The organism is Parafrigoribacterium soli, from assembly GCF_040227235.1.
GTDB lineage: Bacteria > Actinomycetota > Actinomycetes > Actinomycetales > Microbacteriaceae > Parafrigoribacterium_A > Parafrigoribacterium_A soli.
Window position 1 is genome coordinate 394,418 of record NZ_JBELNZ010000001.1, and the last position, 114,354, is coordinate 508,771.

Here is a 114,354-nt window from a genome sequence, read left to right on the forward strand (position 1 = left end):
CGGACCGATGCAGATGATCGATCCAGACTGAGGTATCGACCAGAATCACAGTTCAGGCAACCCGCCTGCGCGGCGCGGTCGCCGCACGCGTATCGGTGCCACCGAGCAACGCCAACCGCCGGGCACTTTCGCGCTCGATCAGCGCCTCGAGCCCCAGCCGGATAAGCGTGGAGCGCTCCTCACGACCGGTCAGTTCCGCGGCTCTCGCTACGAGTTCGTCATCCACTGTGACCGTTGTACGCATCGCTTCCTCCGCATAAAATTTAGCACCGATTGCTGCTGTCAGCGATGCGTCGCCCTTCCCTTGCAGGGGGTACGCGGGATGACCAGGAGACGCGACCTGCGCGATCCTCGGATCGTCTGGCGGGTGGGGACGAAGCAGGCCCAGCGGCTCGGAGTCGTCAAGCGGACGGCCTCGCATGGATCTCGCGGCGCGTCACTCATCGCACTCCCTAGCGCTATTGAGTGAGCGCTTCTGTCGGCGCGTGCGGCATCCTGAGGCTCCAGATTGGCCAGCTCTTCAATGTCTCAACCTCTTCAAGGCCTAGCTCTGAGATCGCAAGTTCGAGTTCCTCACTCTCCTCGAGCAGGATGAGCATGCAGGCTTCCAGCAGACCCGCCTGTTTCTCGTTCCTACTCAGACTCCGCCGGGCGGCCCGCATCTCGCGTCGATCATCGTCACTGAGTGACGCCAGGCGGGTCTTCGTCTGCCACCAGTTGATCCGGTGTATGAGCGAATCTACGTCCTCAGACAGCAACCAATCGCAAAGACTCGCTGCGCCTTGAAGCAAGTAGTTGCGGTGCCGCTCATCCGTCGTCAGATCGGAAGCGGACAGAAGGCGAAGCACCGTCAGGTTTGCCTTGTTGAGCGCGCCGGAGCGGTCAGCGAGCGCCGAGTAACACGAGACAATATCGCCCAGTCTGAGATTCAGTATGAGAGCCATGTCCTCCGGAGTCACTGTCTCGTACACAGTCCCCCATTCGACGGGCTCCGCCGTTCCAACTCCATCTAGTCGATAGATTCGGAACTGCTCCCGCTTGCCGGGGTCGAACGGGTCGATTATCCGCCGGTGCCCTTCCTCCTCCGCGGGCAAGACGATCACCATCAGCTTGTGCGGCCCCAACGAAATGTCCAGTCGTCCGGTTCCGTCAGAAGTCCCGCGCACAGGGCGGTTCTCGACAATCCCCTGGTGAAAAGCGAACAGCATCCGCTTCATACCCTCGTCGAGACTCAGCTCCGCAGTTACCGCGTCATCAATGCCGAGCTCATCGAAGAGTTCGATGAGATGAAAGAGCTGAGTGCGAACGACTTCGAGCTCTGCGGCAAGTCGCGAGTCGCCCTCGTGCGGCAGGTGCGACTGCCCGCCGATGACCAAGGGGGTACCGCTTGCGGCAGCGAGCACGAAGTCGATGTTCTTCACTTGATCGCGAAAGGACCCGTCACGTGTAAGGTTCAGGTTCGCATTGATCACACTCTCCTCGACCTTGAGGCGAAGTTCCAGGCCTGCGGACAACCGCACGCGAAGAGTCTCCTCGTCGATGCGACGCCCTGATCCCCCCGAGAACTCGATGCCCCCGCAAGATATCGATACCGCCAGTTCCCTCTCGGTGTACTCCTGGGGGAACACCTCGAGGTCGATGTCCAGAGGTACCTCTACCCCGCCCGGCAGATGGGCTACGACGACGTAGTCCGTTTCCGCAAGTGCAAGGCGCGTTGGACGAGATTCGTCGAAACCGATAAGCGAGTGGACCGTCAAACTCTCGGCCTTCTCCAAAAGGTGGCCATTCCCGCCGATGGACGCGCTCTGCGAGCGCCCGTCCCAAGCGAGACGAACGATCCGCTCGATAGCGGTGGTATTTTCGGGGAGTCGCGTGAGCTTTATGGAGAACGTCTTCTGCTCTCTTGGACTCGTCGTCAGCAGGCGATCGATCTTGAACGGAAGCAACATCGCATAGTAGACCTCCCGCTGCTCACCGCCCGCGCGCATCGGAACGTAGAAGTAGATGCCGCCCCCGTGGTTGCGGAAGAAGCGGAGCACTTCCCGTTCGACGCTGAACGACTGCGTGTCGCGCGAGGCTTTGATCTTCTTTGGGGTAACTCGTCCTTTTACTTGGACAGGCACGCGCCCGCTGTGCGTTTTCTTGGTGTGAGTCTCGGAGCTGTAGAAGTCGATGTGGCCGTCCGTGATAGGAGTTCGATCTCCGGACGCGATCTCGGGGCTCAACCGCGGGCAAGCTGCGATGCGGTCACTGACGGCGTTCACGGCAAACAGCTCTACGGACATCTGCTCATCATCCGGCAAGGGCGCGAAGCGTCCCGAACCTAAAACGCGGCGTGTTGGGCGAAGCTGCTCACAGTCGATCGCACAGCGTCCAACCTTCCTTCGGGGGAGATGTGCGGCTATCTACGCTTCTACAGAGCCGACATCCATCGAACAGACAGCGTCTGGAGCTCTCCCGCAAATACCAGCTCAGTGGACCCGCCGCCGAGATTCGGATCGCTCAGAGTCTGAATCGATGCCATGCGAAACTCCACCATTTTCGCGATGCACTTCAATGAAGACGAAATCCAAGATATTGGTACTCCTTGGCACTAGCTCTCCTCAACTTGCTTGTAGAAATTTTGCAGTCCCCCTACGAGAACGAGCAGCACGATGAAAAGGGTCCACGCGCCAAATAGGATCCAAGCGACCCAAGCCCAGAGGCCGACGCTCCCTTGCGCCCAGGTAACGAGGAAGAAAGAGATCGCAGCGCCGACGATGGAAACTACGACGATCGCGGCGAGGTTGGCCCCGTTCAGCTTCCTGGACCGCCGATCAGTGAGCAGTTGGATCTCGCTGTCGAGCAGAGCGTCCATCCGCTTAGCAGCGCTCGAGCCGTCTCTCAGCAGCCCCCTGAGCTGAGCGTGTCGGCGAACGCGCCGGTACTGACGCCCACCCGCTTCTCGCGACGTCAGCGGACCGATCACTCCAAGCAGAACCGGGACAAAGAGCGCGCTCAGTACCGCGAGGTTACCTTGCAACCACCCCATCACCACCCCCAGCCAGTCCACGGCTACTTCAACCTGCGTGAGGTCGCCAGATATCCCAACAGACGGAGTTCGTACGATTGTTTCGCCGGACGAATCGCTACTTGAGGCACGTCGCCTCCTTTCTGAGACTGATGAAGCGTCAAGTGTTCATCTGTCGCTGAGCTCGGCGACCTCGCCGTCGAATACGAGCATCTAATTTGAGGCTCGGTGTCGACGCAACCGTAGCTCTCTAGCGAGTCGATGGACTCAACGACCTGTATCTAAGAATTTTCTCCTGACATCGCTGGCAAAGCCTTCGACTTTTTGTTGATTCTTGAAGAAGGACATCGCGAAACCGCCTGCGTTTGCCCCTTCGTGAAGTTCGACCACGAGGGTCGCCAATCGCTCAACCTTCGCTTGCTCCTGGAGGAGCCAAGCTTCGACATTCCATTCAATATCCGAGAAGTGAGCCCCATTGTTCCGCGCGTATTGCATGAGCAGAGCACACGAGACGTAGACAGAGTTCTTCAGGATATTCTGCGCGCGCGATTCCCAATCCTTGGAAACCGAATCCAAGGTTGCGTTGGCCGCACGCCAAAACCTCACAGCGTTATACATCGTGGCAGCGTCTAATCCCCTTGGGAATAGTTCTAGGTATGGGCTCGAGTTCAGATCCGACCACATACGGCCGATTTCCCTCTTGGCTCGCGTCGCATTACCCTCGCCCGTAAAGCAGGCTAGGGCGCGTGTTGCCTCTTCCAAATCGAACGTGAAGCTGAATTCGTCGGGGTCCTGCGCCTGCCCCGTCCGGAACGAGTACTGAACGCCCTCCGCCAGCAGGATGTCGCTGAGCTCCTGTTGGAATGCGTCTAACGAAACGAACTCGCGGTTCGACACCTGATTCTGCGTGTTCGTGTATCTCGTAACCTGCTGCTCGAAGTTTACGGAGTGATCTTCTGTGGAAATGACACGCACGGTGACTCGAACATCATCCAACGGGATGCCTGAGCGAAGGCTGCGTGCGAGAGCACCAGAGGTTTGTGCGCCGTTAACAACGCTCAAACCTTTCAACGAAAACATCTCATTGGCACTCCGAGGATTCGTACGTCGACAACTGATCGAGTTCGCGACAATGGTGATTCCATTGTTGTAGTACCAGAAATCTGACGGCGAATTGCGCAGAGTGTCATCGAGTATTTCGTTCGTTTCCGTCTGACGAAGAATTGCGCGAATGTTCTTGTCGAAAAGGCGTTCGTTGAAGGACTCCACTAAGTTCGCGAGTTGCTCGCCGGCGACAATACCCATGATCTCAGAGCGGTAATCGGTCATAGTCACCCAGCGCTCGAACGTAAGTTCGTAGTCTGGCGCCCCCAAGCCGCTCGCAATGTTCCGATGATCGAAGTTCTCGCGTAGGCCCTGATAGCGAAATTCGAGAATGTCGCCCGAAGAATTCACGTCCTGCATCAACTGGTCGCTCAACTGTTTAGCGTCTTCATTCGGTCCCTGGGATCCGAGGTGCGAATAAATTGCGACCACCTTGATGTCGCTCTCGAGCGCCTCCTCAAACTCGGCTCGGCGCTTCCTTGCTTTGGCGCCGAGTCTGTTCCAGTCCCAGTCAAGGAACAATCGGATGCCGTTCGCGAACTTCATCACCTCAGTCGGACTGGGAGAACCCGCGGACGTCTTAGCCTGCACGACGTAGACCTCACCGCGCGCCAGGGAGATGCCGATGGCATCGATGCCAGCGTCGCCCGACTCGTCCACGACGGATTTGCAAGACTCTTCGACGGGGATCTTGGCGTTCGCGGCGACTGTCATTGCGGCTAGGGCACGCGAGGTTCGTGTTTTCGCTTGCTCGTCTGCCGAATGCTGCAGACAATCAGTCATATCGATGGATGGCCCGAAATCCTCTTCAAGACGCTTGCGAATCTGTCGTTCCTGAAGTTCCATCTCGGTCCTTTCACCACCTGCGAGGTCGAGCCAACCTTAGTGGAATGAAGATGTTCCTCTAGTCGGACCGGCAGCCCAAAATTGACTGAACCGCGTTTACGGATCCCCATCGGACGAGGGCAGCCTCCTTTGCCAGGAAAATGGCGAGCTCAAAGCCTGTTGTTTAGCTGTGGCGGAACTCAACCACGTCGCCATCCTGCATGACGTAGTCCTTGCCCTCGATGCGGGCCTTGCCCTTCGCGCGGGCCTCGGCGATTGAACCGGTCTCGACGAGGTCGTCGAAGCCGATGACCTCCGCCTTGATGAAGCCCTTCTCGAAGTCGGTGTGGATGACCCCCGCAGCCTGCGGGGCTTTCCAGCCCTTGTGGATGGTCCAGGCGCGCGACTCCTTCGGTCCAGCCGTCAGGTAGGTCTGCAGGCCGAGCGTGTCGAAGCCGATGCGGGCGAGCTGGTCGAGGCCACTCTCCTCCTGCCCGGTGCTCGCGAGCAGCTCTGCGGCATCCGCTGCATCGAGGTCGATGAGCTCGGACTCGAGCTTCGCGTCAAGGAAGATCGCCTTCGCCGGAGCGACCAGGGCTGCGAGCTCCGCGAGCTTCGCGGCATCGCCGAGGATCGCCTCATCGACGTTGAACACGTAGATGAACGGCTTCGTCGTGAGGAGGCCGAGTTCGCGAATGAGCTCCAGGTCGATGGAGGATGCCGAGACCGGCTTCCCCTCGTTCAGCCACGCCACCGCGGCCTTCGCGGCTTCGAGCACGGCAGGCTCGGTGCGCTTGGTCTTGACCTCTTTCTCGTACCGCTCGACGGCCTTGTCGAGGGTCTGCAGGTCGGCCAGGATCAGCTCGGTATTGATGGTCTCCATGTCGGATGCGGGGTTGACGGCGCCGTCGACGTGCACGACATCCGCATCACTGAAGCCACGGATGACCTGCGCAATCGCGTCGGCCTCGCGGATGTTCGCCAGGAACTTGTTGCCGAGCCCCTCGCCGACGGATGCACCCTTGACGATGCCCGCGATGTCGACGAACGAGACAGGCGCCGGCAGGATCCGTTCGCTGTGGAACAGCTCGGCGAGGGTCTCTAGGCGCGGGTCGGGGAGGTTCACGACGCCGACGTTCGGCTCGATGGTGGCGAAGGGGTAGTTCGCCGCGAGCACCTGGTTCTTGGTGAGCGCGTTGAAGAGGGTGGACTTGCCGACATTCGGGAGTCCGACGATTGCAATAGTGAGAGCCACGAGGCTCCATCGTACCGGGGTCTACGGACGGGCAGCGCGAAAGCAGAAGGTGCGGTAGGGCAGTTCGAAGGTGTCTCGTCCAGCGATGCCAGGGTCGCTCGCGACCAGGTCGCGGATGCCGTCGAAGACCTCCGCCCGACGGGCCTCCTCGGCCGTGATGATGTAGCTGCGCGACGCCGCGAGAGTGAGTAGCCCGTCGAGACTCGTCGTCATGCTCCAGTCGCAGGTGAAGCGCTCGGTGCGGCCGAAGGGTGCGCCGATCGTGACCTCCTGCTGCATTGCCGTCTCCGCCGCACTGCCACCCATGATTTCGCCAAGCCGCTTCACCCACGGCACGCTCTCGTCGCGGATGTTCCACACCAGCGCGAGCGAACCACGCGGCTTCAGAACACGGGCCGCCTCGGGCAGCGCCAGGGACTCATCCACCCAGTGCCAGGACTGGGCGGCGGTGATGAGGTCGACGCTGGCATCCGGCAGTGGAAGCGCCTCCGCCGTGCCCTTGAGCGAGTGCACGGACGGCAGCGCATCGGCGAGCGCGGCGCGCATCACGTCGTCCGGTTCGACCGCTATCGTCTCCAGCCCGCGAGCCACGAGTGACCGTGTGAACTTGCCGGTGCCGGCACCGAGGTCGAGAGCGATGCGCGTTCTCGGCGGCACGAGCCAGTCGACGGCCTCACGCGGGTAGCTCGGCCGCGCGCGCTCGTACTCGTCGACCACCCTGCCGAAGGAGTTCGCCTGCTCGACGAAGCGCTGCTCATCCATCACTCCATCTTGCATCGCCGCGCCGGACGCCGACCGCCGCACTTCATAACTCAGGCAGAATCGCCAGCGGACGCCCCACCCGGGTCGCCCGCGCGCGATTCGAGACACATTGCCTGAGTTACGAACAGCGGGCGGGTCGCGCCACCCTCGTCGGACGTGCGTGAGACGATGCGGGAATGGCCGTCGACTTCACCGCAATTGACTTTGAAACCGCCAACTCCTCGGGCGCATCCGCCTGTTCGGTCGGGCTCGTGAAGGTGCGGGATGGCGACGTCGTCGACAAGAGCTACTGGCTGATCAAGCCCCCGCTCGGCCACGATGCGTTCAACGAGTGGAACATCCGCATCCACGGCATCATGGCGGCGGATGTCGTGGACGCCCTGCTCTGGAGCGAGCAACTACCGCAACTGGTCGCCTTCGCCGGTGGTGACCTGCTCGTCGCCCACAACGCATCCTTCGACATGGGTGTCATCAGCGCCGCGTGCCAGGCCAGCTATGTGGAGACGCCGTCGTTCTCCTACCTGTGCAGCCTCCAGGTGGCGCGCAAGACCTACAACCTCGACTCCTACCGCCTGCCGGTGGCCGCGATGGCGGCAGGCTTCGAGGACTTCGACCACCACAACGCGCTCGCGGATGCCGAGGCCTGCGCCGCGATCATGGTGCACGCGGCGAGGCGCCACGACGCATCCGATCTCGCGCAGCTCTCGGCCATCACGGGCGCACGCATCGGGGCGATCGGTGCAGCGGCGGCCGACACCCGCGCGATGGCGCTCGGCTAGCGCGGCGTAAACGGGGCCAATGCGTCCCGAATGAGTCGACGCGTCGGCCCCGAATGGACGGATCGGCCCATTTCACGCACAGCCCCTTCCACAGGCTCAGGGAACGTCGGTCAGTGGTTCTCGGGGAAGCCCAGGTTGATCCCGCCGTGCGAGGGGTCGAGCCAGCGCCTCGTGACGGCCTTCTCCTGTGTGAAGAAGCGCACTCCATCCGAACCGTAGGCCTTGGTGTCGCCGAACATCGAGGCCTTCCAGCCGCCGAACGAGTGGTACGCCACGGGCACCGGGATCGGCACGTTGATGCCGATCATGCCGACCTGAATCTCGCGCTGGAACTTGCGGGCAGCCCCGCCGTCGTTCGTGAAGATCGCCGTGCCGTTGCCGTAAGGTCCACTGTTGATGAGCTCGATGCCCTCGTCGAAGGTCTCGACGCGCACGACCGAGAGCAGCGGCCCGAAGATCTCATCGACATAGACCTTGGATGCGACCGGCACGCGGTCGAAGAGGGTCGGGCCGAGCCAGAAGCCGTCTGATTCGCCGTCGGGGCGCGCATCGCGACCATCCACGACGACGGTCGCGCCGTCGGCCGCCGCGAGCTCGATGTATCCCGACACCTTGTCGCGGTGCTCCTTGGTGATGAGCGGACCGAGGTCGCAGGAGCGCAGGCCGTCACCGATGACGAGGCCCGACATCCGCTCGGCGATCTTTGCGACCAGTTCGTCAGCGATCGACTCGACCGCCACGAGCACGCTGATCGCCATGCAGCGCTCGCCCGCGGAGCCGAAGCCGGCGTTGACCGCGGCGTCCGCGGCGAGGTCGAGGTCCGCATCAGGGAGAACCAGCATGTGGTTCTTCGCGCCGCCGAGCGCCTGCACCCGCTTGCCCTGCTTCGCCGCGTTCTCGTAGATGTAGCGCGCGATCGGGGTCGATCCGACAAAGGAGATGGATGCGACATCCGGGTGCTCGAGAAGCGCGTCGACCGCGACCTTGTCACCGTGCACCACGTTGAAGATGCCGTCGGGCAGGCCTGCCTCGGTGAACAGCTCGGCCATCCAGTTGGCGGCGGACGGGTCCTTCTCCGACGGCTTCAGCACGACGGCGTTGCCCGCCGCGATCGCGATCGGGAAGAACCACAGCGGCACCATGGCCGGAAAGTTGAACGGGCTGATGATCGCGGCGACGCCGAGCGGCTCGCGAGTCGTGTAGACGTCGACGCCGGTCGAGACGTTCTCGCTGTACTCCCCCTTCATGAGGTGCGGGATGCCTGCCGCGAACTCGACGACCTCGAGGCCGCGCGCGATCTCGCCCATCGCATCCGAGAGCACCTTGCCGTGCTCGGCGGTGAGGATGCGCGCCAGGTCCTCCCTGCGCTCGTTGAGCAGCTCGCGGAATCGGAAGATGATCGCCTGTCGCTTGGCGAGCGAGGTCTCGGCCCACTGCGGGAACGCGGCCTTTGCTGCGGCGACGGCGGTGTCGACGTCGCCAACTGTGGCGAGTCGCACCTCCTTCTGCACGGTGCCGCGGGCGGGGTTGTACACGGGTGAGGTGCGCGACGATTCGCCTTCGAATGACGTGCCAGAAAGCCAGTGATTCAGGATGTCCATGGCGCCATGCTAGCTGCGGATGAGGGACCCGCGACCGTGAACCGACCGACCGTATTGTTCCCGAAATGTTCGCATCGGCGGCGGTCCGCCGCGACTGGGTCGCTCGCGGAATTGTCGTCGGCCGCTGCCACACTGGAGGCATGGACTCCATCGCGCCACTCATCATCGGCCTCGTCATCGGCATCGTGCTGGGCGGCGTGCTCGGCTGGGTGCTCGCGCGCGGTCGTCGTACAGTCGACACAGCCGGTCCGGCCGTGCTCGAGGCGCAGCATCAGATGGCGCTCGCGGAGCTGAAGGTGCAGGAGCAGTCGGCGCAGGCGACACTGTCCGCCGAGTTGGCATCCGTGCAGGCGACGGCGACGGCGTTGCGGGAGCAAGTGGTCGGTCTGCAGGACCAGCACCGAGAGATCCTGGAGCGCCAGCGCACCGAACAGGCGGCGGCGGCCGAGCGAGAGCGCGCCGAGAGCAAGGTGTTGCAGTTGCTCACGCCCGTGCAGGAGAGCCTGCGCACGATGCAGCACAAGGTCACCGAGCTCGAGACGCAGCGCCAGCAACAGCACGGCGAACTCACCCAGCAGTTGAGGTCGGCCACCGAGTCCGAGGAGCGGCTGCGCAGCACGGCCGAGGCCCTGGCCTCGGCGCTCAAGAGCAACAGCACGCGCGGCGTCTGGGGCGAGACCCAGCTGCGCAACGTCGTGCAGGCGGCGGGCCTCATCGAGCGCGTCGACTTCGACGTGCAGTCGAGCATCACCTCGGATGCGGGGGCCGGCCGCCCAGACATGGTCGTGCACCTGCCGGGCGGCAAGAATATCGCCGTGGACGCCAAGGTTCCCTTCAACGCCTATCTCGAGGCGAGCGGAATCCCCGTCACCGCGACCGGAGAGGAGGGAGCGAAGCGCGAACAACTCATCCGGCAGCACGTCAAAGCTCTGCGCGCCCACGTCGACACCCTCTCGAGCAAGGCCTACTACGACGGCCTCGATGCCTCGCCAGAGCTCGTCATCGCGTTCATCCCAAGCGAGTCGCTCGTCTCGAGCGCGATGGAGGCCGACCCCTCGATCATGGACTATGCGTTCAACAAGCGGGTCGCCCTGGCCTCCCCCGTCACGCTGTGGTCGGTGCTCAAGACCGTCGCGTTCAGCTGGCAACAGAACGTGCTCACCGAAGACGCCAAGCTGCTCTTCGACCTCAGCCGCGAGCTCTACGGCAGGCTGTCGAAGCTCTCGGAGCACGTGGAGAAGCTCGGACGCTCGATCGAGCGCAGCGTGAAGGACTACAACAACTTCGTCGGTTCCCTCGAGCGGCAGGTGCTGCCGAGCGCGCGCAAGCTGAGCGCGCTCGACGAGTCGAAGGTGCTCGGCACCCTCAGCGGCATCGAAGAGGCACCGCGCGAGCTCACCGCGTTCGAGCTCACCGCTGAGCTGGCCAGCGAATAGCCAGGACGCGAGCTAGACCCACTTCTCGGCGAGGTGGTCGGCGGAGACTCGGCGGATCGTTCCCGACTTGCCGCGCAGCACGATGCTCTCCGTGTGGATGACGGCACCCAACTTGCGCACACCGCCGACGAGCTGGCCATCCGTGACGCCCGTCGCCACGAAATAGGTGTTGTCGCTGCGCACCAGGTCGTCCCCGTCGAGCACGCGATCGAGATCGTGGCCGGCGTCGATGGCGCGCTGCCGCTCCTCGTCGTCCTTGGGGTGCAGCTTGGCCTGGATCACGCCGCCGAGCGCCTTGAGCGCGCACGCGGTGATGATGCCTTCCGGAGTGCCTCCGATGCCGACGCACATGTCGATGCGCATGTTGTCGTCCCTGGCCGCATTGATGCCGCCGGCCACATCCCCGTCGAGGATCAGCCGCGTGCCCGCACCGGCCGCTCGGATCTCGTCGATGAGCTCGAGGTGCCGCGGGCGATCCAGCACGGCCACCGTCATGTCGGCGACATCCTTGTGCTTCGCCTTGGCGAGCGCCCGGATGTTCTCGCCGATCGGCCTGAGCAGGTCGATGACCCCGCGACCCTCGTGCCCGGTGACGATCTTGTCCATGTAGAAGACCGCGCGCGGGTCGTACATGCTGCCGCGGTCGGCCACGGCGATCATCGACAGCGCGTTCTGTCTGCCGGATGCGGTGAGTGAGGTTCCGTCGATCGGGTCCACCGCGATGTCGCAGGTCGGCCCGTGACCGTTGCCAACGTGCTCCCCGTTGAACAGCATCGGCGCGTGATCCTTCTCGCCCTCGCCGATCACCACCACGCCGTCGAAATTGACCGTGCCGAGAAAGGTGCGCATGGCATCCACGGCCGCACCATCGGCAGCGTTCTTGTCGCCCCGCCCGATGAAGGGCACGGCGCGAATGGCCGCAGCCTCGGTCGCCCGCACCAGCTCCATTCCGAGGTTGCGGTCCGGTTGCAGGTACATGCTGTCGGTATTCGGGGTCATGGTTTAAGCCTAGGCAGAGGCCGCTCCGAGCCGCCGGGCGGTTGCGCCCCCGGGCTGCGAAAGATCGTGGCTTCTTTAGAGAAGGCGACATTTGCGCGGCTCCGTCGCGACGCCCCTGTTACGAGGAGCACGGCGAGTAAGAGGAGGCCGAGCCCGCTCCGATAGACTCGTTCGCGGATATTCCAGCTACCGAGGAGACGTCATGCCTATCGCAACCCCTGAGCAGTACGCAGAAATGCTCGACAAGGCAAAGGCCGGCGGATTCGCCTACCCGGCGTTCAACGTTTCCTCCTCCCAGACCATCAACGCCGTGCTCCAGGGGCTGACCGAGGCCGGCTCCGACGGCATCATCCAGGTCACCACCGGTGGCGCGGACTACTTCGCAGGCCAGACCGTCAAGAACCGCGCATCCGGAGCACTCGCCTTCGCGGCCTTCGCGCACGAGGTGGCCAAGAACTACCCGATCACCGTCGCGCTGCACACCGACCACTGCCCCAAGGATGCTCTGGCCGGCTTCGTGCTGCCGCTGATCGAAGCGTCCGAGGCCGAGGTCAAGGCTGGCCGCAACCCGATCTTCCAGTCCCACATGTGGGACGGCTCTGCGGTGCCGCTCAGCGAGAACCTCGAGATCGCCAAGGAGATCCTGCCGCGCATGAAGGCGATCAACGCGATTCTCGAGGTGGAGATCGGCGTCGTCGGCGGCGAAGAGGATGGCGTGAGCCACGAGATCAACGAGCACCTGTACACGACACTGGATGACGCGATCGCGACGGTGGAGGCGCTCGGCTTCGGCGAGAACGGCCGCTACATGTCCGCGCTCACCTTCGGGAACGTGCACGGCGTGTACAAGCCAGGCAACGTGAAGCTGCGTCCCGAGCTGCTCGGCGAGATCCAGGCCGGCATCGCCGAACGGTACGGATTAACTGCAACGAACGGCAAGGGCGCCAAGCCGCTCGACCTCGTCTTCCACGGCGGATCGGGATCCACGGACGAGGAGATCGCCACCGCGGTCGCGAACGGCGTGGTGAAGATGAACGTCGACACCGACACGCAGTACGCATTCAGCCGGGCCATCGCCGATAACGTGCTCAAGAACTACGACGGCTTCCTCAAGGTCGACGGCGAGGTCGGCAACAAGAAGGTGTACGACCCGCGCGCCTGGGGCAAGGTCGCCGAGACCGCCATGGCGCAGCGCGTCATCCAGTCGACCCAGCAGCTCGGTTCGGCCGGTCACTCCGGAAAGTAGCGCTCGCAGCCTCAGCCGTTCGAGGTGTCGGTTGCCGGCACCTCGAACCGCATGCTCATGAGGTTGCCCTCGCTCCAGGAGAGCCCCTCGAACGCAGTCTTGAGGGTGAGGTAATACGGCGCGAGGTGCATCGTGCGCCTGCCCTCCGGCAGTTCGAGGTCCATGCTCACGGCGACCGCCGTCGCGCCGCCGTCACGACCGCGCAACTCCACCAGGATCGCCTTCGACGCCGTCTCAGGCGAGTCGAGAATGGCGCTGAGGAGGCCGGTCAGGGCGGATCTCTGGGCCGCGTTCATGACATCCGCACGTCTCTCCGGGTCCATGACGACCACCGGCCGGCCCATGGCTAGCGTGTCGAGCCAGCTCGCGTTGGCGCTCGTGACGAGTTCGTCCCGCAGCCGGCGTGCAAGCTGCCCGGCCACGGCGCGATCCGTCGGCGTGACGGTTCCCGTCTCCGCGAGTCGCTCGAGAAACGGGGTTACTCGCGCGGTCAGGCGGGCGAGCGAGTGCGCGCTGACCGCGGACGCCGAGTCGTCAGCGGGCACCCGCGCGACATCCGTACGCTCGGCGAGCAGCCGCCGCATCGTGCGCACCACCGTGACGATGAACACGGATGACGCTGCCACGGCCAGGAGCGGAGTCGTCATCACCATGATCACGACGCTCCCTGCCGACCAGGGACCCGATCCCGCGGGGTACGCCGCGCAGCCGACCGCACCGACGGCGATGCTCGTGGCGAGGCCAAGTACAGCGAGTCGCCGAATGGAGACGTACGGGGCGAGCGACGCGATGGCCAGCGCGACCGCGCCAGGAGCCCACCACTGCTCCGGACGCTGACCGTCCGCCCCGAAGTTCAGCGCTGACAGCAGGTAGCCGCAGAGTGAGACCAGCAGCGCGAGTGACGAGGTTCGCCAGCCGATCGCGCCGCGCTTCGGTCTCGTGGCCACGTGGATGAGCACGCAGGCTGAGGTGCACACCGCGAGGGCGAGCAACTGCACGACGAGGGTGGCGGCATCGCTCTCACCGGTCACGATCATGCTCGAACCGAGCAGCAGGATGACACCGCCGAAGGCGAGAGGCGCGAACGGCGCGGTGAACCAGCTCAAGGGATCGATCGCCTGGGCGGTGCTCGCCTCCCGCGGACCCGCAACCCTGCGCCTCACGGCCGGGCCCTTCCTCGACGGGCACCGACAGCCACCGCGGGCACCGAGATCAACACGGAGGTGCCGTTGCCTGGTGACGACCAGACACGCACGTAGCCACCGACGGCCTCGACCCGCTGGACCACCGATACTCGGAGTCCGAGCCTGTCTTCCGACACAGCGTCGGGCTCGAATCCGACACCCTCGTCGATCACCATGATCGTGCTCTCGCCCGCATCCTGACCGAGGACGATCTGCGCGACCGCCACTCCGGCGTGCGCGAGCACGTTCTCAAGGCACGCCCGTGCGGCATCCACTGCCGCAACAGCGGCCGCAATGCTGGATCGAAGTGCGGCGTTGCTGTTGCCGCTCACGTGCACGGTCAGTCCGCGCCACTGAAGGTCGCTGACCACCGCTGCCAGCCGGTTACGCACGAGCGCCTCCGAACGATTCGCCTCGGCTGTCTCTGCACTCTGTGCCAGCCACTCGGCGCTCGTGAGGGTTGCCACGTCGCTGCGCAAGCGCTCGCGGGCGCGCTCGTCAAGCGCGTCCGGCGCGTTGATGACGAAAGCGAGGTCACTCAGCACCGTGTCGTGCACGATCGCCGCCGTCCGCAGCGCAGACTCGCGCTCGGCCACGATCCGCTCGCCCTGGCGTTCGACCGCCTCGAAGTCGGGCACGCGCCTGCGCTGACCGCGCTGGGCTAGCGCGAGCGCGAGGTACGAGGTGACGTAGAGGCCGAAGAGCAGCGTAGGCCCGAGACCCGGATGCAGTGGCTGAGCGGTGAGGCCGGCGGCGACGAACGATGCCGCAAAGGAGACCAGGTAGCCGAGGACGCACCACAGGATGCCGACAAGGGTGCTCGACGACAGGGAGCCCACGAGAACGAGTGCGACCGCCGGTCGATTGAGCAGGAACGTGGCGTCGGAGACGAGGCTCGGGTCTGCAGAGATGATGCCGACCTCGTAGGCGACGACGCAGACGCCACCGATCAGGAGGTACAGCGCGACGAGCCACGGCGCCGGCCGCAGTGCCGTGACTGCGAGCGCGCAACCCATCACGATCAGGGCGATGAACGGAACACCGAGTTGATCGCCCAGGCCCCGCCGGCCGAAGACGTCAAGGAGCACGGGAACGTCAAACACGATGACGGTGAGAGCGACCGCCCAGGTGCCGCGCGCGAGCGCACGATTGACGACGGCAGCGGCGGTGGCGCGCGGCAGCACAGCGATAGCCATTCGCACCCCCCGGTCGATCGCGCACAGTCGCGCTCAAGTCTGCCAGTGGCCGCGCGGCCGCTCGTACCCCCACAAGACGGACTATCCGGCGCGACGGTGCCGTGCGAGCACTACGCCTGCAGTGTGTTGATGTAGGCGACCAGGCCGGGGTCGCTCAGCATCGCGACGAGGGTGAGAGCGAGCGCGATCGCGCCTGCGACCACCGCGCCGATGATCGGCACGTACGCCGCCCGCCGATGGCGGCGCAGGAGGGTGACCGACACGGCGCAGCTGATGCCCCACACCACGATCGAGCTGATGTTCATGAGCAGCCCGAGCATCGAGGCGAGCGCCACCGGACCGTATCCGCCGGTGTAGCCCTGAAGCTCGTAGGTGCGGTTGAGGGTGTCCGGCAGGTTTGCGGCGCCGGGTATAGACAGCAACACCCAGACCAGCCCGATGGCCAGCAGCGTCACGGTCATCACGAGATCACGCGAACTGCGAACCTGCTGCGCGGTGCTCGGATGCACGTCCCGGGCGGCCGAGGCTTGCGCGAGGCTGGGACCGGACGGCGCCGCCGCCTGCACGGCGGGTGCAGAACGGTGGGTGCCCATCGCCCGCGCCTGTTCTTCGGGCGTCGCGTACTCGCCGTACTGGGGGCGCGGTCTGGAGTCGGTCACGGTCGCTGCCCTTCGCCCGCCGGTACTGCGGATGCGCGCCCGCCGAGCGCGCGGCCGTCCCGTGCGCCATCGGGTGCCTTGCGGAGTTCCTTGGGCAGCGAGAAGACGAGGTCCTCCTCCGCGGTCACGACCTCCTCCACGGAGCCGTAGCCGGCATCCGCGAGGTCGTCGAGCACCTCTCGAACCAGCAGCTCGGGAACCGAGGCACCCGAGGTGACGCCGACTGTGGCTACGCCATCGAGCCACTCCTGACGGATCTCGCTCGCGAAGTCCACGCGATACGCGGCCCTCGCGCCATGTTCGAGAGCGGCGTCGACCAGGCGCAGGGTGTTGGAACTGTTGGCGGAGCCGACGACGATCACGAGTTCTGCCTCAGCGGCCACGCGCTTGATGGCGACCTGACGGTTCTGTGTCGCGTAGCAGATGTCATCGCTCGGCGGATCCTGCAGGCGGGGGAAGCGCTCGCGCAGCAGCCGAACCGTCTCCATCGTCTCGTCCACACTGAGCGTGGTCTGCGAGAGCCAGACAAGACGCTCGTCGTCGTCGATGTCAAGCACGGGGACATCCGCGGGCCCATTGACGAGCACGATGCGTTCTGGAGCATGGCCCATCGTGCCCTCGACCTCTTCGTGGCCCGCGTGGCCGATCAGGAGGATGCGGAAACCGTCGCGTGCGAATCTGCTCGCCTCGCGATGAACCTTCGTGACAAGCGGGCAGCTCGCGTCAATCGCCAGGAGTCCGCGATCTTCCGCTGCCCGCACGACCGCGGGCGAGACGCCATGCGCCGAGAAGACTATGTGGGCGCCGGTCGGAACCTGATCAACATCGTCGACGAAGATGGCCCCCTGCCGCTCGAGTGTGGCGACGACGTGCCGGTTGTGCACGATCTGCTTGCGCACGTAGACCGGCGCGCCATAGCGCTCAAGCGCCTTCTCGACCGCGACGACCGCCCTATCGACGCCGGCGCAGTAGCCGCGCGGCGCAGCGAGCAGCACGCGCTTGGTGCCCTCGATCGGGAGGTCGCGCAGCGGACCACGGAGCGCGGGCATCCGAGGAATCGGGAGGTGCTCGGCCATGGTGCCGTTCGAGATGGTTCCCACCACGCCAGTCTACGAGTGGCGGCACGGCAGAGTCTGGGAGCGAGGCTCCTCCACAGCCGCAGATGCGCGGCTGCCCCCCGCGCGCGACGCACCGCTGTGGGCGCCATCCCGTAGCCTGAATCCATGACGATCATCGACGCCCCGTCCACCGTCGATGCGCCCTGGCCGGTTGCGCTGCTCTCCCAGAAGATCAAGGGCTGGATCGATCGCCTCGGCAGCGTCTGGGTGGAGGGCGAGATCACGCAGTGGGGTGTGTCCGGCGGCAACGTGTACGGCAAGCTCCGGGATCTCGCCGCAGACGCCACGGTCGGGTTCACTGTGTGGTCGTCCGTGAGGGCGAAGCTGCCAGACGACCTCAAGCAGGGCGACCGGGTCGTCGCGCTCGTGAAGCCCAACTACTGGGTCAAGGGCGGCACGCTCACCATGCAGGTGTTCGAGATGCGTCACGTCGGGCTCGGCGACCTGCTCGAGCGGCTCGAGCGCCTTCGGCAGACTCTCCGCGCCGAGGGGCTCTTCGATGTGGCGCGCAAGAAACCACTGCCGTTCCTGCCGGCCTGCATCGGTCTCGTCACCGGCAAAGATTCGGATGCCGAAAAAGACGTGCTGCGCAACGCCCAGTTGCGCTGGCCGGCGGTGCAGTTCCGCGTCGCCCACGCCGCGGTGCAGGGCGATCGAGCGGCGGCCGAGGTGACGGCGGCGCTGCTGCGTCTCGACGCGGACCCGGAGGTCGACGTGATCATCGTCGCCCGCGGCGGCGGAGACTTCCAGAACCTACTCGTCTTCAGCGACGAGTCGCTCGTGCGCACGGCGGCGGCCTGCGTCACGCCCATCATCAGCGCGATCGGCCACGAGGCCGACCGACCGCTGCTCGACGACGTCGCCGACCTGCGAGCGTCTACTCCCACCGACGCGGCGAAACGCGTGGTGCCCGATGTGGCCGAGGAACTCGATCGCACCCAGCAGGCCAAGGCCGTGATGCGTCGCAGGATCACTACCCTGGTCTCGCACGAGGTCGAGCGACTCGAGCAGTTGCGCTCACGCCCCGTGCTGGCGAGTTCCGCCTGGCTCGTCGACTCGCGCGCCGAGGAACTGTCACGCTACGTCGGCCGCGGCACGGAACTCATCGAACTCGCGCTCGAGCGCTCGCATCGCCGCGTTGGCGAGCTGCGATCCGAACTGCGGGCGCTCTCGCCGCAGCGCACCCTCGACCGCGGGTATTCCATCGCGCAGCTGCCTAACGGCTCCGTGCTGAGGAACGAAAAGGATGCCACGCCCGGTACGCTCCTCCTCCTCACGCTCGCCGACGGCAAGGTTTCCACCACCGTCGACGCTTAGCCCAGGTGGCCGTATCCCGGCTCGATAGAATGGGGTCGTGAAAGACTCCCCGGAACCCGGCAACTCAGACGTCGCGGCACTGAGCTACGAGCAGGCGCGCGACGAACTCGTGCGCGTCGTCGGCGAGCTGGAACAGGGCTCCTCCACGCTCGAGCAGTCGCTCGCCCTCTGGGAACGCGGCGAAGCGCTCGCCCAGCGCTGCGAGGAATGGCTCATCGGCGCCCGCGCGCGCCTCGATGCCGCGCGCAGCGCATCCGGCAGCGCCTCGAATGGCGGCGCCGCGGCCGGGGACGACTAGTCCGCGCAGAATGAACACCTCCCCTCACAACTCCCAGCCCGGGCACAACGCCCGGCCCACGCAGATACCCCAGCTCACCCAGCAGCGCATCGTCGCCGAACTCGGCCGTCCCGAGACGCCGGAGGAGACCGCCGCTCGAAAGGCGGAGAACTCGCGCAAGCACCGCGCGAACCAGACGCTTTTCAACCTCGTGCTCGCCCTCGCGGCCTCGCTTGCGATCGTGCTCTTCCTCGTGCTCGTGGTTGTGCGTCCATCCACCGACTCTGCACCGCGCGTCGACTATCAGAAGGTCGCCGCGGATGCGCAGCCCACGGTCTCCGAGCCGCTCGCGAGCCCGACGCTGCCCAAGGACTGGAGCGCGAATTCCGCGCGACTGCGCAAGGGCCCGGATGGCGTGCTCAGCTGGACCATCGGATTCATCACGCCCACGCCCCAGTACATCGGCCTCGTGCAGGGTGTGAAGGCGAATCCGAGCTGGATTTCGAACCAGGTCAACGGCACCAGACCCACGGGCAGACAGACGATCGACGGCATCGAGTGGACGACCTACGACCGCCGCTCGGCGAGCGCACAGGCCGGCAAGGATTCCGACGACTACGCCTACTCGATGACGGCAACGCGGGGCAAGAGCAGCTTCGTGCTGCACGGCTCTGCAGATGATTCCGAGTTCCACACCCTCGCGGAGGCACTCGCCACACAGCTCAAGAATGACGCCAACAACTAGAGAAGAGATGGATACGCAGATGAACGGAACTGGCACCGAAGCACCCCTCACCCCCGCAACCGCATGGGACGAGATGACCCGCGGCAACGAGCGGTTCATCACGGGAGCTCCGCGCCATCCGCGACAGGACTCCGAGCGCAGGGCCGAACTGCTCACCCTGCAGGAACCGCACGCCGTACTCTTCGGCTGCAGCGATTCGCGCGTCACCGCCGAGATCATCTTCGACAAGGGCATCGGCGACCTGTTCGTCGTGCGCAACGCCGGCCACGTCGTCACCGAGTCCTCGCTCGGCTCGATCGAATACGGGGTCGCGATCCTGGGCGTGCCCCTGCTCATCGTGCTTCGCCACGAGGGCTGCGGTGCCGTGCGTGCCGCGATCGACTCCGAAGCCCCGGATGCGACTCCGCTGCCCCCGCACATCAACTCCCTCGTCGAGCAGATTGTCCCGGCCGTTCGCACCGTGCACGACAAGCACGAGGGCGAGACCGAGCTTGATGCCTCCGAGGTCGGGCGCCAGCACCTCGACAACACGATCGCGCAGCTGCTCGAACGCTCCGAGATCATCAGCGACGCGGTCGCCGCGGGTACGCTGGCTATCGTGGGAGCGAGCTACCGCCTGGCCGAGGGTCGCGCCATCAGGGAAACCGTCGTCGGCCAGGTCTGACGCACGCCCGACGTGCTCGCACGAGTCACGTCGCACGACCCCATTCACACACGAGAGCAAGGATGCCTGAAGAAGTGACCGAGTCCACGAGCCCCGAGTACCGCATCGAACACGACACCATGGGCGAGGTGCGCGTCCCCGCCTTGGCGCTGTACGGCGCTCAGACGCAGCGTGCGGTCGAGAACTTCCCGATCTCGGGCTCGGGGCTCGAGGCCGCCCAGATCGTGGCTCTCGCACGCATCAAGCGCGCGGCGGCCATCGTCAATGGCGAACTCGGCATCCTCGACCAGAAGATCGTGGATGCCGTGGTCGGCGCCGCAGACCAGTTGATCGCGGGCAGGCACCACGATCAGTTCCCGATCGACACCTACCAGACCGGCAGCGGCACCTCCTCGAACATGAACATGAACGAGGTGCTCGCGACGCTCGGCAGCGAGATCGCCGGGCAGCCGATTCACCCGAACGACCACGTGAACGCCTCGCAGTCGTCGAACGACGTGTTCCCGACCTCGGTTCACGTCGCGGTCACGGGAGCACTGCTGCACGACCTGATTCCGGCGCTCGAGCACCTTGCCGAATCGCTCGAGGCCAAGGCCGAGCTGTGGAAGACGGTGGTCAAGGCGGGACGCACGCACCTCATGGATGCCACGCCAGTCACGCTCGGCCAGGAGTTCGGCGGCTACGCGAGGCAGATCCGGCTCGGCATCGAGCGCGTGCAGGCCGCGCTCCCCCGGGTGGCCGAGGTTCCCCTCGGCGGCACCGCGGTGGGCACGGGCATCAACACCCCCGCCGGGTTCCCCCAGAAGGTCATCGCGCTGCTCGCCGAAGACAGCGGGCTGCCGGTCACCGAGGCGGTCAACCACTTCGAGGCGCAGGGTGCGCGTGACGCCCTGGTCGAGGCATCCGGCGCCCTTCGCGTCATCGCGGTGAGTCTTACGAAGATTTGCAACGACCTGCGCTGGATGGGCTCCGGCCCGAATGCCGGACTCGCCGAACTGCACATCCCCGACCTGCAGCCGGGCTCCTCGATCATGCCCGGCAAGGTGAACCCCGTCATTCCGGAGGCCGTGCTCATGGTGAGCGCTCGAGTCATCGGCAATGACGCCACGATCGCGTGGTCCGGGGCATCCGGAGCGTTCGAGCTCAACGTTGCCATCCCCGTGATGGGAACCGCGCTGCTCGAATCGGTGCGGCTGCTCACGAACTCGAGCCGCCTGCTCGCCGACAAGACCATCGACGGCCTGCAGGCCAACGTCGAGCGCGCTCGCGCCCTCGCCGAGTCCTCCCCCTCCATCGTCACGCCACTCAACCGCGTGATCGGATACGAGGCGGCGGCGAAAGTCGTGAAGAACGCCGTGGCCAAGAGCATCACGGTGCGCGACTCGGTCATCGACCTCGGCTTCGTGGAGCGCGGTGAGGTGACGCTCGAACAGCTCGACAGCGCGCTCGACGTGCTCTCGATGACACACCCCGGTCGGGCCCGAGAAGAGCGCCGGCTGAGGCGGTAGGCGTTACCTCTTCAGCGGGACGACGGGGATCTTCTTCGAGCCATCGAAGGTGACCACCTTGCGGTCGCCGAGAGTCTCCGCGAGGTCGATCGGCACGAGCACCGTGCGCGCTTTGTCCGCCTTCGGGTTCGCGGAACAGTGGGCGAGGTTGACGGCGTTGGAACCGTCTGAAGGATTCGGCTGGCCGTAGTACACGGCAACTCGCACGACGTCGTCACCCTCGTCGACGACGACCTGCTGCGGAATGCAGGCGCTGTCGCCACGCACCTCGACAACGAGATCGGCGGTATCGAGAGCCGTGAGCCCCGCCTGCGGCGCGTGCCCGAGGTACCCGATTCCCTGCGAAGCATCCTTGACGATCAGATGATCGAGGCTGAACAGGTACTGCGGATCCCTGGAAGTGCCGTTGACCGGCTGGTAGCCGAGCACTTTCTCGTTCACGAGACCGGCGGGTGGGCTCTCGAGCGGCGTGAACACTCGGTTCACGACCTTCGGTGCCGGCGCGCCCCACATTTGCTCGACCGGTCCGGGCGGCGGTGGCGGTGTCGGTTGGCTGTCGACGTAGGTGCTGTACATCGACCAGCCCGTGGTGCCCAGCACAATGATCGCGATACCCGCGACGATCCGCTGGATGGCGACGAGACCGGCACCCGGTTCATTCGCGTACGGCTCGCGCCTCGTCCACGCACCAAGAACGCGCCACTGACCGCGGGGAGAGATGAATCCCCAGATCGTCAGGATCGCCAGACCGCCCGCGATGACGAGGAGGAGAGGATTCACCTTTCGACCCTACGGTGTCCCCCGGTGAGGTTCGGACTGATTGCGCTCCTGTCGCGTTTTTGTTACGTAACTGAACGACGATCAGGCCACTTCGTTTGACTCCAGCATCTCCGTGACGAGGGCGGCAATGGCACTGCGCTCGGATCGGGTCAATGTGACGTGGCCGAACAGCGAGTGTCCCTTGAGCGTCTCGATCACCGAGGCCACGCCATCGTGACGGCCGACCCGCAGGTTGTCCCGCTGCGCAACGTCGTGGGTGAGCACGACGCGAGAGTTCTGCCCGATGCGGCTCAGGACCGTCAGCAGCACGTTGCGCTCCAGCGACTGCGCCTCGTCCACGATCACGAAGGCATCGTGCAGTGAGCGACCACGGATGTGGGTGAGCGGCAGCACCTCGAGCAGTCCCCGTTCGAGCACCTCGTCGAGCACGTTCTGAGAGACGACAGAGCCAAGCGTGTCGAAGACCGCCTGGGCCCAGGGGTTCATCTTCTCGGCCGAGTCCCCGGGGAGGAAGCCGAGTTCCTGCCCGCCGACCGCGTAGAGCGGCCGGAACACCATGATCTTGCGATGCTGCTGCTTCTCCAGAACCGCTTCGAGTCCGGCGCACAGCGCGAGCGCGGACTTGCCCGTGCCCGCGCGACCGCCGAGTGAGACGATGCCGATCTCCGGGTCGAGCAGCAGATCAATCGCCAGTCGCTGCTCGGCCGACCGCCCGTGCAGGCCGAAGACCTCACGATCGCCGCGAACAAGGTCGAGGCGACCGCGCTCGGTCACTCGTCCGAGAGCAGAACCGCGATCCGAGTGGATGACGAGACCGGTGTTCACCGGCAGGTCGCCCACGAGCCGCGACGACAGGTGCCCGCTGTCATAGAGCTCGGCCATCTGCTCCGAGCCGAGATCGATCTCGGACATTCCGGTCCAGCCGGAATCCACGGCGAGCTCGGCGCGGTATTCCTCCGCGGCGAGACCGATCGAGGCGGCCTTCACGCGCAGCGGGAGGTCCTTGGAGACCACTACGACATCCAGACCGTCGTTCGACAGGTTTAGTGCCACCGCAAGGATGCGGGAGTCGTTATCGCCCAGCTGGAGGCCGGAGGGGAGCACCGAGAGGTTGGAGTGGTTGAGTTCCACCCGCAGCGAACCGCCCTCGCCGACCGAGATCGGAAAGTCGAGCCGTTCGTGCTGCACACGAAGCTCGTCGAGGTTGCGGAGCGCCTGACGTGCGAAGTAGCCGATCTCCGGGTCGTTGCGTTTGCTCTCGAGTTCGGTGACGACGATGACGGGCAGCACGACGGCGTGCTCGTCGAAGCGGAACATCGCCTTCGGATCAGACAGCAGCACCGAGGTATCGAGCACATAGGTGCGCTCGGTCTGCCTGACTGAGGACGTCGTCGAGGAGGCCGGACCGGCCTTCCGTCGAGTGTTTTCTCTGGTGTTCTCCACGGGGGCCATTTGCACTCCTCCCCGAGCGCTTCGCACTCGGTTCCAGTCGCACGAACGGCCAGTAACCCCACCGAGACGAACTTACGTGGCCGCCCGGATCGAGCGCCATGCCCGATGACTCAGACGCTATGTCGCCTCGAGCGCCCTGCCCGTTCCGACACGCCACGTGCGGCGTTTCGTCACCCGGATGTCAGGCGCTGATCGCACTCGCGAAGCTCATGAAGCTCGACCGCAGCATGTCGAACGTCTCGTCGTTCGTCGTCGCGTGCGCGCTCAGCCGCACACTCCCCTGCCTGGTCGTCGCGGTGACGCCGTGGTTGTGCAGGGACGCGGTCAGCACCGTCAGCTGATCGGCGGGCGGCTGCACGATGACGATGCCGGCGCGCTCGTTCTCGGCGCGGGAGGAGGAAACCGGCACACCGAACTCGTCGGCGAGGTCGATCATCCGACTGACCTTCTCGGCGACAACGCGGTTGACCTCTGAAACCCCGACGGAGGCGAGATCTTCGAGGGAGGCGGCGAGCCTGGCCTCAGCGATGGGGCTGGGGTTGCTCACGCGGAAGGCGCCCGCTCCCCTGCCCACGGGGCGGATCTCGTCGAGCGGAAGGTCGTCGTCTGCCATCCAGCCGGTCATGACCGGCGTGAGCGCATCGGCCGCGCGGTCGCTGAGTGCGAGAAAGCCCGTGCCCCATCCGGCCCTCGCCCACTTCTGGCCGCCCGAAACGACGACATCCGCCACCTGGTACGGCGCATCGACGACGCCGAAGCCCTGAATGGCGTCGACGATGAGCAGCCGATCACCGATCACCTGGCGGATGCCGTCGATATCGGCGAGGTAACCGGTGCGGAAGTCGACGAGGCTCACGGCAACCGCGGTGACGCTCGAGTCAAGCTGCTCCTTCACCACGGAGGGTGTCACGCGTCCGTAGTCGGTCTCCAGCCACTTCGTTGCGAGTACACCGAGGGCCGCGGATGCGCGATCGACGGCGAAGGTCAGGCTCGGAAACTCGGCGGGTGAGAGCAGCACCCCGCCGGTGATGCCGAACATCGCGTGCATGAGTCCCATGCTCGTGTTGGGCTGGAACGAGACCTGATCGGGGCGAAAGCCAGTCAAGGCACCCACGGCCTCGCGCACTCGCTCGTCCTGCGCGTGCAGACTGCCGAAGCTGCCGAACCTGGCGCGGCTCAGCAGTTCTAACTGCGCCTGCTCCTCCTGCGCCACGACGCGGCCGAGCGGTCCGATGGAGGCGAAGTCGAGGTAACCCGGTTCCTCGTCGAAACCGGCGATGAAGTCTTCGATGCTTTTCATGAGGACACCATTGTGCCAGTCATCACGACTCCGCACGCCCCCGGTGAGGGGGCGCGGCCCGATTCACTGCCCGAAGCGTCGCTGACGCGTCGCGTAATCGCGCAGCGCTCGAAGGAAGTCGACCTCGCGCAGGTCGGGCCCCAGGGCCTCAACAAAGTAGAACTCGCTGTGTGCGCTCTGCCACAGCATGAAGTCGCTCAGCCGCTGCTCACCAGAGGTGCGGATGACGAGGTCGGGGTCCGGCTGCCCACCGGTATACAGGTGCTCGCCGATGAGTTCCGGGGTGAGGATCTCGGCGAGCGCGTCGAGCGTGCCGCCGGCGCTCGCGTGGGTGCGCACGATGCTGCGCATCGCATCCGCTATTTCCCACCGGCCGCCGTAGCCGACGGCCAAATTGATGTGCATTCCCGTGTTCGAGGCCGTGCGCTTCTGCGCCGCGACGAGGGCCGCCACGAGCGGCTCGGGAAGGCCCTCGGTCGAGCCGACGTGTTGCACTCGCCAGTTGCGGAAGTGCGAAAGCTCCTCGGCGAGATCGGCGATGATCTCGTACAGCTGATCGAGCTCCTCGGACTGGCGCCCGGTGAGGTTGTCCGTCGACAACAGGTACAGGGTCGTGACCGAGATACCGAGGTCGTCGCACCAGACGAGAAACTCGCGGAACTTGGCGGCGCCCGCGCGGTGTCCGTAGGCGGTGGTCGCGAGGGCGTTCTGCCGTGCCCAGCGCCGGTTGCCGTCGAGGATCATCGCGACGTGCTTCGGAAGGTCCTGCGTCGTCAGCCAACGACGGATGCGGTTCTGATATACCCCGTAGAGGATGCCTCGACCCAGGGGAACCTGCCGTTTCTGCACAGGCTAACGCTAGTCCACTCCTCGCGCCCCGTTCCCAGCCGACCTGCGGTGATGCTGTCGTAGGCTGGCGACATGACGCCACCCTCGCCGCAGCCCACGGGCGCGGAATCGGCGGAGCCGCTGCCGCACCTGCCGCTCGTTCAGGACGAAGTCGACCACAGTCCGAGCACGGTCGACGCGAAGCCCACCTGGCGCGGCTGGATTCACGCCGCGACCTTTCCCGTCGCCATCGTGCTTGGAATCGTGCTGCTCACCGCGGCCGACGGCGCCGCCGCGAAGGTCAGTTGTGCGGTCTTCGTGGTGTCGTCGCTGCTGCTGTTCGGAATTTCCGCGCTGTACCACCGCTTCAACTGGAGTGACCGCACGAAGCGCACGCTCAAGCGCCTCGACCACGCGAACATCTTTCTGCTGATCGCTGGCTCGTACACACCCATCACGGTGCTCGCACTGCCGCACGACAAGTCGGTGCTGTTGCTCTGGATCGTCTGGGTGGGCGCGGGCCTCGGCATCGCCTTCCGCGTCTTCTGGATTGGCGCACCACGCTGGCTGTACGTGCCGCTCTACCTGCTGCTCGGCTACGGCGCGCTCATCTTCATCGGCGACTTCTTCGCGGCCAACGCCGTCATGATGACGCTCATCCTGGTCGGCGGGCTCTGCTACACGATCGGTGCGGTCATCTACGGGATGAAGCGGCCGAACCCGTTCCCGGGCAGGTTCGGCTTCCACGAGATCTTCCACAGCCTGACCCTGCTGGCGTTCCTCTGCCACTGGGTCGCGATCCTGCTCGTCGCCATCGCGCCACCAGTGCTCGGCTGAACTCTGACGTCCGGCTGAGCCCTACAGAACGATGCGCAGCGGCTGCTCCAGGATGCCGACGAGGTCGCGCAGGAACGCCGCAGCCACCGCACCATCCATCACCCGGTGGTCGACCGTAAGCGTGATCTTGAGCTTCGGCACGTCGACGAGCGCGCCGTCACGGAGCACGGGCACGGGGCTCGCTGCGCCGACGGCGAGGATCGCGGCCTCGGGAGGGTTGATCACGGCGGTGAATTGGTCGATACCGAACATGCCGAGGTTCGAGATGCTGAAGGTTCCGCCGCTCATCTCGTTGAGCTTGAGCTTGCCCTCGCGCGCCTTGCCCGCGAGTGCCACGGTCTCTGCCGCGATCTCGCCGAGCGATTTGCGGTCGGCATCGGCGACCACGGGAACGAGCAGCCCGGTGGGCGTCGCCACCGCGATTCCGATGTTGACGTGGCCGTGCCGAAGCAGCTTGTCGCCTGCCCAGGATGAGTTGGCATCCGGGTGCTGGCGCAGGGCGAGTGCCGCCGCGCGCACCAGCAGGTCGTTGACGCTCACCTTGACGCCCTGCGACTCGAGCGAGGTGTTGACCTCCTTGCGGAAGGCCAGCAGCTGCTCGACGTCGACGACGCTCGTGAGGAAGAAGTGAGGCACTGCCTGGCTCTCGGTGAGCCTGCGCGCGGCCACGAGACGGATCTTGCTGACCGCGACCTCTTCGTCCTCCGCGCTGAACGGTGCCGGCGCTGCTGCGGGAGCCTGCGGGGCGGATGCCTGCGGCGCTGATGCCGACTGCGCTGGTGCCGGAGCTCCCGCGATGGCCGCCTCGACATCCGCTCGCACGACACGGCCCTGGGGGCCGCTGCCGATGACAGAGGCGAGGTCGATGCCGTGGTCGCGAGCGACCTTGCGGGCGAGAGGGGATGCGCGCAGTGCGTCGTCGGAGCTCGACGGGCGCTGCTGTGCCGCGGCAGCGGCGGGTGCCGGTGCCTGCGCGGCGGCGGGTGCAGCGGCGGCGGGCGCAGCGGCGGAGGAAGCGTCGCTCACGGGCACGCCGAGCTCTGCGGACTCCTTGGCGGGCTCCGCGGCTACTGCGGCCGGTGCCGGTGAGGCCGGTGCTGCGCTCGCGCCACTGCCATCGCCGATCACGGCCACGGGCTGCCCAATGGGCACGATCGTGCCCTCGGCCACCAGCTGCTGCTCGAGGACGCCGTCTTCGAAGGCCTCGAGATCCATCGTGGCCTTGTCGGTCTCGATCTCGGCGAGGCTCTCGCCCTTCGTGACCTTATCGCCGACATTCTTAAGCCACTTGGCGAGTTCCCCCTCCTCCATCGTGTCGGAGAGACGGGGCATAATCACCTCAGACATTGCTGGCTCCCTTGTTGTTCGTGGCGCTACTCGTGAATCCCGATCCGTCGAGTACCTCGTGGATGACCCGCGTGAGCGCCGCGGCATCCGGCATCGCTGCCAGCTCAAGCGGCTTCGCGTAGGGCAGTGGCACCTCGGCCGCGGCCACCCGGCGCACGGGCGCGTCGAGGAAGTCGAAAGCGCCCTCACCGATCGTGGCCGCGATCTCCGCACCGATGCCGTAGCTGAGCAGGTCGTCTTCGAAGATGACCGCGCGGCTGGTCTTGCGCACCGAGGCCACAAAGGTCTCGCGGTCGAGCGGGCGCAGGGTGCGGAGGTCGACGACCTCGACCGAGATGCCCTCCTCCTCGAGCTTGCCCGCGACTTCGAGCGCGGTGACGACACCGCGCGAGTAGCTGATCAGGGTGAGATCGGAACCCGGCTTGACGATTGCCGCCTTGCCGATCTCGGCAACCTGGTCGCCATCCGGAACCTCGCCCTTGACGTTGTAGAGGCCCAGGTTCTCGAGGAAGATGACGGGGTCGTCGTCGCGGATGGCAGCCGCCAGCAGCGCCTTAGCATCCGCCGGCGTCGCTGGCGCGACGACCTTGAGTCCCGGGATGTGGGCGTACCAGACCTCGAGGTTCTGCGAGTGGGTCGCGGCCAGTTGCTGCCCGCCACCACCCGGCATGCGGATGACGAGCGGCACCTTGACCTGTCCGCCGAACATCGCGTGCATCTTGGCCGCATGATTCACGATCTGGTCGATGGCGATAAGGCTGAAGTTGATCGTCATGATCTCGACCACGGGACGGAGCCCGAGCATCGCCGAACCGATCGCGGTGCCGACGAAGCCCTCCTCGGCAATCGGAGCGTCGACAACGCGCTTCGGTCCGAAGTCCGCGAGGAGCCCGGCCGTGATCTTGTACGAACCCTCGAAGATGCCGATCTCTTCACCGACGAGATAGACGTTCTCGTCGCGGGTCAGCTCGGCGCGAAGCGTCTCGTTGAGGGCCTGGCGGTAGCTGATAACGCGCGACTGCGGCTGGTTGTCGCTCATGACTGCATCACTGGTTCTCCTGGAAGTGCGCGGGGCTCATTGGCCACAGGTGTCGCGTAAACGTGATCGAAGAGGGTGTCGACGGAGGGCGACGGGCTCGCATCGGCGAAGTTCACCGCATCCGTCACCGTCTTGTCCGCGGCCGCGTGGATCTTCTCGGCCTCGTCTTCAGTGAGCACCTTGCTCGCGATGAGCTGGTTGCGGAACGCGGGTAGCGGGTCGTTGCTCTGCGCCACCGCGGTGTCTTCCTTGGAGCGGTATCGGGCCGGGTCGACCACCGAGTGGCCGCGGAGGCGGAAGCTCGTGGCCTCGAGCAGCATCGGCTGCCGCTCTTCCCGCGCGCGCTTGAGGGCGCGCAGGGCGCCATCGCGCACCGCGATCGGGTCGTCACCGTTCACGCGCTCGCCCGGGATGCGGTAGGCGCTGCCACGCTTATAGAGGTCGGGCTCCGCGGAGGCCGCCTCGACGGTCGTGCCCATGCCGAGCTTGTTGTTCACGATGACGTAGACGATGGGCAGGTTCCAGATGCCGGCCAGGTTGAGCGACTCGTGGAACGCACCGATGTTGGTCGTGCCGTCGCCCAGGATGCACATCACGGCCTCGGAGTCCGGGCCGGCCTCACTGCGGTACTGGATGGCGAACGCTGCGCCTGTTGCCGGCGGGATCTGGCCGCCGACGATGCCGTATCCGCCCATCATCCGCAGCTCGGAGTCGAACATGTGCATGGAGCCGCCCCTACCACCGACGACGCCATCTGACTTGCCGAAGAGTTCGGCCATGACCGGTCCCGGCTCCATACCGCGAAGCAGCGCGTAGCCGTGATCGCGGTAGGTCGTGTACAGGTAGTCCTGCGGCTGGAGTGCCGCGCTGAGACCGACAACCGTGGCCTCTTCGCCGAGATTCAGGTGGCAATAGCCGCCGATCTTCGCGCGCGCGTACATCTCACTGGCGCGAAGCTCGAATTCGCGAACGAGAGACATCTGCTCGTAGTAGCCCCGCAGCAACTCCGGCGAATCGGTGTGCGCGGATGCGTCTCGGGACGCTTCCTCCGCACCCTTGCGGTTTGTCCTTTGTCCGGTTTTCGGACGCTGTGTTCTGGGACGGGTTATGTCCGCCATGACGGGCCTCACTTTCGACAGACCGTTGTGAGTCAAGCCTATTCCCCCACTCGCGGCACTGGTGACGCGTTGACACCCCGTCTACGTGGGGCGAGCATGTAAGTGACGACCCGCCCGCGGTGGGAGCACCGGCAGGCGGACCAATGGAGGTCTGCTATGACTAACTCATTCGGCGCACGAAGCACGCTCTCGGTCGACGACACCGACTACGAGATCTACCGACTGGATGCGGTGCCCGGCTCCGAGCGACTGCCATACAGCCTCAAAGTGCTGCTGGAAAACCTCCTGCGCAATGAGGACGGCACCCTCGTCACCGCGGAGCAGGTGCGCGCGATTGCGGACTGGGACCCGGCGGCCGACCACGGCGCCGAGATCCAGTACACGCCAGCCCGCGTGCTGCTGCAGGACTTCACGGGTGTGCCCTGCGTGGTCGACCTCGTGGCGATGCGGGATGCCATGGCCTCCTTCGACGGTGATCCGCAGAAGATCAACCCGCTCATCCCCTCTGAACTTGTCATCGATCACTCGGTCGTCGCCGATGCCTTCGGCAGCTCGGACGCCTTCAGAATCAACGCGAATCTCGAGTTCCAGCGCAACCAGGAGCGCTACCAGTTGCTGCGCTGGGCGCAGCAAGCCTTCGATGACTTCCTCGTCGTTCCGCCGGACACCGGCATCTGTCACCAGGTGAACCTGGAGTACCTCTCGCGCGTCGTCTTCACTCGCGAGCGGGGCGGTGCGGTGCAGGCCTACCCCGACACCCTCGTCGGCACCGACTCGCACACCCCCATGGTCAACGGGCTCGGCGTTCTCGGCTGGGGCGTCGGCGGCATCGAGGCTGAGGCGGCGATGCTCGGCCAGCCGATGAGCATGCTCGTGCCGCCCGTGCTCGGATTCAAGCTCAGGGGGCAGCTGCCCGAGGGAGCCACCGCGACCGACCTCGTGCTCACCGTGGCCCAGGTGCTGCGCCAGACCGGAGTCGTCGGCAAATTCGTCGAGTTCTACGGGCCGGGAGTCGCCAACATCCCGCTCGCCAACCGCGCGACCCTCGGCAATATGAGCCCGGAATACGGCTCCACCTGCGCGATCTTCCCCATCGACGACGTGACTCTCGACTACCTGCGTCTCACCGGAAGGCCCGAGAAGCAGGTGCGCCTCGTCGAGGCCTACGCGAAGGAGCAGGGCATCTGGCACGACCCCGATCACGAGGCCGACTATTCGCAGACCATCGACTTCGACCTGTCCACGGTGGAGCCCTCGATAGCGGGACCGAAGCGACCACAGGACCGGATTCCGCTCCGCAAGGCGCGCAAGGTCGTCGGCGCGATTCTGACCGAGGGTTCGCGGGCGCCGGAGGAACTCATCGGCCTCGACGAGGCATCCGCTGAATCGTTCCCCGCGAGCGACCCGATCGCCTTCGGCAAGGTCGGGGCAAGCGAGGCGCCGATTGACCGCACCGGCAGGCAGGAGGAGGTGCCCTGGCTTTCCGACCCGGTCTCGGTGACGTTCCCGAATGGCGAGGCGAGCGATGTCGACAACGGCCACGTCGTCATCGCCGCAATCACCTCGTGCACCAACACGTCCAATCCCTCGGTGATGATCGGCGCCGGTCTCATGGCGAAGAAGGCCGTCGAGCTCGGCCTGAGTTCCAAGCCCTGGGTGAAGACCTCGCTCGCGCCGGGCTCTCGTGTCGTCACCGACTACTACGAGAAGGCGGGACTCACGCCCTTCCTGAACCAGCTCGGTTTCGACCTCGTCGGCTACGGATGCACGACCTGCATCGGAAACTCCGGTCCGCTCATCCCCGAGGTCGCCACGGCGGTGAACGACAACCACCTTAACGTGAGCGCGGTGCTCTCGGGCAACCGCAACTTCGAGGGCCGCATCCACCCCGAGACGCAGATGAACTTCCTCGCCTCCCCGCCGCTCGTGATCGCCTACGCCCTCGCCGGCACGATGAACACCGATCTTCTGACCGATCCCATCGGCACGGGCAGCGACGGGCAGGACGTCTTCCTGCGTGACATCTGGCCCAGCCCGCAAGAGGTAGAGGATGTCGTCGGCAGCGTCGTGCAGGCCGAAATGTTCTCGACCGGGTACGCCAACGTCTTCGACGGCGACGACAACTGGAGGAGCCTCGAGATTCCGACGGCGGACATGTTCGCGTGGGACGACACCTCGACCTACGTGCGCCGACCGCCGTACTTCGACGGGATGCCGAGGGAACCCGAAGCACTGCGCGACATCACGGATGCGCGCGTACTCGCGCTGCTCGGGGACTCGGTCACGACCGACCACATCTCCCCCGCCGGCAACATCAAGCGCGACTCCCCCGCCGGACGGTGGCTGATCGAGCAGGGCGTCCAGCCGGGCGACTTCAACTCCTACGGTTCGAGGCGCGGCAACCACGAGGTCATGATCCGCGGCACCTTCGCCAACATCCGCCTGCGCAATGCACTCGTGCCCGGCGTCGAGGGCGGTGTCACCCGGCACTTCCCCGACGGCGAGCAGCTGAGCATTTTCGACGCGTCCGAGAAGTACATCGCCGACGGCGTTCCGCTCATCGTCATCGCTGGCAAGGAATACGGCTCGGGCTCCTCACGCGACTGGGCGGCGAAGGGAACCCTGCTCCTCGGGGTGAAGGCTGTGCTCGCGGAGTCGTTCGAGCGCATCCACCGTTCGAATCTGATCGGGATGGGTGTGTTGCCCCTGCAGTTCACGGGCGGCGACACGGCGGAGAGCCTCGGACTGACGGGCGAGGAAGTGTTCTCGATCACGGGGCTCGCGGGTGCAGAGCGTGTGCCCGAACGCGCCACGGTCAGCTGGCAGCGCGGCGACGAGAACGGCAGCTTCGACGCGACGGTGCGCGTGGATACCCCGGCGGAGGCGGCCTACTTCCAGCACGGCGGCATCCTGCAGTACGTTCTCAGGCAGCTATTGGCGGCCTGAGAGCGACACGCTCGCTCGTGCGGAAGCCGCGCCGAAGGCTACTGAGACCAGACGCCACCGAACCGGGCCCGCGCGCTGTGCAGCTTGGAAGAGGCGCGGGCCCGGTACAGGGTGGATCAGATCGACTGGCGGTATCCGAAGAACTCGTGGTCGTTGTTGTAGCCACCGTGGCCGGCGCCGACCTCGGAGAAGTGCTCGACGAACTCGACTCCCTTGATCCACTTGACCATCTTGAAACCGAGCTGAACCTCGTTGCGCAGCCTCAACGGGGCACCGTGACCGAAGGAGAGGTCTTCGTCGTTCATCTCGTAGGCGAGCATCGTGAGCGGGTAACTCATCTGCTCGATCGGATGTGCGTCGTAGTAGAGACCGCCATCGGGGCCAGGAGCGTAGGAGTAGAAGATCACCCACTTGGCCTTCGGGTCTGGCTTGACGAGGTCGAGGATGGTCGACATCGAGACGCCGCCCCACTTGGCGATACCAGACCAGCCCTGGATGCAGAAGTGCTGCGTGATCTGCTCGTGGTGCGCGAGCGATCGCAGCTGCGCGAGGTCGAGCTCGACCGGGTTCTCAACCAGGCCGTTGATGCGCAGCCGGTAGCTGGCGAAGTTGTCAGCGCGCAGCTTCTCGAACTCGTCGTCGGCGGGGTATGCACCGTTGTGCCAGAAGTACGGCGAGATGTCCTTCTCGCTGTACTGGCCCGGCTTGGCGTCGAGGTGCTCGAACAGGCGCTGGGCCGGTCCGATGAGCGCGTAGCCGACCTTCTGCACCTTGCGCGGGTAACGGTACGTCAACGGGGTCGCGGCGACCCAGGCGACGATCATCACCGCGAGCGAGAGAGCGAAGATCCAGAAGCCGACCCAGCTCTCGTCGTCGCGGCTCGCGAACATGTGGTTCAGGTTGCGCAGCGCTCCCGTCGTGAGGACCAGGGTGACGTGCATGATGATGAAGACCACGAACCAGCAGAGCACGGCGAAGTGGAACGAGCGCGCCACCTGGATGCTGAACACCGAGCTGATGCGACGGAATCGCGTGGACAGGGCCGGCGACATACCGAGCCCGGTGATGAGCGCGAGCGGTGCGGCGATGAACACCGTGATGAAGTAGGCGATGAGCTGCAGGCTGTTGTAGTTGACCCAGCCCGTCTCGAGAGGCCAGTCCAGAGACAGGTACTGGATGGCGACCGAGATCGCGTTCGGGATGACGTCCCAGCTGAACGGAACCAGCCGCATCCACTGCCCCGTCGTGAAGATGAGCACGAAGAAGATGATGCCGTTGGCGAGCCACAGGGTGTCGATGCCGAGGTGCCACCAGCGGGCGAGGCCGATCGAGTGGCGGCGGCCCGGGAGGCCGACGCCGTCGGGCAGGGTGAGCGAGTCGTTCTTGGCCGTGTACAGCGGGTCTGCCGGCACCGGCTTCTGCATGCGGAACCAGTCTTTGCCCGGCGTCGAGTGCCTGGTGAGGTAGAGCCTCGGGTGGTCGGCGAGGATCGTCACGCCGGAGCGGATGATGAAGATCATCAGGAAGGCGTTGAGGAAGTGCTGCCAGCCGAGCCAGGCGGGGAAGCCGACAGGCGCGCCATCCGGAAGCTTTGACTGACCCGGATACGTGGTCATGAAGTCCTGCACCGACGGGATCTCGCGCAGGCCCTTGGCCACGGCGACGCCGATGATTAGAAGCACAACGCCGATGGGGATCAGCCAGAGCAGGTTGAACCACTTATTACGACCGATGCGGATGCGCGGCGCGACGCCATACTGCGGTGCAACGCCACCGGCCCAGTCGTCCCCGACCTTCTCGTGTCGTCTCGCATCGAGCTCGCTGCGAAAACTGGTCGTTACTCCGGAATAGCCCTTGTCTGGCGCCGGAAATAGCTGGTCGTCACTCGGTGTGTGGTCCATATCGCGAGCCTAGCAATGGCATTAGCCCAACTCCAACTAATAAAAAGGGCGGTGCTACTCTTAAAGCACAATCGACTCGAGGAGAGCGCTATGAGCATCGCAGAACGCACGGTAGAAACGGTCTGGACCGGAGCACTGGCCAGCGGTTCGGGAACCCTCCATGGCACGAGTGGCGCCCTCGACGGACTGCCCGTCACCTGGGCCTCGCGCACGGAGCAGCCGGGCGGCAAGACGAGCCCGGAGGAGCTCGCTGCGGCGGCACACTCCTCGTGTTTCTCGATGGCGCTGGCCCTCACGCTGGGCAATCACAAGCTGACGCCGACGACGCTCACGGTCGGTTCGACCGTGACGCTCGCCGAGGCCGACGGCAAGCCCACGATCGTCTCCGCGGCAATCACCGTCAAGGGTGATGTCCCCGGGACGGATGCTGCCGGCTTCCAGACCCTCGTGGACGAGGCCGCCGCGCTCTGCCCGATCTCTCGCCTCTTCGCTGGCGCATCCATCACCGTCGAGGCAAGCTACGTCGGCAGCTGAGCGAGTCGCCGACAAGCACCGTAGATAGAGTGGCACCGTGCTTGTCGACGCGCTCATCCTCGCCGGTGGCCGGTCGATGCGGCTGGATTCGATTCCCAAGGCGTCACTGAGCTATCGGGGGCAGAGCCTTCTCCAGAACACGGTCTCGGCAGTGTCGGAGCTTCGTACCGTCGTTGTCGGCGGCGTTGCCTCGCAGGCGCTCCCGACCGACGTTCTCGTCTGCCGCGAGGATCCGCCATTCGGAGGGCCCGCAGCCGGCGTCGGTGCTGGACTTGACACACTTTCCTCCAGCGGGGCATCCGGCTCGGATTTCACCATCGTGCTTGCCTGCGACATGCCGGGCGTGGTGGACGTGGTGCCGCTGCTGCTGCGTGCGGTCCATGGTGCGGCCGATAGCAGCGCTGTCGATGGTGTCATCGCCGTCGACCCAGAGCACCGGCTGCAGCCCCTCGCAGCCGCGTACCGCACGGCGTCGCTGCTGCTGGCCGTCGAGCGCCAGCGTCGCGCGGGATCCCTCAGCGGCCTGTCGATGTTCCAGCTCATTCGCGAGCTGACGCTGCTGGAGCTTCAGATTCCCGACCGTGCGACGTCGGACGTCGACACCTGGGCCGATGCCGCAGACTGGGGCATAGAGCATCCGGATACCGGTGACAGCAATACAAAGGAGTGGCAGTGAGCACTGAAGAAGAGACCCGCGCCCAGGAAGACGAGGCACTGCGCGAGTGGTGCAGGAAGGTCGCGGAAGGCACCGGCGTTCCCGAGCTCGAGGTCGACCTGAAGACCGTGCTCGGGCTCGCGGGTCGCGCGGCTCACGGCGTGATGCGCCCGGCGGCCCCGCTCACGACGTTCATCGTCGGATACGCCGCCGGAGTCGCTGTCGGGTCCGGCAGGGCGAGCGCTGAGGATGCCTTCACCGCGGCTGCCGACGTCGGGTTCGAACTTGCTCGCGAGGCCATGAACGCCGCGAAGACCGATGACTAGCAGCCACCGGCCGCACCTCGAGCGGCCGGACTGGGACACCGCGCGCCACGAGGCCTTCCTCGCGGCGGCGGCGCTGCCTGCCGTCGCGGTTCCGCTCAGCGCGGCCATCGGCAGGACGGCGGCGAGCGACATCGTGGCTCGCTGCGAGGTGCCGCACTACCCGTCCTCTGCGATGGACGGCTGGGCCGTGTCCGGCGCCGCACCGTGGCGTCTGGTGAGCAGCGACAGCTTGGCGCACGGCGAGGCGAGGCCCATCGTGACCGGCGGCCTCGTTCCTGAGGGCACCGACGGCATCCTGCGCAGCGAGCATGGCACGGTGACGGATGACGGCGCGCTGCTCGATCGCAATGACAGGGCTCGAAACGACGAGCCCACCGACCGCGAAAACGTGCGTCCAGCCGGCGAAGAGGTCGCGATGTCCGACACGGTCGTGCGCGCCGGCACCGCGCTGAACCCGGCGCACATCGCCGTTGCCGCCGTGTGCGGTCACGACGAGTTACTCGTGCTGCCGACGCCCGCGGTCGGCCTGGTGCTCACCGGAAACGAGGTGGTCGAGCACGGCATACCCGCCGCAGGGCACGTGCGCGACACCTTCGGGCCGCAGCTGCCCGCGTGCGTAGCGATGCTCGGCGGCGAGGTCACCTCCAGCACTCGGCTGCCGGATGAGCTCGGCTTGCTCGTCGCGGCGATCGAGAGGCTCTCGGATGTGCAGGTCATCATCACAACGGGCGGCACCGGCACCTCGGATGTCGACCACCTCCACGCGGCGCTGCAGCAGCTCGAGGCGCGAATCCTGATCGGCGGGGTGGCGATGCGCCCGGGCGGGCCGAGCCTGCTCGCCGTTCTACCCGACGGGCGATTCGTGGTGGGCCTTCCCGGCAATCCACTCGCCGCGATGATGGGTGTACTCACGCTGGTTCGACCGCTTCTCGCCGGGCTCGCCGGTGGCATGGAACCCACGCTCGGCACGGTCGTCACCGCGAGTGGACTGCGCGGTCGATCGGGTCTCAGCAGGCTGCTCCCGTATCAACTGCAGGATGGCGTCGCGCAGACCAGCCAGTGGTTCGGGTCCGGCATGCTCCGCGGCCTCGCGGAGGCCGACGGCGTGCTCGTGGCCCCCGGGGCCGGTGCGGCCGCGGGCGAGACGGTGCCCGTACTCCCGCTGCCCTGGCATCCGATCCCTCGCTAGAACGAGAAAGAGCGGCACCACGTCGTCGTGGTGCCGCTCCCCCGTGCTCAATTGCTGAGAACGATCCTCGATCGACCCTAGGCGTTGTCACCGATCGCGACGGCGTCGTCGCTGGCCGGCACGGTGCGGACCGCGTCAACCTTCGGCTTCGGCATCCGCGTGATCACCGGCAGGATGAGCGACACGAGCGCGATGATTCCGATGACGGTGTAGCCCAGCGTGTAGTTCTTCTCGTCACCAATGAGTGCCGCGATGATGGGCGGGCCGATGATCCCACCGAGGCTCCAACCGATGATCATCAGGCCGTAGATGGCGCCCGCGTGCTTGACGCCGAAGAAGTCACCCGCCGTCGCTGGCATCGTGCCGAATCCGCCGCCGTAACAGAGGTAGATCACTGCCGCGAGGATGAAGAACAGCGCGCTATTGCTGGCGTGAGGGATGATCAGCAGACACACACCCTGGAGGCCCAGCATCAGGCCGAAGGCGACCATGCGCCCCGTGAATCCCGAGACCCACGCCCAGAAGATTCGACCACCACCATTGAACAGCGCGAGCACACCAACCAGAGCCGCAGCACCGGCGACGGAGTATCCGGCGATATCTATGGCACTCGAAGAGGCCTGCGCGATCAGCGCGATACCGACGGTGACGTTCAGGGTCAGGATCGCTGCCAGCAGGTACCACTGGTAGCTGCGCAGCGCTTCACCCTCGGTGAACTGCTTTGCACTGTCCCTAATGCGCCCACTGGTTGCGGGCACCCATCCGGGCACCGTGTACCCTGCTGGCGGATTGCGGAAGAACGACGCGCCAACGAGGGCGAGCACGAGGTATCCGATGCCGAGAGGCAGGAACGCACGGTTGGGCTCGGTTGGAGTCATCGCAATGAGCCATTGCGCAACGGGTGCAGTGATAACAGCGCCGAATCCGAACCCCGCTACCGCGAGCCCCGTGATGAGACCGCGGTGATCCGGGAACCACTTCTGCAGCATCGCGATGGGAACGATGTACGCGAAGCCGAGGCCGAAACCGCTGATCACCCCATAGCCCAGAATGAGCAACCACAGCTGTGAGCTGTCGTGGGACGTTGCGAAGGATGCCAGGATGCAGCCGACCGCGTAGATAATTCCACCCGTCAGTGCGACGGGTCGCGGGCCCACCTTGTCCTGGATGCGTCCACCCAGATAGCTGCCGATGAAGATCATTCCGATGGTCACGGTGAACGGAAGTGATGCCTCAGGGTTGGTGAGGTTCATTCCGTGGACGGGCACGCCCTCCTGCGCTTTGAGCGCCGAGCTGAACACACTCCACGCGTAGACGGCACCGATCGAGAACTGCAGCAACAGCGCTGCGATCACGATCCACCATCGACCTCGAGTAGGGCTGTGTGACACTCCGGCTACGCCATGGGTAGCTGATTGCGACATACTTCTCCTTATTTTTCTCGATACTGGTCGCGATCCCGGACAGGAGGGCGGCCTGCCCAGCCGGTACACGGGCACCGGCCGGGTGAACCTCCCTGTGCTCCTATACGCTCACGGTCGCGCCCGTCACGAGATCGGCGAGTTCGTCGCTCGGATTCTCTGGCGGCTCAAATCGGATCACCACGGACTTGGATGCCGGCGTATTGCTTCCGTCTGCCGTGAATCCGAGCGGGACGAGCGGATTTCCCTCGGGGAAGTACGTCGCCGCGCAGCCACGGGACGTGGGGAACGCGACGACCTTGAAGTTGCGGATGACGCGATCCACGTTGTCGGTGAACTCACTGTGCACGTCAACGATGTCGCCATCCTCCACGCCGAGCACCGCAAGGTCTTCCGGGTGCACGAAGATGACCTTGCGGCTCTTCTTGATCCCGCGGTAGCGGTCATCCAGGCTGTAGATCGTGGTGTTGAACTGGTCGTGGGCTCGCATGGACTGCAGCAGCAGTCGCCCGGGCGGGCACACGATGTATTCGAGCTCGTTGACCGTGATCATCGCCTTGCCCGTCGGCGTCGTGAAGGTGCGCGAATCGCGAGGACCGTGAGGCAGGATGAACCCGTTGTCCCTCTTGAGGCGCTCGTTGAAGTTGTCGAATCCCTTGACGACGTGCTCGATGTGGTCGCGAATGGTGTCGTAGTTCTCCTCGAACCCGGCCCAATTGATCTTCGCGACCTCGCCGCCCAGTTGGCGTGCGATTCCCACGACGACCGAGATCTCGGACTTCATCAGGTCAGACATCGGCTTGACCTTGCCGCGCGTCGCGTGGATCGCGCAGACGGAATCCTCGACGGTGAGCATCTGCGGCCCGGACTTCTGCATGTCGATGTCCGTGCGTCCGAGCACCGGCAGGATGAGCGCTTCGTCCCCCACGGTGAGGTGGTTGCGATTGAGCTTCGTCGAGATCTGCACGTTCAGCCCGAGCTTGCGGAAGCCCGCCTCCGCGGCCCTCGTGTCCGACACCGCGGACACGAGGTTTCCGCCCATGCCGATCCAGACCTTGGTCTTGCCCGAGAGCATCGCCTCGATCGCCTGAACCGCGTCGACACCGTGCTCGCGCGGCGGATCGAAGTTGAACTCCTTCTGGAGGGCGTCGAGGAATGCCGGAGGCATCTGCTCCCAGATTCCCATCGTGCGGTCGCCCTGCACGTTGCTGTGCCCGCGGATCGGGGATGCGCCTGAACCCGGCTTGCCGATGTTGCCGCGCAGGAACAGGAGGTTCATGACCTCTTTGATGATGGAGACGGCGTCTTTGTGCTGGGTCAGTCCCATCGCCCAGGTGATGATGACGTTGTCTGCCTTGATGTAGCGGTCTGCCAGCTCGTCGATCTCTTCGGTCGTGAGGCCCGTCGCCCGCAGAACCATCTCGTGATCGAGGTTCGTAAGGCTCGCCCGGAACTCCTCGAGTCCCATGCAGTGCTCCTCGAGGAACCGGTGGTCGAGCACGGTGCCCGGGTTCGCGGCCTCGGCCTCGAAGACGCGCTTGGAGATCGCCTTCATCAGCCAGCCGTCACCGCCGGCGCGGATCTGCAGGTACTGATCGGCGAGACCCGTGCCGTGCCCGATGATCCCCTTGACCTTCTGCGGGTTCTTGTAGCGGATGAGGCCCGCCTCAAGGAGCGGGTTGACCGCGACGATATCTGCGCCGGCCTCCTTCGCCTCCTCCAGTGCGGTCAGCATCCGCGGATGATTCGTGCCGGGGTTCTGGCCCATGATGATGATCAGGTCGGCCTTCGCGAAGTCCTTGTATGCCACGGTGTTCTTGCCGATGCCGATCACCTGGCCCATGGCCTTACCCGTTGACTCGTGGCACATGTTCGAGCAGTCGGGGAGGTTGTTGGTGCCGAACGACCGGGCGAGCAACTGGTAGATGAATGCCGTCTCGTTCGCGGTACGCCCGCTCGTGTAGAACGTCGCCTCGTCGGGGCTCGCGAGCGCCTTGAGCCTGTCGCCGATGATCGTGAATGCGTCGTCCCAGCTGATCGGCTCGTAGTTGTCCTTGCCCTTCGGCTTGTAGACGGGCTCGATCAGTCGACCCTGCATGCCCAGCCAGTACTCGGACTTGGTCCACAGGCTCGCGACTGAGTTCTCCGCCCAGAAGGAGGTCGGAATCGTGACGGGCGTCGCCTCCCAGGTCACGGCCTTCGCGCCGTTCTCGCAGAACTCGAAGGTCTTGCGGTGGTCGGGATCCGGCCACGCGCAACTCATGCAGTCGAAGCCGTCTTTCTGGTTCATGTCGGTCATCAGCGTGAGGCTGCGGCCGACACCCATCTCCTTGAAAGCCGGGCCCATCGAATGCGTCACACCCGGTACGCCCGCGGCCCACACCTTCGGCGTTCCGACCTCCATCTTGGTGGCATCTTCGTTGATGTCCTCAACGGGAGCTTTTCCTGTCATGCTGCGCTTCCCTCTTTCACCCTTGCTTCCGCTTCGACGACGCGTTCGCCGCCGGAGTACACCACCATCGAGTTCCCGCGAAGGAAGCCCACGAGCGTCATCCCGAGCTCTGTCGCGAGCTCTGCCGCGAGCGACGACGGTGCGGACACCGCCGCGAGCATCGGGATGCCGGCCATCATCGCTTTCTGCGTCAGCTCGAAGCTCGCCCGCCCGGACACCATGAGCACCGTGCCCGTGAGAGGCAGCAGATCTTCCTTGACCGCCCAGCCGATGACCTTGTCGACGGCATTGTGACGGCCCACGTCCTCGCGCAGGACGAGCAACTCGCCCGTGGTGCCGTCGAACAGTGCTGCCGCGTGCAATCCGCCGGTCTTGTCGAACACCGCCTGCTGGGCCCTCAATCGCTCCGGGAAGGTGGTGAGCAGTTCGGCGTCGATGCGCAGTGCGTCGTCGCGCACGTCATAGGACGACTGCGTTCGCACCGCGTCGATGCTGGCTTTGCCGCACAGCCCGCACGAACTCGTCGTGTAGAAGGAGCGCTCAAGACTCGGATCGGGCGGTCGCACGCCGAGACCGAGGGTCACGTCGAGGACGTTGTAGGTGTTCAGCCCCTCAACGGTGGCGCCGGCGCAATACCTGACCGTCGCGAAGTGCTCCGCCCTGGAGATGACGCCCTCGGACACGAGGAATCCTGCGGCCAGGTCGTAGTCATTGCCGGGCGTGCGCATGGTTATGGCGAGTGAACGGCCACCAACCCGGATCTCCAGCGGCTCTTCCACCGCCAATTGGTCCTCTTGGAGAACAGAGCTGTTGCCGACACTGATGCGGGTGACTCTTCGTCGAGCCGTGATTCTACTCACGCCCTAGGCCTATCAGTTAGCCGCGTTAAGCGCAAGCGCACACGCGCGGCAGTGCCACTCATCGTTAGGATCGAGAGACGATGACTTCTCTGAACCCTCTGGTCGATCCGGCGCCAGCGCTCGCAGCCGATCGCCTGGCCCGCTACAGCCGGCAACTGGCCATGCCGGGCTTCGATGACATCGCCCAGCGCCGACTCGCGGCCGCGCGGGTGCTCGTCGTGGGCGCCGGCGGACTGGGCAGCGCGAGCATTCCGTACCTCGCCTCGGCGGGCATCGGCACGATCGGGGTCATCGACACGGATGTGGTGGAGCTGTCGAACCTGCATCGTCAGGTCGCGCACGGCACGAGTGACCTCGGCCGCGACAAGGTGGACTCGATCGCCGACACCGTTCGCGAGATCGACCCGCACACGGTCGTGACAAAGCACAACGTGTGGCTCGACTCGAGCAACGCCATGGAACTCTTCGCGGACTACGACCTGGTCCTCGACGGCAGCGACAACTTTGCGACGCGGTATCTCGTGAACGACGCGGCGGCCCTCTCGGGCAAGCCCGTCGTCTGGGGCGCCATCCTGCGCTACGGCGGACAGGCAAGCGTCGCATACGCCGGTCATGGCCCGAGCTACCGCGACCTCTTCCCCGTGCCGCCGGAGCCCGGCAATGTGCTCTCCTGCTCCGTCGGCGGCGTGATCCCCACCGTGTGCGCGATCATCGGGTCGATCATGGTGAATGAGGCGATCAAACTCATCACGGGCATCGGCGAGCCGCTCATCGGGAGGGTCACCACCTACGATTCCCTGACCGGTCGCTTCCGTGAGATCCCCTACCGGACGATCCCCGACGCCGCACCCGTCACCGAACTCATCGACTACGAACTGTTCTGTGGCAGGGCGCCGCAGGTGGCGCAAGCCCCGCAGCGCGCCGAATCGACGACCCCGACGGAACTGTCGGAGTTGTTGCGCGAGGGCGGGGACCTGCAACTCATCGACGTGCGCGAACCGTTCGAGGCGCAGATCGCGACGATCGGTGACGCCGAGCTTATTCCCCTTGGCACCGTGGCGACGTCGCTCGGGCGGGTGCGCCGCGACGCACCGGTCGTGCTGTACTGCCACCACGACACGAGGTCGCGATATGCCGCCGGTATCCTGCGGCAGAACGGCTTCACGGATGTGCGCTGGCTCGAGGGCGGCATCGATGCCTATTCCGTGGCGATCGATCAGTCGCTCACGAGATACTGAACCGGGCACCTCGCTCAACCGCGCCGAAGGAGACCTCCGCACCATGCACGAACCGCTGTCCCTCGTCACGGACGAGCCCATCGACGAGGGCGCGCTGAGACGCTCCGTGGCGAACCCGACCGCGGGGGCCGTCGTCACGTTCGAGGGAATCGTGCGCAACCACGATCACGGGCAGAGCATCCGTTCGCTCGACTACCAGGCGCATCCGGATGCCGGTCGCATCCTCGCGGAGTGCTGCGCTCGCATTGCTGAGGAATCCGGACTGCCGCTCGCGGCGGCGCACCGAGTGGGCTCACTGCGGGTGGGCGATGTCGCCCTGTACGCCGTGGTTGCCGCGTCGCACCGAAAGGAGGCGTTTGAGACCTGCGAGCGCCTCGTCGAGGAGATCAAGCACACCATCCCGATCTGGAAGCGTCAGTGGTTCGACGACGGGGCCTCCGAATGGGTCGGGCTCTGAGCCGTTGATGCTGTAAGCCGCCGCCACTGAGCGTGCGGCGCTAGCCTCCCGCGAACGGCGGCAGCACGTCCACGCGGCTCGTGAGGGCGGTCCCGGAATCGCGCTGAACCACCTCGTCCATCAGGAATGATCCGGATGCCAGCACCCGGCTCATCTGCTCGCCGTAGCGCGCGTCGAGGATCGCCTTGAGCTCGCCCAGCGTGCCGGCACCGCCGACATCGAGCTGTTCCTCCTCGACTCCGGCAGCTTCCGCGGCGGCGGCGAAGTAGCGCACTGTCACGTTCACGTCAGCCTCCGATGTACGACATCTCGATGCGCTTGGCCGTGGGTCGCAGCTCCCCCGTGTTCGAGCCGCGGAGCTCCGAGTACCTGTCGGTGCGCTGCCGCCAGATGAGGGCCATGGCGTCGGAGAGTTCCCGGTCGGTGCATCCGCCGCGCATGAGCGCACGCAGGTCGTGACCCTCCGTGGCGAAGAGGCAGGTGTACAGCTTTCCCTCGGTCGACACCCGCACGCGACTGCAGGAGTGGCAGAACGACTGGGTCACGCTGGAGATGACTCCGATCTCGCCGCCGCCGTCACGGTAGCGCCAGCGCACCGAAGTCTCGCCCGTGTAGTTCGGAGCGATCTCCTCGAGCGGGAGCACCGCGTTGATGCGCTCGATGACCTCCGCCGAGGGCACGACGTCGTTCATGCGCCAGCCGTTGCTCGATCCGACGTCCATGAACTCGATGAACCGCAGGATGTACGGCGAGCCCTTGAAGTGCTCGGCCATCGAGACGATGTCCTGGTCGTTTTCCCCGCGCTTGACCACCATGTTGATCTTGATCGGCCCGAGGCCGACCTCGTGGGCGACCTCGATGCCGTGCAGCACCTTGGCGAGCGGAAAATCGACGTCATTCATCCTGCGGAAGGTCGCGTCGTCGAGCGAGTCCAGCGACACCGTGATGCGGTCGAGTCCAGCATCCTTGAGCGCCTGGGCCTTGAACGCGAGCGCGGAGCCGTTGGTCGTCATCGCGATGTCGAGATCGCGGCCATCCACGGTCTTGATCCGGGTGAGTTCGGCGATTAGATCTTCGATGCCCTTGCGCAGCAGCGGTTCACCGCCGGTCAGGCGGATCTTTTCCACGCCGTGTGCGGCGGAGATGCGCACGAGGCGTGCAATCTCCTCGAAGGAGAGCAACTCGTCGCGTTCCATGAACATGTAGTCACGGCCGAAGATCTCTTTCGGCATGCAGTAGACGCAGCGGAAGTTACAGCGGTCGGTCACCGAGATGCGCAGATCGCGCAGTGGCCGGTTGTGGGTATCGAGGAGCGGTACCGCCCCGATGGTGCTCATGACTCCACACTAGGCTCTGGCGGCTCGAAGTTGTGCCAGCAGCAATCCGATCGGGATGCTGACCAGGAGGGTCGCCACGAGCGCCAGATACAGCCAGCGCAGCCATCCACCCCGGCTCGAGCGTACGACAGCCGCGAGGAACAGGGCGAGCGCGGCGACGAGGAGAGCACCGCCCACATCCACGAGCACCGGAATGGCCAGCATCGTGCCGATGGCGACCCCGGCGTTGCCGAGCAGGAACAGCACGAATTGGCCCCACATCGTGGACGCCGCGGGCGAGCGTCGCGCCAGCCACGCCTGCCCGGCACCGAGCCCGATCTGGGCGATGCCGACGACGAGCACGAGGTAGGCCACGAGCCACGCGAGCTGGCGGTTGGTGACGCTTGCGGTCACGGCAGAGAGCAGGCCGCCTCCGATGATGGCGACGACTCCGAGCAGCACGAAAGGAGCGCCCGCCCGCACCCTCGCCCGCATCCCGGGCAGTTCAGTGCTCGTCTGATCCCCCTGACGTGCGGCCGCCCGCCTGTGCGGCACGCTCGGCCTCGAGCTTCTCGAGCACCTCGCTGCGGTAGCGCACCCGGCGCACCCGACGAACCATGTCCATGATGAGAAGCACGGTCGCGACCGCGACTAGGAAGGTAACCGCGAAGCCGACCCAGGTGGGCGTGACGGTCGTTGGGTCGAAATCAGGATTGGGCGTCGGCGTCGCCGCCGCGAGCCAGTGCCCGACGGTGCCAAGGGTCATACTCACGAGCGGTCCTCCAGTGCAGTGGAGGCCGGCGAGCCGTCGGCATCCTGATCGATAATTCCCGCGAACAGGTCGGACTCGGGCAGGGTCGAATCGACGAGCGAGCGCACAAGCTCGAAGTCCTCGTACGGCCAGGCCCGTCGTTGGAGATCGTTCGGCCAGAAAAAGAAGGCGGAGTCGGGCGGCACCTGGCTCGCGTGCGAACGCAGCGCGCCATCCCGATGCTCGAAGAATTCGCCGACGTTGACGTTGGTGGTCGCGGCCGGCAGCGCGCGCTCGATGAAACGCTCGCGAAACTCCTGCAGCTGGGGAATCAGCGGTGAATCCGGCTCCGATGCCACGAGCTCGTCATACATGCTGCCGAGACGTTCCGGATTGAACATGCGGTCGTAGTAGACCTTGCTGATCTGCCACGGTTCACCGAGCTCCGGATAGCGCGCCGCGTCCGCAGCCGCATCGAAGGCGTACATCGAGACCTCGTGGGTGCGAATGTGATCCGGATGCGGGTATCCGCCGTTCTCGTCGTAGGTGACGAGCACCTGCGGACGGAACTCACGCACGATCTTCACGAGTGGCGCCGCCGAGAACTCGAGCGGAATCACCGCGAAGGAATTGGCGGGAACGGACTCGCCGTTCTCGGGCAAACCGGAATCGAAGTAGCCGAGCCAGCGATGGTCGATCCCGAGGATCGCCTGCGCCCGCGCCATCTCGATTCGCCGCAGTCCCGCCATGTCGCGCTCGGCCATCGCTCGCTCGGCGAGCGCTTCATTCTGCACGTCGCCTCGCTCACCACCCGTGCAGCTGACGACGAGCACCTCGACACCAATGCTGCGGTAATAGGCATAACTGCCCGCGCCCTTACTCGACTCGTCATCGGGATGGGCGTGAACGGCAAGCAGGCGCAGTGTCACCGGACTCCTAGGGATTACGAATAGCCTTGGCTCAAGACTAATCGCCTCCAGGGAACGGAACGACGGATGACCGACACGGCCCACGAGACCGGCAGGGCACCGCGCGCCGGGCTCGATGCCCGCTACGGCCGCAGTCCCGCCAAGCGCAAGCGCGACCGCTGGATCGCGATCAGCAGCGGAATCGCTGTTGCCGCTGTCGTCGGAGCGTGGGTCATCTGGGCCGGCCTGGACATGGCGGGCGGCGGCATCGATGCCACCGACATCGGTCATAAGGTCATCGACGACCGCAGCGTGAGCGTCAATTACCAGGTCTCGATGGCGCCCGGCTCGACGGCGGCGTGCGCCCTGCAGGTGCAGAACGAGGCCCACGGCATCGTGGGCTGGAGGATCGTAAAAATCCCAGCATCGAAGCTCGAGACTCGCGCCTTCAGCGACACGGTGCGCAGCTCCGAGCTCGGGGTGACCGGCTTGATATACCGCTGCTGGCTGACCTAAGCTGGTTCGAATCCCAGAGACCGGCCGATCGGCCGGTCTCATTTCTTTAGCGCGAGGGCCCGCACTGAGCCGGCCCTCTTGTGAGGAGTGCACTGTGTCCAACGCATCTGTCGAAACCTGGCTCACCCAGGAAGCGTTCGATCGTCGTACCGCCGAACTCGAACAACTCGAGGGCGAAGGTCGCGCGGAGATCGCCAAACGGATCGAGGCGGCGCGCGAAGAGGGAGACCTCAAGGAGAACGGCGGATATCACGCCGCCAAGGAGGAGCAGGGCAAGATGGAGGCGCGCATCCGCGTGCTCACCGAGCTGCTGCGCCACGCCACGGTGGGCGAGGCGCCCACGAGCACCGACACCGTGCAGCCCGGAACCGTCGTAACCGCGAAGATCCTCGGCGATGAGACCACGTTCCTGCTCGGCAGCCGCGAGATCGTCGACGAAGACACCGATCTCGACGTCTACAGCGAGGGCAGCCCGCTGGGCACGGCGATCATCGGCCTCAAGGTCGGCACGAAGACCAGCTATGAGGCGCCGAACGGCAAGGACATCCCCGTGGAGATCGTCAAGGTCGAGCCGTACCGTTTCTAAGGACGCCCGCTCCTAAAAAACCGCCGCTCTAAAAGTCAACGCGGGGATCGTAGCCCGCATCGATGAGGTGCCCGAGCACGCGCTCGACGTGCTCCGGGCCCCTCGTCTCGAGGCTGAGTTCGAGTTCGACCTGGCTGATCAGCGCGTTGCGCCCGTGGCGCGTGTGCAGCACCTCGACCACGTTGGCGTTGGCCTCGGAGATGAGTTCCGCGACCCGCGCGAGCTGTCCGGGGCGATCGGGCAGCATGAGCCGCAGCTTGAGGTAGCGATCGGATGCCGACAGCCCACGCGAGATGACGCGCTCCATGACCAGTGGGTCGATGTTGCCGCCGCTCAGGATCGCGACCGTCGACCCGCCGCCGCCGTGCACGAGTCCCATCATGATGGCCGCGACCGAGACGGCTCCGGCCGGTTCCACGACGAGCTTCGCCCGCTCGAGCAACACGAGGATCGCCCTGGCGATGTCGTCGTCGCTGACGGTGACGACCTCGTCGACGGCAGAACGGATGATGTCGAAATTGAGGGCGCCCGGCTTGCTCACGGCAATGCCGTCCGCGATCGTCGGCAGGATCGTGATCTCCGTCGGCTCACCGTTCTGCAGCGACAGCGGATAGGGAGCCGAATTCTCGGCCTGCACGCCGACGATGCGCACGGTGCGCCCCTCGGCGGCGAACTTCTGCTTGAGTGCGCTCGCGATCCCCGAGATCAGGCCTCCGCCCCCGATCGGCACCACCACGGTGTCGAGATCGGGAACCTGGTCGAGGATCTCGAGACCCAGCGTGCCCTGGCCGGCGATGACATCCGCGTGGTCGAACGGCGGGATCAGTACGGCGCCCGTGCTCTCGGCGAACTGGGCGGCGGCGCGCAACGGCTCGTCGACGGTGTGGCCACGCAGCACGACCTCTGCACCGTAGCGGCGAGTGGCCTGCAGCTTCGGCAGCGCGACGCCGACGGGCATGAAGATCGTGGCCTTGATGCCCAGTTCGCGGGCGGCAAGGGCCACGCCCTGGGCGTGATTGCCTGCGGATGCGGCGACAACGCCGCGCGCCCGCTCCTCTGCGCTGAGCTTCGACAGTCGGTTATACGCTCCGCGAATCTTGTACGAGCCCGTGCGCTGCAGGTTTTCGCACTTCAGGAAGACGGGCGAACCGAGTACCTCGGAGAGAAAGAGCGAGCTCTCCATGGGCGTGACCTTGGCGACACGCGAGACGGTCGCCCGCGCGGACTCGAAATCGGCGAGGGTCGGCCCGGGTAGCACCGGGGCCTCGCGCGTCTCGCGGGTGTCATCGTCCATCGTGCTGGAGGCTGTGGTTTCAGACATTTCTCAGTGCATCCTTCAGCGTGGGATCGGTGGTGCTGCGCCACTCTCCTCGAGCGATGTAGTTGACCATGACGTTGACGACGGCCACCACGGGCACCGCGAACAGTGCGCCCGGAATGCCGGCGAGGAAGCTGCCTGCCGCGACAGCGAAGACGACCGCGAGCGGGTGCACTCGTACCGCGCTGCCCATCACGAGTGGCTGCAACACGTGGCCCTCGATCTGCTGCACGGCAATGACGACGCAGAGCATGAGGAACGCGGCGAACGGATTGAGGTAGATGAGGGCGACGAAGACCGCGAGGATGCCGGTCAGCACGGCGCCGACCACCGGAATGAACGAGCCGAGGAACACCGCGATCGCGATCGGGATGACGAGCGGGAAGCCACCGAAGAAGAGGCCGATGATCCAGGCACCGAGCCCGATGCCCACGGCATCGACGAACGCGACGAATATCTGCACGCGGACGAAGCTCGTGAGACTCACCCAGCCGACCTTGCCCGCGCCATCGACCGCGGCGCGAGCGCGGCGTGGAAAGAGCCGCACGGTCCAGCGCCAGATTCCCGCCCCGTCGATCAGCAGGAAGATCGTGGCGAACAGGGTGAGCAGCAGTCCGGCGAGGAAGCGCCCCGCCGATGAGCCCACCGAGAGAGCTCCTGAGAGCAACGCCTGGCTGTCGTTCTGGATGGCGACCCACGCCTGCGCGAGGTACTTGTTGAGGTCGGTCTCGGTGAGGTGCAGCGGGGAGGCGAGCAGAAAGTGCTTGAAGTTGTCGAAGGCTTGGACACTCTGCCGCTGCAGGTCGGGCAGGCCGCCGCGCACCTGGAACACGACAAGTACGACGAGCCCGCCGACGACCGCGATGAGACCGACGATCGCCACGATCACGGCAAGCCACTTGGGCCACCTGTGCCGCATGAGCGCACTGACAAGGGGCACCAGCAGAGCGGCGAGAAGAATTGCGACCATCAGCGGAATCACAATGCCACGCAACTGCGTGATCAGGAATATGAAGAGCGCTATGACGGCGGCGATGGCGAGCACACGCCACGACCAGCCCGCCGCGAGCCGAACGCCATACGGGATCGGCTCAGCTTCCCGAACGGGGGCGACGTTCTTCGTCACGGTGCGCTTCGCTCTGCCCAGTACCATCGGTTCAGTCTATGCGCGCCCGGCATTCGATTAAGCGAATATACCCGTACTGGAATCTAGACGAGCGGGCGCACTGCTACAGCGTTCCCACGCAGGCGAAGGTGCACCGTCTCTCCGGGCTGCGGACGCTCGGCACCCTCGTGCTGCACGGAGAGCAACGAGTCGTCCGCAAGTCTGAGTGTCGCCGAGGGTGCGAACGCCGAATGAACGGCGAAAACACAGTGTCGGATGTCGTGGCTATGGTCGAGATGATGGTCACGCACACTCCACCGCAGGTGTCGCTCGCGCAGGCGCGCCGCATCGCACTCGCCGCGCAGGGATTCGGGCGTCCCTCCCCCGCGACGCCCGGCATCCGTCAGCTCGGTTCGCTCATCCGCCGGGTCGGCCTGCTGCAACTCGACTCGGTCAACGTGTTCGAGCGCAGTCACTACCTGCCCGCCTTCGCCAGGCTCGGCGCCTACGACAAGGCCGAACTCGACCGGCTGACCTTCGCGCAGAAGGGCAGGTACATCGAGTACTGGGCGCACGAGGCCGCGGTGATTCCGGTAGACACCTGGCCACTCCTGCGCTGGCGGATGCAGGACTATCGTGAGCGCGCGGCCCGTAACGAGAGCCACTGGGCGGCCGCCAATCGCCCGATGATGGACTGGCTGCTCGCCGAGCTGGCCGATAAGGGCCCACTGCCCGCGAGCGCGATAGAGCACGACGCCAACAGGCGCAGCGGCCCGTGGTGGGGCTGGTCCGAGGTGAAGATCGGACTCGAGGTACTGTTTCGCTGGGGCGAGGTCGTCAGCGGCGGACGCACCCGGTTCGAGCGCAGCTATGCGCTACCACAGCAGGTGCTGTCACAGGAGGTGCTCTCGCGTGACGTGCCGACGGATGAGGCACGAAGGCGACTGATCGCGCACGCGGCGAGCGCGCACGGCATCGGCACCGCATCCGACCTGGCCGACTACTTTCGACTAAAGCGCAACGAAGCTATGCCCGCCGTCCTCGACCTGGTGGACGACGGCACGCTCGTTCCGGTGACCGTTCCGGGCTGGAAGCAGCCCGCATACCTGCACCGGGATGCCCGCATGGCGCGGCGCATCGACGCAACGGCGCTGCTCTCTCCCTTCGATCCTGTCGTGTGGGAGCGCGCTCGCGCCGAGCGACTTTTCGGCTTTCACTACCGCATCGAGATCTACACGCCGCAACCGAAGCGGGTGTTCGGGTACTACGTACTGCCGCTGCTCATCGACGATCGACTCGTGGGACGCATCGATCTCAAGAGCGACCGTCAGAACGGGGTGCTGCGGGTGCAGGCCTCGTGGAGCGAAGCGGATGCGCCGGCGTGCACGGCCGAGCGCCTTGCGCCGCTGCTGCGGCAGACCGCTGCCTGGCAGGGGCTGGGCGAGGTGGAAGTGATGGGACGCGGGGACCTGGCGGACGCGGTTGCGGCGGAGTTGGGCGTGAGTGTTAGTGCGGTGTGAGGTTTCGATACGCTCGAGCCTCGCTACTCAACCCGCGCAAGGCGACGCACTGAACCCGCGGGAGGGCTAGAAGCCACCACCGATGGTGTGCAGTCGCTCGATGCGATCGGCGATCGGCGGGTGGGTGCTGAACAGGCGGCTCATGGCGCCCGGCTTCATCGGATCCGAGATCCACAGGTGCGACATCGTCGAGTTCTGGCGTTGCATGGGCCGCCCGTACTGGCCGAGCTTGGCGAGCGCGCTCGCCAGCGCATCCGGATTTCGCGTGGTCATGGCGCTCGTTGCGTCGGCGAGGTATTCACGTTGACGGGAGATCGCCGCCTGCACGACGGCGGCGACGAGGGGCGCGACGATCATGGCGACGATGCCGAAAACGAGAACGATGGGGTTGCCGCCACCGCCATTGTTGTTGCGGTCTCGGCCGCCGCCGAAGAACGCGAGGCGCAGGAACATGTCGGCGATGAAGCCGACAGCGACGACGAGCCCGAACACGATCATCGACACCCGGGTGTCATAGTTCTGAACGTGGCCCATCTCGTGCGCCATCACCCCCTCGAGTTCGGAGTCGTCGAGCAGGTCGAGGAGCCCGGTCGTTGCCGCGACGATCGCGTGCTCCGGGTCCCGCCCGGTCGCGAAGGCGTTCGGTGCCGGGTCGTTGACGATGAACACGCGCGGCATCGGCAGGCCATCCGTGATCGACAGGTTCTCGACGACGCGATACAGGCGAGGGTTGTCGGACTTCTGGATCTCCTGCCCGCCGGCCATCGACACCGCGAGCCGCGATGCGGCGAAGTACTGGATGACGGCGTAGATCGTGGCGATGACCAGAACCGTGATCGTGATGCTCGGGCTCTGGTAGATGTAGCCCGCAAGCCATCCGAGCGCGCCGATGATCAGGATGAACAGCAGGATGATGAAGACGGTGTTGCGCTTGTTCTTCGCTATGGCGCGATACATCTAGGCCTCGCTGTCAGGCAATGCTGGCGCGTCAGAACTGCACGCGCGGCGGCTCCGCGATGGCCGCGCTGTCGGACACCTCGAAGAACTCACGCTCGCTGAAGCCGAGACCGCGCACGAACAGCGTGTTCGGGAAGGTCTTGATCTTGGTGTTGAGTTCGCGCACACCGCCGTTGTAGAAGCGGCGCGAGGCCTGGATCTTGTCTTCGGTGTCGACGAGCTCACCCTGCAACTGCAGGTAGTTCTGGTTCGCCTGCAGTTGGGGGTAGGCCTCCGCGACCGCGAAGATGCTCTTCAGTGCCGACTGCATGTGGTTCTCGGCGACCGCGGCATCCGCGGGGGTGTTGGCGCTGACGGTCTCGGCACGAGCCTTCGTGACCGCCTCGAACACGCCGCTCTCGTGTGCCGCATAGCCCTTGACGCTCTCGATGAGGTTCGGGATGAGGTCAGCACGACGCTTGAGCTGCACGGTGATGTCGCTCCACGCCTCGTCAACGCGAACGTTGAGGCGCACGAGACCGTTGTAGGTGCTCCACAGGTAGATGCCTACGATGACGACGATCAGGACAATAATTCCGACGACGACGAGTAATTCCATTGCTGCGGGGCTCCTTCGGGCCTAGTGCCACGTTTCGCTGACAACTATAACCAAGCACACCCCCGAAAACGCGGCCCCAGAACAAGCTCGGGGCCAACTCGAAGGTGCCGCGGGCGGCGGCTGCGACGCTCAGCGACCGAGCACGCGATCCAGATAGGGGTTGGCGAAGACCCGGTCGGGGTCGAGTCGGTCGCGAACGGCGAGGAAGTCGGAGAAGTGCGGATACGACTCGGCCAGTGACGCGGCATCCTGCCTGTGGATCTTGCCCCAGTGCGGGCGACCGCCGAGGCCGCGCATGATCGCCTCGACACCCGCGAAGTATTCGCGAAAGTCGTCGCGGAAGAAACGATGCACCGCGATATAGCCGCTCTCGCGACCCTGCGCCGTCGAGAGCCAGATGTCGTCCGGCGCCGCCACGCGCACCTCGATCGGAAAGGAGATGCGCCATCCCCGCTCGGCGATCAGACGATCGACCGCCCGCAGCGCCTCGGGGATGGCAGCGCGCGGAATTGCGTACTCCATCTCGCGGAACCGGGTCGTGCGGGAGGTCACGAACACCTCGGAGGAATGGTCGGTGAAATCACGGTTGCCGATGAGCCTGCCGGCGAGGCGGTTGACGCCCGGCGTTAGGGCGGGCGCCACGCGGCCGACATGACACATGAGTGAGAACGTGGCGTTCGAGAGCACGCGTTCCTCCAGCCACTCCTTCGCCTTCGGCAGCGGATGCCGTTCATCCGAACCGTCGAGCCTGCTGTTGTTCTTGGTAAGCGCCGTTCGGGTGTGCGGGAACCAGTAGAACTCAAAGTGGTCGACCGCGTCGGCGCGCGCCTCGAAGTCGTCGAGCACGCTGTCGAGCGGTTCCGGTCGCTCGACCGCGCTCAGCAGAAAGGCGGGCACGCACTGGATCGTGAGGTCCACGAGGATGCCGAGGGCGCCGAGCCCCAGGCGAGCGGCCGGCAGCAACTCCGCATTCTCGGTCTCGCTCACCCGCAGGAGCGAGCCATCGGCGGTGACGAGGGTGACGGCGACGATCTGCGCCGCGAGCCCGCGAAATCGGGAACCTGTGCCGTGGGTGCCGGTCGAGGTCGCGCCGCTGATCGTCTGCCGGTCGATGTCGCCCATGTTCTCGAGCGCGAGCCCGTGGGGTCCGAGCAGCGCGGGCAACTGGTAGAGATGGGTGCCGGCGCCGAGCATAACCCGGCCGGATACCGCATCCACCGACAGGAGCCCATCGAGCCCCGAGAGGTCGAGTTGCAGCCCCGGCGCGACGGCGATGCCGGTGAAGCTGTGGCCCGCGCCGATCGCCTTGACCGGCAGGCCGCGCTCTCGGGCGAAGCGCACCGCGGCGACCACCTCGTCGACGCTTGACGGTCGCGCGACGAATTGCGGTCGGATGCTCTCGGAGCGTCCCCAGTTGCGCCAGGTTCTGCCCGGTGCGATCACCGAACTCACAGGAACGCCTTGCCCTCACCGCGGTAGGTCGGCACCCTGCCGACGATGCGATCGCCGTCGACGAGTGTGAAGTCGTTGAGGTGCTCGCTGAGTTCGCCCGCCTTGGTGTGGCGCAGCCACACGCGGTCGCCCACCCGCAGCCGCGCGGCGCCGTCACCGGTCACGGGGGTCTGCACCTCGCCCGCCATCTCTCGCGGGACCATCCTGAGTCCCTCCGGCCAGACGACGAGAGGCAGCCTGTCGCCCCCGGGCGGACCGGATGCGATCCAGCCGCCGCCGTGCAGCGCCGCCATCTTCGGCGTGGGCTTGCGCACCACCGAGAGGGCAAAGGCCGCGGCCGGGGCGGGCGTGAAGCGCGAGTAGTGATCAAAGAGGTGGGGGCCGAAGAGGCCGCTGCCCGCCGCGATCTCGGTCACGGCATCCTCGGCGCTCGTGGATTCAAGGGAGCCGGTGCCGCCGCCGTTGACGAACTCGAGTTCCGCCTCCTCGCGCACCGCGGCGACCGCCTCGGCCCTGCGGGTGGCGAGCTCCCGAACGGACTGCTTCTGCATCCCGCGTACTATCGCGCCGTAGACGGGCTTGCCCGCCGGGCGGTCGACGGTGCCCGCGATCTGGCCCTCGTAGGCCATCATCCCGACGAGCGTGAAACCGTCCCTCGCCCCGACGAGCCGCGCGAAGTCGCGCGCGTGCTGCACGGTGAACAGGGGCGAACGGTAGGTGCCGATGTGGCCCAGCACCCTCGACTCGAAACTCGCGTCAAGCTCGAGGCAGACGCGGATCGACTCGCGCTTACCCGGGGGCAGGATCGCGTCGATGAGATCGAGGTGTTCGACCGAGTCGACCATGAGCGTGACCCGGGAGGCGAGTTCGGGGCTGAGAGCCAGCCGCCGCAGCGCCTCGCGGTCGACGCTCGGGTAGCCGACCACGACATCCGCGTGATCTTCGGCGAGCCAGAGCGCCTCGTCGAGCGTGTAGGCGAGGATGCCGCCGAAGCCCGGCAACGCAAGCACAGCGTCGATGATGCCCCGCACACGCACCGACTTGCTCGCGACGCGGATGCGCGTGCCGTTCGCGCGATCGAGCATGCTGAACGCGTTGGCGGCGAGCGCCTGCAGCGAGATGACGCCGTAGGGCGGGTCGAGTTCGCTCGTGGCGGCGGTGAGCCCCTGCCAATAAGAGGAGGGATCGAGCCACGGCGTGTGCGACGCCTCGGGTCTCGTGAGGGCGATGGTCATTAGCGAACCGTTCTGATCGGAAGTATGGCGAGCGCGCCGAGGAGCGTGGAGGCTGCGGCGAGAAGAAAGAGTCCCTGGAATCCGACCAGGACGGCGACGATGATGGCACCGAGCAGCGGCGCGAGTGCCTGCGGCACGGCGCTCGCGATGTTCATGATGCCGAGATCCTTGCCGCGGCTGCGCGCATCCGGAAGCACCTCGGTGGCGAGCGCCTGGTCGACGGAAAGGAAGCAGCCGTAGCCGAGGCCGAGTATGCCGGCCGCGACCATGGCGACACCGAGGTCGGGCACGAGTGCGAGCAGCAGCGCGGCGATCGCCTGCAGTGCGGAGGCTGCGAAGACGAAGACCTTGCGTCGACCGAGCCGATCGGAGAGTCGGCCGAGAAAGAGGGAGGCGAGCACGACGAACGCCATGTAGATGAGGATCAGCACGAGCAGATCGTCTTCCGCGTTCTTGTCGTTGAGGCCGAACTGCAGAAAATAGAGCAGCATCGTCGTGCCGAAGGCGTTGCCGAAATTGACCAGGATGCGGCTGAGCAGCGTCCAGCCGAAGTCCGGATACTTGCGGGGGCTGATCCAGAATCCCTCGATGAGGGTCTTCAGGGTGAGCGGTTCACGCTCGCCCTTGTCGAGGACAGCGTCCGGTGTCCACAGCACGAACGGCAGCACGAGCACCACGAGCAGCACGGCGAGCACCGCGTATCCCGCGAACTGGCCGACGATGATCGTGACGAGAAGCACGCCCAGGATGGTTCCGACCGCCTGCGGGGCAGAGATCCAGCCGGAGACGAACCCGCGCTGGCGCACCGGAACGTGGTCCGAGATCGTGGCGGTGAGTGCGGCGGTGAGCACGCAGAAGCCGATCAGTGCCAGAGACCACAGGATGCCGATGCCGATGAGCGAGTCCTGCAGACCGAGCAATAGCAGCGACAGCCCGAAGAGCACGGCACCGCCGAGGATCCACGGTCGGCGGCGACCGAACCGCGAGGTGGTGCGGTCGGAGAGCGCGCCGGTGAGCGGATAGGCGACGAGGGCGAAGACGCCCGCTATGCCCGAGATGATGCCGAAGGCGACGACGTTGTCGACCCAGTTCGTCGTGCGCAGCTGAGCCGTCACCTGGTTGGGCAGCAGCAGTTGGATGGGCGCGAGCTGCGCCATCCACACCCCGAGCCAGGCGCTCGCGAAGGCGGCGATCCAGCGGCTCGGGACGGCGCGGGTGGGCTCGGCGAAGGGTTCCGGGGCCTGCTCGCCGACGGCCTGCTGCTGTGAGGTCATGCGCTGTGCTCCTTGATTCGGGCGGAGGATCTGTTGGAGGTCGCGGGCGGTCGGGCGAAGCCTGCCAGCGCATCCGCCATGGAGTCCATGAGCCTGCCCGCAGCCTCGGCGTCGCGATCGGCGAGCCAGGCGAGCGTGAGTCCGTCGGTCAGGGCGACCGCGAGCCGAGCGAGGTCGGCGACGGGAAGCGACCACTCGATGCCGGCGTGGTCCGCTCCCGCGACGAGAATCTCCCTGACGACGCGATGGTAGCTCTCGTATTGAAGCCGCGGCAGGTCATCGAGGTCTGGCGTGCGCAGCGCGAAGTGGAGCAGCTCGAACATGGCCTGCTCGCGCCCCGGCTCGAGCACAACGATGTCGAAGTAGGCCTGGATACCCGCGCGAACGGACGTGCGGATATCCGCGCCGGGCTGCAGCGAACCGAGGACCGCAAGTCTTTCGTTCTCAAGCACGAAGGCGATGAGTTCTCGGATCATCTCATTTCGCGAGTGGAACGCGTAGTGAAAGCTCGCGAGCGGCATCCGGGCCTCGGCGGCGATGGCACGGGTTGTCGCGGCGCCCAGCCCGTCCCTGGCAATAACCCGCACGGCGGCGCGGATGATTGCAGCACGTCGCTGTTCGGATGACAATCGCGTCATTGCGGTTCCCTGTCGGCGGTTCCTAGTCCACGGTGAGGCCCGATGCCTCGGTGTCGTACAGTGGGTCACTTGTCCCAGTCGCCTGACTAAGAATAGTGGCGTCGCTGAGCCATCCACGTCAACCACGGGCACCATTTCGGTCCGAGTCAGCCGGTTTGACAGTGTCGTGAATGCCTAGCTAAATGGAAGTACAGTGCAGCCCACACATTCGAACGCGTCCAGGCGTTTGTTTCGCGATCGCGGAGCGAGCGCTCTTCGGCGAGGTGTGGGTCGGGCCGCGCGGCTGACGTCTGCCGCGGTTACCACCGCGCTCCTCTCGCTAGGCGGCGTTGGCGTCGCGGTCGCGGCACCCCCACCGGCACCGCCCTCTCCGGCAATCGCCGCGGCCGGCGTGACTTTCACCGCACCCACCCATGGCTCGTTCATCGGCACGAATTCGTTCACCGTGAGCGGCACGAAGGATGCCGACAGCAGCGTCATCGTCACGGGTGCCGTGAGCGGTGGTGCCAGCGGTCAGCTCTGCACAGTGCCCTCATCGGCAGATACCGCCTGGAGCTGCCAGGCGACGGCGGTGCCGAACGGGAAAAAGGTCACTCTCACCGCCACCGAGACGCTGTATGCCGACGGCAGCACGAGCGCGTCCTCGATCACGGTCGATGTTCTCGGCGCCCCGAGCCTCGATGGCGCCGGCGCCTTCGTGACACCCGGCATCGTGTCGGGTGGTGCCACCACCGGCAACACCGTCACCGTCACGGTGACGAGCCCTTCCGCCGAGGGCTGCGTGTCGGATGTCGTGAACGGCTACTGGTCATGCAGCATCAGGGCACCATCCGGAACCTATACGGTGACCGCACACCAGTCCTGGACGAGGGGCGACGGCCAGCACTCACAGGAGTCTGCATCCCAGCGCGTCACGATCGACAAGGATCGACCCGCGCCGCCCGTCGTCACCTCACCGAGGGGCAATTCCCGCGTGGTCAAGCAGCCGGTGACCTACTCGGGCACGGGTGAACCGCTCGGGTTCCTCAACGTCTACATCGACGCCAGCCCGGTCTGCGGTGCCAGCGTCGACTCAAGCGGCCGGTGGAGTTGTGCGGCATCTGGAATCAGCAATGGCGCTCACGCGGTGCAGGCCATCCAGAGCGATAGCGCAGGCAACTTCAGCGACCCGAGCGCCCCTCTCACCGTGCAGTACGGCGCGAAGCCCGCGCCCGTCGCGCCGCCGCCGCGCGCCACGACCCCGGCGACCCCCTCCCCCACCCCCGCGCCGGAACGGAGCGCGACGCCACCTCCCGCGCCGTACGTACCCGGGTCGGGGGCGCCTCCGCCGTCGCTGCAGGAATCGCTCACCAACTGGGGAACGCCCACGACCTTCGGTGCGCACCTGCCGACCTTCGCGCAGACGGTCTCCCACGGCAACTGGGCCCTTGCTCCGCTGCTGGCGCTCGGGTCCATCCTGCTGATCGCGCTGCCGCTTCGGCTGCTCGCCTCGACACTGCGTGGTCGCCTCCGCTTCCCACGCGCGCAATTCACCGGCAGGAATCAGCTGGCAGCAGAACCGGATGACGCACCGCCGCCCAACCCCTGGCTCGTCGGCGCCATTCCGCTGGCCGCAGCCGCCGGGCTCATCGTGCTCTCGGGCGGCATTAATGGAGAGGTGCGCTTCCTGCGCCTCCTCGCGGCGGTGGGCATCGGACTGGCGATCCTCAACGTGGTCGGCGTCGCGATTGCCACTCGACTCTCCTCGCGGTTTCAGGGCGTCAGCGGCAGGCTGCGGTTCATGCCCGTGTTGCTCGTGGCCGCAGCGGCCGCAGCACTTGTCTCGCGCTGGAGCGGTCTCGAACCGCCGGTGGTCGCCGGCGTGCTCATCGGGGTGGGCTTCGCGCGGATGACCGCTGCAAAGCAACGCGCGATCGTCAACCTCGCCGAAGTGGGCACCATCGCGCTCGTGGCTGTGCTCGCCTGGCTCGGCCACCAGTGGACGGGCCCGACTCAGGGTTTCTGGGGCAATCTGTCGCTGGAACTGCTCGCGACCCTGTGCCTCGCCGGCCTCGGCTCGGCGATCGTGCTCATGCTGCCGCTCGCCCAGTTGCCCGGGCGTGTCATCCTCGAGTGGTCGCCCGTCGCCTGGATCGTCGCGATGGTGGTCGTCACCACTCTCGCCTGGGTGATCGTGCTGGGCGGAAGCGGCGCGGCGTTCCCCGTGCTCGGAGCATTCCTCCTGGCCGTCGGCTTCGCGGCTCTCTGCCTCGCCGTGTGGGCGTGGGTGCGCTACGTGGAGCCCGCCAGCGTCTGACGACCGCAGAATCGACGGTGCCCCCGGTGGGACTCGAACCCACACTCGGACGATTTTAAGTCGTCTGCCTCTGCCAATTGGGCTACGGGGGCGCGCGGTGAACTACGGGCGCACGCAGCAGCCTATTGGCAGAACGCAGCGAGCAGAACGCGCGAGCTAGGACTTCGGGCGCGAGGCGAACTCCTGGAAGAACGCCTGCGGCGTCTGCCTCGCCTCGAGCGAGACGATGTCGCGACGCAGGAAGAAGTTCAGGATCCAGTTGCCGAAGACACGGATCTTGCGCTCCCAGGTCGGGATCGCAAGGCCGTGGTAACCGCGGTGCATGAACCAGGCCAGGAGGCCCTTGACCGCGATCTTGCCGGACTGGAAGACGCCCTCGCCGAGGCCGAGACCCGCCACGGCGCCGAGGTTCTTGTGGTAGTAGTCGCGAGGCGCGTCGCCGCGAAGTCCACCCGCGATGTTCTTCGCGAGCAACTTGCCCTGGCGCACCGCGTGCTGTGCGTTCGGAACGCAGTATCCGCCGACACCACCACCGGTGAGGTCGGGAACCGCACTGACGTCGCCGGCGCCCCAGGCATCCGGAACCACGCCATCATCGTTCACGACACGGAGGTCGGCCTGAACGCGAAGGCGACCGCGCTCCTCGACCGGGAGGTCGGTGCCCTTGATGACCGGGTTGGCCATCACGCCCGCGGTCCAGACGATGACGTCGGACTCGAACGATTCGCCCGTGGAGAGCTCGATCTTGCCGCCGACGGCGGAGGTGAGCTGGGTGTCGAGGTGCACTTCGGCACCGCGCTGAGCGAGGTTCTTGAGCACCCAGTGGCTGGTCTTCAGCGACACCTCGGGCATGATGCGACCCATGGCCTCGATGAGGTGGAAGTGGGTGTCGTCGAAGCTGAGACGCGGGTAATACCGGAGCAGGGAGCTCGCGAGGCTGCGCAGCTCGCCGAAGGTCTCGATGCCGGCGAATCCACCGCCGACGATCGTGACGGTGAGGAGGCGATCGCGCTCCGGGCCTGCGGGCAGGTTTGCGGCGCGGTCGAAGTTGGTGAGCAGGCGGTCGCGCACAGCGGTTGCCTCTTCGATGCTCTTCATGCCGATGGCCACGTCGGCCACGCCCGGGATCGGGAAGGTGCGCGAGACGGAGCCGGCCGTCACGACGATGATGTCGTAGTTGATGGTCCACGGTTCGCCGACGGCGGGAGTGACCGTCGCGGTCTTGTTCGCGTGATCGATGCCGGTGACGGTGGCCGTGATGACCTCGGTCTTCTCGAGGTGGCGACGCAGGGAGACAACAGCGTGACGGGGCTCCATGGAGCCTGCCGCAACCTCCGGGAGGAAGGGCTGGTAGGTCATGTACGGCAGTGGATCCACTACCGTTACCTCTGCCTCACCCGCCCTCAAGAGCTTTTCAAGTTTAAAGGCTGTATAGAATCCGGCGTAACCGCCGCCGACGATGAGGATTTTGGGCACGACCTACAATCTACTACTTGCCTCCGCGTCGACCGTAGTTGAGAAAGAATCGTCTCGCCAGGAGAACCGCGAGGATGCCGAAGACGAGATAGACGAGCAACGGCAATCCCGTGTTCCTCAGCGACTCGATCGAGGGCAGCACGGTGCCGAGCGGATTGGCCGGCGCCGCGGCCTGCTCTCTGCGCGGAGCCGGCGCCGTGGCCGCGCCCTCCGTCGGCGCGGGTGTTGACGCGGCGCGGCGATAGACCTTGATCCAGTCCTTCAACTGGTTCGCCGGATTGGTCGTGACCTTCGGCACCTCGGCGGTGACAGCGGCCGCGGCGTTCACGAGCCCATAGCCGTAGCTTGGATTCGGCACCGTGCCGACACCCCTCGCCGTGGCAGTGAGTCGATTTATGACGTTGCCCGCATCCAGGCCCGGATGAGACGCTCGCACGAGGGCGACGATTCCCGCGATGATCGGGGTCGCTCCGCTCGTGCCCGACCACTCATAATAGGTACCGCCCGGTCCCGCGCCCACGAGGTCCTCGCTCGGTGCGCAGACCGCGATCGTGATGCCCTGCGACGACGCATCGAAGCTCGCGACGCCGTTGCGGTCGACCCCTCCGACGACGAGCACCCCTGGCATCGTTGCCGGCGCGCCGACCTCGGTGGTGCCGCTCCCGCGGTTGCCCGCGGCGGCGACCACCACCACGTCGTGCTCCATCGCGTAGAGGAAGGCATCGTCCCAACTCGTGGGCCAGTCGAGTGTGTTCCTGGTGAGCGACATGTTGATCACGCTCGCGCCGTTGTCTACGGCCCAGCGAACGGCGGAGGCGATCTGCGCATCGGAACCGTCCTGGCCGAAGCCCACGGAGACGGACAGGATCTTCGCCTCGGGCGCTGCTCCCATGATCCCGTCGCCCGAGCCGTGACCGTGGCCCGCGAGCAGAGAGGCGACCATGGTGGCGTGGGCGGATCCCTCTCCGACGGGAGTCTGGCCGTTCGGGGAACCGACGCCCGAGACATCCGTGCCGCCGATCACCGTTCCGGTGAGGTCGGGGTGCGAGCCGTCGACCCCGGTGTCGATGATCGCCACGGTGACGCCGGCGCCCTTTGTGGTCTTCCACGCCTGGCTGATGCCGTAGCTCGAGAGCCAGTACTCGGCGCTGCGCATGCTGTCGGCGGATGCCGGGGCGGCGACAAGCAGCACGGATGCCGCGAGGCCGAGCGCCGCAGCGCCCGCTACCAGTCGCCGCAGCATCGTCACGCGGGGTTGCCCGGCGCGCTGTGGCCGCCGTCCGCGCCGAGCCCGTAGTCCGCGCACTCACAAACGAGCGGGGTCCACTCCGCGCGCTCGAGCGCGAGGTCTCCGATGGGGTTCACGCCGGGGCCCGCGGCGAGCGCGTGGCCCGCGAGCGCGTGCAGGCACTTGACCCGGGTCGGCATACCTCCCGCAGAGATTCCGGCGATCTCCGGCACGCTCTCAATGCCCTCTCGATCAGCAAGATAGCTTTCGTGTGCCGCCGTGTAGCGCGCAGCGAGTTCCTCATCCTCGGCGAGCAGTGCCGCGAACTCCGGCATGACGCCATTCGCCTCGAGCGTCGAGATGGCAGCGGTGGCGGCCGGATGGCACAGGTAGTAGAGGGTGGGGAACGGCGTGCCGTCACCGAGCCTCGGGCTCGTCGCGACCACGGTAGGCGCTCCGCAGACGCAGCGAGCGGCGATGCCGATGACGTTCCGGGCGGGGCGACCGAGCTGGTGGGAGACGGTGGCGATGTCTGCCTCGCTCGGCGGCGCGAAGGGCGGGGTGCTCACCGTGTGCTCTGCTGCTGGTGCTGCGCGCCCTGCCCGCTAATGACTGGGGCGACGAGTTTGCTCGCCGGCGCATTCGTGAGCCCCGCCGTGAGCACGGAGGAGAGCATCGTGCGCACCCAGTCGACCTGCGTGGTCTGCAGCTTGGCGCTGATCGGCTGGCCATCCGCCGTGGCGAGCGTCTTGCCGTCGTCGATCACGAGGTAGCTGTACTCCCCCGGGTAGACGTAGTTCAATCGTTCGCGAGCGAGGGACTCGACGTAGCTCGGGTCATTCCAGCGTGCGAGCTCGCCCTTCATGCCCTTCACGGCGTCTTTCTGCTGCTGCACGTCTGCCCGCAGCGATGCGATCTGCTGCTGTTGCTCGACCAGAATCCGCAGCGACGGCGCAAGCACGACGACGAAGAGCACGATGAGCGATAGGGCTGCGATCGCAAACCCGGACAGGCGGATGCTGCGCAGCCAGTTGCCTGACGCGCCCGCGAGATCCGGCAGCTGCACGGGGACGCGCTGAGTGCGCTGCCTATCCTTTGCACGCTGTCGCTTGGTCATGAGTCGAGCCTAAGCGAGCGTCGGTCGCTGAGCCTGTCGAAGCGCCGCAGCGCCTCGACAAGCTCAGGACCGACTAGCCCTTAAAGCGGGGGAAGGCGCTGCGACCGGCGTAGACCGCGGCCTCGGCGAGCTCTTCCTCGATGCGCAGGAGCTGGTTGTACTTGGCGACGCGCTCGCTGCGAGCCGGGGCACCGGTCTTGATCTGGCCGGAGTCGGTCGCAACAGCGAGGTCGGCAATCGTGGTGTCTTCGGTCTCGCCCGAGCGGTGCGACAGGATCGCGGTGTAGCCGGCGCGCTGGGCCATGGCCACGGCATCCAGCGTCTCGGTGAGCGTGCCGATCTGGTTGACCTTCACCAGGATCGAGTTGCCCGCGCCGAGCTCGAGGCCCTTCTTCAGGCGAACCGGGTTGGTGACAAAGAGGTCGTCGCCGACGATCTGCAGCTTGTCGCCGAGCTCAGACGTGAAGTGCTGGTAACCCTCCCAGTCGTCCTCCTGCAGCGGGTCTTCGATCGAGACGAGCGGGTAGTTCGCCGCGAGGTCGGCGAAGTATGCCGTGAGGTCGCCGGCCGAGAGCTGCTTGCCCTCGAAGTGGTACGAACCGTCCTTGTAGAACTCGGATGCGGCGACGTCGGTCGCGAGCGCGATGTCACTGCCGAGCGTGAATCCGGCCTGACCGATCGCCTCTGCGATGAGGTCGAGCGCCACGCGGTTGCTCGACAGGTCGGGGGCGAAACCACCCTCGTCGCCGAGGCCGGTGGACAGTCCCTTGCTCTTGAGCAGCGACTTGAGCGAGTGGTACGTCTCGACGCCCCAGCGCAGCGCCTCGCTGAAGCTCTCCGCGCCGAGCGGCACGATCATGAACTCCTGCACATCGATGTCGTTGTCGGCGTGGGATCCGCCGTTGATGATGTTGAGCAGCGGAACCGGCAGGGTGTGCGCGTTCGGGCCACCGACGTAACGGAACAGCGGCAGGTCTGCGGAGTCCGCAGCGGCCTTGGCGACGGCGAGCGAGACGCCGAGGATGGCGTTAGCGCCGAGACGCTTCTTGTTGTCGGTGCCGTCGAGCGCGATGATCGCGGCGTCGACGAGGCGCTGGTCGCTCGCCTCGAAGCCCTCGATGGCCGGGCCGATCTCGTCGAGCACGGCGGAGACTGCCTTGAGCACACCCTTGCCGCCGTAGCGGGCCTTGTCGCCGTCGCGCAGTTCGTAGGCCTCGAAGGCGCCGGTGGATGCGCCGGACGGAACAGCCGCACGTGCGACGATGCCGTCATCGAGCAGCACCTCGACTTCGACGGTGGGGTTGCCCCTGGAATCAAGAATCTCGCGAGCGCCTACTGCCTCGATCAAAGCCACGGATGGTCTCCTTTTATCTTCTTGCGTTTCACTAAGCCGTTGGTCATCCTACTCGGGGGCGGTGACCACTCCCGATGCGGTAGTTTGTGCCCGCTACTCCCCCGCCGGAGCCTGTTCGAGCGGTCGGAATTCGAGCTCATCGATGCTGGTCGTCGACGCCGTCACGGTGGCGAGGCTGCCGAATCCGGATGCCGCAAGCTGCTCCAGAAGCGGCTTCAGGTTGCGAGGCCTGCGTTCCAGTCGCACGCGGCGTCCACCGGGCGCGCCGGCGGCGAGCAGCGCGGACTTCAAGGCCAGCAGTGTCGGCGGGGCGACATCCGCGTCGTAGAGGAGGACCACCGCATCCGTCGCCTCTGCCTGGGAAAGGTGCACGAGGTCGAGGATGCGTTCGAAGCCGATCGAGAAACCCGCGGCCGGAACGTCGGTGCCGAGGAAGCGGCCGACCATGCCGTCGTAGCGTCCGCCGCCGCCGAGCGAGCTCGTGGAGGATGGGTGCGCGATCTCGAAGATCGTGCCGGTGTAGTAGCCCATGCCGCGCACGAGAATCGGTGAGAAGACGACGTGCGCCTGGGGCAGCGCGTCCCGAAGTGCGCGCAGCTCGGCGTAGACGTCGAGGTCGAGCCAGGCGGGTGCCGCCGCGGTGTCGAGCGACCATCCATCGTCGGCGAGATCCGTGAGCTCACCGCCGAGCAGCACGCTCGCGATGAGTTCGGCGTCTCCAAAGCCGAGCTCGGCCAGTTCGTCAACGACGCCCTGCACGCCGATCTTGTCTTCCTTGTCGAGGGCGATGAGCACGCGCTCGGAGTTCTCGGGGTCGATCTTCCAGTACCGCAGCAGCGAGTGCAGAATGCGGCGATCGTTGACGCGTAGCGACCAGCCCTCGATGCCGAGCGCGTCCATGGTGTCGGCCGTCGCCCCGAGCAGTTCGACCTCGGCGAGCGATCCGGCCTCGCCAATGATGTCGATGTCGCACTGGAGGAACTGGCGGTAGCGGCCCTTCTGCGGTCGTTCGGCTCGCCACACCGGCGCGATCTGAATCGAACGGAACACCGACGGCAGCTCGGCGCGGTGCGTGGCATAGAAGCGAGTGAGCGGCACGGTGAGGTCGAATCTCAGGCCGAGGTCGGCGAGGTCGAGAGCATCGTTCGCGGCGTGCAGGTCGTCGGCCGTCAGTCCGCGCTTCAGCACGCCGAAGGCGAGCTTCTCGTTGTCTCCGCCAAGCCCCGCGTGCAGCCGGGACGAGTCCTCCATGACGGGGGTCTCGATCTCGTCGAAGCCGTGCGCGCGATAGACCGAGCGGATGACGGAGAGCACGCGTTCGCGGCGCTCCTTCTCCTGGGGGAGAAAGTCGCGCATGCCGCGCGGGGGATTTACCAAACGTGCCATACCCCGATTGTTCCACGGCCGCGGACTACGCTTCGGCGCTGCCTTCCAGCACGGATTCGAACTCGCCCACGTCGGGTACCAGCGCACGAATGCGCTCGGAATAGGAGCGGAGTACCCGCTCGAATGCTCTCGTCGCCGCCAACTCGTCTCGGTTGACGATGAGATCGTGCTGCAGGCCGTACATCGTGTTCGTGATGACGCGCGCCTCGACGTCCGCATCCGCGGCAGGGATGCCCATCGCGAGCAGGGCATCAAGGCCGGCACTGTGCCACAGCTGGAAGACCTTGGGGGTAATGGGGTCCTCCCCCGGGTCCTGGGCCTCGAGCATCGAGGCCTCGAACTCGAGTCGCTGCAACTGTCGGTTGCGCGGCTGCAGGAACCACTCCCACGACTCCCTGAGATTCCGCAGGTGGGCGGCAAGATCCCCCGTCTCGGCGGCGACCGATTCGACTACCACGTTCTGGCGCGTAGTGATCGCTCGTACAATCTCATGGAGCAATTCGGCACGGCTGCCGAACTGATAGACCAGCGTGTATGTGCTCACACCGAGGGCAGAGGCGAGACTGCGGAAGGAGAGGGTTGCGAGCGGCTGATCGAGCAGGTGTTCGACGATCTGTTCGAGCAGCGCAGGGCGCCTCTCGGGATCCGGAGTGCGCGCCATAACATAAACATAACGTACGTTTGCACAAACGACCGTTATTGTTATACTCAGAGACATATGCACGCAGGCCGTAAAGCGTCGGGGCTTGGCCGCCTGCATAATGCACGTGTGATGCAGCATCGCATCGGCACGATCAAACCGGGTCAGCCGGTCGGGTAAACCGGCTGCCCCTGGTTGGGTATGGCTCTTTCACTGTGAAATTTCCAGCGAAATAATCATGCCGAACCTGGTGCCCTCTCTATTCGGGTTAGAGGGGGCACCGCTTGTTTAAGCCGTATTCCGCGCGCTTCGGCCCCGCGGATGTCGTCCTGCAGTCCGCGCAGCGCCGTGCGCAGCGCGCGTTCGGAGTCGAGGCCGTTCTGCTTCGCGGTCGAGACGATCGAGAGCAGAAGCGCGCCAAGCTGGGACTCGTCGTGTGCTGTGGGCGCGGCAGCGGCATCCGCGGGTTTTGCGATCGTCACGCCGAGCTTGCCCGCCTTGCCGAGCAGTTTGTCGGCGAGCGCGAGCGCGGGCATGGACTGGGGCACACCGTCGAGCACGCTCGTGCGATGCGGCTTGTCTGCCTTCTTGAGTTCGTCCCACACGGCGACGACGTCGTCCCCGGTCTGGATGTTCATGGCCTGCTGCGCCGCCAGGTCGCCGAAGACGTGCGGATGCCGGCTCACCATCTTGGACGTCATGCGTTCGGCGACATCCTCGAGGCTGAAGTTCTCGCCGGTCGTATGCGCGGCGATGTCGGCATGGAATACGACCTGGTAGAGCACGTCGCCGAGCTCCTCGATGAGCTCATCGCGGTCGCCGGTCTCGATCGCGTCGACCAGCTCATACGTCTCTTCGACGAGGTACTGCACGAGGGAAGCGTGGGTCTGCTCGGCGTCCCACGCGCAGCCGCCCGGGACCCGCAACTGGTGAAGCACGTCGATGAGTTCTTCGAGCTTCGGATACCGCGGTGTCATGAACTCATCCTGCCACCGGCTCCTCGGCGAGCTGCGGTTCGCGGCGGGGCATGGCGAGTGCCGCCACAAGCGTGGCCCCTGCGGTGATGAGGACCGCAATGAAGACGGCGGATGCTGCGCTCTCGATTGTGGCGACATCCGCTTGGTCGCCGCCGCGGTTGACGACGATCGAGTTGGCGACAGCGCCGAAGATGGCGACGCCGACCGCGCTGCCGATGGACCGCGCGAACATGTTGGTACCGGTGACGACTCCGCGTTCGCCCCAGCCAACGCTCGACTGGGCGAGGATGATGCTCGGCGTGGCGACGAGGCCGAATCCGAGGCCGATGACGAAGCATCCGGTGGCGACAATGATGAGGTTCGGTGTGAGGGCGAAGACGGCGAGCACGATCGCTCCGAGGATGACGAGTGCCATGCCGATGAGCGCCGTGTTGCGGAAGCCGATCCGCAGGTAGATGCGGCCGGAGAGCGACGCCGAGATGGGCCAGCCGATCGTGAGTATGGCGAGGGTGAGGCCGGCGACGATCGGGGCTGCGTCGAGTGCGCCTTCGAGGTAGGTGGGCACGTAGGAGGTGAGGCCGATGAGAATGGCCCCGACTCCGAGGGAGATGAGCGTCGTGGTGAGCAACAGCCGCCGGGAGAACACCCACAGCGGCAGCACCGGTTCTGCCGCGCGTCGCTCGGCGAAAACGAATGCGACGAGCAGGATGCCGCCGACCGCGAATGCCCCGATGCTCTGCGGTGAGTTCCAGGCCCAGCCCTGCCCGCCTTCGAGCACGGCGAGGATGAGCAGGCTGAGGGATGCGGTGAGCAGCGCCGCTCCGAGGTAGTCGATGCGGTGCTGGCGGTGCTCGACTTTTTCGTGGAACGATCGCAGCAGCATCCAGGCGGCGAGGATGCACAGGGGCACGTTGACGAAGAAGATCCAGCGCCAGCTGAGGTATTGCGAGAAGACTCCGCCGAGGGTGGGGCCGACGACCGCGGAGATTGCCCAGACGCTCGCAAGGTAGCCCTGCACCTTTGCGCGTTCGGCGATCGTGTAGATGTCGCCGGCGATGGTGACGGCCATCGGCTGCACCGCGCCGGCGCCGAGGCCCTGGAGGGCGCGGAACGCGATGAGGGCCGGCATGCTCCAGGCGAATCCGCTGAGCACCGAGCCGAGGAGGAAGAGGCCGATTCCGATGAGCACGATCGGCTTGCGGCCGATGACGTCGGACAGCTTCGCGTAGACCGGCACCGATACCGCCTGGGCGAGCAGGTAGATGGAGAACAGCCAGGGGAAGGCCGCGAATCCGCCGAGGTCTTTGACGATCGAGGGGACGGCGGTGGCGAGGATGGTCGAGTCGATGGCCACGAGCCCTGTGGTGAGCATGAGGGCGATGAGGATCGGCCCGCGCTCGGAGCGGAAGCCGACGCTGGTCGTGGGGGTGGGTGAGCTCACGGTGTCCTTTGGTCTTGTGGCTCAACCATTGTGCACCGGGCGGGATTCCCGCGCGGCCGACTCGTAGTGGCGGCAATCATCCGGCAAGCCGCTGCGGTTCGGGCACGGGCAGTCGTCCGCCGCGTCGTGGGGTGCGATGGATGTCGACGGTGGAGGGTGGGACGAACTAGGTGCGCTTCTGTGAATTCGGCGACCATCAGCAGCTTAGCCACGCACCCCTGTCATATGGTTCGGCGAGCACGATGCGTTGAGCAGACCGTTTGCCGCGACCGACCATCTGGGTGTTGCCACCAAGCACCACAGGATCAACTGAGGGTCGACCGCGAAGTGTCTGGTTGTTGTGCGCGAGATGGCCTGATTGACACCTTCGCCGACGCCGCGGGACAGTGATTTCAAGATCGTTGGCACGACGCCTCGCATGAATAGTCGGTAGCGCCGGATGGGAATTCACCGACTTCAGCAGCAATTAGATAGCGTCACTACCAAGCAACTATCAATGGAGTCCCCCATGGCAAGAATTCGCTCGATGACCAAGAATTCCGGATCTGGAAAGGTCCATCCAACGGAGGTCGATGCTGAATGGTCCATCGTTACCGACAACGATGGGGCGCCATTATTGCAGATATCGACTTTCGGTTCCGACGCGCGGGCGTCGCTACCAAAGGTAAGCCAAACGATTCAGCTAGACGCCGCCATGGCGGGACTACTTCAGAAAGCTCTGACCACAACGTTCGGCACAGACATTACCTAGGGACGCCTGCAAAGAATTGTCCTATGTCGTTAATGCGCTGGGATAAGAACTGAGCACTGAAGCGGCGCGCTTATTTGAGTGCTTTGAGGTCAGGCTAGAAGGCTACCGAGACTGACGTCTGCAACCGCGCACTCCCGGGAGATATCGACCGAGAAGACTACGTCACTGATCGCCGCATTCTTTGGTACCGCCACTCGTGGAATATTTTGCGCTTCCACGAGAGCCAGCGGCGCGGCCCCGCTCGGAGCAAATCGGAAGTCTGACGTCGCTTCCAAATCCCCGGCCACGACCTCGAGTGCCTTGCGTGCGACCTGCGCCTTCTCTGCAGGCGGCAGCGAGTTCAGTAGAGCGATCAGCAAATCCGAAATGGAGGACCCGGATGCGTCACCGACAACCACTATTGAAGCGATCCAGGTGGGTTTGGGCTGCACCTCGAGCTGCGCAAGACTGAAGCGATGAGTCCGGGTCTGGCGCTCGGTGGTCTTCACCTCGATTCGAGCATTCTCAAGCGAAAAATCGAACCTGGCCGTCGCGTCCATGTGCCATGCCTTGGCTAAGCGCAACGGGTTAGACACTTGGCTCATTAGCCATAGTTCGCCCCACAGGCCGACAACCTTCTGGCGTGGAACAACCCGCCGGACTGCAAACAGATCCAGGAAATCGTCTAAGAAGACTGTCAGTTCTTGGCGGGAGGGTGACTGTGACAGCGACCCGAGGAGTATGCCAGCCAGCGTTCCAAACGCGGTGATTAATTCGGGATGGCCGCGTTCAAGGACCACTGCGGCAAACGACGCCTCGATATTCTCCGCCGGTTCATCTGAGGAAAGTGCGAACACTCCCCCCGAACTTATCCGCAGCGCATTTAGCCGCCGCTCGGCTATGTGTACTGGTTCATCCAGGCTGATTAGTAAGTAATAGTCTCCTGCCTCCGACAACGCAAACAGAGCGTCTGCCCGGCCCGGAACCCATGCCGCGGGCATGACGCCTGTGCCTCGGGTAATCCGCCGGCTCAGCCCCTCAAAGGCATCACTTGCGAATTCGGCAATCGCGAACACGTCAGTCATCTTCGAGCCACGCGTCATGAGCAATGTCCTTGGGAAAATGGACCGCGAGCCAAGGAACAGAACTGTACTGATCACCAGGTGGCGGAGGTGGTGACGACAATTTCACCAATCGCAATTGAACAGTTACTTCGTTGGGACTGAAGACTGTGCGGTCGCCGGAGTAGATCACGTCTGACCCGCTCGCGCCGTTAGGCGTCATGCCGACGAATATGTTTCCTCTGAGGACCTCAAGGTCACGCCCCGGCCCCGTCGGAACTTTCATCTCGGACATAAAGACGACCGTCCCGGTCGCGTCGGGTCTCTTCGCTAAATAGCGGCCCAGCGCCATGTTTATCGCGGTCAATTGAAGCGAATCTTCCATCACGGGGAACTGCGCTTGTAGCAAGAATTCGATGACCGATCCTAGCGGGGCGTGCGTCCGCACCTCGTGCCGATACGCGCCTGTCCGCCTGTCAACAACGCCCGGGAGCACTGTGGCGTCTTGCAATTGTGTCTGCATCGACGCACGCAATGAGTTAAAAATTTGGCTGTTACGCGCGATTGCGCCAGCGTCTACATGCATCGACTTAGGCCAGGTCCAACCGGCGTTCAGCGGCAATCGCTTAACTCGCCGCCCAACTACGCCAGCGCGCGTCGGACGAGAAAGTTGGCGGTTCAAAATAAAGTCGCGCCTCCACGCGGTCATTGGACGACCCTCGTGCTCGAGGAGGCTTTTCCTTAGAAACTCCTCGTCTTCAACGTAATCCGCGAACGCGTTTATTGAGTCCCCAGTCATATACACGCGGCAATAGTCGATATAGCCCTCGCGATAGCCGAAGAATCTTCCACGCTGTTGAAGTACATCTGCATTAGCGCTTACGCGCCGCGGGATATACGTGACAGTTAACCCTTCAACCGTGAACCCGCGATCCAGCTTCAGCCCCCCAACGAGAACCCAGTATTCTGAAGACTTCCACTTGATCTTCTTCACTGCGTCGGCTGTCGAATTGATGACCACGACCTTAATCTCGTCGATTTTCTCCCCCGCCTCCATGAGCAACGCCTCGAGGCTGGGCAGATCTCCTACGGTTTTCCCCAATTCACCGTAGGCAACTTGGAATTCCTCGTGAATCTGCTCAACTGCGGATTGCTTCCCAGAGTTGAGTCCGTCGCTCCAAGATTTGAGCAGACTCTGCACCCATTTTGCATAGAGGGCATGCGGCGCAGTGTTCTGGTGTGCTTGTACCATCATCGAGCGGTTCGACAGACCATCGCTCCCAGCGCCAGCTGCGATTGCCAGCACGAAAACCTGCAATGCTTCTTGTAGTTTTGGGGGTGGTTCCGGGAACGGGTTGGCGGGGTCAAAAATCTCTGTGTCCGGCACCCGAACGATCAACTCGCTCCGGCGGTCAACGAAAAAAATACTTCCGCCGGCATACCCCTGTCCCGCGCTAATCACCTTCGTGAAAGAAGGGTTCAAGACGTCAGTCGTCGAGAGCAAGAGGTTCGCTTGTGGCGTTGCTGTGTATTGAAGATAGGAATGGAGGGGAAGCGCGCGACGTAGAGCGACAATCGACCCGTATGTACCGCTCTCATCCGCAGTGCCATGGAGCAAGTTTTGGCGCGCTTTGATGTTGAGCCCGGCTTGATCACTTTCGTCGTCGATTACGAGGACAGGAACCCCAGTTAACTTGAGCTCCTCGAATAGTTCCGCAGCGTCGCTTAATCGCTTCGCGTGCTTCAAGACAGTTACTAATACTGCCGGTTTGTCTTCCCTGGTTTTGCCTTGTCGATGACGGTCCCAGTTCACTAGTATCTTCCGAATCTCAGCGGCATCAGCCCCCTCCGACTCCGGATTGTCGAAGTGTCGCCAGTCTCGCTGGAGTTCGTCCAGTCCGAGATCCTTTTCGAGTCGGTCCTCAGACTGCCCTTTAAGATTGTTAGTCGTTCCAGCGAGCACGACGACGAGCCCGTAGCCATTGTCCCGGGCGAGAGACGCAACCGTGGTGAACGATAAGGTCTTACCGGATTGCACGTAGCCAACGACGAGGACCGCGTTGGCCCCGGTACTAGCCGTCGGAGCTACGCAATGCGAGAGAATATCGGTTGCTTCTTCGAGAACCTGATTGACCGCATCGGGCGACATGGCGTTCGGTCCAGCAGTCTTCTTTCCGATAAAGGCGGTCGTCCGCGAACCTATCGACGGGGTCCACTCGCCCGAAGGACCACTGAGCGGTCTCACGTTCACAGTCATCGCTGCTCCTCCTGCCCAGTAATGACCGCGAATGTATCGCGGAGGAGAACATTCAGGTCACGCAATATTTTGTATGACTTCGCAGCCACTTGCTTCCCGAGTGCCAATGAAAGCGCAACGGCACTTGCGAGTGCGATCATCAACTCGCTGTTCTCGTTAGAGGGGCCGAGAAACTTAGTGCTAAACGGGTGGCTCAAGTTGACTTTCGCTGAAACTCTAGTCCGGGGCTTGCCGTCAGGACCTTTTTCGTCCACGTTTGCACCAACTTCCAGCCAGTCGCCCTGGGGTGCGTCAACCGTCGCTTCAATCTCGATCAGCCAGTTCGCGGAGTCAATCTTGACTTCTATCTGGCGCTTTATCGTCCGCCCAGCGGCTTCGGAGACCTGGTCCGGAATCATCGAGTCGACTATTGGGACGAGCGCGTTGCCAAGAACTTCGACGAAATGAGCTTCCACGGCAGCCGCGACGTTGGTCGCCGCATTCTCAATTGGCGTAATGAGGTCCGCGGTTTTTGCGCGGTATCCTGATGCCTGGGCGAATAGATTCAGCGGCTCAGCACGAATCTGCAGTTCCAGCAGCGCTAGGAACTCCTCTTCTTCTTCTTCCCATCGGAAACCATCTTTGGTGTGGCTGACTTCAAACCCGTCGAGGGTGAGTTCGCCATAAAGTCTCTGATAGGTATATGTATTCGACCGTCCAAATATCTCTACTGGTCGGTAAGGCTCGTCATAACTTCCGAGAATGAGCCGACCTCGGCGAAGCAAAGCGAATCCCGCTTGCGAGGTCGATCCGACCGCGCGAATACCCGCAAATCCCACGACGGTCTGGCCGCCAGTAAGCGAGAACTCGATTGGCTTCCACCAGGATTCAACGACACCATCGGGTTCAGCAGCCCTCGGGGCGCTCAGTGGCTCGACTTCCGCGTATTGAAGCTGTTCGCCCCGAAAAGATAGCGTCATTCGCTCATCACGTATGTAGGTCCTGTAGATACTCGTGAGGTGGCTCTTAATCTTGTTGACGGTCTGGGTTTGTGGAATGTGATTCAGTCCATTGAGCTCAATCACTGTGTAGTGCGCATCTATGGGCGCCGATGCCTCGATAACATCGAGTTGTTCCGTGTGGTTTTGAGTAATGCTTGTGATATCGAACGTTACCGAACGTTCGACCCCTTCACCTGCCACTGAAGTGCGCACGCGCCATGTCTTTGCGAACCACGAGGCTGCGCTCTTCATCCCCATTCCGAATTCAGACAGCCCGTTCGTGTTGGGCGGCACATCCGCCGCCCGAAACGCCCGTGGAAAATCGGACAAGAGGATACCCGCAGCGTTGTCAGTAACCACTATTCGGCCGGCGCCCTCGGCTTCAAAGTCAATCGCTACCGCGAGAGGTATCCCTTGGACTGCAAGATTCGAGTCGAGATAGCTCTGAAGCGAATTGTCTACGAACTCCGCGAGCGCAAACCAGGGCTTGTAATTTAGGTGACGCAGCACCGAGAGGATATTCACCTCAGGCCGGATGTTTACTCGCAGCTCACCAGTCATGCCGCGTCAGCCTCAACTTCTTTGAGCCCGAGAGATACTGGCGCTTGTTCGCTACTCAAGAGAGCCGACGCTACCTGCTCGACTACACGAGCGTTAACCGCATTTCCGAGCGCCCTGTATGCGTCCGTTCGCCTGACTGGCAAGTCAATCGACTCTAGGCTCTGCAGCGCAGAGCACTCCCTTGGAGTCATGTAGCGCCGCTCCCACGCGATGATTGGTACCTGCGTGTCCGTCATCGCGACAAGGCTCGGCGCCGTTGTCGGACGCTTGACTCTGACCCCGGAGGCCCGCATCTGGACAACTAAATTCCAGACCGACTTCGTCTCACCTTTAGCGTTCCACTCAAACTTCTGGAAGCTTGATGGGAACGACACCACCTTTGGGAGCCACGGGTCTATCCACTTTTTATTCGCAGCATAGAATTCCCGATTTTGGCGAATGAAGTCGACTTTCCACTGTGGGAACTGCAGTTGGGGTCTGCGCGCGTGGCTTGGGAGGGCAGACATTTGTTCCTGAACTGTAAGCCCCTCCAGTCGCGCGCCATAGCTCCCCCTGTACTCCGCGAGACCCTCCCTGCCAAGTTCTTCAGTCAGAGCAAATGGTGTTTCATCTTCGAACGGATACGTGGCCCCAAATTCCATGGACCATATGGGGAATGAAGGAATTTGGAGGGCAGCGGGGCTACTTGTCAAAAAGTCGTCCCATACCTGCAAGCAGTCCAGCGCCTTCTGTGACAACTGCCGCGCATCGGTTGGGTTCTCCTCTAGCACTGAGCGCACATCAGTAGGTTGTTTTCCGTGTTTCGGCCATTGAAAAGCGTCGAGATTCGTCGATGAGCCGACGATGTAAACCCTGTCTCGAACCTGCGGAATGCCAAAGTGATGGGGAGAGAAACGATTGATTTGCACGTCGTACCCCAGATCCCGGAGTTCGGCTTCAATCCTCGCGATGGTTGCCCCGGACTTATGTTTCAGGATGTTCGGGACGTTCTCGAGAATGAAATAATGAGGGCGTTTCTCGCGGAGAATGTCCACGACGTGGAAGAACAACTGACCCTGTTCGGTGTGTTCAAATCCGAGTTGCTCCCCCGCTTTCGAAAATGGCTGGCATGGGAACCCCGCCGTGAGAACATCATGGTCAGGAATGGACTTCGGGTCGATCTTGCTTATGTCACCTTGAGGCCTAAGCGAAAAATTCTGCTCGTAGAGGTTTGCCAGACTGTCTACCCATTCTGCGGCGAACACCGCCTTGCCGCCCAGGCGGCTCAGCGCCACATGGAACCCGCCCAGGCCAGCGAACAGATCGATGAATTTAAACGAGTCACGAACCTCGGCAGTGCCACTCATGCGTACCTCACGTTTCAATGCAATTCTCAAGGAATGCCCTAATCCTCCCAGACAGTGCTGACTTCCTGCGCCGACGTGCTCGGTGATCCATTCGGAAATGATGGCACCACGCAGGAAAGGCCATTCACGCGGCTACGAACCAGCGTTCCGACGAAGCGCCTGAATCACTTCCGCACGCTCTGCGACGGTCGCTGAGTTGAATGACCGTAGGGCGAAGTAGAACGTCGATGACCCGGCGGGTGAGGTTTTGATCCAGTCGGTGTCCGGTGTCACAACCAGGCCGCGTCTTCACTGCTCAGCGCGCGACGAGCGCGTTTATCGCGCCGATGCCGGCGAGATGGCCGGACCCGACCGCGAGGTTGACCTGCATCGGGCCACCCGTTTGGTCGCCGGCAGCGAAGATGCCCGGCACGGTCGTCTGGCCGAAGCCGTCGAGGACGAGGGTGCCCTCCGCAGTCCGGTCGCAGCCGAGAGCGTCGGCGAGGCCGGCTCGCTGGGTCCAGGCCTGTTGCACGAACATCCGCTCGAAGGTCTCGGAACGACCATCGCGGTAGCGGACCAGAATGCCGTTGGCGACATCCTCGACACTCTCGAGGTCTGCGCTGGCTGACCAGCTCAGGTCATCGACCCAATTCGGCAGCAAGCCACCCATGTGGGCAAGCCAGTCCTCGTTGCCGACACCGAGCACGCGCATATTGCGCGACTCGTAGCCATCGCAGAACGGGCAATTCACAATCTTGCTCCCCCACAGCGCATCAACGCCCGGGATCTCCGACGGGATGAACTGCACGCCCTGTGCGAGCACGATCGTGCGCGCGGTCTGGTCCGAGTTCACGCGGAAACCGCCATCCGCCCGCTCGATGCTCTCGACCGTGGCACGCAGGAGGCTGAACGTCGGATACTCGCGCAACTGCTCTAGCGCGCCGGCATACAGAGCGGATGGCGCCTCGCCGTCGTGCAGAAACACCCCGCCAGAGTGCGTGGTGCGCAGGTTGTTCTGCTGGCCGGAGTCGAACAGCAGCACGGAGCGGCGGCCCCGCACGAGAACCATGGCGGCGGCGAGCCCGGCGGCTCCGCCGCCCACGATGATGGAGTCGTAATCAGTCATGCTTGCCAGTGTTGCCGCTGGGTGCCGGAACAGCAAGTGGGGTTGCTGGGTTGGCAAATCAGGGGTTTCGATACGCTCGCTGGCGCTCGCTACTCAACCCGCCTTGTTGGCAGAGGTTTCGATACGCTCGCTGGCGCTCGCTACTCAACCCGCCGAGTCGCTACTCAACCCGCCTACGGCGCCGGAGCGGGCTCCGTTACCTCGGCACCGAAGATCGCCACGAGCAGGGCGCTCACCCAGGAGATGAGGTCCGCGTCGGCCAGGGCCTCGCCGTTCACGCGCGGCATCGGCACCGCGACGGCCTTCGTCTGCTGGAAGTACCGCGCGCCCGGGTACATGCGCTGCAGCCGCACCTGCACTGAGTCCGCGAGCTCCGCGGTCGAGACTCGAAGGTTCGGGCCTGCGGAGACGACCTCTGACAGACCAACCTTCTGCGCCATCCGCCGAAGCTTCGAGACCTCGATGAGGCTCAGCACCTGCGCCGGCGGCTCGCCGTAGCGGTCGGTGAGCTCCTCGAGCACCTGGTCGATCTGGTCAGCGGATGCCGCGGGCGACGACGCGGTCGACAGCTTCTGGTATGCCTCGAGCCTCAATCGCTCGCTCTCCACGTAGTCCTCGGGGATGTGCGCGTCCACCGGCAACTCGAGCCGCAGCTCGGTCTGACCCTCGGCCACCTCGCCGCGGAACGTCGAGACGGCCTCCCCGATCATCCGCAGGTAGAGGTCGAAACCGACGCCCGCGATATGCCCGGACTGCTCACCACCGAGCAGGTTGCCCGCGCCGCGGATCTCGAGGTCCTTGAGCGCCACCTGCATTCCGGCGCCGAGCTCGTTGTTCGCGGCGATTGTGGCCAGGCGATCGTGAGCGACCTCACCGAGGGGCTTCTCCGCGTCGTAGAGGAAGTAGGCGTAGGCGCGCTCACGACCACGACCGACGCGACCGCGCAACTGGTGCAGCTGCGAGAGGCCGTATTTGTCGGCCCGGTCGATGATAAGCGTGTTCGCATTCGCGATGTCGAGCCCGGTCTCGATGATCGTGGTCGAGACGAGTACGTCGAACTTGCGCTCCCAGAAATCGACCATCACCTGTTCGAGCACGTGCTCCGGCAGCTGCCCGTGGGCGACGGCGATGCGCGCCTCCGGCACGAGTTCGGCGAGTTGTGCGGCGACCCGGTTGATCGACGACACGCGATTGTGCACGAAGAACACCTGGCCCTCGCGCAGGAGTTCTCGTCGAATCGCCGCAGCCACCTGGCGGTCGTGGTACGGGCCAACAAAGGTGAGGATCGGATGCCGATCCTCCGGCGGCGTCGCGAGCGTCGACATCTCGCGAATGCCCGTCACCGCCATCTCGAGCGTGCGCGGGATGGGCGTGGCCGACATCGCCAGGATGTCCACGTTGGTCTTCAGCTTCTTCAGCGCATCCTTGTGCTCGACGCCGAAGCGCTGCTCCTCGTCGATGATCACGAGCCCCAGATCCTTGATGACGATGTTGCCGGAGAGCAGCCTGTGGGTGCCGATGACGACATCCACCGAACCGTCGGCGAGGCCCTCGATCGTCTCCTTCGACTCCTTGTCGGTCTGGAACCGGCTGAGCGCGCGAAGGTGCACGGGGAACCCGGCGAAGCGCTCCTGGAACGTCTCCATGTGCTGCTTCACGAGCAACGTGGTCGGCACGAGCATCACCACCTGCTTGCCATCCTGCACCGCCTTGAACGCGGCGCGCACGGCGACCTCGGTCTTGCCGTAGCCGACGTCGCCGGAGATGAGGCGGTCCATCGGGATCGGCCGCTCCATATCGGCCTTCACCTCGTCGATCGTGGTGAGCTGGTCGGGCGTCTCGGCGAACGGGAACGCGTCTTCGAGTTCGTGCTGCCACGGGGTGTCCGGCGGGAAGGCGTGGCCCTTCGACGCCATGCGGGCCGAGTAGAGCTTGACGAGTTCGACAGCGATGTCGCGAACGGCCTTGCGCGCGCGACCCTTCGCCGCCGACCAGTCGCTGCCGCCCATCTTGCTGAGCGCGGGCGCTTCACCGCCGACGTAGCGGGTGAGCAGGTCGAGCTGGTCTGTGGGCACGTAGAGCTTGTCGCCCGGATACCCTCGCTTCGAGGGCGCGTATTCGATCAGCAGGAACTCGCGCTCGGTCTTCACCGGGTTTCGGCCGCCGCTCGAGACCTGGCGCTTCACCAGCTCGACGAACTTGCCGATGCCGTGCGTCTGGTGCACGACGAAATCGCCCGCCTTGAGCTGCAGCGGGTCCACCACGTTCTTGCGGCGCACCGCGAGCTTCTTGACCTGCCTCGCGTCGTAGCCGGCCGCGCGACCGTAGAACTCGCTCTCGCTCAGCACCGCCAACTTCAGTTCCGGTAGCTCGAAACCGTGTTCTACGGATGCCTTGAGCAGGTATGCGACGCCGGGTTCGGCATCCGTCGGCAATTCTTCGACCGCGCGGGCCGCATAGCCCTGATCGGCGAGCGCCTCTGCGGCGCGATCCACGAGACCGGTGCCCTGGGCGACGACCACGACGCTCCAGCCGTTCTTCAGCAGGTCGCCGACGTAGTCGATCGCGCCGTTCGCCTGACCCTGAAAGCTCGGAACGGTGCTGGCGTCGATGCGGATGTAGTGCTCGCCGTCGCGAAGTTCGCTCGTCGGCGAGGTCTCCACTAGCGAAGCCGCGCCACTGTCGAAGCTGCTGAAGGTCCACCACGAGCGCGAACCCGCGGCATCCCGCAGCCGCTCGAGAGTGAGGAAGTCGCCGGAGTCGAGGTCGATCGGCGCCTCGGCACCGACGGTGGCAGCGTTCCAGGCCGCGGCGAGGAACTCGCGGTTCGTCTCGACGAGACTGACGGCGCGGTTCGCCACGCGCTCCGGGGCGAGAACCGCGACAGCGGCATCCTCGGGCAGGTAGTGGGTGATCGGAACCAGGCGATCCACGAGGGCGGGTGCGAGCGACTCCATGCCGTCGACCGGAATGCCCTCGGCGATCTTCGCGAGCATCTGGGCGAGGCTCGGAAACTCGTGCTGCATCTCGCGGGCGCGCTGGCGCACATCCTCGCTCAGCAGCAGTTCGCGACTCGGCAGAAGCTCGATCTCTGCGATCGGATCGGCGAGCGAGCGCTGGTCGGCCACCGAGAACTGACGGATCTGCTCGACCTCGTCCCCGAAGAAGTCCACGCGCCACGGATGCTCGGCTGTCGCCGAGAACACGTCGAGGATGCCGCCGCGCACCGCGAACTCGCCGCGCCGCGTGACCATGTCGACGCGCGAATAGGCGAGATCGACGAGCCGGGCCGAGAGGCTGGCGAGGTTGTAGCCGCGGCCACCCGCGACGAGCGCGACCGGTTCGATGCTCGTGAGGTTGTCCGCCAGCGGTTGAAGTGTGGCGCGCACCGAGGCGACGATGATCACCGGATGCTTCGCCCGCTCATCCGGGCTGTTCTGCTGCCAGCGCTGCAGCCGGCGCAGCGCGCTGATGCGCTTGCCGACGGTCTCGGCGCTCGGGCTCAGTCGCTCGTGCGGGAGCGTCTCCCAGGCGGGGAACTCGATGATCTCGGCCGTGGGCGCGACGCTCGCGAGCGCCTCGCGCAGGGATTCGGAATCGCGGCCGGTGGCGACGACGGCGAGCAGCGCCGTGGGACCCTTGCGCGCGTTCAGCAGCCCCGCGATGAGTGGCGCACGCAGCCCGTCGACGAGCGAGAAGTCGGCACTGGCGGATGCGTAACCGAGGGCGTTCTTCAGCGTGCGGGCGCGCGAAAGCGCGGGAATTAAGCCCTCAAGTATCACCGGATGAGTCTACGCGAGCCCTCCGACAGCGCGCGGCGAGCGCAACCCAACAAGACAATCGCCGGGATGCCGTGCAGTTTCTCCTGTTGAAGGTGCCCCGCGCGCACATCCTCCTGTTGGAGCGACGTGGATCAGTCGGTGGGGGCGGTGTGCACGCGCAGCTGGGCCGCGGTGAGGCCCTCGCGAGCTATCTGCTCGACCGCGTCAGCGGCATCCGAGAGCAGGTTGGGGAGCACCTTGCGCTCCTCGGCGGTGAAGTCGCGCAGCACGAAGTCGGCGGCGGGCTGGCGCCCGGGCGGGCGTCCGATGCCGATGCGCACCCTCGTGAAATCGGCGGTGCCGGTGGCGGCGATGATGTCGCGCAGACCGTTGTGGCCGCCGTGACCGCCGCCGAACTTGAGCCGAAGGGTGTCGTAGGGAATGTCGAGCTCGTCGTGCAGCACGATGAGTCGCGAGGGGTCGAGCGAGAAGAACCGCAGCAGCCCCGCGACGGGACCACCGGAGAGGTTCATGAAACTGTTCGGCTTGGCCAGGATGAGCTTTGGGCCCTCGAGTCCGCTGCGCGCCTCGGCAACGGCCGCGCCAGCCTTGTGTGAACGAAAGCTCGCGGATGCGCGATCGGCGAGTTCCGCGAGCGCCATCTGCCCCACGTTGTGACGGTTGCCTGCGTAGTCGGGCCCGGGGTTACCGAGCCCGACCACGAGCCACTGTTGACTGTCCACGGGGGAAGAGGTGAAGTGTTACTCCGCCGCTGCCTCTTCGGCAGGAGCCTCGACTGCGGCCTCTTCGGTCTCCGGCGTCTCGCCGAGGTCCTGGGCCTGCGGCACGGCAATCGCCACGACGAGAGCCTCGGGGTCGGAGATGAGCGACGCGCCCTCGGGCAGCGTGACGTCCCTCGCGAGGATGTGGGTGCCGGCCTCGGCGCCCTCGACGCTCACCTCGACGCGCTCCGGAATGTTCGTGGCGGCGACCTCGAGGAGGAGGCGCTGGGTGTCGAGCTCTGCGGTGGTGCCCGAGACGGGCTCGCCGACGAGGTGAACCGAGACCTCGACCTGAACCTTCTCGCCCTTGCGCACGACGACGAGGTCGAGGTGCTCGATGATCTGGCGCACCGGGTCCTTCTGCACATCCTTGACGAGCGCCAGCTGCGACTTGCCCTGGATGTCGAGCTCGAGCACCTGGTTCGCCTTGCGGATGATGAGCGCGACCTCGTGGCCCGGCAGCGTCACGTGCTGGGGCTCGGTGCCGTGCCCGTAGATGACGGCGGGGATCTTGCCCGCGGCGCGGATCTTGCGAGCCGCACCCTTGCCGAAGGAATCGCGGACCTCGGTGACGAGGTGGTTGGTGCTGTTGTCAGCCATGGTTTTCTCCTGTCGGGGCCGAGGCCCACGTGTGTGTATTCAACTCGAACGCATCGGCAGTTCACAAAGCACTGCAGCGTGAGGAAGACGCGTGCCCATGGAAAGTGTTTCCCGACAGACCTGCCTGCTCCACCGCGTCGATCACGGGACTACCGAAAGGTAATCCCCTCGCCGAAGTTCAGGGGCCAAGCTTAGCCGAAGGCGGGCCCTTAGCCCAACGTCGCCTGAATCTCGTCGACGATCTGCTCCGGAGCCTGGTCGATCTGCACGGTGAAGCCGGGCTCTTCGGGCCCGAGCGGCTCGAGGGTCTCGATCTGCGAGTCGAGCAGGGCCGGCGGCATGTAGTGACCCTTGCGCCCGCGCAGGCGTTCCTGCAGCAGGTCGCGGGGACCGCTCAGGTCGACGAAGCGAGTGCGCGGCGCCTTCTCGAGGATGGCCAGGCGATAGGAGTGCTTGAGGGCGGAACAGGCGACGACGAGGCCCGTGCCATCGGCATCCTGCAGGGTCTCGCCCACCTTCGCGAGCCACGGCCAGCGGTCGTCGTCGTTCAGCGGATGCCCCGAGGCCATCTTCTCGACGTTGGCCTTCGGATGCAGGTCGTCGGCATCCACGTACGCCACGCCCAGGCGCTCGGCGAGCATCGCGCCGACGGTGCTCTTGCCGGAGCCCGCCACTCCCATGATCACGATGAGCGGCTGCTGAGGTGTCGACATGGCTACAAGGTTACTGGCATCACGCGACGCGGCCGGCTGCGCGCAGCTCTGCCCAGCCCGCGCCATCCGGATAGGTCCAGCGCTCCATCGACTCCTGCCGCATCTCGGCACTGTTACCAGGGTCGACGGGAGCGGCGTAGTTGCCGTTCACAAGCCGAGCGGGCGAGACGAAGTGCTCGTGCAGGTGCGCGATGTACTCGATCATGCGCCCCTCGAGCGAGCGCCCGACGACCGCATAGTCGAAGAACGAGAAGTGCTGCACGAGTTCGCAGAGCCCCGCGCCGCCGGTGTGCGGGCAGACCGGGATGCCGAACCTCGCCGCGAGCAGGAGGTTCACCACGTTCTCGCTCGGCCCGGCGACGCGGGTGGAGTCGATCTGCATCACGTCGATCGCCTCGGCCTGCAGCAGCTGCTTGAACACGATGCGGTTCTGCACCGCCTCACCCGTCGCGACCCTGGTCGGCGCAATGGCCCGGCGGATGCGGGCGTGACCGAGGATGTCGTCGGGGCTCGTCGGCTCCTCTACCCAGTACAGGTCGAATTCCTTGAGCTCGTTGATCCAGTCGATGGCCTCGTCGATCTCCCAGCGCTGGTTAGCGTCGATCGCGAGCCGGTAGTCGGGCCCGACGGCCTCGCGGGCGAGCCGCAGTCGCCGCTTGTCGTCGTCGAGGTTGCCTGCGACCTTCATCTTGATCATGTGGAACTTCAGATCGAGCGCCTCGCGGATGAGGCGCAGCATCTTCTCGTCGGTGTAGCCGAGCCAGCCTGGTCCGGTCGTGTACGCGGGGAAGCCGTTCGCCTCGAGTTCCGCGATGCGTTCCTCCTTGCCCTCCTGCCCGGCACGCAGGATCTCCAGCGCATCCTCGCGAGTGAGCGCATCCGTGATGTGACCGAAGTCGAGGGTCTCCACGAGCTCCTCCGGCGTCATCAGCGCGAGCAGCTTCCAGAGCGGGAGGCCGGCACGCTTCGCCTTGATGTCCCACAGCGCGTTGAGCACGGCGCCCGCCGCCATGTGGCTCACACCCTTCTCCGGCCCGATCCAGCGGAACTGGGAATCGTGCACGAGCAGGCGGGAGACCTCGCCGAGGTTGTCGAGCATCCACTCGACCGGCTTATCCGGCAGCAGCTTCGACACCGCCTCGATGGCGTAGCAGAGCACGTCGTTGCCGCGTCCTCCGGTGAAGACGAAGCCGTGTCCGCTCGGCCACGACGGGTCGTCGATCGTGATCGAGAGGTAGGCCGCGGAGTGATCCGGATCGACGTTGACGGCATCCGAACCATCCAGTTCGAGCGAGGTGGGAAAGCGCACGTCCTGCACGGTGATGCCGGAGATTCTGGGCATGGTAGTCATCCTTTCGATGGGCGGGATGCCGTCAGACGGCGCGCCCGTGTGAGTTGCGACACGACGGCGTCGCGGAAGGCTCCGGAGGAGGCGAGCTCCTCAGAGAAGATGTCGCGGATGCCAAACAGGCGATCGACGACCGCCTCCGGTTCCGATTCCAGGGCCCCGGGCGCGCCGACTGCCGCTGTCAGCCGCGCGGCCAGAGGGTCGTCGAGGGAGGGACCGCCGTCGGTCATGGTCGAGGCGATGAATAGCAGCCAGGCCGCGATGGTGAGCGCGAGCCCCTGTGGCACGGCACCCTCGGCTAGTCTCTCCTCTGCCGTGGCGAGCGTGCGGTTCGGCAGCTTCTGCGAGCCGTCCATCGCCACCTGCAGCGTCGTGTGCGCGAGCGCGGGATTCGCGAAGCGATCGAGCACCGAGTCCCGGTACTCCGCGAGATTGAGGCCAGGAAGGTCGTCGAGAGTGGGCAGTATGTCGTCGTTCAGCATCCGCAGCGCCCGCTCGCGAATCGCCTCATCTGCGACCGCCTGCGCGATGGTCTCGTACCCGCTCAGCTGACCGAGATAGGCCAGCAGCGAGTGCGTGGCGTTCAGAACGCGCAGCTTGGCGCGCTCGAAGGGCATGACGTCGGAGGTCATGGTGACGCCCGCGAGCTGCCAGGCCGGGCGCGAGTCGGCGAAGTCGTCTTCGATCACCCACTGGGAGAACGGCTCGGCCACCACGAGCGCCTCATCCTCGAGGCCGAGCATGGCGAACGCTTCGGCGTGGTCGGTGGCGGTGACGGCGGGGGTGATGCGATCGACCATGGATGACGGAAAGCTGACCGAGCTCTCGAGCCAGCGCGTGAAGCCCTCGACGTCGCAGGCGTCTGCGAAGGACGTGATCACGGTCTTCAGCACCTCACCGTTGTGCACGATGTTGTCGCAGGAGAGCACGGCGAAGGGCCTGCCGCCGCGCCGATAGCGCGCGGCGAGACCGCGCACCAACAGCCCGATCGCCGTCTTCGATGCGGTCGAGGGTTGCTCCGCGTGCAGTTCGGCCACGACCGTGTGAATGTCGTCGCGCACGCCCGGCAACTCGAGATCGACCGTGCCTGCCGCGCTGCGCAGATAACCCTTCTCGGTAATCGTGAGCGTGGCGAGGTGCGTGTGCTCGCTCGCCATGACCTCGACGACGCGCGCGGAGTCCGCACCCGGCGAAGCGACCTCCCGAATCGCGCCGACGATGCGCAGCGAACTGGCGGCGCCATCCTTCTGCAGCACGCCGTATAGGCAGTCCTGCGGTCGCAACTGCCGCACGACCGCATCGCTTCGACCCGTGACGCCGAGGATGCCCCATCCGCTTTCGCCCCTCGCGGCCGCGGCATCCTCGGTGAAGACCGCCTGGTGGCTGCGGTGGAAGGCGCCGACACCGAAGTGCACGATGCCGATCGAGACCTCTCTCGGATCGAGCGTCGGCACGGTGAATGCGCCGGCGCGCGCCGATGGCAGAGTCGCCAGCGAGAGCCGTTCTGATGACACTTGCACTCCAGAGTTGCGAGTCGACGAGGGTGGGTTACCGGTGCAGCTACTCGTCGTCGCGCGATTCCCTCACCTGGGCCACGAGCTGCGTCGGATTGATGAAGCGCAGCGCGATGATCAGGATCACGAGCATCATCGCCGTGTACACCACGCCCATCGCAGAGATGAGCTGCCTCGATTCTCCGCCACCAGCCGCGGTCATCGCCCGATAGATCGACACCACGAGCGTGTCGGACTGCGGTCCGGAGACGAGGAAGGTGAGATCGAACATCCCGACGGTGCGCACGAGCACGAGGATCCCTGCGGCGAGGATGCCCGGCACCAGCAGCGGGGCGAGGATGCGGGCAAAGATCTGGCGCATGTTCGCGCCCGACATTCTGGCCGCATTCTCGATCGCCGGATTGATCTGCTCGATGAACGGCGTCATCGTGATGATCACGAACGGGATCGACGGAACAAGGTTCACCAGGATGACCGCGGTGAGCGTGCGCCCAAGGCCGAAGTTGTACATCACGGTCGCGAGCGGGATGCCGAAGGTGATCGGGGGGATGAGGATCGGCAGCAGAAAGAGCACCATCACGAGCCGCTTGAGCGGGAAGTTGCGCCTCGCGAGCACGTAAGCCGCGGGCACCCCGACGAGGATCGAGACGACCACGACCGTGAACGCGACGACGAGCGTCACCACGATGATGTGGGTCAGGTCGAAGCGCGTCCACGCCTCCTGATACCATCCGACGGTGAAGTGCTCCGGCAGCCAGGTGGTGAACCACGGCTTGCCGAGCGAGTCGACGAGCACGCTCAGGATGATCCCGAACAGGAACACGAAGAAGGCGACGATTCCCGCCCACACGAACCAGGTGCCGGGCGATGCGGCGAGCGACTTCTCCCCCGGCAGCCGGTTGGGCTTGCCGCGCTTCTGGCCCTTCGGCTCCTTGGCGAACACGCGTTCCGCACCCAGGGCGGCGGATTCGGTCGATTCGACGATCGTTGAGTCGGCCATCAGCCCTTCCCTCCGGTAGACCCCTTATAGAGGAATGAACGCCCGAGCAGCACAAAGGCGATGATGACGAGTTCGGCGACGCCCATCATGACGGCGATCGTCGAGGCCATGCTGTAGTTCTGCTGCTCGCCGAATGCGCGATAGGCCATGAGCGCCATCACGCGGGTGGCGTCGCCGGGGTCACCGACGAGCCTCGCCGACGGGAACACGCTGAACGCGAGCACGAAGGTGAGGATGAACGTGGTCGCGAGCCCGGGCGCCAGCAGCGGCAGGGTCACCCGCGCGAAGCGCTGCTTCCAGTTCGCGCCGAGCGTGCGGGCCGCCGCCTCGAGCGATGGATCGATGCCCGACAGATAGGAGGAGATGAGCAGGTAGGCGAACGGGAACCCGGAGATGACAAGCGAGAACATCACGCCGAGATAGTTGTTCACGAGCTGCAGCGGTTCGTGGATGATGCCGGTGTCCATCAGGATGCGGTTGAGCCAGCCCTGCCTGCCCGCGAAGATCAAGAGACCCTGGGCCGTGAGCACCGTGCCGAGCGTGATCGGCAGCACGAGCAGCGTGGAGAGGAATCGCTTTCCTCGGAACTTGCCGCGCAGCTTGAACGCGATCGGGATCGACACGAGCACATTGATGAGCGCCGCCGGGATCGCGAGCCTCATGGTGATCCACACCGAGTCGAACACGAAAGGGTCTTTGAAGAACGCGACGTAGTTGGCGAAGATGCCGCCGCCCCACTGCTTCTCGATGCCGGGCAGTGGCTGCACGGTCAGTCCGATGCCGTAGACGAACGGATAGACGAAGAGCGCGAGCGCGAAGACCACGGCGGGCACGAGCATCCACAGCTGGCTGTCGATGCCGCGCTCGGCGAGCCGGTGACGCAGGCTCGCCGAACTGCGACGGCGCGGAAGCGTGTTCGCTCCGGTGCTCACGGCGCCACCCGCGCGGGCTCGGCGACCGCCGCCTGTGGCGACGAGACCTTCTCACGATCGAGGTTCGCTTGGTAGATCAGTGCCCTCGCGGGGTCGACCCTCAGGATGACGCGGTCGCCCACGTGCGGAGCCTGCTCCGCGTGCACGAAGAGATTCTGCCCCGTTGAGGTGGTGACGCCGACCGCGAACTCGCGGCCCTGGTACTCGACCACGTTGACGAGGGCTTCGAAGGTGTTCTGCCCGGCGGTCCCGTCCGCCACGACGAGAAGGTCGTGTGGGCGGATGGCCACGCGAACGCTGTCGCCGACCGTGACGTCGTGCACGGCGCTGCCGACGAGCGAGACGCCGTGACCGGAGACCTGCGCCTGGTTGCCTGCGACGGAGTCGACCTCGAGGTCGAGCAGGTTGCGGTAGCCCATGAAGTCGGCGACGTGCCAGTTCGCGGGGTTGTTGTGCAGTTCCTCGGGGGTGCCGATCTGCTGCACTCGACCGTCGCGCAGCACTACGAGGCGGTCCGCCAGAGACAGCGCCTCCTCCTGGTCGTGCGTGACGTAGACCGTGGTGAGGCCGAGGGCCTGATGCAGCCTGCGGATTTCGGTGCGCATCTCGAGCCGCAGCTTCGCGTCGAGGTTGGAGAGCGGCTCGTCCATGAGTACGAGCCTCGGCTCCAGCACCGTGGCGCGGGCGATCGCGACGCGCTGTTGCTGGCCGCCGGAGAGTTGGCCAGGGAGCTTCTTGGCGTGCTCCTCGAGCTTGACGAGTGCGATGGCCTCGGCGACGCGCCTCGTGACCTCGGCGCGCGGAACCCCGCGCACCTGCAGCCCGAAGGCGATGTTCTTCTGCACCGAGAGGTGCGGGAACAGCGCGTAGTTCTGGAAAACCATTCCGAAGTCGCGCTTCTCGGGTGGCAGGGTGTCGACGCGCTTGCCGTCGATCATGATCTTTCCGTGGGTGAGCGGGAGAAGGCCGGCGAGGCAGTTGAGCGCCGTCGACTTTCCCGAACCTGACGGTCCGAGCAGGGCGATGAACTCGCCCGCCCGGATCGTCAGGTTGAGGTCGACCAACGCATCGTGACCGCCAAAACTGCGTCCGACATCCTTCAGCTCAAGGGAGTCAAAAGCGCTAGTCGAGTGGGACATTTACTTTGCCACGTACTTTCCGGCACCGATCTCGCGGTCCCACTTGTCGAACGCCTTCACCAGGTTGTCTGGTGTGAGCGGGGTTGCCTTCGGCATCTTCTCGATCAGCGGATCGAACCAGTCGCGACCGTACTTGGCGATGACCTCCTGGCTGGCCTTCGGCGCCTTGGCGAGCGTCGCGCCCTTGACCGAAGGACCGGGGTAGAAGTAGCCGGAGTCGTACGCCATGGCGTTGATCTTCGGTGTGAGCATGTACTGCAGCAGCAGCAGGGTTGCGGAGAGCTTGTCTGCCGACTGGCCCTTCGGAACCACCGCGTAGTGCGCATCCGTCACCCAGGTGAACTTCTTGAACGCTGCGGCCTTGATCGTGTTCGGTTCCTGCTCGAGCGCGCGCGGGTTGATGTCCCAACCGGTGGTGGTCGGGATCAGTCCCCACGAGCCGTCGGCCACATTGGTGATGACCTGACCGGTGCCCGTCGGGTAGTTGTCGACGTACTGGCCGAGGTCCTTCAGGTAGGCCCAGGTCTTGTCCCAGCCGTTGATCGGGTCACTCGGGTCCTTGTCGCCGAGGATGTACGGCAGGCCCATGAGGAAGGTGCGGCCGGGTCCGGAGTTTGCCGGACGCGCGTAGCCGAACTTGCCGGGGTGCGCCTTGGCCCAGGCGAGGAGGCTCGCCGCGTCGGTCGGAACGTCCTTCACCATGTCGGGGTTGTACTGCAGCAGCGGTCCGGAGGGGTAGTACGTCGTGACGACACCGTATCCATCGGCGAGGTCCTGCATCTTCTGCGCCGGGTCGATGTAGTTCTTCATGTTAGACAGGCGGTCGCCATACTTCTTGACGAGCGGAACCCACAGGTTCTGACCGATTCCGGCGGAGAGTCCGTCTGTACCGGTCATGACGAGGTCGACGGTGATGTTGCCGCTGTCGACCTGCGGCTTGATGTTGCCGACGAGGTCCGGTGCACCGGCGCTCTCCCACGTGACAGAGGAAATGATGTCGGGGTGGTCCTTCACGTACTGGTCAACCATCGGCCCGGTGAGCTTCTGGTTTCCCGCAACGTCAAGGATGTGCAGGGCGACGGGCGCTGATGGCTTTGCCGGTACGTCACTGGCCTTGTTGGCCGGCTTTGCTGGTGCTGAGTTTGGTGCTGTGCATCCTGTGATCGCGAGTGCGAGCACGGCGACGGCAGAGACCACAGCGGTCTTCGTACTTAATCGCATGTCGTGTTCCTTTCTCTCGGTTCGACTGAACATCAACGTCCAGAAGCTTTCTCGTTCACGGCGAGAGCCGCTTCCCCCTGTGAGTTCCCCACGACTCCGGATGACTGCCTCACGACGAGCTCCGTGGGGAGCTGGACAGGGGCCGAGCTCGGCGCGCCGTCCCCATCGAGGATGTCGAGAAGCGCATCCACGCTCATCCGACCCATCTGCACCCGTGGCAGGTCGACGGTGGTGAGGTTCGGCCAGACAAAAGTGGACACGGCGACGTTGTCGAAGCCCGTGACGCTCATGTCGTAGGGCGCGGAGAGTCCACGCTGCCGAAGTCGGTCGATCAGCCCGAGCGCCATGATGTCGTTGTACGCGACTACCGCCGTGGCGCCGCTCGCGATGGCCAGGTCACCCGCGTGCACGCCGCCGGAGAAGAAGGGGGCGAAGTTGCCGAGCTCGATGAGGTCGAGCTCGATGCCGTTCGCTTCGAACTCGCGGAATGCCGTCGCGCGCTCGTTGCTCGACCAGGAGCGCAGCGGGCCTGCAGCGTACGCGATGGAGCGGTGCCCGAGGGCGATGAGGTGACTCATCACCAGGCGCAGCCCGCCGCCGTTGTCAAAGGTGATCGACGGGATCGTGCTCAGCGCGCGGTTGGCGAGAACGAGCGGCGTCTCCTTGGCGAGCTCGGCGATCTCCTCGTCCGTTGCTCGCGATGAGCAGAGGATGACGCCATCGACCTGCTTGGTGAGGCTGCGCACGACCTCGGTCTCGACTGTCGGATCCTCGTCGGTGTCCGCGACGAACACGGCATAGCCCGCGGCCCTGGCCCTGGCCTGCACTCCCTTGCAGACGGAGCCGAAGAACGGGTTCTCGAGGTCGGGCACCACGAGGCCGAAGCTGTGCTTCCTGCCGGTGATGAGCGAGCGCGCGTTGTTGTTGACGCGGTAGCCCATGCGATCGGCGGTGGCCTGAACGTGGAGTCTCGTCGCCGCTGCGACCTGATCGGGCGATGCGAGAGCGCGCGACACCGTCGAGATCGAAACACCGGCCTCGCGAGCGACGTCGCGGATCGTTACAGCCATGCTCACACCACCTCGTGCGGAATCGGACGGCACACCCGTGCCTCGTGTAGGACATTCTGCAAACCTTTTCAGTGTTTCGTCAAGTGGCAATCCAGGATCGTTGCGAGATCGCCCCATCCGGCCGAAGAACGACGTGACTTTCCCTTTATTCAGGGGTTATAGTTGCGTCCGAGCGGCACATCGTTTTCGGGAACGGACTGAAACACTGCTCAAACTTGTTTCAATGAGGAGGCGATTGTGGCCACACGACCCTGGGTGCTGCACCCGGATCGAGCACTGCCGGCGGAGACGACTCAGCTCACCATCGCTCGCGAGGTGTACGCCGCGACGGCAGCGCTGCCGCTCGTCTCCATGCACGGACACATCGAGATCGATGCGATCCTGAACAACGAATCCTTCGGAGATCCGGCCGAACTCTTCGTCATCCCCGACCACTACCTCACCCGCATGCTCGTGTCGCAGGGCATCCCCGCCGAGCAACTCGGTGCGCCCTCCCTCGACCCCGAACTGCGGGTCGAAACCGACCACAGGCTCATCTGGCGCACGGTCTGCGAGAACTGGAAGCTGTTCCGCGGCACCCCGAGCAGGTACTGGCTCGAGCACGAGCTCGTCGAGGTGTTCGGGGCGACCGTCGAACCGTCCGCCGAAACGGCAGACGAACTGTACGACCACCTTCTGGAGACGCTCGCGAGGCCCGAGTTCCACATCCGCCCTCTCTTCGACCGCTTCAACATCGAGATCCTCAGCACGACCGACGCCCCGGATGCCGACCTCGCCTCCCACGCGAAGCTCGCGGCAGAGGGCTGGGGCAACCGAGTCGTGCCGACGTTCAGGCCCGATGCGATGTTCTACCCCGACCGCGCCGGCTGGGCGGACGACCTTCGCGGGCTCTCCGCAGCGAGCGGCATCGAGGTCGACGACTACGCGAGCTTCCTCGAGGCGCTTCGTCAGCGCCGCGCGGCCTTCGCGGCGGCCGGAGCGCGCGCGAGCGACCACGGCCACCTCTTGGCCGACACGACTCCGCTGCCCGCCGCCGAGGCCCAGCGCATCTTCGACGCGGCATTGCACGGTCCGCTCGACGCGGCCACGGCATCAGCATTCGCCGCCAACATGCTGTTCGAGACGGCGAGGATGTCGCTCGACGACGGGCTGGTTATGCAGCTGCACCCTGGCGTGTTGCGCGACCACTCCTCCACCGCGCTCGACCGCTACGGACACAACGTCGGTTTCGACATCCCCGTGCGCATCGAATTCACCCGGGCCCTCAAGCCGCTGCTCGATGCCTTCGGGCACGACCCGCGATTTCGCATGGTGCTGTTCACCGTCGACGAGACGAGCTACTCGAGGGAGCTGGCTCCGATCGCGGGCGCGTACCCCTCGGTGCGGCTGGGCGCCCCGTGGTGGTTCCTCGATTCGCCGGCGGGCATGGCGCGGTTCAGGGAACTGACCACCGAGACCGCCGGCTTCTACAACACGAGCGGCTTCGTCGACGACACCCGCGCGTTCGCCTCCATCCCGGCGAGGCACGACCTGGCCAGGCGCATCGATGCGGGCTTCCTCGCGAAACTCGTCGCGGAGCACCGGCTCGGCCTCGACGAGGCCATCGAGACTGCGATCGACCTCAGCTACACCCTGCCGCTGCAGACCTACGCACCGCGCGGTCGCTGACCAACTAAAGGAGACGACTCCATGTCAACCATCGATCGCGTCGAGGTGCTGGTCACCAGCCCCGGCCGCAACTTCGTCACGCTCAGGATCACCACCTCGGATGGCGTCACCGGCCTCGGCGACGCCACCCTCAACGGCCGCGAGCTCTCCGTGGTCGCCTATCTGAAGGAACACGTCGTTCCCCTTCTGATCGGCCGCGACCCGCAGAAGATCGAAGACACCTGGCAGTACCTCTACCGCGGTGCGTACTGGCGGCGCGGCCCGGTCACGATGGCCGCGATCGCCGCCGTCGACGTGGCGCTCTGGGACATCAAGGGCAAGGTCGCGGGTCTGCCCGTCTACCAGCTGCTGGGCGGTGCGTCCCGCACCGGCGCGCTCGCCTACGGCCACGCATCCGGCTCTGACCTGCCGTCGCTGTTCACCTCGATTCGCAACCACCTCGATCAGGGTTTCAAGGCGATTCGCGTGCAGACCGCCGTTCCGGGCCTCGGTCAGGTCTACGGCGTCGCCACGAACCAGAAACCCGGCGAGCGCTACGACTACGAGCCGGCCAAGCGCACCGAGGTGCCCACCGAGGAGGAGTGGGACAGTCGCGCCTACCTGCACCACATCCCCACCGTGTTCGCCGCCGTGCGCGAGGAGTTCGGCTACGACATCCCGCTGCTGCACGATGGGCACCACCGGCTCACGCCGAATCAGGCCGCCATCCTCGGCAAGTCGCTCGAGCCATACGACCTGTTCTGGCTCGAGGACTGCACGCCGGGTGAGAACCAGGAGGGGCTGCGGCGCGTTCGCTCGCAGACCACCACGCCGCTCGCGATCGGCGAGATCTTCAACACGGTGTTCGACTACCAGACGCTCATCACCGAGCAGCTCATCGACTACGTGCGCAGCGCCGTCACCCACACCGGCGGCATCAGCGCGCTCAAGAAGATCATGGACTTCGCCGCCGTCTACCAGATCAAGTCGGGCTTCCACGGCCCCACCGACATCTCGCCCGTGGGCCAGGCAGCCGCTCTGCACCTCGACCTCGCCATCCACAACTTCGGCATTCAGGAGTACATGAAGCACTCGGATGACACCCTGAACGTCTTCAAGACGAGCTATACATTTGAGAACGGCCTGCTGCACCCCGGCGAGAACCCCGGTCTCGGAGTGGACTACGACGACGATCTTGCGGCATCCTTTGAGTACACGCCCGCCTATCTGCCGGTGAATCGCCTGAAGCTCGACGGCACCATCCACGACTGGTAAAGGCACGACGAGGAGCACCCATGACCGAACACCAGCGACTCACGCCCTCGGCACTGCTCCAGGCGCATCCGATCATCGCCGTGCTGCGAGCGCGCGACGCCGCCGACTACGCGCCCGTGATCGACGTGCTGGCCGAGAACGGCGTGCGCTCGATGGAATTGACCCTCAGCACCCCGAACACCTTCGGGCACCTCCCTGCGATCGTCGCGAGGGGTGGGGCGGATGTCGAGGTCGGCCTCGGCACGATCACCACGGTCGACGAGGCCCAGCGTGCGATTGACGCGGGGGCCCGCTACCTCGTGACGCCCATCCTGAACACCGCGGTGATCGAACTCGGCGTCGCCGCGGGCGTTCCGGTGTTTCCCGGGGGTCTCACCCCCACGGAACTGTTCACGGCCTGGCAGGCCGGAGCAACCGCCGTGAAGCTCTTCCCGGCCGAGACCGTGGGTCCGCAGTACGGTTCGCACCTGCGCGGACCCTTCCCCGAGCTGCAATTCGTGCCGTCGGGAGGCATCACCCTCGCCGACATCCCGCGCTGGCTCGGCGCCGGCGCGGTCGCTGTGAGCCTCGGCGGTCCACTCGTCGGTGATGCGCTCAAGGGCGGGTCACTCACGGAGCTCGCCGCCCGTGCCCGGTCGGCCGTCGAGGTCGCTCGGGAGGCACGGGCATGAGCGGTGTCGTCACCCTCGGCGAGACCATGGCGCTCATGGCCGCCAGCGGGGTCGGACCGCTGCAGCACGAGCGCAGCATGACGCTCGGCGTTGGAGGATCTGAGAGCAACGTCGCGGTCGGTCTGAAGCGCCTCGGCGTCGACGTGACGTGGATCGGCAAGGTCGGAGCCGACTCACTCGGAGACCTGGTTCTCAGGGAGATCTCGGCGGAGGGCATCCGGGTGATCGCTGCGCGCGACCCCGAGGTGCCCACCTCGCTCATGATCAAGGAACGCCGCACCGCAAACGACACGCACGTCTGGTACTACCGCCGGGGCACGGCGGGCGGGCGGCTGCGCTCCGACGAGTTCGATCCCGCGGTGATCCGTGAGGCATCGCTGCTGCACCTCACCGGCATCTCCCCCGCGCTCTCCGACGGCATGGCCGAAACGGTCTCCGAAGCGATCCGGGTGGCCAAGGAGGCCGGCGTCGCCATCTCCTTCGACCTGAACTTCCGCGGCAAGCTCTGGTCGCGTGAGCAGGCGCGCGAGGCCTACCGGCGCATCATCCCCCAGGCCGACATCGTGTTCGCCGGCGATGACGAGGCCGCAATCGCCGTCGGTGCGGCCGATTCCGCGTCGGAGCTCGCTCGGCGAATCGTCGACCTCGGAGCTCGCGAGGCCGTCATCAAGCTCGGTGCGCACGGAGCGCTCGCCCTCGTCGACGGCCGCGAGCATCTGCGGGACGCGGTGAAGATCACACCCGTGGACACCGTCGGCGCCGGCGACGCCTTCGTCGCGGGCTACCTCGCCGAATACCTCCTCGACGCGGATGTCGACACCCGCCTGGCGACGGCGGTCACCACGGGCGCATACGCCTGCCTCGTTCCCGGAGACTGGGAGGGTGCTCCCCGCCGCCACGAACTCGCACTCCTGAACGGCGCCGAGCCGGTCAGTCGGTAGGGGCCTACGCGCCCTGAACATCGAAGCTCGCCGTAACCGGCTTTGGTGTGCGGCGCGGTGGCCCTAGCCTGTAAGAGCGGAATGTTCCGCACCCCCAACAGCTCGAACCTCCGAGGAGACCCCATGCCAGATAACGCAACCGCCACCGCGAACATTGGTGTCGTCGGCCTCGCCGTCATGGGATCGAACCTCGCCCGCAACCTGGCAAGCCGCGAGGGCAACACCGTCGCCGTCTACAACCGCTCCCCCGAGCGCACCGAAGTGCTGCTCGCCGAGCATCCGGATGACGGCTTCGTCGCCTCGAAGTCCATCGAGGAGTTCGCGGCGTCGCTCACGAAGCCGCGCACCGCGATCATCATGGTGCAGGCGGGCAAGGGCACGGATGCGGTCATCGACCAGCTCTCCGCGGTCTTCGAGCCGGGCGACATCATCGTCGACGGCGGCAACGCGAACTTCCACGACACCATCCGCAGGGAGAAGGCGCTTCGCGAGAAAGGCCTGAACTTCGTCGGCGCCGGCATCTCTGGTGGCGAGGAGGGCGCTCTCAAAGGACCGAGCATCATGCCCGGTGGCTCGGTCGAGGCCTACAAGACCCTGGGCCCGATCCTCGAGTCGATCGCCGCGGTGGTCGACGGCGTGCCCTGCGTCACCCACATCGGCACCGACGGCGCCGGCCACTTCGTCAAGATGATCCACAACGGCATCGAGTACGCCGACATGCAGCTCATCGCCGAGGCCTACGACCTGCTGCGCAACGTCTCCGGGCACGAGCCCGCGGCCATCGCTGACGTCTTCGAGACCTGGAATTCGGGCGATCTCGAGTCATACCTCATCGAGATCACCGCCGAGGTGCTCAGGCAGGTGGATGCGAAGACCGGCAAGCCCTTCGTCGACATCGTGCTCGACCAGGCCGGGTCCAAGGGCACGGGAGTCTGGACCGTGCAGAACGCGCTCGACCTCGGCGTTCCGGTGGGCGGCATCGCGGAGGCGGTCTTCGCCCGCGCGGTCTCGAGCCACCCCGAGCAGCGCGAGGCCGTGCAGGCCATCGTCGAGTCGCGTCCGGATGTCGTCACCCCCGACCCCGCCAACTCCTTCGAGGATGACGTGCGCGCCGCGCTCTACGCGTCCAAGGTCGTCGCGTACGCGCAGGGCTTCGATGCGATCATCGCCGGAGCCGAGAAGTACGGCTGGGAGATCGACAAGGGCGCGGTCGCCACGATCTGGCGCGGCGGCTGCATCATCCGCGCGCAGTTCCTCAACCGCATCGTCGAGGCCTACGCCAACGACGCGTCCATCCCCTCGCTGCTGGTCGACCCGTACTTCGCGAAGGCAGTGAAGGAGGGCGAGGCGGCCTGGCGCCGCGTCGTGTCGACGGCGGCACTGTCCGGCATCCCGATCCCCGGATTCGGTGCCGCGCTCAGCTACTACGACTCCCTCGCCTCGAAGCGACTGCCCGCAGCTCTCGTGCAGGGTCAGCGCGACTTCTTCGGAGCGCACACCTACAAGCGCGTGGACGAGCCGGGCGTCTTCCACACTCTGTGGTCGGGCGACCGCAGCGAGATCGCCACGGAGCCCAGCACCCACTAGTTCACCGGTCGCTGGGCTCGTCGAAGCGCTAGCGCGCGACGACGACCTTGCCGATGCTTCGACCCGACTCGACGAGCTCGTGCGCCCGGCGTAGGTTGTCCGGTGTGAACCCGTCGAGCCGGGTGGTGAGGGTGCTGACGACCCGACCCTCGTCGACCAGCCCCGCCACGGCATCCAGCAGGCGCCCCTGCTCGCCCATGTCGGGCGTCTCGAACTTGGCGCGGGTGAACATCCACTCCTGGTGCCAGGTGATGCTGGTCTGCACGAGCCGGGCGCTCTCGAGCCCGCTCGCTCCATCGATCGTCACGAGCTCGCCGAACGGGATGAGCAGCTCGGCGTAGGCGTTGAAGTGACTGGCCGTCTGTGGCGAGAAGATCCACTTCACACCGCCCGGCGCGACCTCGCGCACGGCGGCCACGAGGTCGCCGGAGTGATCGACGACGTGGTGGGCGCCCATCCTGGTTGCGAACTCGCGAGACTCGGGCCTGGATGCCGTGGCCACGATCGTCACGCCGGTCAGTTGTCGGGCCAGCTGCGTCAGGATCGACCCGACGCCACCAGCACCGCTCACGACGAGCAGCACGCCGGCGCTGTCCGCGTCGAGGCGCAGCTTCTCGAACAGCGACTCCCACGCCGTGATCGTCGTGAGGGGCAGCGCCGCCGCGGCCGCGAAATCGAGGGTCGACGGCTTGTGGCCGACGATGCGCTCGTCGACAGCCTGGAACTCGGCGTTCGATCCCTCGCGGGTGATGTCTCCCGCGTAGTACACCTCGTCGCCGACGGCGAAGCGGGTCACCCCGGTGCCGACCGCCGCCACCGTGCCTGCCGCGTCGAAGCCGAAGCGCTTGGACTCGCCCGCGGGCAGTGCACGACGTCGCTTGGTGTCGACCGGATTCACCGAGACCGCCTCGACGCGCACGAGGAGATCGCGAGGCCGCAACTCGGGCAGCGGTACCTCGATCTGACTGAACGTCATCGGGTCGGCGATGGGTCCGGTCGAAGCAACGATGGCCGTCATGGCTGAAGTCATGTCGAGTGCAACTTCGCGGGTTTCGAAGCCATTCCCTGCATGGGTTCCGATACGCCCGCCGGCGCTCACTACTCAACCGGCCTTGATCGAAGCATGGGAGACTGGAGCGCTATGAGCGACCTCGAGGAGCACCCGGAGCTGGCGGGCTACGATCCGACGGATGACCGGCCGCTGCCGGGTCGCAGGCGGCGGCTCTTCATCATGCGCATCATCGTCGTACTCGGCGTAATTGCGCTCGTGTTGCCGGGCATCGTCACGACGATCTCCGTCGGCTCCGCCACCGCGCAGCGAGCCTGCGCCATCTGGGTGCGTCATCTCTCACCCGACGCGAGCGAATCATCCGCCCGTTTCGAACTCTTCGGTCCGAGTGGCATGGGCTGGGAGTGCTACGCCGTCGGCACCTTTGGCGGTGATCGTCACGTGGCCTCGCTCGGGCTCATTCCGGGCGGAGCGACGCTGCTGCCCGCGACCGAGAACAGCTGACACTCGACCGCAGGTCTGCGAGGGACGAACCCGCGACCTCGTCATGGCGTCGTCAGTCGAGATGGAAGATCTCGGGAATCACCTTCCACCACTCGCCCTCCGCGCGATCGGCCACGGGCCGCTGGAGTGGTTCGCACACCTTCCACCACTCCTGGGTGGCGGGATCGGCGGCGATCGCCGCCATGTCGGAGTCGAGGTCGTCGCCGACGTATTCCATGTAGGAGAACAGCACATCGCCGTGCCGGAAGATCGAGTAGTTCCTGACATTGCTCGCCGAGAGCCTGGCCAGAACGTCGGGCCACACCGCAGCGTGCAGACGCTCATATTCGGCGACATTCTCCGGCGGAAGGCCGATGACGGACGCGAGTCTTTTCATCGACCGCTCCCCCGGGGTGACGGAGCTTCGGGCCGGATGCGGAGGTTGTGAACCCCGCCGTCCACCTCGAGCGCCGTGCCGGTGGTGGATGCGGAGAGCGGACTCGCGAGATACAGGATCGCGCCAGCCACTTCCTCCGGGGTGACCATCCTTCCCGTCGCCTGGCGCGCATCCAGCGCGGCGCGTTCCGCGACCGGATCGTCGAACTTTGCCAACATCCGGTCGACGAAGGGCGTGGATACGGTGCCCGGGCTGACACAGTTCACCCGGATGCCCTCACGGATGTGGTCGGTCGCCATGGCGAACGTGAGCGCGAGCACCGCACCCTTTGATGCGCCGTAGAGCGCCCGTTGCGGGAGACCGTTGAGCGCGGCGATCGAGCACAGGTTGACGATCGCGGCCGACGGTGACCTTCTGAGCCACGGCAGTGCCGCGGCCGAAACGCGTGCGATGCCCACGACATTGATGTCGAGCACCCTGATCCACTCGTCGTCGGTGTTGTCTTCGACCGTGCCGACGGCGCTGATTCCGGCGTTGTTGACGAGAACGTCGATTCTGCCGAAGTGCTCCGCCACCTGCGAGATGGCCGACTCCACGGACGCGCGAGCAGAGACGTCGGCCGCGATGCCGACAAGCCCGCTAGGCACTGCGTCGGGATTGAGATCAAGAACCGCAACGCTCGCACCGGCTCTCGAGAGCGCGAGCGCCGTTGCCAGGCCGATCCCGGATGCCCCGCCCGTGACGACCGCGACCAGACCGTCGAACTCGCTCATGCCTGCACCATCTCCTGCTGTGCCCTGCCGAGTCCGTCTATCTCCAGGGTCACGACGTCGCCGGCTCTGAGATACGGCGTATCCGGCAAGCCCAGCGCAACGCCCGCGGGAGTCCCGGTGTTGATGATGTCGCCCGGATTCAGCACCATGAACTGGCTCAGATACCAGACGATGTGGCGAACACCGAAGATCATGTTCGCGGTCGTGCCGTCCTGCCGAAGCACCCCGTTGACCCACAGTCGCAACTGCAAGTTCTGGGGGTCGGCGACTTCACTCGCCGGGAGCAGAAACGGCCCGAGGGGATTGAAGGTCTCGCAGCTCTTTCCCTTGTCCCACTGACCGCCGCGTTCCAGCTGAAATTCTCGCTCCGACACGTCATGCGACAGCACGTAGCCCGCTATGTGCCGGTCCGCGTCGGCTTCGGAATCGAGGTAGCGAGCCTGAGTGCCGATGACGACGCCGAGTTCCACTTCCCAGTCGGTTTTTACCGAACGACGAGGAATCAGGACTCGATCGTTGGGGCCGACGATCGTGCTCGGGTCTTTCATAAAGACCACGGGCTCCGGCGGCACGGCCGCTCCGGTCTCTTCGGCGTGGTCCCGGTAGTTGAGTCCGATACACACGATCTTGCCCGGCGCAGCCACCGGTGGCGCAACCCGCATCGACTCAGCATCCTCAAGCGGCGGCAGTTCTCCCGCGCTGAGAGCGGCCCGCACCCGCTCGACGCCACCGCTCGCAAGAAAGGCACCATCGATGTCCCGCGTCAACGACCGAAGGTCGAGCGTGACATCGTCCACTCGCACCACCGGAATTTCCCGCCCGGCATCGCCGAGTCTGGCCAGCTTCACTTCCCTGCCTCGTTTCTTTTCAGCGTTGCTCGGTGTGTGGCGTTCCGCACGACGTCCCTAGCCTTTCACCGCGCCGACCGTTTGACCACGGATGAGGAACCGCTGGGCTCCGAGGAACACGGCCAGGAGAGGGAGCATGCTGATGACCGTGGCCAGCGCGAGCTGCGGCATGTAGAGCTTCACGTCCAGTCCGGCTGCCACGGTCGCGTTGAACAATGGGCTGGCTCCGATGAGCTCCTGGATGCCGATCGACACAGTCTTGTTCTCCTGGCTGGAGGTGACGAGCGCGAGCGGAAGAAAGAAGTTCGTCCAGTTCGCGACGAACGAGAAGAAGGCCACGAGGGCCACGGCCTGCTTCGAAATCGGCAACGCCACCTGGAAGAACGTGGCGATCTCGCCCAGGCCATCAATGCGCGATGCCTCCACCAACTCGTGCGGCATGCTCGACATGAAGTGGATGTAGGCGAGGTACACGCCGAAGGGGAAGAACCCCATGATGATGGCCATCGGCCAGAGTTGCCCGATGGCCCCGACGGCGTTCACCTCGAGAAACAGCGGGATGACCAGAACCGTGTTCGGCATCACCATCGCAAGAAGGGTGATGAACAGCCACGTCTTGCGCGCGCGAAAACGGAGTCGCGCCATGGCATAGCCCGCAGGCAGCGCGGAAGCGACAGCGAGAAACCCTCCGACGATCGACACGATGAGCGAGTTCAGTATCCACCTGGGGAACAGCCCGCCGCCGCCGGGCCCGAATCCGACGACCTGGGACCAGCTGAAGGCGACGTTGTCGAACGACAAGCCGCCCAGCCCCAGAAAGCCGTCGGAGCCCGCGGCCACATGGCTCTGGTCTCGGAACGCCATCGCGATGAAGCCGACGATCGGGACGATGAAGATGGCCGCGACGAACAACATGGTCACGATGCGCGCGAGGCGTCCGACCGACCACCGGCGGGAGCCGACGACCTCGGGGGCAAGGGCCGCTGTAGTTTTGGACATCAGTTCTTCTCCTCGTCCCCGAAAAGCCCACTTCTGAAGACAATGAAGATTCCGATGATCAGAGTGATCGCCAGCAGAATGATGGACATGGCGGCGGCCGCGGGGAAGTTGCGGTTGGTGAAGGCAAAGGCGTAGCCCAACTGGTTCGGGCCCCACTCGCTGCTGATCGAGCCCGACGATATCTGACGCAGAAGGTACGGCTCGAGAAAGAGCTGGAATCCGTAGGCCAGGTTCATCAGTGCCGCGTATCCGATCCACGGTCGGATGAGCGGCAGCTTCACTCGCCACGCCAATTGCCACGCGTTTGCGCCGTCGAGCGACGCGGCCTCGAAGATCTCGTCCGAAATGCCGTTGAGGCCACCATTGACGATCACGATCCAGGTGCCCACACCCTGGAAAAACAGCATTCCGGTCAGGATGGCGGGCATGTTCGGGTCGGTGACCACCTGCTTCAGGTCCGTCAGTCCCATGTTCTGCCAGAGGAACGCGATCGGTGACTGTGACGGGTTCAACAGGTAGACCCAGAGAACGAAGTTGGCTATGCCGGCAAGCGCCCCCGGCACGTAATAGATGAAGCGCATTGCTCCGCCAAAGCGGCCGGGGCTGGCGTGCACGAGCAGCGCGAGGCCGACGATGCCGATCATCATTAGGGGCAACCAGACGATCAGCACGCTGAAGATGTTGAAGAACGTGGAGAAGAAGCGATAGTCCGTGACAGCGGTCACGAACGAGTCGACTCCGCCGAACCCGGTCTGCGGATTCAGCAGGGTTGGTGCCTTCTGCAGGCTGATGTAGAAGGCGTACCCGATGGGAATTGCCGCGCCGATGAGAAAGAGCAGGATGTATGGCGTCATGAGCAACCACGCGCCACGGCTCTCTGCCTTTTGGTGCACTTGTCGCCCGCGCGTCGCCGGCTTCTGCGGCGTGACAGTTGCGGTCGGGCGAAGTGTTGCCAAACTCATGTATTCATCCTCGAATGCGGTAGCAGCTGTATGACCATCTCGTGCTGCGAGGGTACCGGCCTTGGGCAGGTACCCCCGCTCACACGTGACTTACTTGGATTCCTTGACCGTGTATCCGATCGACTTGGCCTTGTTGACCAGGGTGGTGCCGAACTTGTCGATGGCGTCGTCCACCGTCTTTCCGGCGATCAGCGTCGGACTCACCGTCTCCGTCCACACCGAGCCGGTGTCGTACAGCATGTACGAGTACGGCGCCACGGCTCCGGCTGCCGACTTCATGGCATCCTGCGTCGTCGGGATGTCGGCGAAGTACTTGTCCGCCTCCATCTTGGCGAGCCACTTGTCCTGATCCGGTCCGTAACCCGGGAGTCCAGTGCTGAGCTCAACCTGCCAGGCCGGATCAGTCGCCACGAACTTCGCAAAGGTCAGCGCGTTTGCCAGCTGCTTGCCCTTGATGTGCGACGAAACGCCCCACAGACCGCCGCCCTCGTTGCCTGCCGTCGGCTTGGAATCGCCCTTCCACGTCAGTGGAGCAACCGCGCTCATTTCTCCCGCGGGGATCTTCCAGGTATCGCGGAAGAGGTAGTTGCCCCACCACGCGGCACCGGGGCTCATGACGAGGTTGACCCCGGCCTTGTCGGCGTCACCGTCGAAGATGCCCTGGGTGGTCAACGCCTTGCCCTGGTACATCGTGGACAACAACTTCGTCGCCCGCACGCAGTTCGGGTCCTTGAGGTTGATGTGTGCCTCTGTCTCCGAAAGACGCCCGTTAGTGGGGCAATCTGAGCCCTGCAGGTAGCGGTTGACCGCGTAGGCGTCACCGAGGAATCCGCTGATCTTGCCCGGGTGCTCCGCCGCGATCTTCACCGCGAGCGAGCCATACTCTTCCCAGGTGGTCGGCAACGAGTAGCCGTTGTCGTCGAAGAACTTCTTGTTGTACCAGAACACGTCTGGCGCGGCGTCGTTACGCAGGCACCGGATCTTTCCGTCGAAGTCACAGAACGACAGCACAGCGGGGTCGTAGCCCTTGATGACATCCGGAAGGAGCTTCGTCAGGTCGGCGGCATAGTTGCTCGTCGAGTTCGTTGCCCAGGCGATGTCGTCGTTGGACGGGAAGAAGATCGCGTCCGGCCAGCCAGACTTAGCCGAGTCGAAGTTCGCGAACGCCTGCTTGACAGTTTGCCCTCCGACGGTGCCGTCGATCTGCACGACGTCGATCTTGATCTCGGGGTGTGCCTTCTTGAAGGCCTCCGCGGCTGGCACGCGGGGCGGATCAACCCAGACGGTAATCTTTCCGCCCGAGTCGGTCTGCTTCTCGGCCTTGGTCCCGCTGTCCCCACCCGCGCAGCCGCTCAGCGCGAGGGAGGTGAGGGCGACGATGGCGATCACCCCGCTGAGCGAGAACACTCTCTTGGACTTCATGGACACTCCTTTGTGTTTATGTGCCGCCTATGCGGCGCGTGGTTTCACTGTTAGGTGCGGCCGAACGCGGTTTTCGCCGCATGCTCAAACGTCGTATCAAGCCAGAGGTGCCGGTCGAACGTGTGAGCACAGCCAATTCATCGAATCATTCACCGATCATCCTAGTATAGATCGGATGAATGTGGCAGGGTTCTTGATTTCCGCGGCTTTTTCGTAACATCCGGTGCCCCAATCTCAAAATTGGTTGGACTATTCGGAGCTTCGCGCGATCGCTGCGTCGATGCGCGACTCATCGATGCCGTAGAACTCGACGCCCGTGGCTCCGAGGATTGCCGTCCGCTCATCGGCGCTGAAGCCGTCGAATATGCGGGTCAGGCCCTCCCACACCCGGTCGTAGCCGCCAGCGGTGAGCGAGATCGGCCAATCGCCTCCATACATCAGGCGACGCGCCCCGAAGACATCCATCGCATGATCCACGTAGGGACGCACCGCGTCGACCGTCCACGCTTCCGGATTCGCGGTGGCCGCGTAGAGCCCGCTGACCTTGCCGTACACCAGTGGATTCTCGGCGGCGGCGGCGATCAGGTCCCACCACGGCTGAGTGCTGTCCAGGCCGATCGGCGGCTTGGAAAGGTGATCGATCACCATGCGCAGGCGCGGGAATCGCTCGGAGAGAATCGGCACGAGTTCGAGGTGACGCGGCAACACCGACACGAGATCGAACGTCAGCCCGGCATCCTCGAGCATGCCCAGGCTCTGCGATACCTCGCGGCCCAGGAGCCACTCCGGATCCGCCTGATTGTGGATGAGGTTGCGAATTCCCACGGTCAGAGTGCTCTCTCTGAGCCGCTCGAGCGCCACGGCGGCCTCCGCCGGTCGGTCGAGCGGCACGAAGGCGACAATCGCGACCACTTCGGGATTGTGAGCGGCCGTATCGAACATGAGGTCTGTGTCTTCCGCATTATCGGCGGATTCCACCAGAACCGTGCCGTGGATGCCGGCCCGCTTCAACGAGGGCTTGAGTTCGTCGAAGGCAATCGTGCGATTGAGCTCCCCCGCGTCGGGGCCGAGCCAGGAGTATTCTGCTCGGCTCAAGTCCCACACGTGCTGATGGGTATCGAGTACAGGACTGACCATCTGTTGTCGCTCCGTTTCTGTCGCCACGTGGCGCCGTCGGATGGGATACCAGCACGTGCTTATGCCACGGGCCGGACTCTATACATGTGATGAATCAGCATAGATCAGATGTATTCGTCCTCCCATCTATACTGACGACATGGCACAGGACTCGACCGCATCACCGGGCGACGACAAGGCGGAAGCTGCGACCCACCCGCAATCGCAGACCGATGTCGTGATCTCACGGATTCGTGACATGCTCTCCGCCGGCGAACTCGCCCCGGGGGCTCGCCTGCCGATCGAAAAGGAGCTCGCCTCATCCTTCGGGGTGTCTCGCGGATCGCTCCGAGAAGCCGTTCGTGCCCTCTGCATCATGGGTGTCCTCGAGACGCGACAGGGCGACGGAACCTATGTGACGTCGTTGGACTCGCGACTCCTGCTCGCCCCGATGGAATTCATGGTTGAGCTGCAGTCGCCCGAGCACCGCCACGACATCCATGCTGTTCGCAGGCTCCTCGAAGCCGAAGCAGCGGCGAGGGCCGCGCTCAATATCACCCAGGATGAACTCGACGAAGCTCGTCGCATTCTCGATGGAGTGGACGCGCTCACCAACGCAGAGCCCGTGACCGAGCACGAGGCGATCATGGATGCCGACATCGCGTTCCATCGCGTCGTCGCGCACGCCGCGAACAACTCGACACTCGCCGCGCTCATCGACGCGCTGGGGAACCGCACGAGCCGGGCTCGCCTGTGGCTCGGGCTTCACCATCAGGGTCAGACGAGAACCGCGCACAACGAGCACGTCGCCATCCTGCGGGCGCTCGAGTCACACCAGCCCGACAGGGCCCGGCTCGAGATGGACCATCACCTTCTGGGCGTTGAGGACATCCTGCAGGAACAACCCGGCATCGACGAACCCTGAATCAGGCCGCGCTGGCAGCCCGCCCACTCCAGTAGCTTCCCGCCGGGAAGGCGTACTCGTCGATGGTCGTGGAGTACATCTCGGCGCTGTATCCGGGCTGCGACGGAAGCACGTACGCGCCGTTCTCGACGATGCACGGGTCAACGAAGTGCTCGTGAAGGTGGTCGACGTACTCGGTGACCCTGCCCTCGAGGCTGCCAGACACGGCCACGTAGTCGAAGATTGAGAGGTGCTGAACCAGCTCGCACAGACCGACCCCACCCGCGTGCGGACAGACCGGGATCCCGAACTTCTTGGCCATCAGGTAGACGGCAAGAATCTCGTTGATGCTGCCCAGCCGTGCCGAATCGAGCTGGCAGAAGTCGATGGCCTCCGCCTGGAACAGCTGCTTGAAGAGCACGCGATTCATCCCGTGCTCCCCGGTGGCGACTCCGATGGGAGCGATGGCCTTGCGAATCGCGGCGTGGCCAAGCACGTCGTCGGGGCTCGTGGGCTCCTCGATCCACAGCGGAGCGAACTCGGCGAGGGCCTGCACCCACTCGATGGCCTGCGGCACATCCCAGACCTGATTCGCATCGATCATCAACTTGGCGTCCCAGCCGATGACATCGCGCGCGATCGCGAGCCGGCGGCGGTCGTCCTCGAGGTTCGCCCCCACCTTGAGCTTCACGTGGTCGTAGCCCGCGTTCACGGCCTCTGTCAGAAGCCCTCGGAGCTTCTCGTCGCTGTAGCCGAGCCATCCGGCGCTCGTCGTGTAGCAGGGGTACCCGGTCGCAGCCATTTCGGCGATGCGCTCGTCCCTCGTCGGTGCAAGGTCGGCGAGAAGGGCGATCGCCTCCTCCCGCGTGAGGGCGTCAGAGAGGTAGCTCAGGTCCGCGGCATCCACCAGCTCTTCCGGCGTCATGTCGGTCAGCAGGCGCCACAGCGGCTTTCCGGCGACACGAGCGGCGAGGTCCCACACGGCGTTCATCACGGCGGCGAGCGCGAGATGGACGACGCCCTTCTCGGGGCCCAGCCACCTCAGCTGCGTGTCGCTCTGGAGCTTTCTGTACACGGAACCCAGATCCGCGACGACGGCCTGGACGTCCATCCCCACGAGCGCCTGGCCTCGCTGACGAGCCGCCTCCGTGCAGAGGTCATTGCCTCGACCGATGGTGAAGGTGAAGCCGAATCCGTTCAGCTCCGGGTCGTCGGTGTGGATCACAACGTAGGCGGCGGAGTAGTCACCATCCTTGTTCATCGCGTCCGAGCCATCCAGGCTCAAGGAGGTGGGGAAGCGGATGTCGTGCGCCGTCACGGAAGTGATGATTGCCATTGCTTTTGTTCAGCTTTCTGCGGTGATGAGATGCGGGATGAAGCCCAGTGAGTGCAACTCGGCCCAGAGTTCCGACGGAATGGTGGCCGAATAGCGTTGAACATTGCTGGAGACCTGCGCCGCGTCCCGCGCACCGAGCACGACGGACACCACCGCGGGGTGGAGCAGCGGATAAGCGACGGCGGCCTCGGGCAGGGCGACGCCGTAGCGCTCGCACACATCGGCGATCTGATTCGCGCGCACGATTGTCTCGGACGCCGCGTCCTCGTAGTTGAACTTTGCCTGCGCCTCGGGCCGGGCCTTCGCGAGAATGCCCGAGTTGTAGACGCCGGCGGCGACAACGCCGACGCCGCGCTCGAGAGCAAGCGGCAGAAGGTCATCCAGCGCCGAGTGCTCGAGCAGAGTCATTTCGCCCGCCATCATCACTAGGTCGACATCGGCCTTGCGAATCAGCTCAGCGAGCGGCGCGCTGTGGTTCATTCCGGCACCCACTGCACCAACCACGCCCTGCTCACGAAGTTCGATGAGCGCACCGATGCCGGCTGTGCTCGCCTGCTCCCAAAAATCGTCCGGGTCGTGCAGGTAGACGACGTCGAAGCGGGCGAGCCCCGTGCGCTCAAGCGATTCCTCGATCGAGCGCAGCACGCCGTCGCGGCTGAAGTCCCAGCGCCGCACGGTCGCAGCAGGCACGGCAAAGCCCTGGTCGTCGAGCTGGTCTGCGGTGCTCGGTGATGGCTCCAGTATCCGGCCGACTTTGGTCGATATGGCGAACTCGTCGCGCGGGCGATTCTGCAGTGCAGCGCCGACCCGACGCTCCGACAGGCCGAGGCCGTAGTGCGGAGCCGTATCGAAGTAGCGAATGCCGTCGCTCCAGGCCTGCTCTATTGCCGAATCCGCCTGCTCGGGTGTCGTTTCGCGATACAGGTTGCCCAGCTGGGCAGTCCCGAGTCCGAGTTCAGTAAGCGGGAGATCTCGCACCTGTGTGCGTACGCGCATAGCACTCCCCTTTGATCGCCGTTGTCTAACTAGCTTCGATCATAGGGGAAAGATTAGATCAATATGGCCTCCGGGGCGGGAATCAGCCCAAATTGGGCATATTTGCCCGAATAGATCAGCTCTATTTGGGCCCGGGAGCGCAGCGGAGGCTCACCCGACTTCCCACGGCGGGAGCAAAGAGGTCTAATCATTTGCCCCTCTACTCAGCGCACTCGCGCGGTGCCTCGTCGGTTGGCCCATTGAGCACAGGAGATGCGCTCGACCATTCATCTGATCAATAATGGGGAGACCACTCAAGGAGGACGCATGCGCACCGCCGCGTATTCAGGAAACAAGACAATCACCATCGCAGACGCGACACCAGCAGCTCCGGGCGCGGATGAGGTGCAGATCAGGGTCGCCTACACCGGCCTGTGCGGCACTGATCTGCACATTCTCCACGGCAACATGGACGCGCGCGTCAGCATGCCCCTCGTTTTCGGACACGAGATGAGCGGCACGATCGCCGCTCTGGGCAGCAACGTGACGGACTGGTCGGTCGGTGCTCCGGTCACCGTCATGCCGTTGGACTGGGACAACACCTGCCCGGCCTGCCTCGCGGGCAATCAGCACATCTGCCAGAACCTGAACTTCATCGGCATCGACTCCCCCGGCTCACTGCAGGGACTGTGGAACGTGCCCGCGGATACCCTCGTGGCGCTTCCCACCGAGCTGCGCCTGGATCACGCTGCGCTCGTCGAGCCCGTGTCGGTGGCCGTGCACGACGTTCGGCGCGCGAACCTCACGCCCGGCGACAAGGTGGTCGTCATCGGCGGGGGTCCGATCGGCGTCCTGATCGCCTCGGTCGCGCGCGATTTCGGTGCCGAGGTCGCCGTGATCGAACTGGATGCCACGCGCCGTGAGGCCATTGCTGGCCTTGGTCTGACCACGCTTGACCCGCGCGCCACCGACCAGGTTGCCTGGGTGGAGCAATGGACCGGCGGGGCCGGTGCGGATGTCGTGTTCGAGGTGTCCGGATCCGCCGCGGCCGTTCTCGGTGCCACCGATCTCGCCAAGGTGCGAGGGACGCTGGTCGTGGTCGCGATACATCCGGTTCCCCGGGAGATCAACCTGCAGCGCGTCTTCTGGCGCGAACTGACGATCCTGGGCGCGCGCGTGTATCAGCGCACCGACTTCGAGAAGGCGGTGGAGCTGCTGCAGCGAGGCGCAATTCCCGCTGACCTGCTCATCACCAAGATCGTTCCGCTCTCGGAGACCCAATCTGCCTTTGCCGACCTCGAGTCCGGAGACGCCATGAAGATCCTCGTCGATGTGCAGAGCGAACAGGACGAGAGGTGAGCGCGGTGTCGCAATTCGACCTGTCGGGCACGACCGCGGTCGTCACGGGCGCACGTCGGGGTATCGGGATGGCGATGGCCATCGCGCTGGCCGAGGCGGGCGCGGACATCATCGGCGTGAGTGCGACGCTGCCGGCAGCCGGGAGTGCGGTCGGCGCGGCGGTGGAGGGTCTGGGCAGAAGCTTCACGGCCCGTGCCGTGGATTTCTCGAACCGCGAGGCCGTCGTGGCGCTCGGCGACGAACTGCGGGATATGGCCGTCGACATCCTGGTCAACAACGCCGGGACGATTGAGCGAACGCCGGCGGTGGAACATCCGCTCGAGATGTGGGATCGGGTGCTCGAGGTGAACCTCACGAGCCAATTCATCCTCACTCAGGCAGTCGCGGCCGGCATGATCTCTCGCGGGCGGGGCAAGGTCATCTTCACGGCGTCACTGCTGAGCTTTCAGGGCGGCATCAACGTGCCTGGCTACACCGCATCCAAGTCCGGCATCGCTGGGTTGACCAAGGCACTCGCGAACGAATGGGCGCCGCTCGGCATCACGGTGAACGCGATCGCTCCGGGCTACATCGCCACCGACAACACTCAGGCCCTGCAGGACGACCCGGAACGCGCCCAGGCGATACTGCAGCGCATACCGGCCGGGCGCTGGGGCCGGGCGAGCGATCTGGGTGGAGCAACGGTATTCCTCGCCTCGCCCGCTTCGGACTACGTCTCCGGCATCGTGCTGCCGGTGGACGGCGGGTGGCTCGGACGCTGACGCCGGCGCTTCGACACGCTCCGCGAACGGCGAGTGTGCCTCGGCGCGCGAAAGCCTAGGCGGCGCCGTCGAACATCGAGGTGACCGAGCCGTCGCCGAAGACCTGCTGGATGGCCGTCGCGAGCAGCGGCGCGATCGGCAGGATCTCGAGGGTCGGGAAGCGCTTGGCCTGCGAGATCGGCAGCGTGTCGGTGACCACGACCGAGTTGATGAACTCGGACTGCAGGATCTCCGGCGCCGGGTCGGAGAAGATCGCGTGGGTGGCGGCGACGACGACACTGAGCGCACCGGCCTGCTTGAGCGCCTGTGCCGCGGCGACGATCGTGCGGCCGGTGTCGATCATGTCGTCGACGATGAGGCAGACGCGCCCCTCGACCGGCCCGATGATCTCGTGCACCGAGACCTTGTTCGGCACGAGCGGGTCGCGGCGCTTGTGGATGATGGCGAGCGGGGAGCCGAGCTTGTCGCTCCAGATGTCGGCGACGCGCACGCGGCCCATGTCTGGGGAGACGACGGTGAGGTTCGAGGTGTCGAGCTTGGACTGGAAGTGCTTCAGCAGCACCGGCATCGCGAAGAGGTGGTCGACGGGGCCGTCGAAGAAGCCCTGGATCTGGGCGGCGTGCAGGTCGACCGACATGATGCGGTCGGCGCCGGCGGCCTTGAACAGGTCGGCGACGAGGCGCGCGGAGATCGGCTCGCGACCGCGGCCCTTCTTGTCCTGCCTGGCATACGGATAGAACGGCGCGACCACGGTGATGCGCTTGGCCGAGGCCCGCTTGAGTGCGTCGACCATGATGAGCTGCTCCATGAGCCACTCGTTGATCGGCTCGGTGTGCGACTGGATGACGAAGGCGTCGCATCCGCGCACGCTCTCGTCGTACCGGGCGTAGATCTCACCGTTGGCGAAGGTGCGGGCGTTGGTGTGCACGAGATCGGTGTCGAGTTCGGCCGCGATATCCGCGGCGAGTTGGGGGTGCGCGCGACCGGACACGATCACGAGCCGTTTCTGTCCGTTGATTTTGATCTCGGACACGTATCCCGCTCTCTGCCGTCGCCGGCGTGTGTGAAAAAGCCGCTAGTCGGTAGCTTCTTCGCCAGCCGCCGCCGCCGCTTTCGCCGCCGCAGTGCCCGGGCGATTCGTCTCGACCCAGCCAGTCATATTGCGCTGCGGAGCCACGTTGATAGCCAATGCCCCGGCGGGCACATCCTTGCGAACGACCGTGCCGGCACCCGTGTAGGCTCCATCGCCAATTCTAACGGGGGCGACGAACACGTTGTGCGACCCGGTCCGCACGTTCGACCCGACAGTGGTGCGGTGCTTGTTCACACCGTCATAGTTCGCGGTGATCGTGCCCGCGCCCACGTTCGACTCGACGCCCACCTCGGTGTCGCCGATGTAGCTGAGGTGCGGCACCTTGCTCCCCCGGCCGATGTGGGCGTTCTTCGTCTCCACGAAGGTGCCGATCTTGCCGTCCTCGGCGAGTTCGGTGCCGGGCCTGAGGTAGGCAAAGGGACCAACGGATGCGCCAGCGCCGATCACCGCGAGCGTCGCGTCGGTGCGCTTCACCACGGCGTTCTCGCCAACCTCGCAGTCGACGAGGGTCGTGTCGGGCCCCACGATGGCGCCGCGCGCGATCGACGTCGCACCCTTGATGCGGGTGCCAGGCAGCAGCTCGACGTCCTCGGCGAGCGTCGCGTCCACGTCGATCCAGGTCGACGCCGGGTCCTGCACGGTGACGCCGGCGAGCTGCCAGCGGCGCACGATGCGCGCATTCAGTTCCACGCCGGCCGCGCTCAGCTGGGCGCGGTCGTTGATGCCGGCAACCAGCCACGGGTCTGACACCGGAACCGCCTCGATGCGACCACCCGACGCGCGGATGCCTGCGGCGGCATCCGTCAGGTACTTCTCCCTCTGCGCGTTGTCGGTTCCGATCGCGCCGAGCGCGGCTCGCAGCGCGGCGACGTCGAAGACGTACACACCCGCGTTCACCTCGGTGACGAGCAGCTGCTCCGGCGTCGCATCCTTCTGCTCGACGATCGATTCGAAGGCGCCGTCGGCGGAACGAAGGATCCGCCCGGCGCCCGTGGGGTCGGGGAAGAAGGCGCTGAGCAGCGTGAGGGCGTTGCCGGAGTCGCGGTGGCTCGCGATCATGCCGTGGATGGTCTCGGCATCGAGCAGGGGAACATCGGCGCTCAGTACGACGAGGTGGCCGGCGAAGCCCGCGGGCAGAGCGGCGACGCCGAGCTCGACGGCACGGCCGGTGCCCGGCACCTCGTCCTGGTCGACGATGAGTGCGGACGGGAAGTGCTCG

104 protein-coding genes and 1 tRNA gene (2 of these 105 only partly in view) are annotated in these 114,354 nt (G+C 65.3%); 30 read left to right on the forward strand and 75 right to left on the reverse strand.

Features of this window, described 5'->3' with window-relative positions; all coding sequences use genetic code 11:
* From ABUA37_RS01925 to ABUA37_RS01955, 7 genes are all read right to left on the reverse strand, one after another.
* A protein-coding gene (locus ABUA37_RS01925) for a type II toxin-antitoxin system VapC family toxin (protein ID WP_349897424.1) crosses the window boundary here: on the reverse strand, window positions 1-49 show its beginning. Its footprint begins 356 nt before the window's first position; the window shows 49 of its 405 coding nt (coding positions 1-49); its start codon is at window positions 47-49; the stop codon falls past the left edge of the window.
* Between the two features lie 3 nt (window positions 50-52).
* Window positions 53-244, reverse strand: coding sequence for a type II toxin-antitoxin system VapB family antitoxin (locus ABUA37_RS01930; RefSeq protein ID WP_349897425.1), 192 nt, complete (start codon window positions 242-244; stop codon window positions 53-55).
* 214 nt (window positions 245-458) lie between these two features.
* Complete coding sequence (locus ABUA37_RS01935; protein WP_349897426.1) at window positions 459-2,285, reverse strand: hypothetical protein; 1,827 nt, start codon at window positions 2,283-2,285, stop codon at window positions 459-461.
* Between the two features lie 308 nt (window positions 2,286-2,593).
* Window positions 2,594-3,052, reverse strand: a complete 459-nt coding sequence (locus tag ABUA37_RS01940) for a hypothetical protein (protein ID WP_349897427.1) — start codon at window positions 3,050-3,052, stop codon at window positions 2,594-2,596.
* A gap of 225 nt (window positions 3,053-3,277) precedes the next feature.
* Entirely contained in the window at window positions 3,278-4,960 is a 1,683-nt protein-coding gene (locus ABUA37_RS01945; protein WP_349897428.1) for an AIPR family protein, read from the reverse strand.
* A 163-nt stretch (window positions 4,961-5,123) separates the two neighbouring features.
* The gene (gene ychF, locus ABUA37_RS01950; RefSeq protein ID WP_349897429.1) at window positions 5,124-6,194 is read right to left on the reverse strand and encodes a redox-regulated ATPase YchF; all 1,071 of its coding nucleotides are present in this window, start codon (window positions 6,192-6,194) and stop codon (window positions 5,124-5,126) included.
* Between the two features lie 21 nt (window positions 6,195-6,215).
* Window positions 6,216-6,956, reverse strand: coding sequence for a class I SAM-dependent methyltransferase (locus ABUA37_RS01955; RefSeq protein ID WP_349897430.1), 741 nt, complete (start codon window positions 6,954-6,956; stop codon window positions 6,216-6,218).
* Window positions 6,957-7,132: 176 nt separating this feature from the next.
* Between ABUA37_RS01955 and ABUA37_RS01960 the strand changes: the two genes are divergently transcribed.
* Window positions 7,133-7,735 (forward strand): 3'-5' exonuclease, encoded by a 603-nt coding sequence (locus ABUA37_RS01960; protein ID WP_349897431.1) that lies wholly within the window; start codon window positions 7,133-7,135, stop codon window positions 7,733-7,735.
* A 110-nt stretch (window positions 7,736-7,845) separates the two neighbouring features.
* Here the strand turns inward: ABUA37_RS01960 and ABUA37_RS01965 are convergent, their stop codons facing one another.
* The gene (locus ABUA37_RS01965) at window positions 7,846-9,336 is read right to left on the reverse strand and encodes a CoA-acylating methylmalonate-semialdehyde dehydrogenase (RefSeq protein WP_349897432.1); all 1,491 of its coding nucleotides are present in this window, start codon (window positions 9,334-9,336) and stop codon (window positions 7,846-7,848) included.
* Between the two features lie 140 nt (window positions 9,337-9,476).
* Between ABUA37_RS01965 and rmuC the strand changes: the two genes are divergently transcribed.
* Window positions 9,477-10,772, forward strand: a complete 1,296-nt coding sequence (gene rmuC, locus ABUA37_RS01970) for a DNA recombination protein RmuC (RefSeq protein WP_349897433.1) — start codon at window positions 9,477-9,479, stop codon at window positions 10,770-10,772.
* A gap of 12 nt (window positions 10,773-10,784) precedes the next feature.
* On the opposite strand, the gene glpX is transcribed toward rmuC, so the two are convergent.
* Complete coding sequence (glpX, locus tag ABUA37_RS01975) at window positions 10,785-11,771, reverse strand: class II fructose-bisphosphatase (protein ID WP_349897434.1); 987 nt, start codon at window positions 11,769-11,771, stop codon at window positions 10,785-10,787.
* A 202-nt stretch (window positions 11,772-11,973) separates the two neighbouring features.
* Between glpX and fbaA the strand changes: the two genes are divergently transcribed.
* Complete coding sequence (gene fbaA, locus ABUA37_RS01980) at window positions 11,974-13,017, forward strand: class II fructose-bisphosphate aldolase (protein WP_349897435.1); 1,044 nt, start codon at window positions 11,974-11,976, stop codon at window positions 13,015-13,017.
* Between the two features lie 11 nt (window positions 13,018-13,028).
* Here fbaA and ABUA37_RS01985 read toward each other — a convergent pair whose 3' ends face one another.
* The 4 genes from ABUA37_RS01985 to ABUA37_RS02000 form a co-directional block, all read right to left on the reverse strand.
* Complete coding sequence (locus tag ABUA37_RS01985; protein WP_349897436.1) at window positions 13,029-14,180, reverse strand: hypothetical protein; 1,152 nt, start codon at window positions 14,178-14,180, stop codon at window positions 13,029-13,031.
* Window positions 14,177-15,397 (reverse strand): sensor histidine kinase, encoded by a 1,221-nt coding sequence (locus ABUA37_RS01990; protein WP_349897437.1) that lies wholly within the window; start codon window positions 15,395-15,397, stop codon window positions 14,177-14,179. The genes ABUA37_RS01985 and ABUA37_RS01990 overlap by 4 nt, the downstream gene beginning before the upstream one ends.
* Window positions 15,398-15,507: 110 nt before the next feature.
* Entirely contained in the window at window positions 15,508-16,056 is a 549-nt protein-coding gene (locus ABUA37_RS01995; protein ID WP_349897438.1) for a DUF6264 family protein, read from the reverse strand.
* Complete coding sequence (locus ABUA37_RS02000; protein ID WP_349897875.1) at window positions 16,053-17,132, reverse strand: 4-hydroxy-3-methylbut-2-enyl diphosphate reductase; 1,080 nt, start codon at window positions 17,130-17,132, stop codon at window positions 16,053-16,055. The genes ABUA37_RS01995 and ABUA37_RS02000 overlap by 4 nt, the downstream gene beginning before the upstream one ends.
* Window positions 17,133-17,279: 147 nt before the next feature.
* Between ABUA37_RS02000 and xseA the strand changes: the two genes are divergently transcribed.
* The 5 genes from xseA (at window position 17,280) to ABUA37_RS02025 (ending at window position 21,685) form a co-directional block, all read left to right on the forward strand.
* Window positions 17,280-18,491 (forward strand): exodeoxyribonuclease VII large subunit, encoded by a 1,212-nt coding sequence (gene xseA / locus ABUA37_RS02005; protein ID WP_349897439.1) that lies wholly within the window; start codon window positions 17,280-17,282, stop codon window positions 18,489-18,491.
* 37 nt (window positions 18,492-18,528) lie between these two features.
* Window positions 18,529-18,789, forward strand: coding sequence for an exodeoxyribonuclease VII small subunit (locus ABUA37_RS02010; protein ID WP_349897440.1), 261 nt, complete (start codon window positions 18,529-18,531; stop codon window positions 18,787-18,789).
* 10 nt (window positions 18,790-18,799) lie between these two features.
* Window positions 18,800-19,513 carry a DUF4245 domain-containing protein gene (locus tag ABUA37_RS02015; RefSeq protein ID WP_349897441.1) on the forward strand — a complete coding sequence of 238 codons (714 nt, stop codon included), beginning with the start codon at window positions 18,800-18,802 and terminating at the stop codon, window positions 19,511-19,513.
* Between the two features lie 19 nt (window positions 19,514-19,532).
* Window positions 19,533-20,177 (forward strand): carbonic anhydrase, encoded by a 645-nt coding sequence (locus tag ABUA37_RS02020; protein ID WP_349897442.1) that lies wholly within the window; start codon window positions 19,533-19,535, stop codon window positions 20,175-20,177.
* 62 nt (window positions 20,178-20,239) lie between these two features.
* Window positions 20,240-21,685 carry a class II fumarate hydratase gene (locus tag ABUA37_RS02025; protein WP_349897443.1) on the forward strand — a complete coding sequence of 482 codons (1,446 nt, stop codon included), beginning with the start codon at window positions 20,240-20,242 and terminating at the stop codon, window positions 21,683-21,685.
* Window positions 21,686-21,688: 3 nt separating this feature from the next.
* Here ABUA37_RS02025 and ABUA37_RS02030 read toward each other — a convergent pair whose 3' ends face one another.
* The 4 genes from ABUA37_RS02030 to ABUA37_RS02045 all read right to left on the reverse strand — a co-directional run bounded on the left by ABUA37_RS02030 (window position 21,689) and on the right by ABUA37_RS02045 (window position 26,066).
* Window positions 21,689-22,465: a hypothetical protein gene (locus ABUA37_RS02030; RefSeq protein ID WP_349897444.1), complete on the reverse strand. Its 777-nt coding sequence runs from the start codon at window positions 22,463-22,465 to the stop codon at window positions 21,689-21,691.
* Window positions 22,466-22,546: 81 nt separating this feature from the next.
* Complete coding sequence (locus ABUA37_RS02035) at window positions 22,547-23,917, reverse strand: PhoH family protein (RefSeq protein ID WP_349897445.1); 1,371 nt, start codon at window positions 23,915-23,917, stop codon at window positions 22,547-22,549.
* A 181-nt stretch (window positions 23,918-24,098) separates the two neighbouring features.
* Window positions 24,099-25,217: an aminotransferase class V-fold PLP-dependent enzyme gene (locus ABUA37_RS02040; protein ID WP_349897446.1), complete on the reverse strand. Its 1,119-nt coding sequence runs from the start codon at window positions 25,215-25,217 to the stop codon at window positions 24,099-24,101.
* A 63-nt stretch (window positions 25,218-25,280) separates the two neighbouring features.
* Window positions 25,281-26,066 (reverse strand): isoprenyl transferase, encoded by a 786-nt coding sequence (locus tag ABUA37_RS02045; RefSeq protein WP_349897447.1) that lies wholly within the window; start codon window positions 26,064-26,066, stop codon window positions 25,281-25,283.
* A 72-nt stretch (window positions 26,067-26,138) separates the two neighbouring features.
* On the opposite strand from ABUA37_RS02045, the gene trhA reads away from it, so the two are divergent.
* Complete coding sequence (gene trhA / locus ABUA37_RS02050) at window positions 26,139-26,882, forward strand: PAQR family membrane homeostasis protein TrhA (RefSeq protein WP_349897448.1); 744 nt, start codon at window positions 26,139-26,141, stop codon at window positions 26,880-26,882.
* 21 nt (window positions 26,883-26,903) lie between these two features.
* Here trhA and ABUA37_RS02055 read toward each other — a convergent pair whose 3' ends face one another.
* From ABUA37_RS02055 to pdhA, 3 genes are read right to left on the reverse strand one after another with little or no spacing between them, the layout of a single operon-like run.
* Window positions 26,904-28,229, reverse strand: coding sequence for a dihydrolipoamide acetyltransferase family protein (locus ABUA37_RS02055; protein WP_349897449.1), 1,326 nt, complete (start codon window positions 28,227-28,229; stop codon window positions 26,904-26,906).
* Entirely contained in the window at window positions 28,222-29,268 is a 1,047-nt protein-coding gene (locus tag ABUA37_RS02060; RefSeq protein ID WP_349897450.1) for an alpha-ketoacid dehydrogenase subunit beta, read from the reverse strand. The genes ABUA37_RS02055 and ABUA37_RS02060 overlap by 8 nt, the downstream gene beginning before the upstream one ends.
* Window positions 29,265-30,386 carry a pyruvate dehydrogenase (acetyl-transferring) E1 component subunit alpha gene (pdhA, locus tag ABUA37_RS02065; protein ID WP_349897451.1) on the reverse strand — a complete coding sequence of 374 codons (1,122 nt, stop codon included), beginning with the start codon at window positions 30,384-30,386 and terminating at the stop codon, window positions 29,265-29,267. Before pdhA ends, ABUA37_RS02060 begins: the two co-directional genes overlap by 4 nt.
* 156 nt (window positions 30,387-30,542) lie before the next feature.
* Here pdhA and acnA point away from each other — a divergent pair, with 156 nt between their 5' ends.
* Window positions 30,543-33,332 (forward strand): aconitate hydratase AcnA, encoded by a 2,790-nt coding sequence (acnA, locus tag ABUA37_RS02070; protein WP_349897452.1) that lies wholly within the window; start codon window positions 30,543-30,545, stop codon window positions 33,330-33,332.
* Between the two features lie 116 nt (window positions 33,333-33,448).
* Here the strand turns inward: acnA and ABUA37_RS02075 are convergent, their stop codons facing one another.
* A complete protein-coding gene (locus ABUA37_RS02075; RefSeq protein ID WP_349897453.1) occupies window positions 33,449-35,233 on the reverse strand; it encodes a molybdopterin-dependent oxidoreductase in 1,785 nt (594 codons plus the stop codon).
* 90 nt (window positions 35,234-35,323) lie between these two features.
* Between ABUA37_RS02075 and ABUA37_RS02080 the strand changes: the two genes are divergently transcribed.
* The 4 genes from ABUA37_RS02080 to ABUA37_RS02095 are packed head-to-tail and all read left to right on the forward strand — an operon-like array spanning window position 35,324 to window position 37,937.
* Window positions 35,324-35,767: an OsmC family peroxiredoxin gene (locus tag ABUA37_RS02080; RefSeq protein ID WP_349897454.1), complete on the forward strand. Its 444-nt coding sequence runs from the start codon at window positions 35,324-35,326 to the stop codon at window positions 35,765-35,767.
* Window positions 35,768-35,804: 37 nt separating this feature from the next.
* Window positions 35,805-36,443 carry a molybdenum cofactor guanylyltransferase gene (gene mobA / locus ABUA37_RS02085; protein WP_349897455.1) on the forward strand — a complete coding sequence of 213 codons (639 nt, stop codon included), beginning with the start codon at window positions 35,805-35,807 and terminating at the stop codon, window positions 36,441-36,443.
* Entirely contained in the window at window positions 36,440-36,748 is a 309-nt protein-coding gene (locus ABUA37_RS02090; protein ID WP_349897456.1) for a DUF6457 domain-containing protein, read from the forward strand. The genes mobA and ABUA37_RS02090 overlap by 4 nt, the downstream gene beginning before the upstream one ends.
* Complete coding sequence (locus ABUA37_RS02095) at window positions 36,741-37,937, forward strand: molybdopterin molybdotransferase MoeA (RefSeq protein WP_349897457.1); 1,197 nt, start codon at window positions 36,741-36,743, stop codon at window positions 37,935-37,937. The genes ABUA37_RS02090 and ABUA37_RS02095 overlap by 8 nt, the downstream gene beginning before the upstream one ends.
* A 77-nt stretch (window positions 37,938-38,014) precedes the next feature.
* On the opposite strand, the gene ABUA37_RS02100 is transcribed toward ABUA37_RS02095, so the two are convergent.
* The 3 genes from ABUA37_RS02100 to fdhD all read right to left on the reverse strand — a co-directional run bounded on the left by ABUA37_RS02100 (window position 38,015) and on the right by fdhD (window position 42,670).
* Complete coding sequence (locus ABUA37_RS02100; protein WP_349897458.1) at window positions 38,015-39,292, reverse strand: L-lactate MFS transporter; 1,278 nt, start codon at window positions 39,290-39,292, stop codon at window positions 38,015-38,017.
* 169 nt (window positions 39,293-39,461) lie between these two features.
* Complete coding sequence (locus ABUA37_RS02105) at window positions 39,462-41,810, reverse strand: FdhF/YdeP family oxidoreductase (RefSeq protein WP_349897459.1); 2,349 nt, start codon at window positions 41,808-41,810, stop codon at window positions 39,462-39,464.
* Complete coding sequence (fdhD, locus tag ABUA37_RS02110) at window positions 41,807-42,670, reverse strand: formate dehydrogenase accessory sulfurtransferase FdhD (RefSeq protein ID WP_349897460.1); 864 nt, start codon at window positions 42,668-42,670, stop codon at window positions 41,807-41,809. The genes ABUA37_RS02105 and fdhD overlap by 4 nt, the downstream gene beginning before the upstream one ends.
* Window positions 42,671-42,750: 80 nt before the next feature.
* On the opposite strand from fdhD, the gene ABUA37_RS02115 reads away from it, so the two are divergent.
* Both ABUA37_RS02115 and ABUA37_RS02120 read left to right on the forward strand, forming a co-directional pair.
* A complete protein-coding gene (locus ABUA37_RS02115; protein WP_349897461.1) occupies window positions 42,751-43,908 on the forward strand; it encodes a ThiF family adenylyltransferase in 1,158 nt (385 codons plus the stop codon).
* A 43-nt stretch (window positions 43,909-43,951) separates the two neighbouring features.
* Complete coding sequence (locus ABUA37_RS02120) at window positions 43,952-44,365, forward strand: molybdenum cofactor biosynthesis protein MoaE (protein WP_349897462.1); 414 nt, start codon at window positions 43,952-43,954, stop codon at window positions 44,363-44,365.
* Window positions 44,366-44,405: 40 nt separating this feature from the next.
* On the opposite strand, the gene ABUA37_RS02125 is transcribed toward ABUA37_RS02120, so the two are convergent.
* The 5 genes from ABUA37_RS02125 to mca are packed head-to-tail and all read right to left on the reverse strand — an operon-like array spanning window position 44,406 to window position 47,361.
* Complete coding sequence (locus ABUA37_RS02125; RefSeq protein ID WP_349897463.1) at window positions 44,406-44,651, reverse strand: MoaD/ThiS family protein; 246 nt, start codon at window positions 44,649-44,651, stop codon at window positions 44,406-44,408.
* Between the two features lies 1 nt (window position 44,652).
* On the reverse strand, window positions 44,653-45,702 hold the full coding sequence (gene moaA / locus ABUA37_RS02130; protein ID WP_349897464.1) for a GTP 3',8-cyclase MoaA: 1,050 nt from the start codon (window positions 45,700-45,702) through the stop codon (window positions 44,653-44,655).
* A 9-nt stretch (window positions 45,703-45,711) separates the two neighbouring features.
* Window positions 45,712-46,143 carry a hypothetical protein gene (locus tag ABUA37_RS02135; protein ID WP_349897465.1) on the reverse strand — a complete coding sequence of 144 codons (432 nt, stop codon included), beginning with the start codon at window positions 46,141-46,143 and terminating at the stop codon, window positions 45,712-45,714.
* Between the two features lie 43 nt (window positions 46,144-46,186).
* Window positions 46,187-46,447, reverse strand: a complete 261-nt coding sequence (locus ABUA37_RS02140; RefSeq protein WP_349897876.1) for a hypothetical protein — start codon at window positions 46,445-46,447, stop codon at window positions 46,187-46,189.
* A gap of 2 nt (window positions 46,448-46,449) precedes the next feature.
* Window positions 46,450-47,361: a mycothiol conjugate amidase Mca gene (gene mca, locus ABUA37_RS02145; protein ID WP_349897466.1), complete on the reverse strand. Its 912-nt coding sequence runs from the start codon at window positions 47,359-47,361 to the stop codon at window positions 46,450-46,452.
* 66 nt (window positions 47,362-47,427) lie between these two features.
* Here mca and ABUA37_RS02150 point away from each other — a divergent pair, with 66 nt between their 5' ends.
* Together ABUA37_RS02150 and greA are read left to right on the forward strand one after the other, a co-directional pair.
* Window positions 47,428-47,856, forward strand: a complete 429-nt coding sequence (locus ABUA37_RS02150) for a DUF4307 domain-containing protein (protein WP_349897467.1) — start codon at window positions 47,428-47,430, stop codon at window positions 47,854-47,856.
* 94 nt (window positions 47,857-47,950) lie between these two features.
* Entirely contained in the window at window positions 47,951-48,442 is a 492-nt protein-coding gene (gene greA, locus ABUA37_RS02155) for a transcription elongation factor GreA (protein WP_349897468.1), read from the forward strand.
* 28 nt (window positions 48,443-48,470) lie between these two features.
* Here the strand turns inward: greA and ilvA are convergent, their stop codons facing one another.
* On the reverse strand, window positions 48,471-49,736 hold the full coding sequence (ilvA, locus tag ABUA37_RS02160) for a threonine ammonia-lyase (protein ID WP_349897877.1): 1,266 nt from the start codon (window positions 49,734-49,736) through the stop codon (window positions 48,471-48,473).
* A gap of 19 nt (window positions 49,737-49,755) precedes the next feature.
* On the reverse strand, window positions 49,756-50,913 hold the full coding sequence (locus ABUA37_RS02165; protein ID WP_349897469.1) for an AI-2E family transporter: 1,158 nt from the start codon (window positions 50,911-50,913) through the stop codon (window positions 49,756-49,758).
* Window positions 50,914-51,116: 203 nt separating this feature from the next.
* Here ABUA37_RS02165 and ABUA37_RS02170 point away from each other — a divergent pair, with 203 nt between their 5' ends.
* Window positions 51,117-52,385 (forward strand): winged helix-turn-helix domain-containing protein, encoded by a 1,269-nt coding sequence (locus ABUA37_RS02170; RefSeq protein WP_349897470.1) that lies wholly within the window; start codon window positions 51,117-51,119, stop codon window positions 52,383-52,385.
* Between the two features lie 66 nt (window positions 52,386-52,451).
* Here ABUA37_RS02170 and ABUA37_RS02175 read toward each other — a convergent pair whose 3' ends face one another.
* The 6 genes from ABUA37_RS02175 to ABUA37_RS02200 form a co-directional block, all read right to left on the reverse strand.
* Window positions 52,452-53,342: a M48 family metalloprotease gene (locus tag ABUA37_RS02175; RefSeq protein ID WP_349897471.1), complete on the reverse strand. Its 891-nt coding sequence runs from the start codon at window positions 53,340-53,342 to the stop codon at window positions 52,452-52,454.
* Window positions 53,343-53,373: 31 nt separating this feature from the next.
* Window positions 53,374-53,940, reverse strand: coding sequence for a LemA family protein (locus ABUA37_RS02180; RefSeq protein WP_349897472.1), 567 nt, complete (start codon window positions 53,938-53,940; stop codon window positions 53,374-53,376).
* A gap of 129 nt (window positions 53,941-54,069) precedes the next feature.
* On the reverse strand, window positions 54,070-55,383 hold the full coding sequence (locus tag ABUA37_RS02185) for a D-arabinono-1,4-lactone oxidase (RefSeq protein ID WP_407075340.1): 1,314 nt from the start codon (window positions 55,381-55,383) through the stop codon (window positions 54,070-54,072).
* A gap of 5 nt (window positions 55,384-55,388) precedes the next feature.
* Window positions 55,389-56,627, reverse strand: a complete 1,239-nt coding sequence (locus ABUA37_RS02190; RefSeq protein ID WP_349897474.1) for an amino acid deaminase/aldolase — start codon at window positions 56,625-56,627, stop codon at window positions 55,389-55,391.
* A complete protein-coding gene (locus ABUA37_RS02195; RefSeq protein WP_349897475.1) occupies window positions 56,627-57,901 on the reverse strand; it encodes an MFS transporter in 1,275 nt (424 codons plus the stop codon). The genes ABUA37_RS02190 and ABUA37_RS02195 overlap by 1 nt, the downstream gene beginning before the upstream one ends.
* Window positions 57,898-58,539: a TetR/AcrR family transcriptional regulator gene (locus tag ABUA37_RS02200; RefSeq protein WP_349897476.1), complete on the reverse strand. Its 642-nt coding sequence runs from the start codon at window positions 58,537-58,539 to the stop codon at window positions 57,898-57,900. The genes ABUA37_RS02195 and ABUA37_RS02200 overlap by 4 nt, the downstream gene beginning before the upstream one ends.
* Window positions 58,540-58,930: 391 nt before the next feature.
* Here ABUA37_RS02200 and ABUA37_RS02205 point away from each other — a divergent pair, with 391 nt between their 5' ends.
* Window positions 58,931-60,835: a DUF2339 domain-containing protein gene (locus ABUA37_RS02205; protein WP_349897477.1), complete on the forward strand. Its 1,905-nt coding sequence runs from the start codon at window positions 58,931-58,933 to the stop codon at window positions 60,833-60,835.
* An 18-nt stretch (window positions 60,836-60,853) separates the two neighbouring features.
* On the opposite strand, the gene ABUA37_RS02210 is transcribed toward ABUA37_RS02205, so the two are convergent.
* From ABUA37_RS02210 to ABUA37_RS02255, 10 genes are all read right to left on the reverse strand, one after another.
* Window positions 60,854-60,927, reverse strand: a tRNA-Leu gene (locus tag ABUA37_RS02210).
* Between the two features lie 64 nt (window positions 60,928-60,991).
* Window positions 60,992-62,311 carry an NAD(P)/FAD-dependent oxidoreductase gene (locus tag ABUA37_RS02215; RefSeq protein WP_349897478.1) on the reverse strand — a complete coding sequence of 440 codons (1,320 nt, stop codon included), beginning with the start codon at window positions 62,309-62,311 and terminating at the stop codon, window positions 60,992-60,994.
* Window positions 62,312-62,324: 13 nt separating this feature from the next.
* On the reverse strand, window positions 62,325-63,554 hold the full coding sequence (locus ABUA37_RS02220; protein ID WP_349897878.1) for a S8 family serine peptidase: 1,230 nt from the start codon (window positions 63,552-63,554) through the stop codon (window positions 62,325-62,327).
* 2 nt (window positions 63,555-63,556) lie between these two features.
* Window positions 63,557-64,108 (reverse strand): DUF501 domain-containing protein, encoded by a 552-nt coding sequence (locus tag ABUA37_RS02225; protein ID WP_349897479.1) that lies wholly within the window; start codon window positions 64,106-64,108, stop codon window positions 63,557-63,559.
* Entirely contained in the window at window positions 64,105-64,656 is a 552-nt protein-coding gene (locus ABUA37_RS02230; RefSeq protein WP_349897480.1) for an FtsB family cell division protein, read from the reverse strand. Before ABUA37_RS02230 ends, ABUA37_RS02225 begins: the two co-directional genes overlap by 4 nt.
* 73 nt (window positions 64,657-64,729) lie before the next feature.
* Window positions 64,730-66,010: a phosphopyruvate hydratase gene (gene eno / locus ABUA37_RS02235; protein ID WP_349897481.1), complete on the reverse strand. Its 1,281-nt coding sequence runs from the start codon at window positions 66,008-66,010 to the stop codon at window positions 64,730-64,732.
* Between the two features lie 93 nt (window positions 66,011-66,103).
* On the reverse strand, window positions 66,104-67,396 hold the full coding sequence (gene hisS, locus ABUA37_RS02240; RefSeq protein WP_349897482.1) for a histidine--tRNA ligase: 1,293 nt from the start codon (window positions 67,394-67,396) through the stop codon (window positions 66,104-66,106).
* A gap of 25 nt (window positions 67,397-67,421) precedes the next feature.
* A complete protein-coding gene (locus ABUA37_RS02245) occupies window positions 67,422-68,057 on the reverse strand; it encodes a TetR/AcrR family transcriptional regulator (protein WP_349897483.1) in 636 nt (211 codons plus the stop codon).
* A 215-nt stretch (window positions 68,058-68,272) separates the two neighbouring features.
* Entirely contained in the window at window positions 68,273-69,013 is a 741-nt protein-coding gene (locus tag ABUA37_RS02250; protein WP_349897484.1) for a MazG family protein, read from the reverse strand.
* A 4-nt stretch (window positions 69,014-69,017) separates the two neighbouring features.
* Entirely contained in the window at window positions 69,018-70,385 is a 1,368-nt protein-coding gene (locus ABUA37_RS02255) for an MFS transporter (protein ID WP_407075341.1), read from the reverse strand.
* Window positions 70,386-70,980: 595 nt separating this feature from the next.
* Here ABUA37_RS02255 and ABUA37_RS02260 point away from each other — a divergent pair.
* Window positions 70,981-71,205 carry a hypothetical protein gene (locus ABUA37_RS02260; RefSeq protein ID WP_349897486.1) on the forward strand — a complete coding sequence of 75 codons (225 nt, stop codon included), beginning with the start codon at window positions 70,981-70,983 and terminating at the stop codon, window positions 71,203-71,205.
* A gap of 89 nt (window positions 71,206-71,294) precedes the next feature.
* Here the strand turns inward: ABUA37_RS02260 and ABUA37_RS02265 are convergent, their stop codons facing one another.
* The 16 genes from ABUA37_RS02265 to ABUA37_RS02340 form a co-directional block, all read right to left on the reverse strand.
* Window positions 71,295-72,260 carry a PD-(D/E)XK motif protein gene (locus ABUA37_RS02265; RefSeq protein ID WP_349897487.1) on the reverse strand — a complete coding sequence of 322 codons (966 nt, stop codon included), beginning with the start codon at window positions 72,258-72,260 and terminating at the stop codon, window positions 71,295-71,297.
* A gap of 1 nt (window position 72,261) precedes the next feature.
* Window positions 72,262-74,502 (reverse strand): Z1 domain-containing protein, encoded by a 2,241-nt coding sequence (locus tag ABUA37_RS02270; RefSeq protein ID WP_349897488.1) that lies wholly within the window; start codon window positions 74,500-74,502, stop codon window positions 72,262-72,264.
* A complete protein-coding gene (locus ABUA37_RS02275; RefSeq protein WP_349897490.1) occupies window positions 74,499-76,043 on the reverse strand; it encodes an ATP-binding protein in 1,545 nt (514 codons plus the stop codon). Before ABUA37_RS02275 ends, ABUA37_RS02270 begins: the two co-directional genes overlap by 4 nt.
* A complete protein-coding gene (gene dcm, locus ABUA37_RS02280) occupies window positions 76,040-77,389 on the reverse strand; it encodes a DNA (cytosine-5-)-methyltransferase (protein WP_349897491.1) in 1,350 nt (449 codons plus the stop codon). The genes ABUA37_RS02275 and dcm overlap by 4 nt, the downstream gene beginning before the upstream one ends.
* Before the next feature lie 295 nt (window positions 77,390-77,684).
* The gene (locus ABUA37_RS02285; protein WP_349897492.1) at window positions 77,685-78,497 is read right to left on the reverse strand and encodes an NAD(P)/FAD-dependent oxidoreductase; all 813 of its coding nucleotides are present in this window, start codon (window positions 78,495-78,497) and stop codon (window positions 77,685-77,687) included.
* A gap of 173 nt (window positions 78,498-78,670) precedes the next feature.
* The gene (mfd, locus tag ABUA37_RS02290; RefSeq protein WP_349897493.1) at window positions 78,671-82,279 is read right to left on the reverse strand and encodes a transcription-repair coupling factor; all 3,609 of its coding nucleotides are present in this window, start codon (window positions 82,277-82,279) and stop codon (window positions 78,671-78,673) included.
* Between the two features lie 131 nt (window positions 82,280-82,410).
* Window positions 82,411-83,001 carry an aminoacyl-tRNA hydrolase gene (pth, locus tag ABUA37_RS02295; protein ID WP_349897494.1) on the reverse strand — a complete coding sequence of 197 codons (591 nt, stop codon included), beginning with the start codon at window positions 82,999-83,001 and terminating at the stop codon, window positions 82,411-82,413.
* Between the two features lie 18 nt (window positions 83,002-83,019).
* Window positions 83,020-83,640 carry a 50S ribosomal protein L25/general stress protein Ctc gene (locus ABUA37_RS02300; protein ID WP_349897495.1) on the reverse strand — a complete coding sequence of 207 codons (621 nt, stop codon included), beginning with the start codon at window positions 83,638-83,640 and terminating at the stop codon, window positions 83,020-83,022.
* Window positions 83,641-83,849: 209 nt separating this feature from the next.
* Entirely contained in the window at window positions 83,850-84,353 is a 504-nt protein-coding gene (locus ABUA37_RS02305) for a gluconokinase (protein ID WP_349897496.1), read from the reverse strand.
* A gap of 19 nt (window positions 84,354-84,372) precedes the next feature.
* Complete coding sequence (locus ABUA37_RS02310) at window positions 84,373-85,695, reverse strand: enolase C-terminal domain-like protein (RefSeq protein ID WP_349897497.1); 1,323 nt, start codon at window positions 85,693-85,695, stop codon at window positions 84,373-84,375.
* 5 nt (window positions 85,696-85,700) lie between these two features.
* Window positions 85,701-87,215, reverse strand: a complete 1,515-nt coding sequence (locus ABUA37_RS02315; protein WP_349897498.1) for a mannitol dehydrogenase family protein — start codon at window positions 87,213-87,215, stop codon at window positions 85,701-85,703.
* 46 nt (window positions 87,216-87,261) lie between these two features.
* The gene (locus tag ABUA37_RS02320; RefSeq protein ID WP_349897499.1) at window positions 87,262-88,215 is read right to left on the reverse strand and encodes an ABC transporter permease; all 954 of its coding nucleotides are present in this window, start codon (window positions 88,213-88,215) and stop codon (window positions 87,262-87,264) included.
* Window positions 88,215-89,147: an ABC transporter permease gene (locus ABUA37_RS02325; protein WP_349897500.1), complete on the reverse strand. Its 933-nt coding sequence runs from the start codon at window positions 89,145-89,147 to the stop codon at window positions 88,215-88,217. Before ABUA37_RS02325 ends, ABUA37_RS02320 begins: the two co-directional genes overlap by 1 nt.
* Complete coding sequence (locus ABUA37_RS02330; protein WP_349897501.1) at window positions 89,144-90,286, reverse strand: ABC transporter ATP-binding protein; 1,143 nt, start codon at window positions 90,284-90,286, stop codon at window positions 89,144-89,146. The genes ABUA37_RS02325 and ABUA37_RS02330 overlap by 4 nt, the downstream gene beginning before the upstream one ends.
* Complete coding sequence (locus tag ABUA37_RS02335; RefSeq protein WP_349897502.1) at window positions 90,287-91,507, reverse strand: extracellular solute-binding protein; 1,221 nt, start codon at window positions 91,505-91,507, stop codon at window positions 90,287-90,289.
* A 32-nt stretch (window positions 91,508-91,539) separates the two neighbouring features.
* Window positions 91,540-92,577 (reverse strand): LacI family DNA-binding transcriptional regulator, encoded by a 1,038-nt coding sequence (locus tag ABUA37_RS02340; protein ID WP_349897503.1) that lies wholly within the window; start codon window positions 92,575-92,577, stop codon window positions 91,540-91,542.
* Between the two features lie 237 nt (window positions 92,578-92,814).
* On the opposite strand from ABUA37_RS02340, the gene uxaC reads away from it, so the two are divergent.
* The 5 genes from uxaC to gndA all read left to right on the forward strand — a co-directional run bounded on the left by uxaC (window position 92,815) and on the right by gndA (window position 98,698).
* A complete protein-coding gene (gene uxaC, locus ABUA37_RS02345; RefSeq protein WP_349897504.1) occupies window positions 92,815-94,245 on the forward strand; it encodes a glucuronate isomerase in 1,431 nt (476 codons plus the stop codon).
* A gap of 21 nt (window positions 94,246-94,266) precedes the next feature.
* Window positions 94,267-95,499 carry a D-mannonate dehydratase ManD gene (manD, locus tag ABUA37_RS02350; RefSeq protein ID WP_349897505.1) on the forward strand — a complete coding sequence of 411 codons (1,233 nt, stop codon included), beginning with the start codon at window positions 94,267-94,269 and terminating at the stop codon, window positions 95,497-95,499.
* 20 nt (window positions 95,500-95,519) lie between these two features.
* A complete protein-coding gene (locus ABUA37_RS02355) occupies window positions 95,520-96,170 on the forward strand; it encodes a bifunctional 4-hydroxy-2-oxoglutarate aldolase/2-dehydro-3-deoxy-phosphogluconate aldolase (protein WP_349897506.1) in 651 nt (216 codons plus the stop codon).
* Entirely contained in the window at window positions 96,167-97,111 is a 945-nt protein-coding gene (locus ABUA37_RS02360) for a sugar kinase (RefSeq protein WP_349897507.1), read from the forward strand. The genes ABUA37_RS02355 and ABUA37_RS02360 overlap by 4 nt, the downstream gene beginning before the upstream one ends.
* A 123-nt stretch (window positions 97,112-97,234) precedes the next feature.
* The gene (gndA, locus tag ABUA37_RS02365) at window positions 97,235-98,698 is read left to right on the forward strand and encodes an NADP-dependent phosphogluconate dehydrogenase (protein ID WP_349897508.1); all 1,464 of its coding nucleotides are present in this window, start codon (window positions 97,235-97,237) and stop codon (window positions 98,696-98,698) included.
* A gap of 28 nt (window positions 98,699-98,726) precedes the next feature.
* On the opposite strand, the gene ABUA37_RS02370 is transcribed toward gndA, so the two are convergent.
* Window positions 98,727-99,716 carry a zinc-binding alcohol dehydrogenase family protein gene (locus ABUA37_RS02370; RefSeq protein ID WP_349897509.1) on the reverse strand — a complete coding sequence of 330 codons (990 nt, stop codon included), beginning with the start codon at window positions 99,714-99,716 and terminating at the stop codon, window positions 98,727-98,729.
* Between the two features lie 123 nt (window positions 99,717-99,839).
* Between ABUA37_RS02370 and ABUA37_RS02375 the strand changes: the two genes are divergently transcribed.
* Window positions 99,840-100,211, forward strand: a complete 372-nt coding sequence (locus ABUA37_RS02375; protein ID WP_349897510.1) for a hypothetical protein — start codon at window positions 99,840-99,842, stop codon at window positions 100,209-100,211.
* 52 nt (window positions 100,212-100,263) lie between these two features.
* On the opposite strand, the gene ABUA37_RS02380 is transcribed toward ABUA37_RS02375, so the two are convergent.
* From ABUA37_RS02380 to ABUA37_RS02410, 7 genes are all read right to left on the reverse strand, one after another.
* Window positions 100,264-100,587: an L-rhamnose mutarotase gene (locus tag ABUA37_RS02380; protein ID WP_349897511.1), complete on the reverse strand. Its 324-nt coding sequence runs from the start codon at window positions 100,585-100,587 to the stop codon at window positions 100,264-100,266.
* Window positions 100,584-101,360: an SDR family NAD(P)-dependent oxidoreductase gene (locus ABUA37_RS02385; RefSeq protein WP_349897512.1), complete on the reverse strand. Its 777-nt coding sequence runs from the start codon at window positions 101,358-101,360 to the stop codon at window positions 100,584-100,586. The genes ABUA37_RS02380 and ABUA37_RS02385 overlap by 4 nt, the downstream gene beginning before the upstream one ends.
* Complete coding sequence (locus ABUA37_RS02390) at window positions 101,357-102,208, reverse strand: fumarylacetoacetate hydrolase family protein (protein WP_349897513.1); 852 nt, start codon at window positions 102,206-102,208, stop codon at window positions 101,357-101,359. Before ABUA37_RS02390 ends, ABUA37_RS02385 begins: the two co-directional genes overlap by 4 nt.
* A 57-nt stretch (window positions 102,209-102,265) precedes the next feature.
* A complete protein-coding gene (locus tag ABUA37_RS02395; protein ID WP_349897514.1) occupies window positions 102,266-103,207 on the reverse strand; it encodes a carbohydrate ABC transporter permease in 942 nt (313 codons plus the stop codon).
* A complete protein-coding gene (locus ABUA37_RS02400; RefSeq protein ID WP_349897515.1) occupies window positions 103,207-104,169 on the reverse strand; it encodes a carbohydrate ABC transporter permease in 963 nt (320 codons plus the stop codon). Before ABUA37_RS02400 ends, ABUA37_RS02395 begins: the two co-directional genes overlap by 1 nt.
* Before the next feature lie 90 nt (window positions 104,170-104,259).
* On the reverse strand, window positions 104,260-105,591 hold the full coding sequence (locus tag ABUA37_RS02405) for an ABC transporter substrate-binding protein (protein WP_349897516.1): 1,332 nt from the start codon (window positions 105,589-105,591) through the stop codon (window positions 104,260-104,262).
* 249 nt (window positions 105,592-105,840) lie between these two features.
* Window positions 105,841-106,728, reverse strand: a complete 888-nt coding sequence (locus ABUA37_RS02410; RefSeq protein ID WP_349897517.1) for an amidohydrolase family protein — start codon at window positions 106,726-106,728, stop codon at window positions 105,841-105,843.
* 139 nt (window positions 106,729-106,867) lie between these two features.
* Here ABUA37_RS02410 and ABUA37_RS02415 point away from each other — a divergent pair, with 139 nt between their 5' ends.
* Window positions 106,868-107,632: a FadR/GntR family transcriptional regulator gene (locus ABUA37_RS02415; protein ID WP_349897518.1), complete on the forward strand. Its 765-nt coding sequence runs from the start codon at window positions 106,868-106,870 to the stop codon at window positions 107,630-107,632.
* 1 nt (window position 107,633) lies between these two features.
* Here ABUA37_RS02415 and ABUA37_RS02420 read toward each other — a convergent pair whose 3' ends face one another.
* Both ABUA37_RS02420 and ABUA37_RS02425 read right to left on the reverse strand, forming a co-directional pair.
* Window positions 107,634-108,947 (reverse strand): L-fuconate dehydratase, encoded by a 1,314-nt coding sequence (locus tag ABUA37_RS02420; protein ID WP_349897519.1) that lies wholly within the window; start codon window positions 108,945-108,947, stop codon window positions 107,634-107,636.
* A gap of 9 nt (window positions 108,948-108,956) precedes the next feature.
* Window positions 108,957-109,943, reverse strand: a complete 987-nt coding sequence (locus ABUA37_RS02425) for an aldo/keto reductase (RefSeq protein WP_349897520.1) — start codon at window positions 109,941-109,943, stop codon at window positions 108,957-108,959.
* 306 nt (window positions 109,944-110,249) lie between these two features.
* On the opposite strand from ABUA37_RS02425, the gene ABUA37_RS02430 reads away from it, so the two are divergent.
* Window positions 110,250-111,281, forward strand: a complete 1,032-nt coding sequence (locus tag ABUA37_RS02430) for a zinc-dependent alcohol dehydrogenase (protein ID WP_349897521.1) — start codon at window positions 110,250-110,252, stop codon at window positions 111,279-111,281.
* Between the two features lie 5 nt (window positions 111,282-111,286).
* Entirely contained in the window at window positions 111,287-112,042 is a 756-nt protein-coding gene (locus tag ABUA37_RS02435) for an SDR family oxidoreductase (RefSeq protein ID WP_349897522.1), read from the forward strand.
* A gap of 55 nt (window positions 112,043-112,097) precedes the next feature.
* Here the strand turns inward: ABUA37_RS02435 and ABUA37_RS02440 are convergent, their stop codons facing one another.
* Both ABUA37_RS02440 and glmU read right to left on the reverse strand, forming a co-directional pair.
* Window positions 112,098-113,075, reverse strand: a complete 978-nt coding sequence (locus ABUA37_RS02440) for a ribose-phosphate diphosphokinase (RefSeq protein ID WP_349897523.1) — start codon at window positions 113,073-113,075, stop codon at window positions 112,098-112,100.
* 42 nt (window positions 113,076-113,117) lie between these two features.
* Window positions 113,118-114,354, reverse strand: partial view of a bifunctional UDP-N-acetylglucosamine diphosphorylase/glucosamine-1-phosphate N-acetyltransferase GlmU gene (glmU, locus tag ABUA37_RS02445; protein WP_349897524.1) — the 3' portion only. The gene runs 215 nt beyond the window's last position; only the last 1,237 of its 1,452 coding nucleotides appear in the window; its start codon lies off the right edge, out of view; the stop codon is at window positions 113,118-113,120.

Excerpts from the sequence above, each read along its gene's own strand:
- ABUA37_RS02105 (WP_349897459.1), bottom strand. The coding sequence starts at position 41,810 with ATGACAGGAAAAGCTCCCGTTGAGGACATCAACGAAGATGCCACCAAG.
- ABUA37_RS02060 (WP_349897450.1), bottom strand. The coding sequence starts at position 29,268 with ATGAGCGACAACCAGCCGCAGTCGCGCGTTATCAGCTACCGCCAGGCC.
- ABUA37_RS02055 (WP_349897449.1), bottom strand. The coding sequence starts at position 28,229 with ATGTCTGAGGTGATTATGCCCCGTCTCTCCGACACGATGGAGGAGGGG.
- ABUA37_RS02340 (WP_349897503.1), bottom strand. The coding sequence starts at position 92,577 with ATGGCTGTAACGATCCGCGACGTCGCTCGCGAGGCCGGTGTTTCGATC.
- ABUA37_RS02020 (WP_349897442.1), top strand. The coding sequence starts at position 19,533 with ATGAACGGAACTGGCACCGAAGCACCCCTCACCCCCGCAACCGCATGG.
- trhA (WP_349897448.1), top strand. The coding sequence starts at position 26,139 with ATGACGCCACCCTCGCCGCAGCCCACGGGCGCGGAATCGGCGGAGCCG.
- ABUA37_RS02095 (WP_349897457.1), top strand. The coding sequence starts at position 36,741 with ATGACTAGCAGCCACCGGCCGCACCTCGAGCGGCCGGACTGGGACACC.
- ABUA37_RS02180 (WP_349897472.1), bottom strand. The coding sequence starts at position 53,940 with ATGGAATTACTCGTCGTCGTCGGAATTATTGTCCTGATCGTCGTCATC.
- ABUA37_RS02140 (WP_349897876.1), bottom strand. The coding sequence starts at position 46,447 with ATGACCCTTGGCACCGTCGGGCACTGGCTCGCGGCGGCGACGCCGACG.
- ABUA37_RS02080 (WP_349897454.1), top strand. The coding sequence starts at position 35,324 with ATGAGCATCGCAGAACGCACGGTAGAAACGGTCTGGACCGGAGCACTG.
- manD (WP_349897505.1), top strand. The coding sequence starts at position 94,267 with ATGTCAACCATCGATCGCGTCGAGGTGCTGGTCACCAGCCCCGGCCGC.
- ABUA37_RS02305 (WP_349897496.1), bottom strand. The coding sequence starts at position 84,353 with ATGTCGACACCTCAGCAGCCGCTCATCGTGATCATGGGAGTGGCGGGC.
- ABUA37_RS02150 (WP_349897467.1), top strand. The coding sequence starts at position 47,428 with ATGACCGACACGGCCCACGAGACCGGCAGGGCACCGCGCGCCGGGCTC.
- ABUA37_RS02075 (WP_349897453.1), bottom strand. The coding sequence starts at position 35,233 with ATGGACCACACACCGAGTGACGACCAGCTATTTCCGGCGCCAGACAAG.
- gndA (WP_349897508.1), top strand. The coding sequence starts at position 97,235 with ATGCCAGATAACGCAACCGCCACCGCGAACATTGGTGTCGTCGGCCTC.
- ABUA37_RS01960 (WP_349897431.1), top strand. The coding sequence starts at position 7,133 with ATGGCCGTCGACTTCACCGCAATTGACTTTGAAACCGCCAACTCCTCG.
- ABUA37_RS02230 (WP_349897480.1), bottom strand. The coding sequence starts at position 64,656 with ATGACCAAGCGACAGCGTGCAAAGGATAGGCAGCGCACTCAGCGCGTC.
- ABUA37_RS02175 (WP_349897471.1), bottom strand. The coding sequence starts at position 53,342 with ATGTATCGCGCCATAGCGAAGAACAAGCGCAACACCGTCTTCATCATC.
- ABUA37_RS02335 (WP_349897502.1), bottom strand. The coding sequence starts at position 91,507 with ATGCGATTAAGTACGAAGACCGCTGTGGTCTCTGCCGTCGCCGTGCTC.
- ABUA37_RS01990 (WP_349897437.1), bottom strand. The coding sequence starts at position 15,397 with ATGGCTATCGCTGTGCTGCCGCGCGCCACCGCCGCTGCCGTCGTCAAT.
- fbaA (WP_349897435.1), top strand. The coding sequence starts at position 11,974 with ATGCCTATCGCAACCCCTGAGCAGTACGCAGAAATGCTCGACAAGGCA.
- ABUA37_RS02250 (WP_349897484.1), bottom strand. The coding sequence starts at position 69,013 with ATGACACCGCGGTATCCGAAGCTCGAAGAACTCATCGACGTGCTTCAC.
- glpX (WP_349897434.1), bottom strand. The coding sequence starts at position 11,771 with ATGACCCCGAATACCGACAGCATGTACCTGCAACCGGACCGCAACCTC.
- ABUA37_RS02360 (WP_349897507.1), top strand. The coding sequence starts at position 96,167 with ATGAGCGGTGTCGTCACCCTCGGCGAGACCATGGCGCTCATGGCCGCC.
- ABUA37_RS02410 (WP_349897517.1), bottom strand. The coding sequence starts at position 106,728 with ATGGTCAGTCCTGTACTCGATACCCATCAGCACGTGTGGGACTTGAGC.
- ABUA37_RS02330 (WP_349897501.1), bottom strand. The coding sequence starts at position 90,286 with ATGTCCCACTCGACTAGCGCTTTTGACTCCCTTGAGCTGAAGGATGTC.
- ABUA37_RS02220 (WP_349897878.1), bottom strand. The coding sequence starts at position 63,554 with ATGCTGCGGCGACTGGTAGCGGGCGCTGCGGCGCTCGGCCTCGCGGCA.
- ABUA37_RS02385 (WP_349897512.1), bottom strand. The coding sequence starts at position 101,360 with ATGAGCGAGTTCGACGGTCTGGTCGCGGTCGTCACGGGCGGGGCATCC.
- ABUA37_RS02415 (WP_349897518.1), top strand. The coding sequence starts at position 106,868 with ATGGCACAGGACTCGACCGCATCACCGGGCGACGACAAGGCGGAAGCT.
- ABUA37_RS02040 (WP_349897446.1), bottom strand. The coding sequence starts at position 25,217 with ATGAAAAGCATCGAAGACTTCATCGCCGGTTTCGACGAGGAACCGGGT.
- ABUA37_RS02300 (WP_349897495.1), bottom strand. The coding sequence starts at position 83,640 with ATGGCTGACAACAGCACCAACCACCTCGTCACCGAGGTCCGCGATTCC.
- hisS (WP_349897482.1), bottom strand. The coding sequence starts at position 67,396 with ATGGCACGTTTGGTAAATCCCCCGCGCGGCATGCGCGACTTTCTCCCC.
- ABUA37_RS02380 (WP_349897511.1), bottom strand. The coding sequence starts at position 100,587 with ATGAAAAGACTCGCGTCCGTCATCGGCCTTCCGCCGGAGAATGTCGCC.
- ABUA37_RS01955 (WP_349897430.1), bottom strand. The coding sequence starts at position 6,956 with ATGGATGAGCAGCGCTTCGTCGAGCAGGCGAACTCCTTCGGCAGGGTG.
- ABUA37_RS02195 (WP_349897475.1), bottom strand. The coding sequence starts at position 57,901 with ATGACCTCACAGCAGCAGGCCGTCGGCGAGCAGGCCCCGGAACCCTTC.
- ABUA37_RS02400 (WP_349897515.1), bottom strand. The coding sequence starts at position 104,169 with ATGAGTTTGGCAACACTTCGCCCGACCGCAACTGTCACGCCGCAGAAG.
- ABUA37_RS02255 (WP_407075341.1), bottom strand. The coding sequence starts at position 70,385 with ATGCTCACCACAGGGCTCGTGGCCATCGACTCGACCATCCTCGCCACC.
- ABUA37_RS02310 (WP_349897497.1), bottom strand. The coding sequence starts at position 85,695 with ATGCCCAGAATCTCCGGCATCACCGTGCAGGACGTGCGCTTTCCCACC.
- ABUA37_RS02370 (WP_349897509.1), bottom strand. The coding sequence starts at position 99,716 with ATGACGGCCATCGTTGCTTCGACCGGACCCATCGCCGACCCGATGACG.
- ABUA37_RS02170 (WP_349897470.1), top strand. The coding sequence starts at position 51,117 with ATGAACGGCGAAAACACAGTGTCGGATGTCGTGGCTATGGTCGAGATG.
- ABUA37_RS02165 (WP_349897469.1), bottom strand. The coding sequence starts at position 50,913 with ATGGTACTGGGCAGAGCGAAGCGCACCGTGACGAAGAACGTCGCCCCC.
- ABUA37_RS01945 (WP_349897428.1), bottom strand. The coding sequence starts at position 4,960 with ATGGAACTTCAGGAACGACAGATTCGCAAGCGTCTTGAAGAGGATTTC.
- ABUA37_RS02375 (WP_349897510.1), top strand. The coding sequence starts at position 99,840 with ATGAGCGACCTCGAGGAGCACCCGGAGCTGGCGGGCTACGATCCGACG.
- ABUA37_RS02115 (WP_349897461.1), top strand. The coding sequence starts at position 42,751 with ATGACTTCTCTGAACCCTCTGGTCGATCCGGCGCCAGCGCTCGCAGCC.
- ABUA37_RS02120 (WP_349897462.1), top strand. The coding sequence starts at position 43,952 with ATGCACGAACCGCTGTCCCTCGTCACGGACGAGCCCATCGACGAGGGC.
- ABUA37_RS02015 (WP_349897441.1), top strand. The coding sequence starts at position 18,800 with ATGAACACCTCCCCTCACAACTCCCAGCCCGGGCACAACGCCCGGCCC.
- ABUA37_RS02190 (WP_349897474.1), bottom strand. The coding sequence starts at position 56,627 with ATGACCATCGCCCTCACGAGACCCGAGGCGTCGCACACGCCGTGGCTC.
- ABUA37_RS02425 (WP_349897520.1), bottom strand. The coding sequence starts at position 109,943 with ATGCGCGTACGCACACAGGTGCGAGATCTCCCGCTTACTGAACTCGGA.
- ABUA37_RS02275 (WP_349897490.1), bottom strand. The coding sequence starts at position 76,043 with ATGACTGGTGAGCTGCGAGTAAACATCCGGCCTGAGGTGAATATCCTC.
- ABUA37_RS02420 (WP_349897519.1), bottom strand. The coding sequence starts at position 108,947 with ATGGCAATCATCACTTCCGTGACGGCGCACGACATCCGCTTCCCCACC.
- rmuC (WP_349897433.1), top strand. The coding sequence starts at position 9,477 with ATGGACTCCATCGCGCCACTCATCATCGGCCTCGTCATCGGCATCGTG.
- ABUA37_RS02200 (WP_349897476.1), bottom strand. The coding sequence starts at position 58,539 with ATGACGCGATTGTCATCCGAACAGCGACGTGCTGCAATCATCCGCGCC.
- ABUA37_RS02035 (WP_349897445.1), bottom strand. The coding sequence starts at position 23,917 with ATGGCCCCCGTGGAGAACACCAGAGAAAACACTCGACGGAAGGCCGGT.
- ABUA37_RS01930 (WP_349897425.1), bottom strand. The coding sequence starts at position 244 with ATGCGTACAACGGTCACAGTGGATGACGAACTCGTAGCGAGAGCCGCG.
- dcm (WP_349897491.1), bottom strand. The coding sequence starts at position 77,389 with ATGAGTGGCACTGCCGAGGTTCGTGACTCGTTTAAATTCATCGATCTG.
- acnA (WP_349897452.1), top strand. The coding sequence starts at position 30,543 with ATGACTAACTCATTCGGCGCACGAAGCACGCTCTCGGTCGACGACACC.
- ABUA37_RS02260 (WP_349897486.1), top strand. The coding sequence starts at position 70,981 with ATGACCAAGAATTCCGGATCTGGAAAGGTCCATCCAACGGAGGTCGAT.
- ABUA37_RS02285 (WP_349897492.1), bottom strand. The coding sequence starts at position 78,497 with ATGACTGATTACGACTCCATCATCGTGGGCGGCGGAGCCGCCGGGCTC.
- ABUA37_RS02405 (WP_349897516.1), bottom strand. The coding sequence starts at position 105,591 with ATGAAGTCCAAGAGAGTGTTCTCGCTCAGCGGGGTGATCGCCATCGTC.
- ABUA37_RS02000 (WP_349897875.1), bottom strand. The coding sequence starts at position 17,132 with ATGGCCGAGCACCTCCCGATTCCTCGGATGCCCGCGCTCCGTGGTCCG.
- ABUA37_RS02320 (WP_349897499.1), bottom strand. The coding sequence starts at position 88,215 with ATGGCCGACTCAACGATCGTCGAATCGACCGAATCCGCCGCCCTGGGT.
- pdhA (WP_349897451.1), bottom strand. The coding sequence starts at position 30,386 with ATGGCGGACATAACCCGTCCCAGAACACAGCGTCCGAAAACCGGACAA.
- ABUA37_RS02430 (WP_349897521.1), top strand. The coding sequence starts at position 110,250 with ATGCGCACCGCCGCGTATTCAGGAAACAAGACAATCACCATCGCAGAC.
- xseA (WP_349897439.1), top strand. The coding sequence starts at position 17,280 with ATGACGATCATCGACGCCCCGTCCACCGTCGATGCGCCCTGGCCGGTT.
- ABUA37_RS02355 (WP_349897506.1), top strand. The coding sequence starts at position 95,520 with ATGACCGAACACCAGCGACTCACGCCCTCGGCACTGCTCCAGGCGCAT.
- ABUA37_RS02270 (WP_349897488.1), bottom strand. The coding sequence starts at position 74,502 with ATGACTGTGAACGTGAGACCGCTCAGTGGTCCTTCGGGCGAGTGGACC.
- moaA (WP_349897464.1), bottom strand. The coding sequence starts at position 45,702 with ATGAGCACCATCGGGGCGGTACCGCTCCTCGATACCCACAACCGGCCA.
- ABUA37_RS02245 (WP_349897483.1), bottom strand. The coding sequence starts at position 68,057 with ATGGCGCGCACTCCGGATCCCGAGAGGCGCCCTGCGCTGCTCGAACAG.
- ABUA37_RS02025 (WP_349897443.1), top strand. The coding sequence starts at position 20,240 with ATGCCTGAAGAAGTGACCGAGTCCACGAGCCCCGAGTACCGCATCGAA.
- ABUA37_RS02395 (WP_349897514.1), bottom strand. The coding sequence starts at position 103,207 with ATGTCCAAAACTACAGCGGCCCTTGCCCCCGAGGTCGTCGGCTCCCGC.
- ABUA37_RS01965 (WP_349897432.1), bottom strand. The coding sequence starts at position 9,336 with ATGGACATCCTGAATCACTGGCTTTCTGGCACGTCATTCGAAGGCGAA.
- ABUA37_RS01935 (WP_349897426.1), bottom strand. The coding sequence starts at position 2,285 with ATGTCCGTAGAGCTGTTTGCCGTGAACGCCGTCAGTGACCGCATCGCA.
- ilvA (WP_349897877.1), bottom strand. The coding sequence starts at position 49,736 with ATGGACGATGACACCCGCGAGACGCGCGAGGCCCCGGTGCTACCCGGG.